Genomic DNA, 115,343 nt, shown 5'->3' on the forward strand with positions numbered 1-115,343 from the left:
CAAGGCACCAGGCGCGAAGGCTCCGGCCGAGGCTCCCGCTGCCGCTGAGGCTCCCGCGGAAGCCACCGCCGAGGCGGCGACGCCGACCGCCAAGCCGGGCGGACTCGGCATGAAGGGCGGCCTCAAATCCCCCGGCGGCAAGGGCCTGCAGATGAAGAGCGCCGCCAAGGCACCGGGCGCGAAGACCGAAACCGCTTCCGCCGCTGCGACTCCCATCGAAGCTGATGCCGCCACCGGCCAGACACCCGCGACTCCGGCCGCCAAGCCTGGCGGGCTGGCCATGAAGGGGGCTGTCAAGAAGCCCGGCGCGCGGGCGGCGGTTGTGCAGGACTCACGTCCCTAATTCGGGTTCGAGCATCTCCAAAGGTGGGGCCTTGTGGGCTGATTGCCCCACCGATGCTCGAGTTGCACTAGCGTGCGCAGAACAACGAGGAAGTGTGGGCACGTCGCCTGCCCTACCGGACTTGGGCTGACGCCAAGTTGAGAGCCATAACTCACCTACCAGCCCACAGACTGCACGCATCACCTTCTCGAGACAAAACACAAAGACAAAGACCCAAAACACCCTCCCTCCCCATCCCGACACGGCCCCGAATCCCCAACACGCCGTGGCCCTTTCGTCGAGTGGCACATTTTGGAGGGGTTATGTCCGGTTCGTCCGGAAAAATGTGCCACTCGGCGTAAGGGTGGGGCTGGAACCGGGCATCCACGCTGGGAGGCCAACGCGGTTCTGGCCTCGAGGAGGCTGGAACCGAGCTCGGGCTCCCGACCCAGTCAGCCCCCTCTCCCTGATCCAGGCGTCTTTTGTCCTTTGGCACTTCCGCCCGAGACTCGAAATAGCAAGGCCCCTTTGCACTCTCGCACGGAGTGCAAAGGGGCCTAATCCCGATTCGCGGGATCTGCTTGCGCCGCTGCGGGTTACGACGGGTCGCCGCTGGACGGCTTCTCAGCCTCGGCCGCAGCCTTGGCGTTCGGCGCTTTGCCGGTCACCAGTTCCTGCAGGGTCGCGCCCTGAATCCGCCGGAACGCCCGCCGCGGACGCCCCTGCTCCAGAGTCGCCACCTCGAGCGACCCGGGGCTCAGGGTCCGGGACTTGTCCTTGTCCCCTTCGGGAACAGCCTTCTGCAGCGCGGCCACCGCCGTGGTGATGGCCGAATGCAGGTCGAGGCCGGGCTTGTAGGACGCCTTGAGGGCGGTGGTGATCGGGTCGGTGTTGCCGCCCATCACCACGAATTCCCGTTCGTCGACGATGGATCCGTCGAAATTGATGCGGTAGAGCACCGAATTCGAGGACTGCTCCGGGTATCCCACCTCCGCGACGCAGATCTCCACCTCATAAGGCTTGAGCTGGTCGGTGAAGATGGTGCCGAGGCTCTGCGCGTACAGGTTGGCCAGGAACCGCCCGGTCACGTCGCGGCGGTCGAACTGGTATCCGCGCAGGTCGGCCTGCAGGATTCCGCCGCGGCGCAGCGCCTCGAACTCGTTGTACTTGCCGACGGCGGCGAAGCCGACGCGGTCGTACAACTCACTGATCTTGTGGAGGGTGGCCGAGGGGTTCTCGGCCACGAACACCACGCCCTTGTCGTAGACCAGCACGACGACCGACCGACCGCGCGCGATGCCCTTGCGCGCGAGTTCGGTCTTGTCGCGCATGATCTGTTCGGCGGACGCGTAATACGGCAGTGTCATGCTTCGCCGATCCCCTCTGCCGCCAGCGCGGCCCGCTCCTCCACCATGGCCCGGGTGATCTCCTTGAGCCGCTCCTCGGTGACTTCCTCGGAGCCCTCGGCGTCGATCACGATCGCGGTCGGGTAGATGTTGCGCATCGTGTCCGGCCCACCGGTGGCGGTGTCGTCGTCGGCGGCGTCGAAGAGCGATTCGATCGCGATCCGCAACGCCCGATCCTGATTCAGGCCACGCGTGTAGGTCTTCTTCAGCGACGACTTGGCGAACAGTGAACCCGACCCCACCGCGGTGTACCCGAAGCGCTCCTCGCTGCGTCCGCCGACCACGTCGTAGGACACGATGCGCCCGGACTTGTCCGGGTCCTGCGCATCGGGGTCGAAGCCGACCAGCAGCGGCACCACCGCGAGGCCCTGCAGGGCCGCGGGGAGGTTGTCGCGCACCATCTTCGACAGCTTGTTGGACTTGCCGTCGAAGGTGAGGGGGACGCCCTCGATCTTCTCGTAGTACTCGAGCTCCACCGCGAACAGCCGGATCATCTCGATCGCCATGCCCGCGGTACCGGCGATGCCGGCCGCGGAGTAGGTGTCGGTGATGTACACCTTCTCGATGTCACGCTGTGCCAGCAGGTTGCCCTGGGTGGCGCGGCGGTCGCCGGCGATCAGCACACCGCCGCGGTAGCTGACCGCGACGATGGTGGTGCCGTGCGGAGCGATATCGGACGGCACGCCCGGATTGGGGTGCGTGCCGTTCGATCCGATTCCGTTGCCGGGCAACAATTCCGGTGCGTGGAGACGCAGGTACTCGGAGAAAGAGGATTGGGCGAACCCCAACTGGAGCCGCAGGGGGTCACCTTGGGTCACTGGCCGCCCTTCTGAACGTACGCACGGACGAAGTCCTCCGCGTTCTCCTCGAGCACGTCGTCGATCTCGTCGAGCAGGTCGTCGGTTTCCTCCGCCAGCTTCTCGCGACGCTCCTGTCCCGCCCCGCCGTCGCCGACCGGGCCCTCGTCCTCGTCGCCGCCACCGGCGCGCTTGGTCTGCTCTTGTGCCATAGCAGCCGACCTCCTCTGTGATCATCGGCGAGCACCGGAGAAGATCCGATGCTCGTCCCCCAACACTACCCACCGCCACCGAGAACATGCCGGATTAAACGCCATTGTGCTGTGCCCGCGATCTCCTGGATGCCATGTCATGGACATGAAAAAGGGGTACGCGGTTTGCTCCGCGTACCCCTCTTCCGGGACTACTAGTGAGTCAGTTGCTGCACCAGCTCCGAGGCGGTGTGCACGCCGTCCAGGAGTTTGCCGACGTGGGACTTGGTACCGCGGCGCGGTTCCAGGGTCGGGATGCGGACCAGGGAGTCGCCGCCGAGGTCGAAGATGACCGAATCCCAGCTGGCCGCCGCGATATCCGCGCCGAAGCGGCGCAGGCACTCGCCGCGGAAGTAGGCGCGGGTGTCGGTGGGCGGGTTGGTCATGGCGTCCATCACCTGCTGCTCGGAGACCAGGCGCTGCATGGAGCCGCGGGCCACCAGGCGGTTGTAGAGGCCCTTGTCCAGGCGGACGTCGGAGTACTGCAGGTCGACCAGATGCAGTTTCGGGGCCGCCCAGGACAGGCCCTCGCGGTTGCGCATGCCTTCCAGCAGGCGCAGTTTGGCGGTCCAGTCGAGCAGGTCGGCGGTTTCGAGGGGGTCGCGCTCGAGCAGGTCGAGCACATGGGCCCACTTCTCGATGACGTCCTTGGCCCGCGGGTCGTCGTTGCCGATGCGGTCCATGAACTTCTCGACCCGGTCGAGGTAGATGCGTTGCAGCGCAAGGCCGGTCAGTTCGCGGCCATCGGAGAGGGCGACGGCGGCCCGCAGCGTCGGGTCGTGGCTGATGGTGTGCACGGCCGTGACGGGGCGGGCCAGCTGCAGATCCGACAGGTCCTCGCCGGCCTCGATCAGGTCGAGCACCAGGGCGGTGGTGCCGACCTTGAGGTAGGTGGACCATTCGGCCAGGTTGGCGTCGCCGATGATGACGTGCAGGCGGCGGTACTTGTCGGCGTCGGCGTGCGGCTCGTCGCGGGTGTTGATGATGCCGCGCTTGAGGGTGGTCTCGAGGCCGACCTCGACCTCGATGTAGTCCGCGCGCTGGGACAGCTGGAAGCCGGGCGTATCGCCGGACTGCCCGATCCCGACACGGCCGGAACCGCAGATCACCTGGCGCGACGCGAAAAACGGCGTCAGCCCGAGAATGATCTGGTTGAACGGGGTTTCACGGCTCATGAGGTAGTTCTCGTGGGTGCCGTAGGAGGCGCCCTTGCCGTCGACGTTGTTCTTGTACAGCTGCATGCGCGCCGCGCCGGGCACGCTCGAGGCGTAGCGCGCCGCGGCCTCCATGACGCGTTCTCCGGCCTTGTCCCAGATGACCGCGTCGAGCGGGTCGGTGACCTCGGGCGCGGAGTACTCCGGGTGGGCGTGGTCGACGTAGAGGCGAGCCCCGTTGGTGAGGATCATGTTCGCCGCCCCGACCTCGTCGGCATCGATCACCGGCGCGGGCCCGTTGAGCCTGCCGAGATCGAAACCGCGCGCGTCGCGCAACGGCGATTCCACCTCGTAGTCCCAGCGTGTGCGCTTGGCGCGCGGCACGCCCTCGGCCGCGGCGTAGGCGAGCACCGCCTGGGTCGACGTGAGAATCGGGTTGGCCGACGGCTCGGTAGGCGTCGAAATGCCGTACTCGACCTCGATTCCGATGATGCGCTGCATGGGTTCGAGCCTAGGCGAAGGACACGCCGTGACGCGGGTGGACTGTCCGGGTTCGGGTCATTCGCGAGTCGTACACCCGGTCGTCCTCGCGGGCGATCCGAATGACGCAGGGGCGACGACACAATGATCGGCATGGTCGATCCGGCTTCCGCTCCGCGCCCCGCGCCCCTGGTCACGACGGTCGCCGACGACCCGAATCCCGTTTCCACGCAGCCTCGTTCGGGGCGGTTACCCGCGCTGGACGTGCTGCGCGGCATCGCCATTCTGGGCACGCTCGGCACCAATATCTGGATCTTCACCAATGCCGAAGGGCTGCTCGGATATATCACGCGCAGTGACGAACCGCACGGCATGTGGTTGTGGACCGAGCGGTTGCTGCAACAACTGGCACAAGGGAAGTTCCTCGGACTGCTCACCATCATGTTCGGCATCGGGCTGGCTATCCAGCAGCGATCGGCGGTGCGCGGCGGGCGGGCCTGGCCGGGCGGATATCCGGTGCGGGCGGGGCTGCTGCTGCTGGACGGACTGGTCAACTTCTTCTTCGTCGCCGAATTCGACGTGCTCATGGGATACGCGCTCACCGGACTGGTGGTGGCGTTCATCCTGGCGACGAGCCAGCGGGCCCAGCGACGCTGGCTGATCGCGGCGGCGAGCATCCACCTGACGATGCTCTCGCTGATCGCGGTGGCGATCACCGTCGCACCCGACAGCGATTCCGGCGGCCACCAGCCCTTGGATCCGAATCCCTATGCGGACGGCTCGTTCTGGGATCTGGTGGCGTTCCGCTGGGATCACATCCTGCTGTTCCGGCTCGAACCCGTCTTCATCTTCCCGATGTCGATCGCCCTGTTCCTGCTGGGCGCACGCCTGTTCCGGGCCGGAATCTTCGAGGTCGAGGGCGCGCGGATCCGCAAGCGGCTCATGGTGATCGGCCTCGCCATCGCGGCGCCCCTCGACCTGGTGCTGGGCATGGCCGGCGGCGATCTCATCCTGCTCACCCGCTACGGCACCGCGCCCGTCGTCTCGCTGGGCCTGCTCGCCCTGGTCGCCGAGGTCTACGCCCACCGTCCCGGTCCGGGCTGGGTGGGCCGCCGCTTCGGCGAGGTCGGCCGAATGGCGTTGAGCTGCTACATCCTTCAGAACCTGGTGGCGGGATTGCTGTGCTACGGCTGGGGTCTGGGCCTGGCGGGCCTGGTCTCGGCCAATTCCCGGGTGCCGTTCACCGTCGGGATCTATGTGCTGGTGTGCCCGCTGATGCTGATGTTCGCGCACTTCTGGCTGCGGCGCGTCGATCGCGGCCCGGTGGAGTGGCTGTGGAATCGCAGCTATCGCGCCCTGACCGGCGCGGGACGTTGACGGTCTATCTCACCCAGTCGATGGAGCGCAGGTAGGGCGACTGTCCGCCGAGGCAGCCCGAGAGCCGGAAGACGGTGTGCGCCGGGACGATATCGGCGAAATCCTCGGTGCTCGAATTGCCGCCCCCGTCGGAGTCGCCGTACTCGCACTGCATGGAGCCCGAGATCGCGTAGTCCTGATCGGTGTCGTTGCGGCAGTCGAGCACATCGCAGTGCAGGCCGTCCGGCAGCTCGACATCCGCGGCGGCGAGCGGGGCGGCCACGACCGTGAGAGCGCAGCCGATACCGGCCAGCACGGTGGTGCGGATCAGCGCCGCGCCCAGGGATTCACGCACGCGACCTCCATCCGGGACTACAGGTCGGCGACCACCGTAGCAACTCCCGCCGGGCTGCGCGGGCTCAGCTGCGCGCGGGCCATCAGCTCGCTCACCACGGTGTCGCGGGTGAGCGGCACATCCAGGCTGCGGGCGTTGCCCTCGAGCAGCGCCAGGACCGATTCGGTGAGGATGCCCTCGACTTGCTCGGAGGTGAGGGTGGGGGCGGCACGCCAGCTGTTGACCACGCCGTCGACGAACCCGACGGTGCCGAAGGCCATGGGGCGGGCGCGGTTCCGGTCGATGCCGAAGCGCTGCAGGGTGTCGGCGAACAGGTCGGCCAGCTGGCCGCCGATCCGGTCGCGGGCACCGGCCAGGACGGTCGCGGAGTCGCCGTGCGGGTCGGCGGCGGCGAGGAAGCGGTGCAGGTGCGGGTGGCGTTCCACCCAGCCGACATAGGTGCCGACCGCGCCGCGCACCAGCTCGCGGACGGTGCCGTCGGGGTGCAGGCGCGGAAGCAGTTCGGCCATCAGCGATTCCACGATGTGGCGGCGGATGGCGTCGTCGAGGTCGGCGCGACCGTCGAAGTGCCGGTAGACGACCGGGCGCGGGACGTGCAGGCGGTCGGCGATCTGCTGGACGGAGATCTCGGTGCCGTTCTCCTCGATGACGGCCAGCGCGGCGTCGAGCATCTCGGCGCGGCGGCGGGCCTTGTGGCCGTCCCAGCGGGTACTGCGGCCGTCCGCGGCGGATTCTCGGTGCCCAGGAGTCGCCTGCGAGGGTCTGCGTCGGGTGCCGGTCACTCGCCTCACGATACTCACCTCATCGTTGACCGAGACAGCATGTACCACTAATCTGAGTGTAACAGCCTGTATCAGTAAAGAGTCAGGAGCTGTCATGGGCGACAACGCTGTCACCAGCCCGACACCCACCGCACTCTCCCCGCGCGAGTCCTTCGCCCAGCGTTTGCTGACCGGATCGGTGAAGAAGTCCTACGACCCCGTGGTCGACCTGGACTGGGATGCGCCACTGGATCCGGACAAGCTCTTTCTGCCACCGGAGGTCATCTCGCTCTACGGCACACCGCTGTGGGAGGCGATGACACCCGAGCAGCGGCGCGACCTGTCCCGCGAGGAACTGGCCAATGTGCTCTCGGTGGGCATCTGGTTCGAGAACCTGCTCAACCGGCTGCTGCTGCGCGAGCTCATGGCGAGCGATCCGACCTCGCGGCACGCGCACTACACGCTCACCGAGATGGGCGACGAATGCCGGCACATGATGATGTTCGGCAAGCTCATCGACCGCATCGAGTCGCGGCCCTACTGGCCCAATCGATTCGAACGCTGGACGATCGCCTCGCTGCAACTGTTCCTGCAGGGCTCCATGGTGTGGGTCGGGGCGCTGGTGGGCGAGGAGATCTTCGACGCCATCCAGCGCCGCACGCTCGAGGATCCGCAACTGCAGCCATTGGTGGCGCGCGCCATGCGGATTCACGTCACCGAGGAGGCGCGGCACATCGGGTTCGCGCGAGATGCCCTGGCACACCGGGTGCCGACCATGTCCAGGGCCGAAATGCGGTACACGCGACTGTGTGTCGCGGTGGCCGCTCCCCTGTTCGTGTACCTGATGACCAACTGGCACATGTACGCGCGGGCGGGCATCGAGGACGGGCGGGCGGCGCGGAAGATGGCGCGCGCCAATCCGCATTCGCGGCGGGCACTCGGGCTCGGGGCCGCCAATCTCGGTGCGTTCCTGGACAAACAGGGGCTGATCGGGCCCATCGGCAAGCGCATCTGGCGGCGGCGAGGGCTGCTGTGAGGTTCCGGCGCACCCGGCGCGCGACCGAGCCACGGGAAGAACTCACCGATCCCGAACCGGCACCGGACTATTCGGGGCCCGCGCTGCTGGACGCGCCGGGCGCCGAGGTGGCGGTGCGGGTGGCACTGACCGGGCATCTCGACCCGACCGACGGCCAATTCCACTGGTACGGACGAATTTCCGAGGACGGTGGCGCGGAACTTCCGGAACCCGGCCGGGGGCAGGTCTTCCTCACCGTTCCCGGCGGGGCCCCCGCGCCCGGCGTGCTCCAGGAACGCGATCCATGGGGGAATCTGCGCATCACCGGGATCGGCGCGCCGCCGTTTCCGCTGTGAGCCGGATCAGGCCGACAAACCGATGAAGTCGGCCATGGCTTCCATCGCGTAGGCGACGAACGGCCCGGCCGGATCCATGCTGTTGTCGAGCTGGCCGAACAGTTCGAAGGTCACCATGCCGAACAGCTGGGTCAGTGCGATGAATGCCCGCGCCACCGCTGGTTCCGGCAAGCCGGGAGCGATCATGGCCGCGATGTTCGCGGATTGGGCCGACAGGTCCGGGGTCAGCGCATCGCCGGGAACGCTCAGCGTCCCTGCCTCCCAGGCGCGGTGCACGATCTGCAGCATCGCGATCGGCGCGCGCGAGGCCGGGCCGATGGTGGTCTCCGGTGCGTGATATCCCGGCACCGGGGATCCGTACACCAGTGCGTATTCGTGCGGGTGCGCGATCGCCCAGTCGCGCACGGCATTCGATGCGGCGAGGAACTGCGCGCGGGGGGTTTCCGCGTTGGCCACGGCGCGTTCGGCGGTGTCGCCGAGGGCGTTGTAGGCCTCGATGATCAGTGCGGTCAGCAGTTCGTCGCGACTCGGGAAGTAGCGGTAGAGCGCCGAACTCACCATGCCCAGCTCGCGGGCGATCGCACGCAGGGACAGCGCGGGGGCGCCCGATTCGGCGAGTTGGCGGCGGGCGGCGTCGGTGATCTCGCGGGTGATCTCGGCTCGGGCCCGTGCGCGGGCGGTCCGGGGAACGCTCATCCGGACAGTGTGCCACGAATCGGAACACCGCAATATTTCGAGAGCAGTGCTCTTGACTTTGCGTCGACGATGCGAGCACACTGTTCTCAACAGAGAGCACCGCTCTCTAAGACTCGAAGGAAGTCGTCATGGACACCCACACCGCAGCCACCCGCTACATCGGCCCGACGGGCATGGACCCGATCTTCAACCGGATCGCCAACTGGCTTCCCAAGCTCGGGATCGACGTGGCGGGCGGGCGGCTGCTGGCCGTGCGCGGGCGCAAGTCCGGGGAATGGCGGACCACCCTCGTCAACGTCCTGACCACCGACGACGGCAATCGGTACCTGGTCGCGCCGCGCGGCCACACCCAGTGGGTCCGCAACCTCCGCGTCGCGGGGGCCGGGGAGATCCGGCTCGGGCGCAAGGTCGAGGCATTCACCGCCACCGAAGTCGCTGATGCCGACAAGATCCCGGTTCTGCGGGCTTACCTCGACCGCTGGGGCTGGGAAGTCGGGCGGTTCTTCGAGGGCGTCACCCAGGACGCCACCGACGCCGAACTCGCGGACATCGCGCCGGGGTTTCCCGTTTTCCGGCTGGCCTGATCATTGCGCACCCCGGGCATCCCGGCGGGATGAATCAGTACCGCTCGTGTGTCCCGGCGCGCCTAGAAAAAGAGACAAAACAGCCCCGTGGATTCCGTCACGGGGCTGTCGTCGTCAGTTTTCAAGATCAACATGCAATGAGGGGCGGAATTTGTCCGGGTCGCGTTCCTGAGTGCATGTTGGTCTTGGTTGGTAGGTGTTGTGGGTCAGCGGAGTTCGTTGAGGGTGTCCTCGTCGCGGGCGAGGTAGGCGCGGCCGTCGGCGGTGAAGACGATGGGGCGTTGGATGAGGCGGGGGTGGGTGGCGAGAGCCTCGATCCAGCGGTCGCGGTCGGCGGGGGTCCTGCCCCACTTCGAGATGCCCAGTTCCTTGGCTTCTGCCTCGGCGGTGCGGGTGATCTGCCAGGGCTCGAGGCCGAGTTTGGTCAGGGCCGAGCGGATTTCGGCTTCCGAGGGCGGGTTGTCGAGGTAGCGGCGTTCGGTGTAGTCGGCGCCGGTTTCCTCGAGGACACTCTTGGCGGCACGGCTCTTGGAGCACTGCGGGTTGTGCCAGATTTCGGTCGCTGCCATGGGCTCCAGCCTAGGGCGAGCGCCTCAGACCCAGTCGACGACCCAGCGGTAGGGGCGCATCCAGTACAGGCCGCCCTCGGGGACGGGGTGGCCCCAGCGCTGTTCAGCCTGGGTGAGCTGCCAGCGGTATTCGGGGGCGGGTTCGCCATTGTGGATCTCGAGCAAGTGGCGGCGCCAGGTGTTGATCATGGCGGGCACGACCTGCGGGTCGTTCTCGTAGGCCCACTCCACGTTTCGGGTCATGAGCGCGTCGACGGCGTGGTTGGCGGCGTTCGGGTCGCCGGTGCTCAGCGAGTGCAGGAACGCGGCGACCAGGTTGTAGGCGATGGCGTCGTGGACGGAGGTCTGCCCGTTCTCGAGCGACCAGATACCCAGGTAGGTGGGGCCCTGCTCGTCGACCCATACCGAATGCGCCTCCCCGACACGGTTGTCGAAGATCAGGGCGGTGAGCATGCCGAGGGTGGCCTTGCCCATGATGAGCGGGTCGGGGCGGCCGGTGCCGATGGCGTCGTCGATGAGTGCCCGGTAGGCGGCCGCGGCGATGCCGGGACGGTTGGCGTCCATGAGGGCGTCGGCGGTCTCGCCGCCGGCGATCTGTTCGGGGGGCGGCTGCTGTGGGCCGGGTGCGGCGGGCGGGAGGCCGTCACCGACTGGCAGGTACTGGGTCTGCATGGAATCGGCGGGGCTGGGGGCCTCCGGCAGCGGCGCGCCGTTGCCGAGCGGGTAGGGCGCGGCGTTCGCGGGCGGGTAGGGCGCGGCATTCGCGGGCGGGTAGGGCGCGGCGCTGGCGGGCGGTTCGGCGGCGGCGCCCTCGCTCAGCGGGTCGGAGAGCGGAACTCCGTTGCCGAGCGGGTCGGCCAGATCGAGGTTGACGGCGAGCGGGCCTTGCAGGGCGGGTGCGCTCTGCAGATATTCCAGTGCGACCCGGGCGAATTCGTTGTCCTGGCTCTCGAGCCATTCGCGACCGGCCCGCAGGGTGTCGATCAGGTGCCCGCCGACGCCCTGTTCGATGGCCGCGCACAGCGCGTAGTAGCCGTAGCCGCGGTAGTCGTCGTGGCCGACGCCCTCGGTGATCAGCAGCTGGGCGTATCTGCTTGCCAGGTCGTGTCTTTCGAGGTCGCCCAGCAGGGTGCAGGCGGTCATGGCGGCCATCAGCACTTCGGAGTGTTCGCCGTGCGCGCGTCTGAGTTCGATGCAGCGGTCGGCCATGATGACGGCGCTGTCGGGGAGTTCCTGCTGGGTGGCGGCCTCGACGGCCATCGAGTACATGGTGGCCATGGTGGCGGGCGGGATGTCGGCCGGGAATCGGGCCGGTCCGTGTTCGGCCAGGTGCAGGGCCTGGGCGTAATCGCCCGCGGCGAAGGCGGATCGGAAGCGGTAGGACACGATCCAGCCGTAATCCTTGGGTTCGGGCGCCACGACCAGGCCGTCGTCGAACGCCGCCAACCGTGCCAGCGCCTCCTGCGCCAGCCCGGCTTCCAGCATGCCGCTCGCGTCGTTCATCACTTCGACGAACGCATTTCGATCCATGGCCTACTCGCCTTCCCGCATATGTCAGCCCCGGATCGTATGACCGCACCACCACCGCGCGCGGCCAGTGAGGTAAAGGTCATAGTTTCAACCCACCCCACATGACCACGCGTGGTTGCTCGCGTGGCACGTTGTGTCACAACGGTATTCCCGCACCGTGACCCGAACCCGCCTCCCTGCGGGCAATCTCGCGTCACGACCGATCCGTTCTGCCCCCAATCTAACGACAACGCGCCCGCCCGACACGTATCCACCCCTCGGCGCGTCGGACTTCCTCACAGTGCGATGATGCGCACCGCATCGCCACACAGGGCCCGCATATCCGCTGGATCCGAGGTCATCAGGACCACCCGGCCGCGGTTGCCGCATCGCCAGTGGCCAACACCGCGTCGATGGCGTATTTGCGACCGCGCAGCCCGTTTTCGGAAAGCAGCCGGGAAGCGGCTCGCGCCATTTCCTCGGCCACCAAGCCCGAGAGCCGGGTCAGAGGACCGGGAGGATGGTGCCCGGGTCGGGGGTGAAGGTGACGATGCGCTGACGGGGGTCGCCGGGGAGTTCGAGGTTTTCGTAGGAGAAGCTGAGGTCGCCGGAGTGGGGGTGGCGGATGAGTTTGCCGCCGTGGGTGCGCAGTTCGACGTCGCCGGTGGGCCAGAGGGCCGCGAATTCCGTGCTGCCGGTGGCGAGTTCGTCGATGAGGGCGAGGGTGGCGGGGTCGTTCGGGTACAGGCCCGCGACGCGGCGCAGCTGGGCGACCGTGGCCGCGGCGACGTCGTCCCAGTCGCGGTAGAAGTCGTGGGCGGCGGGGTCGAAGAACAGTGCGCGGGCCATGTTCTTGTCGGCCATGTCGCCGAAGACGTAGTGGGCGAGGGGGTTCGCGGCCAGGACGTCGAACAGGTCGGTGATGACCACCGCGGGGGCCTTGTCGATGAGATCGAGCATGCGCAGCAGTTCGGGGCGGGGCGCGGGGGCCGCGGTTTCGAGGATGCGGGGCGGGTGCGCGAGGGCGTGCAGGTGCTCGGTTTCGATGGGATTGAGCCGCAGGGCCGTTGCCAGCGATTCGAGTACTTCGGGCGACGGGTTGGCGGCGCGGCGCTGTTCCAGGCGTTGGTAGTACTCGGCGCTGATGCCGGCCAGGTGGGCCAGTTCGGATCGGCGCAGGCCGGGGACGCGGCGCAGGCCCGAGGGCGGCAGGCCCGACTCTTGCGGATCCACCCGCGCTCGCCGGGACTTCAGGAATTCCGCCAGGTCCTCACGCACTGCCATGCCCGAAGTCTGGCACAGCGTGGGTGGCCCTGGGAGTACGAGGCACGGCGTGCACTGGTTGCGGATTCGCGGGCCGAGCAGGCTGTGAATCATGAACGAGAGATTCCAGCGGGGAGCGGCCCGCCAGGCCGAGCTCGGAGGGCCGGGAGGCATCCGGGGCCGGGTCTATGGCCAGCTGGCCGATATCGCACCGGATCTGCACCGCTTCGCCGTCGAATTCGCCTACGGCGACATCCATTCCAGGCCCGGACTGGATGCCGGTCGCCGCGAACTGGTGATCATCGGCGCGCTCATCGCGCTCGGTGACACCCGGCCGCAGCTCGAGGCCCATCTCGGGTCCGCGCTGAATGCCGGTGTGACACCGGGCGAGATCGTCGAAGCGGTCCTGCAGGCCCTCCCCTACGCGGGATTTCCCCGCGTGCTCTCCGCCATGACCGTCGCCCGCGGCGTGCTCGCCGCGCGCGATCTGCTACCCCTCACCGATTCCATTGCACAGTAGGAGAATTGACATGAACGCCACCGCTCAGCAGCGCGCCGACATCATCGAGGCCGCCACTCGCCTGTTCTGGTACATCGACATCAGCGATTGGGACAGCTTCCCGAGCGTGTTCGCCGACGAGGTGACCCTGGACTATTCGAGCATCTGGGGCGGCGAGCCCAGCACCGTCACCCCGGCGCTCGTCCGCGCCGACTGGGAGAAGTTCATCGGAAGCTTCGACGCCACACAGCATCTGCTCGGCAACCACCTGGTCACCGTGGACGGCGACCGCGCCGAACTGACCGCGGTCTTCCAGGCGGTCCACTTCCTGGCCAACCGGTTCGGTTCGCCGCGCTGGACGCTCGGCGGCCTCTACCGCATCGGACTGCGCCTGGTGGAGGGCGAATGGAAGATCGATCGCGTGGTGATGACCGCACAGTGGGCCGACGGCAACAAGGACATCATGACCCTGGCCTCGGGAGGGCAGCGACCGGAGACCGTTTAGGGATTCGAGGAAGAAGGAATGGAGAGGATCGTCGTTCTCTCCCCTTCAACCATATAACACAGTGGGGGGCTTGCCACAAGGCCCCGGTAATGGCGCACAATCGCTGACCTAAGGCCGCAACCTGCGGAAATGGTGTCCGCAGCGGGCGGGGACGGCCAAGCGGGAAGGTGTGGTGCCGGGTGACCGATCAGGGGTATGAGAACGAGCTGCGCTCGGAGCGGGAGTACGTGGCCGGGCTGTACGAGCGGCTCGACGCCGAGCGCGCGCGGGTGAAGGGCCGCTACAACGAGACGCTGACCGTGCGCGGCAATGCCACGGTGCTGGTGGAGCGCGATGCCGAGGCACGGGTGCTGGCCCGCGAGATCAGGCGGCTGGGCGTGGCCGACAACGGCTTGTGCTTCGGGCGGCTCGACAGCGTGACCGGCGAGCATTCCTACATCGGCCGCATCGGAATCTTCGACGAGGCGAACGAATTCGAACCGCTGCTGATGGATTGGCGGGCCCCGGCGGCCCAGGCGTTCTACATCGCGACGGCCGCGAGCCCGGAGAACATGCGCCGCCGTCGCCAGTTCCACACGCGCGGGCGGGAAGTGACCGACTTCACCGACGAGGTCTTCGGCCGCCCCGGTGACGGCGAGCGCGGTGACGCGGCATTGCTCGCGGCGGTCAACGCGCCGCGCGGCGAGGGCATGCGCGACATTGTGGCAACCATTCAGGCCGAACAGGATCGGATCATCCGCCTCGATCACCCGGGCGTGCTGGTGATCGAGGGCGGACCCGGCACCGGCAAGACGGTGGTGGCGCTGCACCGGGTGGCGTATCTCCTCTACACCCAGCGCGAGCAGATGGAACGCAACGGAGTGCTCGTGGTCGGCCCGAACAAGGCCTTCCTGAAGCACATCGGGCGGGTGCTGCCGTCGCTGGGTGAGACGAACGTGGTGTTCACCACGACCGGCGAACTCATGCCCGGACTGCAGGTGACCGCCGAGGACACTCCGGAGGCGGCGCGGCTCAAGGGCTCGCTGAAGATCCTCGACGTCCTCGAGGCGGCCGTCGCGGATCGGCAGCGGGTGCCGCGGGAGCCGATCTCGCTCGAATTGACCGATGTCACAGTGCGAATCGACGCCGATATCGCGGGCTGGGCGCGGGAGGAGGCGCGCGCGAGCGGGCGGCCGCACAACGAGGCCCGTCCCGCGTTCCTCGAGGTCCTCACCTGGGCGCTGACCGAACGCGCCATCGCCCGCATCGGCAAGGGCTGGCTGACCCGCGACGACCGCGAGGCGTGGGAGAACATGCGCACCGACCTGCGCGGCGAGCTCGCCGAACACGAGGGTTTCCGGGCCGCGATCGAGGACCTGTGGCCGACCCTGGAGCCCGAAGAGCTGCTGGCGGAACTGCTTTCGTCCACCGACCGCCTGCGCGCGGCCGGTGCGAGCCAGGCCCTCTACCGTGAAGACGGTGCGGCCTGGACCATCTCGGACATCCCGCTCCTCGACGAGCTGACCGACCTGCTGGGCCGCGACACCACCGCCGAGCAGGCCGCCGCAGAACGCGAGCGAAAAGCCCAGGCCGCCTACGCCGAAGGCGTTCTGGATCTGCTGGTGAACCGCGCCGACCACATGGACGACGAGGACCACCTCTTCGCCACCGACCTCCTCTACGGCGAGGACCTGGCCGAACGCTTCGTCGAACGCGACACTCGCGAACTCGCCGAACGCGCTGCGTCCGACCGCGATTGGACCTACCGCCACATCGTCGTGGACGAGGCCCAAGAGCTCTCGCAGATGGACTGGCGAGTCCTGATGCGACGCTGCCCCAGCCACTCCTTCACCGTGGTGGGCGACCTCGCCCAACGCAGCTCCCCCGCGGGCGCCACCTCCTGGGCCGCGATGCTGGACCCCTATGTCCCCGGCCGCTGGCTCTACCGCTCCCTGACCGTCAACTACCGCACCCCGGCCGAAATCATGGCGATAGCGGCCGGGGTCCTGGCCGACTTCGCTCCCGACGTCCAACCCCCGGAGTCGGTCCGCGCCTGCGGCGTCCAACCGTGGTCCCGCCGACTGCCCGTCGACGAGATGCCCTCGGCCATCGAGGAATTCATCCGCGACGAGGCGGCACGCGAGGGCACCAGCATCGTGATCGGCCCACCCGGCATGCCGGGCACCGTCCCCGCCTCCCAAACCAAGGGCCTCGAATTCGACGCCGTCCTGGTGGTCGACCCCGACCACATCCTCGCCGAGGGCCCCCGCGGCGCGGCCGAACTCTACGTCGCCCTGACCCGCGCCACCCAACGCCTCGGCGTCCTACATGGAACCCCGCTCCCGCAATCCCTCAGCGCTCTGCACCCGGCCGACCGTGCCATGTCGAAGTAGGACCCGGACCACGCCCGGCGGGTAGGAAGGGTTCACCGCCTGATGTCGCCGATGACGACCGACATCACCCCTTGTCCGCCTGACACTCGAGCGGACAAGCGGGCGAGGACAGGACCGACCTACCTCGGATCCCGGCGGTCGATGTGGCTACTGCCCGAGGTCGCCTTCGGCGTGCTGGCATAAGGTGGAGCGGCTCGGCTGGTCGGGCTTCGGGATAAGTGGAATTGGGGATTCGGTGCGGTTGCCTTCGGCGGTGTCGCATCGGGTTCGTCCCTGGAATCGGAATATCGATGGGGCGGCATTCGGAGGACGCTGTACGCGATGACCGATCCGTTCTTCGGGATCATGGCCCGGTGACGGTTATCGGGTCTGGAGTGCCAGGTCCGGGATCGAGTTCATTGCTCCGGGGCGCGGGATCGTCACCGCGATAATGGAACTCGATGCCGCGCAAGCCGAAGAGATTCGGCTTGCGACCAGCGATGGCGACAAATCGATCACCACGCATACGACAACGATCCACGACGCCGACGGCAACGTTGTCGCTCGTGCGACACAGGACGTTTATGTCCGCCAACTTCGGCCCGGGCTCGACGTCGGCGCCGCTCGATCGTGAAGCGGGTCCGCATGTTCCTTTCTACCGGTGGCCCGGTCTACACGTCGAAGTACAACTCGAATTCGTAGGGGTGGGGGCGGAGGTTGATTTGTGCGATTTCGGATTCGCGTTTGATGCGGATCCAGGTGTCGATGAGGTCTTCGGTGAAAACGCCGCCCTGGGTGAGGTATTCGTGGTCGGATTCGAGGCGGTTGATGACTTCTTCGAGGCTGCCGGGGGTTTGGGTGACTTCGGCGCTTTCCTCGGGGGTGAGTTCGTAGAGGTCCTTGTCGACGGGGAGGGCGGGCTCGATCTTGTTCACGATGCCGTCGAGGCCGGCCATCATCATGGCGGCGAAGGACAGGTAGGGGTTGCCGGAGGAGTCGGGGCAACGGAATTCGAGGCGTTTGGCGGCGGCGCTGGTGCCGGTGACGGGGATGCGGACGGCCGCGGAACGGTTGCGCTGGCTGTAGACCAGGTTCACGGGGGCCTCGTAGCCGGGGACCAGGCGCTTGTAGGAGTTCACCGTCGGGTTCGTGAAGGCCAGCAGTGAGGACGCGTGATGGAGCAGGCCGCCGATGTAGTGGCGCGCCAGATCCGACAGGCCCGCGTAGCCCGCCTCGTCGTAGAACAGCGGCGCGCCTTCCTTCCACAGCGATTGGTGCACATGCATACCCGAGCCGTTGTCGCCGAACAGTGGTTTGGGCATGAAGGTGACGGTCTTGCCGCCCTCCCACGCGGTGTTCTTGATGATGTACTTGTAGAGCATGAGATCGTCGGCGGCGGCGAGCAGGGTGTTGAACTTGTAGTTGATCTCGGCCTGTCCGGCCGTGCCGACCTCGTGGTGCCCCTTCTCCAGCTCGAACCCGGCGACCTGCAGGTTGGTGCACATGCGGTCGCGCAGATCGACATCCGCGTCATAGGGCGCGACGGGGAAGTAGCCACCCTTGGGCCGCACCTTGTAGCCGCGGTTGGGGGTGCCGTCAGGATTGAACTTCTCACCGGTGTTCCAGTCCGCCGACGCCGAATCCACCTCGTAGAAGGCCCGGTTCATGGTCGTGTCGTAGCGGACGGAATCGAAGATGTAGAACTCGGCTTCGGGGCCGAAGTACGCGGTGTCCGCGATGCCGGTGGAGCGCAGGTATTCCTCGGCCTTGCGGGCCACATTGCGCGGATCACGACTGTAGGCGACGCGGGTGTGGGGATCGTGCACGAAACAACTGATGTTGAGCGTCTTGGCGGCCCGGAACGAATCCAGTTGCGCCGTGCGCAGATCCGGCAGCAGCAGCATGTCGGATTCGTGGATGGCCTGGAAACCGCGCACCGACGACCCGTCGAAGGCGATGCCGTTCTCGACCAGATCCGGGCCGAACATGGCGGCCGGGATCGAGAAATGCTGTTGGATGCCGGGGACGTCGCAGAATCGGATGTCGACGTATTCGACTTCCTCGGCGTTGATGTAGTCCTGTACTCCGCTGGTGGTAGGGGTGATCACCGCTCGCTCCTCGTGGCCGCGCACGCCTACCCGATCGGACGGCCCGGTCGGGGTCCGGCGGTCCTGTTCGTGCTAACACGATACGACTCCACGATCGACCGCGGTCCCCGAATCAGATTGCGTACCAAGATCATTCGTTAATTTCCGCGCACCGAGATCGATTCGGCCGGTGACGTGACATCGAAAACCGACCCGTTCAGATCCCGCCATTGTCACTATGCACAAATCGCCCGAGCCAGATCTTCTCCATTGCCAGTGGCCCGGCCGGTCCTTTGTGCGGTGTGCTGGAAACAGCCCCGGGGACAGTGGCTGCCCCGGCCATGTTCGAGCCAGAGGTAGGTCGTGAGTTCAACACCGGTTGCGGGGACGGCCCCGCGCACCATGGTCGAGGCGTTCCAGGCCAATGTGGCCAGGTACCCCGACGAGGTCGCACTGCGCACGCTGGGCGGCGCGGTCGCCATCACCTGGCGTGAATACGGCGAGCGGGTGCGCGCCATCGCGACCGGTCTGGCGGCGCGCGGCATCGGGCGCGGCGACACCGTGGCGCTGATGATGACCAACCGGCCCGAATTCCACCTCTGCGACACCGCGATTCTGCACACCGGCGCGACGCCGTTCTCGGTGTACAACACCAACCCCGTGGATCTGCTCGTCTACCAGTTCGGCAACGCCGGCAACAAGGCGGTCATCTGCGAGCGCCAGTTCGCACCCCAGGTCCTCGCCGCGGTCGAGAAGGCCGCCGCGCAGGGGATCACGGTCGAGCTGGTGATCTGCGTGGACGAGACGCCGGAGGGGTGCGTCTCGCTCACCGAGATCGAAGCGACGCAGAATCCGGATTTCGATTTCGAATCCGCGTGGCGCGCGGTCGATCCCGAGGATCTGCTGACCATCGTCTACACCTCGGGCACCACCGGACCGCCCAAGGGCGTGGAGCTCACCCACACCAATTTCCTCGAGAACGCGCGCGTGGTGGACGAATTCGGCGGCGGCTCCCCCGCCGACAAGGTCGTCTCCTACCTGCCCGACGCGCACGCCGCGAATCGCTGGTTCGCGCACTACCTGTCGATCCTGACCGGCGGCCAGATCACCACCTCCCCCGATCTCAAGCAGGTGGCGGCCGCGCTCACCGAGGTGCATCCGACGGTGTTCCTGGGCGTGCCGCGCGTGTGGGTCAAGGTGAAAGCGGCGCTGGAGGAACGCTTCGCCGCCGAGGCCAGTCCGGTCAAGCGGTTGCTGATCGGCTGGGCGATCAACACCGGCCGGGCCCGGGCCCGCGCGGCCTCGGAAGGCCGGAGTCAGAACTTCCTGCAGAACCTGCAGTTCCAGCTCGCGGATCGCCTGGTGCTCAATACCATTCGCACCCAGCTGGGCATGGACCGGATCCGTATCGCGGTGACCGGGTCGGCTCCGATCCCGAAGGACACCCACGAGTTCTTCCTGGGCCTGGGCCTGCCGCTGTGCGAGGGCTACGGCATGACCGAGTGCACGGCGGGCGCGACCGTCGACCGCCCCGAACGCATCAAGATCGGCACCGTCGGGCGGCCGCTGCCCGGTGCGGAGGTCCGCCTCGCCGCCGACGGCGAGGTGCTGGTGCGCGGCAAGATGGTCATGCGCGGCTACCGCAACGCCCCCGACAAGACCGCCGAGACCATCGACGACGAGGGCTGGCTGCACACCGGCGATATCGGCAGACTCGATTCCGAGGGCTTCCTCGAGATCGTCGACCGCAAGAAGGAACTGATCATCAACGCGGCGGGCAAGAACATGTCGCCGACCAATATCGAGAACACGGTCACCGAGAGCACTCCCCTGGCGGGCACGGTGGTCGCGATCGGCGAGGGCCGCGCCTACAACACCGCGCTGATCTGCCTGGACCCCGAGCTGGCCGCCGCCTTCGCCGAGCGCCATCAGCTAACCGACCGGAGCATTCCGGCCCTGGCCCAGGACCCGGCGGTGCTGAAGTCCCTGCAAGAGGGCGTGGACGCGGCGAACGCCAAGCTCTCCCGCGTCGAGCAGATCAAGAAGTTCGCGGTGCTCCCGGACGTGTGGACCCCGGGCAGCGACAACCTCACGGCAACCGGAAAACTCAGGCGCAAACCGATAGCAACCAACTACGCCGCTACTATCGAGTCGCTGTACGGGTAGTAGGAGAGTTGATGCACGCGCGATTGCGGGACCGAGCGCTCGAGGAGCTGTACCGGCGCGCGGTCGTGGCGCGCGAACAGATCCCCGAGGCCGTCGGGCCCTACCGAACCCTGCCGGAACCGCTGGTCACCAGCGGTTTCGAGCGTGGCACCAAGCTGAATGTGGACCTGTTCTTCGACTTCATCCGCTCGGGTCGGACGCCCTCGGCCGAGGACACCCATGAGCTGGTGCAGATCGCGTTGAGCCGGGTGCGCGACGGGGAGACCCTCGAGGATGTGCTGAGCCGCTACAGCCTGGGTGCGGAGTACATCTGGTCGCGGCTCAAGGACACCGCGACCGAGCCGGAGCGGGAGCTGCTCAATGACGCGGCGGTGTCGCTGCTGCAGTACGTCACGCTCATGACCACCCGGATCGCCACCGCTTGCGTGCAGCGGGCGCACGATCCGCGCTGGGAGTTGCTCGAACGCCGGCGCGCCATCGCCGACGCGCTGCTGACCGGTCGCGATCCCATCGAATGGGCCGAGGAACCGGCCATCGCGGTGCCGGACGCGTTCCTGCTGGCCGTGTTCCGGCTCGGGACCACCCGCGGCGGCGACACCGGCGAACTGCGCCATCGTGTGGAAGCGATCCCGGGCGTGTTCCTGCGCTTGGACAGCGGTGGCTGGACCGCGCTGCTGCCGCTGCAACCCGGCGACGACGGCACCGCGACCCTGGCAGCGCTCACCAGCCGCCTGCCGGCGCACGGTCAGCACGCCAGGCCCGCGCTCGGGCAGGCCGCACCCCCGGCCGAGGCGTCGGGCGTCAAACCCCTTGCGCCCGCACCATTCTGGGTCGGCGTCGCCACCGCGGCCTCACGGGCCGAGGTTCCGGCCGTGTTCGCCGAGGCCCGCATGCTCGCCGAACTCGGCCGCTGCCTGGACCGCCCGCACCCGATCTGCCGCCGCCCGGACCTCATGTTCGAATTCACCGTCGCCGCGGGCGGTCCCGCACGCAGCGGTCTGGCCGCGGTGCTCGCGCCGCTCGACGCCCAGCCGCTGCTGGCCGAGACCCTGGAAGTCTTCGTGGACACCGGCTTCAACCAACTGGCCACCGCCCGCCTGCTCAACATCCACCGCAATACCGTCACCTACCGCCTGGCCCGCGTCCACGAACTCACCGGCCTGGACCCGCACCGCCCCACCGACGCCATGACCCTCTCGGCCGCCCGCATCGCCCGCCGCCTCGAATCCGCCTCGTTCACACCGTGATCCGCGGCGGCCCCGCCCCGCAAACCGGCCCCGTCGGCAACTCGGAGCTCAGGAGCCACTCGGAATCGTCCCCTCAGCGAAATCCCGTCATGTCGGCGCGCGCCCGCAGGAAGCGGTACACGCTCTTTGGAGCAATGCGGGTACAGGTCCTGTCGGGACGACGCGGACAGTGGTCGCCACCCCCCGCACGATGAGCCGCCGCATTGCGCGACCGGAGGCTCGACCGGCTCGTTCGTGTGTCGCGGCGCGGTCCGCCCGAGTGCACAGCCGGTTGGTCGAGTGCACAATCGCGGGACGCGTCGTCTTGGGGATTGCCGGTAGCGACGCGCTCGCGCTGTGCGGTCTGCTCGATTCCGACGACGAGGTCGTGCGGTCCGGCGCAGCTGCGGCGGGCACGCAGCGGCCTCCCTACATCCGCAGAGGTAGATCGTTGAGTAGCACCTTCCGGCCGCGGCGTTGCCGACTGGCGCCGTGGGCCGTCGCCGGTTTCTCGGTTCTGGCCATGACCGTCACGTCCACCACGCCCGCGGGGGCCGCGCCCGTGTTCGGGCCCGTGCCGAACGCGCCCGTGAATTTCGGGCTGCCGTCCGATTATCAGCCGACACCCGCCCCGTACGGCGTGGGTTATCAACTGGGACAGATCGTTCCGCTCTCCGACGGCACCCAGTTGCAAGCCGAGGTGCGGTATCCGACCGATCCGGCGACCGGGCAGCGGGCCGCGGGCGACTTCCCGGTCATCGTCAACTTCACCACCTATGGCGCGGTGACCAGCGCGCTGACCGCGGCCATCACCGGCGTCATCGACGATCTGCACATCCAGCTGCCCGATCAGCTGAAGGATGCGCGCCGCATCATCAACCAGGCCACCTCCATGCAGGACGTGCTGGTCCGGCACGGCTACATCGAGGTGACCGCGGACGTGCGCGGCACCGGCGGCTCGACCGGCGCGTGGAGCCCGGCCTCCAAGCAGGACGGCAAGGACGGCGCGGAGCTGGTGGACTGGGCGGCCAAGCTGCCCGGATCCAATGGCAAGGTCGGCATGTACGGCTATTCGTTCCCGGGCCTGTCGGCCATGCGGACCGCCGAGACGGTCGGCCCGGATTCGCCGTTGAAGGCGATCGTCCCGTTCGCGGTGCCCAACAACATCTTCGACGAGGTGCTCAATCACGACGGCATGATGAGCCCGCTGCTGCTGACGGTCATCTCGCTCATGGTCCCGTACCTGAGCCTGATCGGGCCGTTCCTGAGCGCGGTGGTGTCGCCCCAGCAGTTCCTGAAGTCGCTGGGCGATCACCTCATGGCGCTGGTCGGCCCGGACACCAGCACGGTCAAGCTGTTGTTCGACGCCTACACCGGCGGCGCCACCGCCTACGACAACTCCTGGTGGCAGGACCGGCGTTTCGAGACCGACCTGCACAATCTGGTCGACAACGGCATCGCCATGTACCAGGTGGACGGCTGGTGGGACCTGTATCAGGAGGGCGCGGTGCGCAATTACGCGCAGCTGCAGAACCTTTCGGCCGGACGCGACCAGTTCGCACCCATGGCGGCGGACCAGAAGGCCGATGGGCGCTACCAATTGCTCATGGGCCCTTGGTATCACGTCGGGCTGGGCCTGGGCCCCGGCTCACGCATGGACACCGATCAGATCACTCTTGCCTGGTTCGACCGGTGGCTCAAGGACATTCACAACGGCGTCGACGAGACACCCACGCCGTTGCATGTCATCGACGCCAACGATCATGCCGCCGACACCGCCCGCTACCCGTTCGAGCAGGCCGCGATCCAGCAGCGCTACCTCGCCGGTGATCGCCTGGTGGCCGACAAGCCCACCTCCGCCGACGCCTCGGATCGCTTGAACTACACGGGAATCGACAACATCTGCAACCGCGAGTCGCTGGGCCAGTACACCGCGGGCCTGCTCGATTTCGTGTTCCGGGTCTTCACTGTGTCCAACCCGTGCACCGAATGGGTGCAGGATCCGACCGCGGGACCGCGCTACACGATGGACCCGGTGACCGAGCCGACCATGCTGGCCGGGCCGTCGAGCGTCACGCTGTACGCGTCCTCCACCGGCACCGACGCCGCCTTCCAGGTGTGGCTCGACGATGTCGCGCCGGACGGGACCGCGGTGAACATCACCGGCGGATCGCAGTTGGCGAGCCAGCGCACCCTGGATCCGGGCAAGACCTGGAGCACGGGCGACGGGACCGTGTACGCGCCCGAGCACACCGTGCTGAAGGAGAACGAGCAGCTGCTCGCGCCCGGGGACGTGGTGCGGATGGAGATCAAGATCCGGCCCGCCTTCCACCGCCTCGAGCCCGGTCACGCACTGCGCCTGCGCATCACCTCGGGCACCTTCCCGTCGACGATCCCCAATCCGGCGGATCTGGGCCGGGTGGTCGGGACTTCGCAGCAGATCCAGCAGAACGCGGTCTATCCGTCAGCCTTGGTGGTTCCGCTCGCACCGGCCGATTCGTTCACTCACTGAAATTGTCTGAGTCGGTTTAATTCGTTCGGCTCGACCGAATCCCTGTGGCATTGACTCCCCTTCTCGGACAGTCCAAGCTGAATATGAGCGAACTGTCCGAGACAGAGGAGAGCCGCAATGGCGCAGCGACCCGACCCGACCGCCGGCGGTGAGCCCCGGCAGCGCACCGTGCGCAATGGCGAGATCGAGATCGCCGTATACGAGCAAGGCGTCGCCGACGGCCCGACCATCGTCCTGGTGCACGGCTGGCCGGATTCCCATCGCCTGTGGGACAACGTGATTCCACACCTGGCCGACCGGTTCCGGGTGGCGAGCTATGACTCGCGCGGACACGGCCGCACGACCGACCCGCAGGACTTCCGGGCCTTCCGGATCGAGGAGCCGGCGACGGACTTCTTCGCGGTCGTCGACGCGGTGAGCCCGGCCGAACCGGTGCACGTACTCGCCCACGACTGGGGTTCGGTGACCGTGTGGGACGCGGTGTGCGAGCCCGACGCGGAACTGCGCATCGCCTCGTTCACCTCGGTCTCCGGTCCCAATCTCGATCACGCGGGCACATGGGCGCGGCGGCGATTCGCGCGCCCGACGCCCCGTAATCTGGTGGGTCCGCTGGCCCAATTGGCTTCGATCGCTTATCAATTCGCCTTCATGGCCCCCGTCATGCCCGCGCTGGTGCGGCGCGGGCTGACCGATCGCATGTTCCGGCTCGGGCTGCGGCTGGCGCAGGGCACGCCCGCCGAGCGGGTCACCCTGGGCGAGACCTTCACCGAGGACGCGGCGAACGGCCTGCAGATCTATCGCGCGAATCTGGTCCTCGGCAAGGTGTTCTCGTCGCGGGAGCGGCACACCAAGGTGCCGGTTCAGCTCATCGTGGCCGACCGTGATCCGGCCGTGCGGCCCGCGGTGTTCGACGACGAATCCGAATGGACCGAGCAGTTGTGGCGGCGCGACCTGAAAGCCGGTCACTGGGTGCCGTATTCGCATCCGCGGGTTCTCGCGCGCACCACGACCCAGCTCATCGACGCGGTCTCGGGTCGCGAGCCGTCGCGAGAACTGCGGCGCGCCGAGGTCGGCAGGCCGCCGGGCCGCCCGTTCGACGATCACCTCGTCGTGGTCACCGGCGCGGGCTCGGGCATCGGCCGTGAAACCGCCCGGGCCTTCGCGCGGGAGGGCGCGGAGGTGGTGGTCTCCGACATCGACCTCGCCGCCGCCCGCGAAACCGCCGCCCTGATTGCCCGATCCGGCGGCACCGCCCACCCCTACGCCCTGGATGTGGCCGACGAGGCGGCGGTCCGGGCGCACGCCGAGGAGGTGGCGGCCGTGCACGGCGTCCCCGACGTGGTCGTCAACAATGCCGGCGTCGGCCAGGCCGCCCCATTCCTCGACACCCCGCCCGAGAGCTTCGAACGCGTCCTCGACATCAACTTCTTCGGCGTGGTCCACGGCTCCCGCGCCTTCGGCCACCTCATGTCCGACCGCGGCCTCGGCGGCCACATCGTCAACGTCTCCAGCATGGCCGCCTACACCCCCCAACAGGGCTTCAGCGCCTACTCCACCAGCAAGGCAGCGGTTTTCACCCTCTCCGACTGCCTACGCGCCGAGCTGGCGGCCGAAGGCATCGGCGTCACCACGGTCTGCCCCGGCATCGTCCACACCAATATCGTTCGCACCACCGAGTTCTCGGCCATCACCCCCGAAAAGGAACACTCCCGCCAACGACTCTTCGACACCCTCTACCGCCTACGCAGCTACCCACCCTCCAAGGTCGCCACCGCGATAGTCCAAGCCGTCCAACACAACAGAGCCGTCATCCCCGTAACCCCCGAAGCCTGGGCCGCCTACTACGCCACCCGCCTGACTCCCCCAAGCCTCCTCCGCTTCGGCATGGCCCGCGCCAGCCTGACCCGATGAACCCACACGTTGCCGCAACGGCGCGCTGACCGACCCGAAGAGTGACGATTCGAGAGTCCAGGGCAGCCGCGCTCTTCGAGACGATGGGGCGTGACCCGCGTTTGGACGCCACCGCATTGCAGACCGTGGGTCTTCAGGGGTGGGACGGGTTCACGCTGGCGGTGGTGGGCTGGGTCATTTCGGTTGGGATGCGGTGAAGTCGATGACCACGACTGCGTCGGAGTCGTAGTTGTCGAGGTCGGGGGTGTGCCAGGACTCGCCGGGGCGGATCTCGTGGAAGCGGAAGGTTCCATTGGTCTCGTTCGCGGAAATGATGCAGCGCAGCGCGATCGGTGGGGTCGGGGTGGCGGCGAGGGCGGCGAGTTCCCGGGTCAGCGCGATGCCGTGGCGCAGCAGTTCGCGTTGCGTAGCGACAGTGAGGGACGATCCATCGCGGGCGATGATGTCATCTGGCACAAAGTCTTCCAGATGGAGATAGGTGTGCGCGCATTCCCAACCGGTGAGATCGACGAAGTCGCCGGGTGCGTGGTCGGCCGTGGCGGGAACCGGGGCCCAGCCGATCACCTCGCCCCTGCGAGCGATCCCTCGGTCCGCCCACGCTCGCAACCCTTCGGCCAGTCCACCCGGTGGATCGAGCCGATCGAAGCCGGCCGACGCCCGTAGCAGGGTGGCCGCGCGATCGTTCATCGTCACTGTCAGCACCCGGCGAGCCTATCGGGCACCGCGGGCGAAGCCGTCCTCAGACTGCGCACGGCCGGAGCGAATGCGGAGGTACGCCTATCCGGCCGCGCCATCCGGGCCATGGCGGGCGTGCTGTGCCAGCTCGAAGTCCGGGGCCGCACGACGAATTGACCACGGCGGTATCGGAATTGGGCGCGGCCGTGCAACGCTTCCACCTCGGCGAGGGTCGCGCGGCCGACGAGCGCCGCGCCGCGGTCGTGCCGCTGTGGCCTACAGGTGCATCCAGTTCGGCCAGACCTGCGCCCACGGCTTCTTCTGCCCCGAGCACTTCCAGATGGTGACGTCCTGGGTGTTGCCCTTGAACCCGAGCCGGGTGTCGACCTTGCCGACCGGTTCGACGTGTTCGAACTGGCTGCGCAGCACCGCCTCGTACCCGCCCACGGCGATGACCGCCGAGGCGTCGTCGGGCGGTGTCCCGAAATAGCCGAAACCACGGCTGGGGCTGTAGAGCGGCGGCAGCTTCGCGCGACCCATCTCGTCGAGAGCGCTTGCCTGCCAATAGGTGTCGGTGATGATGATCGCGTGTGCGCGCTCGGCCGGGCTCAGGCCCTCGTAGACCCCGACCACCTCGTCGGTGAGCTCGTGCCAGCCGAAGGACCCGTACACGCCGATATTGATGGCCGCCTCGGCGTCATCCTTGGGCGGGTGCACCTGGTCGGCGGGCCGCCAGGGAGTCGAGTACAGAGTGAACGCCGTCGCTCCCACCGCGAGCACGGCGACGAACGCCGTCACCACCCACCGCCACACCGGTTTCACGCGTTCGGCCGTGCCGACGACACCCACCGCGCCCGCGGCGATCATGACCGCGTACATGCCCGCCGCATAGTAGATCCGCCCACCCGTGAGCAGGAACGCGGCATACAGCAGCAGCAAGGTGACCGCGAGAAATCGGTACGGCCGCAACGCATCCCAGCGCAGCAGCACCCACAGCCCCCACAAGAGCAGCAGCGCGCCGAGATATCCGGCCAGGCTCACCGACATGGGCACGAACAGCAGCCGCCCGCCCAGGATCCCCTGTTCGGCCCCGATCACCCCGCCCATCTTCAGCTGCGGCCAGGAATGGTGTGCCTGCCACAGCAGTTCGGGCACGGTCACGATCACCACGATCGCCCCGCCCGCCCACAGCAGCGGCCGTCGCACCAGCTCGCGCGGCCCGCACAGCAGGCTGCTCGCCGCCAGCGCGATCCAGAAGAACGGGATCAGCCACTTCACCTGCATGTCCACCGCGGTCACCAGGGCCGCGGCCAGCAGCAGCCGGTCGTCGCGGGTGCGCACCCAGCGCACCACCAGCCAGGTGATGATCACCCAGAGCGCGGTGTCCACCGCATTGGTGGTGAGCATGGTGCCCTGCAGCAGCAGGAACGGTGAACTCGCGTACCCGACGGCGGCCAGCAGCTGCGCCCAGCGCCCGCCCTCGAATTCGCGGGCCAGCATGGCGCACAACACGATCGCGGTGACCGTCAGCACCACCGACGGCAGGCGCAGCACGAGAAACGAGCCGGGCGCGAGGGTGTCCATCAACCGCGACAGCAGCGGCAGCACCGGCCCCTGGTCGGCGTACCCGAACGAGGGTCGCCGCCCGGCCGCCAGGAAGTACAGCTCGTCGCCGAAGTACCCGTACCGTGACGCCGACAGCACCAGCACCACCGCCGCCGGGACCGCGACCGCCGCCACCGTCCACCACGCCATGGGCGGGCGCTCCTGCGCCTTGGCATGCCGCCCCGAGCCATTGGGCCGGGCCGGGCGATCCACCACATCGGTCAACGCGCACTCCTCGACGGCGGGTGATGGTGCGGACAAGGCCGAATCTACAGCTTCCTTCCAGCAAACCAGAGACTCGACGCGGACCGCCGCGCCGCCCAGTATCGCGCCCTATACTCGACAGCGGTATGACTGCCGCGCAACGCGTTTCAGCGAAGGAGGCCGGCATGACCGACCAAACCTCGGGCACCAATCCCTACGGCACCCCCTCCACCAGCGGGCCGGAGCCGATCCGCTCGTACCAGGGCACCCTGAACAAGGTCATTCGCGGGCTGCTGAAGGTGCCGTTCCTGGCCCCGCAGATCGGCAAGAGCCTCTGCGTCCTGCACATCATCGGCCGCAAATCCGGCAAGCAGTACGACGTTCCGGTCGCCTACACCCGCCACGAGGGCGACATCCTCATCGGCACCGCCAAGCGTCCCTGGGTCAGCAATATCCGCAAGGGCACACCGCTGGCGGTCTCCTTCGGCGGCCCCAAGCGCACCGCCGACGCCGAGGTGCTCACCGACGCCGAATCGGTGGTGCGGCTCTCGGAGGTCATCGCCCGCGACAACAAGCAGTGGGCCAAGTTCAACGGGATCGGCCTGGACGCCCAGGGCAACCCGAACAAGGCCGACGCCTACCAGAGCTGGCAGCAGGGCTGCGTGATCCTCCGGCTGACCGTGCACTGAGCCGCGCGGCCGGTACCGCGCCGCGCGAACGTTCGCGCGCCGGACCTCAGTCGACCAGGCGGGCCTGGACGTAGTCCTCGGCGTTCAAGCCCACCAGCACCTGCCGGACCAGCGGCGGAGCCCAGGACGCGGAGGCATCGTGCCCGACCACCGGATCGGTGAGCGTCACGGTGCGCCCGCGCGTCTCGAACTCGAAGGTGCCCGCGGTGCGAATGTTCTTCAGCCAGTCCACGTCCCGCCCGTAGGTCAGCGCGATCCGATAGCCGCCGTCGCGTGCGAAGACCATGACCGGCGACCGGTACACCCGTCCGGACTTGCGCCCGCGGTGGACCACGATGCCGAAGAACGGCGCCACCCCCGCCACCACGCCGAGCACCGGGTTGCTGATCTTGCGGTTGATCCTCGCGAGGGCCTGCGGCAGCGGCATGGTCTCGTCCTCCCTGACGAAAACGGTTGCGTCCCTGAGGCTACGCCGCCGCGGGTCCGCCCGTGCGGCATCGCTAAAGTGCAGGTCGGGGCGCCGGGTTGCGCGGCGCGGCAGGAAGGAGGGCCCGGCCCATGTCGGAGATGATCGCGCTGTACGACGCCGCCGGTCGTGAGATCGGGGCACGCGAACGCGCCGTGGTGTACGCCGAGGGCCTCTGGCACGCCAGCGCCGGCGTGCTGGTGCGCTCCCGCGACGGCTCGAGGATCTACGTGCACAAGCGCACCGATACCAAGGCCGTCTTCGCCGGGATGCACGACTGCCTGGCGGGTGGGGTGCTGGGCCCGGGTGAGGATCCGGCCGAGGCGGCCATCCGTGAACTCGGCGAGGAACTCGGCATCGAACTGGGCCCCCGCGACGACCGCCCGCTCCCCCTGGCCTCGGCCTCCTGGGACGGCGAGTGGGCCGGTCGCCCGATGCGCTGCCACCTGTTCGCCTACGAACTGCGCTACGACGGCCCGATCCGGCATCAACCCGAGGAGATAGTCGACGGCTGGTGGTGGACCGACGAGGAGCTGCGCTCACATCTGGAGGACCCGGCCTGGCCGTTCGTGCCCGACACCCGGGTGCTCATTCCGGATCTGCTGCGCTGAACGGCGTTTCGCGAAAACGCCGACGGCCCATCGAACCCGCGCGATTCGATGGGCCGTCGTGGCTGGGTGACTCAGTTGCCGGTGGAACCCGGGGCGCCACTGCCCGAGAACAGGCCCTGGATGGTCTTGATCAAGACCGCGGCAAAGAAGTCCTCTGCGGATCCGGTCACGGTGTAACTCCTCATCTGTACGAACAACGTGTCGGGCAAGTGAATCATGCACGGTTCACATTCAGCTGGGAGCCGTTTCCGCTAGAAAATTTCACCTCGGCCCAACGGGAGCTTCACGGTAGAACGGGTTCCAGCAGGGTTTATATCAATTTGATAAAATAGTGATCTAGGTCACACTTCTATCCGGACGAAGCACTCGAACCGACCCACGCGGCGAACGCGCCGGGGTTCCGGGTCTGCAGCAGGACCCGTCCCGGGCCGGTGAAATCGAAGACCAGACCCTCGCCCGATTTGAGCGATTGCAGCGACCGTCCCGACACCGCGCGACGAATGGTGAAGTTCATCGCGAGGTCGTAGGCGACCACGTGCCCGGTGTCGATGGTGACCGGCTCCCCCGGAGCCAGATCGATGACGTCGATGGCGCCGAACACGCCCAGCACCACCTCGCCCTGCCCTTGCGCGCGCAGTCCGAAACCGCCCTCACCGCCGAACAGATTCGCCAGCCCACCCCATTTCGCCTCGACGGTGACCCCGTGCGAGTTGGCGATCCAGCCGCCACGGCTGATGAAGAACGGCCGATCGGGGGTGATCGACAGGGCCAGCATGTCGCCGGGCAGGGCCGGCGCGACATCGACCCACCCGCCCTCCGGCGGCGCGGTGAACGTCGACACGAAGAACGATTCCCCCGCCAGCACCGAGCGCTTGAGCCCGGCCAGGATGCCGCCTTCGGCCTTGGCGGCCAAGGCGACTCCCGCGGAGTGGGCGACCATCGCCCCGCTCTCCACACGCATGGGCTCACCCCCGGCCAGGAAACAGCGGGCGATGGTCGACGACGGATTGTGGCGCAATTCCACCTTCATGTCGCGAACATTAACAGCGCGGACCGACGCCGGGGGAACCTCACGAATGCGCTATTTGCCGCCCTCGGTGAGCGTCACCGGCTGTGCGACGTAAGAACTTCCGGTCACATCAACACCTTGGGATTTCAGCAGATCCAATGCCTTGGTGACGTATTCGACCGAATACGCCTCCGCGTCGGGATCCTTGGTGAGGACGGTCTTGCCCTCTTGATTGCGGGTGGTCTTCGCGATGGCCACGGTGCGGTCCCACGCCGTCTTGTCGATCATCCCGATTCCATTGGGGGACGGCCAGATCAGCTTGTTCACCTCGGTAATCTGCCACTGCTGATGGCTCGCGCCCAGCGTCGATCCGGCGGCCACCGTCAGATCCCGGCACTTGTCCACATTGTCGCGGCAGTAGGCCCAGCCCTTCAGCGACGCGGCAATGAATTTCACCGTCTGGTCGGCGTACTTGCTGTCCTTCAGCTTGTCGGTATTGGCCCAGATGGCGTCCTGCAGCATGGCCACGCCCTGATCGTTCCAGTCGAAGGTGGCGAAATCGTCGGCGGTGTACAGCTTTCCGGTGGCCGGATTCTTGACCTCGAGCAGCTGCGCGTATTCGTTGTAGGACATGGCCTGGGCGGCGTCGATGTCGTGGGCGAGGAAGGCGTTCATATCGAACTGCTGCTGGACCAGGGTGACGTCCTTGGCCGGGTCCAGGCCCGCCTTGGTCATGCCCGCGAAGAGCTCGAATTCGTTGCCGTAGCCCCAGTTTCCGACCTTCTTGCCCTTCAGGTCGGCCGGGCCGCCGATGCCCGCGCTCTTGAACGACACCTGTTTGGTGCCCGAACGCTGGAAGATCTGGGCCACGTCGGTGATGCCCGCGCCGGCCTCCCGGGACGCGAGGGCCTTGGGCACCCACGCGATGGCGTAGTCGGCCTGCCCCTGGGCGAGCACGGTCTGCGGGACGATATCGGTGCCGCCGTCGAGGATTTGGACGTCGAGGCCCTGCTCCTTGTAGAAGCCCTGGGAGGCGGCCGCCAGGTAGCCCGCGAACTGGCCCTGCTTGAACCACTGCAGTTGCAGCTTGACCTTGGTGAGCCCGTCGGAGGTGGTGGTGGAGTTGTCGCTGGTGCTGCACCCGGCCAGCGCCGCCACCGCCAGTGTCGTGGCGGCCAGTACTGCCCGGATACGGAATCTTCTACTGGTACTTCTCATTTCGATCTCCCAAGGATGGTGCGGGGTCTGCGGGTCAGCTGTTCGAGCGACAGCACGGCGGCCAGGAACACCAGGCCGAGGATCATGGCGGCGACCACGTAGGCCCACGCACGCGGATAGGCGGTATTGGCCGCCGCCGAGGTGATGCGGCTGCCCAGCCCGTGCTGCAGGCCGCCGAAGTATTCGGCGATGATGGCCGCGATCACCGCGCCCGGGGCGGCGATGCGCAGGCCGGTGAACAGGTGCGGCAGCGCCGCGGGCAGGCGCACGGTGCGGGTGATCTGCCAGCCGGTGGCGGCGTAGGCGGTCATGAGGTCGGCGTGCACGCGCGGCACCTGGCGCAATCCCCGTGCGGTGCTGACGAAGACGGGGAAGAACACCACGATGGTGGCCACCAGGCGGCGCGGCAGGTCGGTGGTGGTGGAGTACATGGAGTTGAGCAGCGGAGCCAGCGCCACGATGGGGACGGCGGCCGCGCCCGCGGCGAGCGCGCCGAGCACCCCGTTCACGACCTGGAACCGGACGGCGACGATGGCCGCGGCCATGCCCAGCACCGCGCCCGCGAGCAGCCCGACCAGGGCGTTCTTGCCGGTGGCGAGAGCGGCCTCCAGGATCGCGTGATGGTTGTCCGCGAACGCTTTCGCGATCGCGCTCGGTGAGGGCAGCAGGAAGGTGGGGACGCCCGCCACGACGGTCAGTACCTGCCACAGCACCAGCAGGGCGACACCGAAAAGCACCGGCGGCAGCCAGGTGTGGAGCATGCGGGTCATCGGATGTCCCGTCCTGCGGTGCTTTTCGGCGTCTCCCCGCCGCCGTGCCCCTCATGCAGGGCGGCGCGGACCGCGGCCACGGCGGCGAAGAACTCGTCGCCGGACCGCACGTCGTCGTCGCTGTCGCGGTCCCAGCCGCCGGTGGCCAGGACCTCGGTGATGCGGCCCGGCCGGGGTGACATGACCACCACCCGGTCGGACAGGAACACCGCCTCCGGGATGGAGTGCGTCACGAAAAGCACTGCCGCCCCGGTCTCTTCGGCGATGCGCAGCAGTTCGCCCTGCATGCGCTCGCGGGTCATCTCGTCGAGCGCGCCGAACGGCTCGTCCATCAGCAGCAGCGGCGGCTTGCGGGCCAGTGCGCGGGCGATGGCGACGCGCTGCTGCATGCCGCCGGACAGCTCGGCCGGAAAGCGCCGCGCGAACTCGGTCAGGCCGGTGATCTCCAGCAGTTCGGCGCTACGCGCCCGCCGTTCCCTCTTCCCGACTCCGTGCAGCTGCAGCGGGAGCTCGACGTTCTCCTGCACGCTCCGCCAATCCAGCAGCCCGGCCTGCTGGAACGCGATACCGTAATCCTGGTCGAGCCGAGCCCTGCGCGCCGTCTTCCCGTGCACGACAACGGTTCCCGAACTGGGCTCCTCGAGGTCGGCCACAATGCGCAGCAGTGTGGACTTGCCGCAGCCGGAAGGGCCGATGAGCGAGACGAATTCGCCCGCGGCGACAGTCAGATCGATGCCTTGCAACGCGGTGACCGCGCCCGCACCGAAGATCTTGCCGACGCCGCGCAGTTCGATGGCGGGCACGGCGTCGGTCGTGGCGGGATGCGGTAGGGACGCGGATGCCTCCACGGTCACGGGGTACCTCCGGACGAACAGCCGATATCGCTACGGCACGAGGCCCGATCGGCGCTGGCAAGGACTTGGATGGGTAGAGCTCGAATCAACGCCGCGCTCCCGAGGTGTGGCCCGGGCGCGCATAGCGGCGCAGCAGCAGTTCGAGCGCGGAAACCAGCGCGGTGAGCACCACGCCCAGCAATGCGGCCGCGATGACCGCCGCGTACAGCCGGGCGGCATTGCCCGTCGACTGCTGCGAGAACACGATGATCTGGCGGCCGATCCCGCCCGCGGTGCCGGTGGAGATCTCGGCGACCACGCTGCCGATGACCGCGGCCGCCGCGCCCAGCCGCAGCGCGGGCAGGATGTGCGGCACGGCCGCCGGGAAGCGCAGGTGGGTCAGCGTCGTCCACCATCCGGCCGCGCAGCTGTGCAGCAGTTCCACCGAAGCGGTTGCGGGCGACTGCAATCCGCGCAGCGTGCCGATGGCCACCGGGAAGAAGACCAGGTACGCGGCGATCACCACGATGCTCATCCACGGCTGCCACGGCTGGCCCGCGATGTGGATCTTGCCGCCCCATCCGGCCACCAGCGGCGCCAAGGCGATGAGCGGAATGGTCTGGGAGACGATGACATACGGCAGCAGTCCGCGCTCGACGAAGGAGAACCGCTGCATGAGCACCGCCAGCGCGACGCCCACCACGGTCCCGACCACCAGCGCCAGCAGAGCGAGTTCGAGGGTGAAGCTCGCCGTGCGCAACAGGGTCGCGCCGACGGTGGTCTTGCCGTCGCGCTCCCCCAGCACGGTGAGCACCGCCCACGAATGCGGCAGTGCGCCGTCGGTGGTGCGCGGCAGCACCCGCTGGCCCCCGATGCTCACGCCATTGGCGGGCACCGTCGCCTTCACCAATTCCCACACCGCGATGAGCAGTGCGAACGCCGCGATGGGATAGAGCAGCCGCCAGCCGCGCCCACCACCGCGCACGAGTCTGCGCCCGGCCGGGACGCCTTGAACCTCAATAGCCTCCGCGGTCCTGGCGATCGTCGAGGTGGTCATCGCGCACCCGCCCTCGCCCTGAACCGTCCACCGCTGCTGCGAACGGCCACGAAATTCGCGGCCACCGTCGCCGACACGCCGCTGACGACGTGGGCAGGGCACGCTGCCGAGCGTGCGCGCCGCGCCTGATCTGGTCCTCTCACGATCCGGTCACCGTGGCCTCGATCGGGTGGGCCAGCCGGGGCAGCACGGATTCGCCGTACGCCTCGAGGGTCGAGGTCTTGGCGTCGTGTTGCAGGTAGACGGCGAACTGGTCGACGCCCATGGCCTCGAGCTCGCGCAGCCGGGTCAGGTGCTCATCCGGGGTGCCGAGAACGCAGAAGCGGTCCACGATCTCGTCGGGGACGAATTCGGCGTGGGTGTTGCCCGCGCGGCCGTGCTCGTTGTAGTCGTAGCCCTGACGTCCGGCGATGTAGTCGGTCAGGGCCTTGGGCACATCGGAGTCCGCGCCGTAGCGGGAGACGATGTCGGCCACGTGGTTGCCGACCATGCCGCCGAACCAACGGCATTGCTCGCGAGCGTGTTTCAGCGCGGCGGCGCTGCCGTCGGTGATGTAGGCGGGGGCGGCCACGCAGATGGTGACCGCCTTCGGGTCGCGGCCCGCGCGTTCGGCGGCGGCGCGCACGCGGGCGATCGTCCACGCGGTGATGTCCGGGTCGGCGAGCTGCAGGATGAACCCATCGGCCACCTCACCGCTGAGATCCAGGGCGCGGGGACCGTATCCGGCGACCCACACCGGCAGCCGGGAAGCGCTCGCCCACGGGAACCGGATGGTCGTGTCGCCGATCCTGGCGCTGCGGCCGTTGCCCAATTCCTGTATCACACCGATGGATTCGCGCAGGGTCGCCAGGTTGGCGGGCCGTCCGCCCAGGGTGCGCACGGCCGAATCACCCCGCCCGATACCGCAGATGGTGCGGTTGCCGAACATGTCGTTGAGGGTCGCGAAGGTGGAGGCGGTGACCGTCCAGTCGCGGGTGGACGGGTTGGTCACCATCGGACCCACCACGACTTTCCTTGTCGCGGCCAGGATCTGGCTGTAGATGACGTAGGGCTCCTGCCACAGCAGGTGCGAGTCGAATGTCCACACGTGCGAGAACCCGTGCGTCTCCGCGATTCTCGCCAGTTCCACCACCCGGGAGGCGGGCGGCGTGCACTGCAGCACCACACCGATATCCATGCGGCACTCTCCCCTCGTTGGTCGAACGGGTCAGATGAGGTTCTGGGACAGCCCGCGTTTGACGAACCGCCCGTGCCCGGCGCTGCCCAGGTACTGTCCGGCGTCGACGAGGACGCGACCGCGCGAGAGCACGGTGTCCACGTGCCCGTCGATCTCGAAACCCTCGTAGGCCGAGTGATCCATGTTCATGTGATGGGTCTTGCCCAACCCGATGCTGGTGTGCCCGTTCGGGTCGTAGATCACCACGTCGGCGTCCGCGCCCGGACTGATCACGCCCTTGCGCGGATACAGCCCGAACATGCGCGCCGGGGCCGTGCAGCACACCTCCACCCATTTCTCGAGGGAGATGCGGCCGTCCTTGACGCCCTGGAACATCAGATCCATGCGATGCTCCACGCCGCCGATCCCGTTGGGGATCTTGCTGAAGTCGCCGAGGCCGAGTTCCTTCTGATCCTTCATGCAGAACGGGCAGTGGTCGGTGGCCACGGTGGTGACGTCGCCGGTGCGGATGTAGCGCCACAACTCGTCCTGGTGGCCCTCGGCGCGCGCCCGCAGCGGGGTCGAGCACACCCATTTCGCGCCCTCGAAACCCGGTGCGCCCAGGTTCTCCTCCAGCGAGAGGTACAGGTATTGCGGGCAGGTCTCGCCGAAGACGTTCTGCCCCTTGCCCCGTGCCTCCGCGATCTGTTCGAGCGCCTGCTTGGCCGACACGTGCACCACGTACAGGGGCGCACCGGTCAACTGCGCCAACATGATCGCGCGATGGGTGGCCTCCTCCTCCATCTGCCACGGTCTGGTGACGCCGTGGTAGTACGGGGACTTCTCACCGCGGGCGAGCGCCTGCTCCACCAGCACATCGATGGCGATCCCGTTCTCGGCGTGCATCATCAGCACCGCTCCGAGATCACCGGCGGTCTGCATGGCGCGCAGGATCTGCCCGTCGTCGGAGTAGAAGACGCCCGGATAGGCCATGAACAGTTTGAAGCTGGTGACGCCCTCGGACACCAATTCGCTCATGCCCTTGAGGGATTCGGCGTCGACATTGCCGATGATCTGATGGAAGCCGTAGTCGACGGCGCACTTGCCGGCGGCCTTGTCGTGCCACAGCGCCAGACTGTCCTGCACCCGCTCGCCGGGCTTCTGCACGGCGAAATCCACGATGGTGGTGGTGCCGCCCCAGGCCGCGGCCCGGGTGCCGGTCTCGAAGGTGTCGGAGGCTTCGGTGCCGCCGAAGGGCAGCTGCATGTGGGTGTGACCGTCGACGCCGCCCGGGATCACGTATTTGCCGGTCGCGTCGATGACGGTGGCGGCGGTGGCGGCCAGGTCGCTGCCCAGTGCCGTGGATCCCGGTTGCACCACCGCGGCGATGGTCTCACCGTCGATGAGCACGTCGAGGGGCTGGGATCCGTTGGCGGACACCACGATTCCGCCGTGGATGAACGTCGTGCTCACGGCTCCACCAGCTTCCCGTAGGCGTCCGGCCGCCGGTCCCGATAGAAGGCCCAGCGATCCCGCACCACCTTGATCAGGTCCATGTCCAGATCCCGGACCACCAGCTCGGGCGCGGTATCGGAGGCGACCTCGCCGACGAACTTGCCCTCGGGGTCCACGAAGTAGCTGGTCCCGTAGAAGTCGTCGTCGCCGTACTCCTCGATGCCGACCCGGTTGATGGCGCCGATGTAGTACTCGTTGGCCACCGCCGACGCGGGCTGCTCGAGTTTCCACAGGTAACTCGACAGTCCGCGCGAGGTCGCGGAGGGGTTGAAAACGATCTCCGCGCCCGCCAGCCCCAGCGCCCGCCAGCCTTCCGGGAAATGCCGGTCGTAACAGATGTAAACCCCGACCTTGCCGACCGCGGTATCGAATACCGGCCACCCGAGATTGCCCGGCCGGAAGTAGAACTTCTCCCAGAAACCGTTCACATGTGGAATGTGATGCTTTCTGTACTTACCCAGATAGGTGCCGTCGGCATCGATCACCGCCGCGGTGTTGTACAGCAACCCCGGCTGCTCCTGCTCGTACACCGGCAACACCATGACCAGCCCGAGTTCGCGCGCCAACGCCGCGAACCGCTCGGTGGTCGGCCCCGGCACCGACTCGGCGTAGTCGTAGAACTTGATGTCCTGCAGCTGACAGAAGTACGGCCCGTAGAACAACTCCTGAAAGCAGATCACCTTGGCCCCGGCCGCAGCCGCCTGCCGCGCATAGTCCTCATGCGCCTTGATCATTGACTCTTTATCGCCGGTCCAGCTCGTCTGCACCAGCGCCGCTCGAACGATCGCCATACATTGTGATACTGCACGTGAAACGAATTCGCTTGTGTTACAAGTTGACGGTAACTATTTCGTGACCGTAAATCCTTCGGCGCGGCTCACCAAGCGCTTCATCCGGACACCCAGAATCACCTTGTGACAACCGAACTCGGACCACCACACGCGGCCGGGGACGACGACATCACCCCGGTCAGCAACACCGCGGCACCGACCAACACGGTGGCAGCGCTGCTGGCAGCCGCCCACGACCGCACGGCAGCCGGTATCGCGGCCGCCGTCAGCCACCGCATCCGCTCGGGTGCCCTGGCGCCTGGCAGTCGCCTGCCCACCGTCCGAGAGGTCGCCCGGGAGCTGAGGGTGTCCCCCGCCACCGTCAACCAGGCCTGGCGCGCGCTCGCCGCGGCCGGAGCCATCGTCGCGCGCGGCCGAGCGGGCACCTTTGTCGAGAATGTTCCACACCCGCCGATCACTCCCGCAGGTGGCCGCTATCAGCGGCTACACACCCATTCCGACAACGTGTTTCGGATCGACTTGTCTCGGGGCACGCCAGATCCCGCATTACTTCCCGATCTGGCACTTGCCCTGCGTACGCTGAGCGACAACGGACGAATCGATGATCTCTCCGCTACCTATCTCGGCGTCGCCGTCCTTCCCGAACTCGAAGTGGCCGTACGCGCCGACTGGCCAGCTCGCGCCGAACGACTCACGATCCTCGACGGCGCACTCGACGCCGTCGATCGCCTGCTGACGGCCCATGTGTGCCTCGGCGACGCGGTCGCGGTCGAAAACCCGTGTTTCCCACCGTTTCTGGATATGTTGGCCCGCCTCGCCGCACGCCCCATTCCGGTTGAAGTGGACGAATCGGGGATGCTGCCCGACCGGCTGGCGGCTGCTCTTGCCAACAACGCTCCGGTCGCGATCCTGCTCCAACCGCGGGCCCAGAACCCCACCGGAGCCTCTCTTACCGCGCAACGCGTCCGTGAGCTCGCCAACGTCTTGGCAGACGCTGCCGTCGTCGCCGGATCCACGCCGATGATCATCGAGGATGACCACAGCGCGGGAATCACCAACACGCCACTGCGCTCACTGGCCACCCGGCTGCCCGGCCGCACGGTCCACATCCGCTCCTACTCCAAATCCCACGGCGCCGACCTACGGCTGGCAGCTGTCGGCGGTCCGGCCACCTACCTCGATCCGCTCATCGAACGCCGGATGCTCGGGCCGGGTTGGTCCAGCCAGCTATTGCAGCGCGTCCTGCTGCACATGCTCACCGATGACACCGCCCACGCCACCATCGCTAACGCTCGCGCCGTCTATCGCACCCGCACCGATGCCCTCCGAAAGGCCCTCTCGCACCGCAATATCCAGCTCCCCCGCGCCGACGGCATCAATATCTGGTTCCCAGTCGCCGACGAGAACGCCGCCCTGATCTCTCTCGCTGCAGCGGGTATCAAGGCGGCCCCGGGCGGTCCCTTCGCGGTGAACGATCACCCAGCCACCGACCACCTCCGCCTCACCGTCGCCGCCCTCCCCGATTCCGAAATTGCCACTGTGGCAACCCATCTCGTCACGGCCGCGCAGGCCATGCCAACCTATCGCCGCATCCGGCGGCTCTGACTCGCAGCATTTCTCGCTCCTGCCGCACTGCTACTACCGACTTGAAGGAAACGATTTCTTGAGTCCTCCACTCCATGCAACGGAGTGGATTCCTGGCTCACGCTGCCGCACCGCCCGGCGGACGGTTCAGTCTTCCACGATCAACACCAGCCGGGTTGAAACCAGCCCGGGCCAGCATCACCTGCGCGGAGTTCTTGTCCCTCGGGCCCACGAATCCACAGGTGACACAGACGTATGTGCGTTGCGACAACGGCAGGCGGTGCTTGGTTCTCGCACCGCATGCGCTGCAGTCCATCGTTGTATAGGCAGGCGGCACCAAGTGCAGTTCCCTGCAATGCTTGTGGGCCATAGTGATCAGCGCGTTCTTTATCAATCCGATCGCCGAGTCGGCCGCCTTGCGAGCCATCCTGGTCCGAGCGAGGCACCTTGGTTTGAAATCCTCAACGGCGATTCGATCGAAATCCCGGACGAGTCTCTTCGCCCACTTGCGGGCACGATCTTGACGCTGCCTGGCAACTTTCTTGCACTGGCGTGCGACCTGCCGGACAGCCGCACGATATCCGCGGGACGGTTTGACACCCTTCAACGGCTGACGACGCGCCATCTTTCGTTGATATCGCGCCAGTTTCACGGCCGCCTTCGGTCCATATCCCGCATACGAAAGGTCGAACTCGTCGCTGGTCGTCGTCGCAACTTGTTTGACACCCCAGTCGATCCCGATCGCGCAGTTGGTAGCCGGCAGGGGCTCCGCTTGTACCTCCACCACGAAGGACGCGTACCAGTGCCCCAAACTATCCTGGTAGATACGAACACTCGACGGATCGCTCGGCAACTGACGGGACCACACCACCACCAGTTCTATCCCCCCGGCCAAATACAATCGACCTTGCTTCAGCCGGAAGCCTTGCCGAGTGTAATTGAGCGTAGGTCGATCTCCGGTCTTCTTCTTGTACCGCGGCATGCCCGCCCGCCGACGTGCCGGCACTCTTTCCCGAATATCCTTGAGCGCCTTCGCTCGCGACCTCCCGAAGTCTCGAATGACCTGTTGCTGAGCGACACTGCTGCCTTCACGCAGCCACCCGCACTGAGACCGAGCCCCGGTCAGCATCTTGTCTAGCGCAGCCGGACCACATTCCGTGCCCTCACGATATGCGCGCTGCGATCGCGCAACGCACTCATTCCACACCCACCGACACCGATCCGACTCGGCCATAAGCAATCCAAGTGCTGTCGACGACACCCGCACTCGAAAGGTGAAGCGCGCCGTGTTTGTCGTGACCGAAGCGGAACCTCCAGTCGAACGCATGTGCCAATGCTAACCGGAAAGATCAAGCAGCAATAGCGAATTCGCATCTGAACTGCAACTTTTCACTTCGACGCTGAAAAGCATGACGTCCCGTCTCATCCAGCGGGCGCGCGCGGCTCCGCAGGAACCCGACAGGGTAGACACAATGAAGACCAATTGCATCGAGGAGCCCGAGTGGATGCCCTGGAAACCCGCCTCGCCGTACGCGAACTCGCCGAGCGCTACGCCTCGCACGTCGATCGCCGTCGTGATGTCGCCACCGCCGAACTCTTCATCGAGGACGGCACATTGGTGATCGAGTGGGGCGGTGAGCAGGCTACGACCACGGTGCGGGGGCGCGCCGCGATCGAGGCGGCGATGAAGCCCCTCGACCGCTACCGGGTCACCCAGCATGTGATCGCGAACCAGCTCGTCGATTTCTCGGGCGAACGGGTGCGGGCCGAAACCTACTGCACCGCTTCCCATGTCTACGACACCGCTGAGGGGCCTCGGGTGTTCGTCATGCGCATTCGCTACCTTGACACGTTCGCCCACGACGACGAGTGGCGATTCGCCCAGCGCCACTTGGTGGTCGACTGGACCGAGGACCGTCCCCTCGGAGTGTGACGGCCATCACTGATACCACGCAGTCCGTTACAGTCGTCGCACCGCGGCCGATGCCCTCAGAGATGATCGACATCAATAGACGTTCCAAGGAGGGGTACATGCGCACCATCACCCGAAGCGTCACCCGGGCGGCAGGCGCCGCAGTCGTCGCCACCGCGGCGCTGGCGATCACCACGGGCACCGCGGCCGCCGATGATTGGCCGGTTCAGCAGCCCAACAGTCCCATCTACGTGGACGAGGTCCATGGGTTCCTGACTCCCACCGATCTCGATTTCTGGAATCCGCTGGTCAATCGTGCTCGGCTGACGTCGCCCTATGGCAACTCCACTCGTGTGGTTTGTTCCGGCTTCCATGGTGTGTACACCGATTGCTGGCAGGCCGATGCCGACGGCAATCCGCACAAGCTGGTGCGGCTGCCGTTCAACTTCCCGAATGTGTCGGGGTCCGGCGCGCCGGGCGGCGGCGTCAGCCACTGGGTCTACCCGGGCTTCATCCCCGGAATCAGCTGATCGCGTAACCCGGATTTCGCACAAGCGGAAGGGCCCGCATCCGAATGGATGCGGGCCCTTCGCCTTCCGGCTTACAGGTACTGGCCGGTGTTGGACTCGGTGTCGATGGCACGGCTCGCGCTGGCGTTCTTGCCCGTCACCAAGGTGCGGATGTAGACGATGCGCTCGCCCTTCTTACCCGAGATGCGGGCCCAGTCATCGGGATTCGTGGTGTTGGGCAGGTCCTCGTTCTCGGAGAACTCGTCCACGATCGAATCGTAGAGATGCTGGATGCTCAGACCCGGGTTGCCGGTTTCGAGGACCGACTTGATGGCGTACTTCTTGGCCCGGTCCACGATGTTCTGGATCATGGCGCCGGAGTTGAAGTCCTTGAAGTACAGGACTTCCTTGTCACCGTTGGCGTAGGTGACCTCCAGGAAGCGGTTGTCCTCGGACTCGGCGTACATGCGGTCCACCACGCGTTCGATGGTGGCCTGCACGCACTTGCTGCGGTCGCCGTCGAACTCGTCGAGATCCTCGACGCGCAACGGCAGGGTGTCGGTCAGGTACTTGGAGAAGATGTCCTGCGCCGCTTCGGCATCCGGCCGCTCGATCTTGATCTTCACGTCCAGGCGGCCGGGCCGCAGGATCGCGGGGTCGATCATGTCCTCGCGGTTGGAGGCGCCGATCACGATCACGTTCTCCAGGCCCTCGACGCCGTCGATCTCCGAGAGCAGCTGCGGCACAACGGTGGTCTCCACGTCGGAGGAGACACCCGAACCGCGGGTGCGGAAGATCGAGTCCATCTCGTCGAAGAACACGATCACCGGGGTGCCCTCGGACGCCTTCTCACGAGCCCGCTGGAAGATGATCCGAATGTGGCGCTCGGTCTCACCCACGAACTTGTTGAGCAGCTCGGGGCCCTTGATGTTGAGGAAGAACGACTTGGCTTCCTTGGCATCCTCACCGCGCGCCTCGGCGATCTTCTTCGCGAGGGAGTTGGCGACGGCCTTGGCGATCAGCGTCTTACCGCAACCGGGAGGACCGTAGAGCAGCACGCCCTTGGGCGGGCGCAGCGCGTACTCGCGGAACAGATCCTTGTGCAGGAACGGCAGTTCCACCGCGTCGCGGATCTGCTCGATCTGACGCGAGAGGCCACCGATGTCGTGGTAGTCGACATCCGGCACCTCTTCCAGGACCAGGTCCTCGACCTCGGCCTTGGGGATCCGCTCGAAGGCGAAGCCGGCCTTGGTGTCGACCAGCAGCGAATCACCCGGGCGCAGTTTGCGAATCGGGCGATCCGGATCCTCGAGGTCGTCCACGTCGACCAGCGCGGACAGCGGCCCGGACAGCCACACCACCCGCTCCTCGTCCGCGTGCCCGACGACCAGGGCGCGACGCCCGTCGTCGAGAATCTCACGCAGCGTGCCGATCTCGCCGATGGAGTCGAAACCGCCCGCCTCGACCACGGTGAGTGCCTCGTTGAGACGCACGGTCTGCCCGTAATGGAGGGTGGTGGTGTCGATATTCGGCGAACACGTCAGTCGCATCTTGCGCCCCGAAGTGAACACATCGACCGTCTGATCGTCGTACACGCCGATGAGGACGCCGTAGCCCGAAGGTGGCTGGCCGAGGCGGTCCACTTCCTCACGGAGAGCGACCAGTTGCTGGCGCGCTTCCTTCAAGGTGTCCATCAGTTTGGTGTTGCGAATCGTCAGCGAATCGACGCGCGCTTCCAATTCCCGTGTGCGATCCGGCGTGTCGGCGAGTTGCCTCCGGAGTGCAGCGGCCTCGGCACGTACTGCCTCGAGTTCCCTCCAGGCCGCCGAGTCCGAATGTTCGATGGGGCTCATGATGCTGCTCCTCCCAGTCCCGGTCTATCAACGCTACCGGGCTCTAACCGTTCCCGCTTTCCGACATGGTTTCGTCGTGATCACATCTAGGCTGCGGCCGCCAGGCCGAGCGAGCATGTTAGCCTGCCCTAACCTGTTTCCGGCGAGTTAATTCGCCGGCCGAGCCGAAAGGCGCCGTTGATGCTCCTTCCCACCAGTCGGACTCCTGGTATGCGCAACGTCACGCGGACGCTTCGTGTTTCCGTGGCTATCGCTGCGACCGTCGCAGCCGCTACGGTCACTTTGACCGGCTGCGGCTCCGACGACAAGGGTTCTTCGTCCTCGAATACCACGGTGTCGGCGACCGCCGCCGCGCCCGCGCCGACCGCGGAAGCCCTCCAGGGCGTCCTCACGGCCTTCGCCGACCCGGCGAAACCGGCTGCCGACAAGGCCAAGTTAGTCGTTGACGGCGACAAGCGTCTCGGAAATATCGACACCATGAACCAAGGACTTTCGCACTACCAGGTCGGGTTCACCGTCGGCGAAATCAAACAGGACGGGACGAAGGCCGACGCGAAAGTGTCGGTGACCTCGCCACACGGCACCATGCCCGATGTCCCGATGGCGTTCCAGTACAGCGACGGCGCGTGGAAGCTCTCCGACGCCGGCGCGTGCACCATCCTCGGCATGGCCCGCGCGGCCTGCCAGTAAACCTCCGCATTTCACGAAAGGCCCGTTCGTTCATGCTCGCTCGTTCCGTTCGCCTGCCCCTGGCCGTCGCCGCGGTCGCCGTCGCGCTCACCTCGGGCGCGAGCCTGGCCACCGCCGACACCCCCGCGCCCGCCGCCGAGGAGCTGCAGTCGACGCTGACCCGCTTCACCGACCCGTCGATCCCGGCCGCCGACAAGGCGAACCTCATGGTCAACGGGGGTGCGCGCACCGCCAATATCGACAAGATGAACCAGGGCCTGGCCAACTACGGCACCATCGGCTGGACCGTCTCGGGCGTGCAGGCCGACGGCGACAACGCCAACGCGTCGGTCGCCATCTCCTCCCCGCACGGCACCATGCCCGGCGTGCCCATGACCTGGCAGCACACCGACGCGGGCTGGCAGCTCTCGGAGAACACCGCCTGCACCATCCTGGCCATGGGCAAGGCGCCCTGCTGATCGCACGGAAACGCCTGCTCACGAACTGAATTCACGATGCCCCCGCCGAATCCGGCGGGGGCATCGTCGTTCTCGGACCCGACTTTCGTTAGCAACTTCGGTTGACTAATCTCGATTTAGTCAACTACGGTTGCTTGCATGCCCGATCTGGAGTTCCCCGATTCCACCGATCCCGCCGGACGGCTCGCGGCCGTGGTCGCCTTGCGGCGCCTGGCCGATCGGCTCGAGGACATCGCCGTCGAAGAGGCCATGCGGGCCGGGTGGGGCTGGCCGCAGGTGGCCGAGGCGCTGGGGGTCACTCGCCAGGCGGTCCACAAAAAACACGTCAAGCGGCTCATCGCCGCGGGCGTCAATCTCAGGAGGCGCTGACGATGTCGATATTCGCCACGAAGGACTTCGACATATATTTTCGCGGGGTCTACGACCGGGCCGCCCACGAGGCGAGCGAGGACGGTTCGGCCACCGTCGAGGCACAGCATCTGCTGCTGGGAATCGCCGCGCAGCACGGCACCGAGCCGCAGCGAATGCTGGCCGCCGCCGGTCTGGATTACGACAGTATTCGCGCGGCGCTGGATCGGGAATTCGAGGAAAGCCTCGCGGTCGCGGGCGTCGCGTTGCGCGTCGCGGATCTGCCCCGGCCCGTTCCCGCCCACCGCGCCCCGAATATGGGCGCCACCGGCAAACTCGCTCTCGAGCGCATGACCACCACGTATTCGAAAAGCGAACTGCGCCCGCCACATCTATTGCTGGCCATTCTCCGGGCCGAGGTCGGCACCGTGCCGCGCGCCCTGGCCGTCGCGGGCATCGACCGCACCGACCTGCTCGCCACGCTGCGGGCCGCACTCACCGAATGAGGTTGAACACCATGCGATTCGCTCAGCAGCCCCGGACACATGTCCTGGCCGTCTCCACGCTCACCGACAGCGACGGCTACTGGAACGCGCTGAAACAGGCGCACGGCCGACTGCCGCGGGGCGCGAGCTGGACGCTCGCGGTGGCCAGCACCGACGGCAGCACGGCGGTGAACATCGTGGCCCACGATTCGGTCGACAGTGTGCGTGAGTTCCTCGAGGAGTTCGCCGCGCCCTACGCCACCACCACCTATCTCGAGGCCGATGCCGCCAATGCGGTAGGTCTGGCCGTCTGACCGGGAACGCTTCGCTCCCGGGCGTTCCCGAAGGTGCACACCATGATCGATATCAGTGAGACACGCGAGCGAGTGGCCGGGCTGCTCGCCGAATACGGCATCCCCAGCGCCGCGATCGGCATCCTGCACGAGGGGCGGGTCACCGAATTCGCCGTCGGCAGCGCGAACGTCACGACCGGAGCTGCCGCTATGCCCGACACGATCTACCAATGCGGATCGATGACGAAAACGTGGACGGCACTGGCGTTTCTGCAGTTGGTCGAGGAAGGCACGGTCGACTTGGACCAACCGGTCCGGACGTACCTGCCGGAGTTCCGCGTCGCCGACTCGGACGTCACCGCGCACGTGACGCCCCGACACCTGTTGAATCACACCAACGGCATCGAGGAGCTCTACGGCGACCCGGGCGAGGGCGACGACGTGTATGCCAGCATGGTCGCCGCCATCGCCGATGCCCCGCAGGTCTTCCCGCTCGGCCACACCCACGGCTACAGCGCGGCCCTGGGCTACGCGATCCTCGCGCGCATCCTCGAAACCGCGGACGCCATGCCCTGGCATCGGCTCATGCGGCGTCGCGTGCTGGACCCGCTGCGCCAGCGCGACACAACCTGCCGCCCGCAGGACGTCGACCCCGCCCGCGCCGCGACCGGTCATCTGCTGCGCTCCTTGGACGAGGGCCCGATCCGCACGCCGGTTCCCCACCTGCCCCGCGCGTTCGGCGCGGGCGGCGGCATCGCGTCGACCGCGCGGGACGTGCTCTCCCTCGCGCATGTCTTCCTCGACGAGGGCCGCAGCCTGGACGGCACCCGCCTGCTCTCCCCCGCCGCCATCGACGAAATGCTGAATTCCCGGGTCCCCCTGCCCGACCCGTACATGTTCGGCCCCGCGTGGGCCCTGGGCCTCATCGTCTGCGACTGGCACGGCGAAACCGTCTACGCCACCGACGGCAGCACCATCGGCCAGAACGCGCGCCTGCGTATCCTCCCCGACCACGACCTCGCCGTGACGGTCCTGACGAACGGCGGCCCGCGAGAACCGTTCGCCGCCAAGATCTTCGACGCGATCCTGTCGGCGTTCGGCGCACCCGGTCCCCCGGACCCGCCGAAACCCGACCCCGCCCTGACGCTCGAGCTACCCCGCTACGAGGGCGTCTACGCCAGACCCGGAACCGAATTCGAAGTCACCGCGCGATCCGGCTCCCTGCACGTGAGCTTCGCCCTCGACCCGATGCACGCCCGCTTCCTCGGCAAGCCCGACCGTCTCGACTACGACCTGCTCCCGATCAGCGAAACCCATTTCCTGATGCCTCCGGCAAGTCCTCTCGAGGATCCCCAAACCCTCGCCCTCTACGACTTCACCGACGGCCGAGCGCGCTACCTCCACACCAACTCCCGCGTCTTCCCTCGGGAATGAAGATCAGGGAGCTCTCAGCGTGGATTTCGTCCGAATCCACCGCGTTGGGAGCTCCCTGATCTTGAAAAAGCGGGCGGGGCGGGATCGTCAGCCCTTGGAGGGGCGGCGCTGGGGCTTGGGGGCCGTCACGCCGTCGGCGAGGCGGCGAGCCTTCACCAGGAAGGCGGTGTGGCCCTGCATGCGGTGTTCGGGGCGCACGGCCAGGCCGACCACGTGCCAGGGGCGGACCATCGACTCCCAGGCGGTGGGCTCGGTCCAGCAGCCTTGGCGGCGCAGGGCCTCGACCACCTCGGAGAGCTGGGTGGTCGTCGCCACGTAGGCGAGGAACACGCCGCCGGGGATGATCGCCTTGGCGACCGCGTCCAGGGCGTCCCAGGGCTTGAGCATGTCGAGGACGACGCGGTCGACCTGTTCGCCGGAGTATTCGCCGACATCGCCGAGGGTGAGTTCCCAGTTGGCGGGGCGTTCGCCGAAGAAGCGCTCGACGTTCTTGACGGCGTGCTCGGCGTGGTCCTCGCGGATCTCCCAGGAGATGACCTTGCCCTCGGGTCCGACCGCGCGCAGCAGCGAGCAGGTCAGCGCGCCCGAGCCCGCGCCGGCCTCGAGCACCTTCGCGCCGGGGAACATGTCGCCCTCGTGCACGATCTGGGCGGAGTCCTTGGGGTAGATGACCGCCGCGCCGCGCGGCATGGACAGCACGTAGTCGGTCAGCAGGGGCCGAAGGGCCAGGTAGGGGGTGCCTTTGGCGGAGTTCACCACGCAGCCCTCGTCGGCGCCGATGAGGTCGTCGTGGTTGATGTGGCCGGCGTGGGTGTGGAACTCCTTGCCCGCCTCCAGGATCACCGTGAACTTGCGCCCCTTGGCGTCGGTCAGCTGTACCCGGTCACCGATCTGGAAAGGGCCGGTCCGTCTGGCCGTCATGAAACTCCGTTCTGCGTGTCGTGAGACTGTGTCTGCTTCGTGAGTGCGTCGCCGCGATTTCGCCGCGGCGGATTCGTGCGCACCTTGTCGGTGCCTGCGTTTAGCCTGCCAGGTATGTCGGTTGACGTGATCAGTACCCCGGAGACAGAGCGGTTCGGTCCGCGTGGTCCCGCGCTGTCCCCTTCCCGCGCAATCGATTTCAAACAGTGCCCGCTGAAGTACCGGTTACGGGTCATCGACCAGATTCCGGAGCCGCCCTCACGGGCCGCGGTGCGCGGCACGGTGGTGCACGCCGTACTCGAGGCCCTGTTCGGGCTGCCCGCCGCCGAACGTGATGTGCAGGCGGCCACCGCGCTCATCGATCCGGCCTGGGCCGAGGTCCGCCAGTCGCGGCCCGAGGTCGAGGGCCTGGTTCCCGACGAGGAGCTGGAGGGCTTCCTCGCCGAGGTGCGCAAGCTCGTCGGCGTCTACTTCCGGCTCGAGGATCCGACAGGTTTCGACCCGGAATCGTGCGAGACCTTCATCGAGACCGAGCTGCCCGACGGCACGCCCCTGCGCGGGATCGTGGACCGCATCGACCGCTCGGCCGCGGGTGACGTCCACGTCATCGACTACAAGACCGGCCGGGCCCCCGGCCTGGCGTACGAGACCCGGGCGCTGTTCCAGCTCAAGTTCTACGCGCTGGTCCTGCTGCGCACCCAGGGCCGGGCACCCGCCGAGCTGCGCCTGATGTATCTGGCCGACGGCATCACCCTGTCCTATCGACCGGACGAGGACGAGCTGCTGCGCTTCGAGCGGATCCTCTCGGCGCTGTGGGCCGCCATCGTGACCGCCGCCGAGACCGGCGAGTTCCCGCCCAGCCCGGGCTGGATGTGCCAATACTGCGATTTCAAGCGACTATGCCCCGAATTCGGCGGCACCCCACCGCCTTTCCCGTCCGGCGAGGACGAGTCCTGACCCGGTCGGGGCGCGCCGGCATCCGGCGCGCCCCGACCGGCTCGGATCAGAACGCGCGGCAGGAGCGGATGTCGGTGGCCAGGATGGCCTTCGCGCCCAGCTCGGCGAGCTGATCCATGAGCTCGTTGCCGTTCTTGCGGGGCACCAGCGCGCGCACGGCGACCCACTCGGGATCGGTCAGCGGGGCGATGGTCGGCGACTCCAGACCGGGGGTGATCTTGACGGCCTCTTCCAGCAGCGCCTTGGGGCAGTCGTAGTCCAGCATCAGGTACTGCTGGGCGAAGACCACACCCTGGATGCGCGCGACCAGCTGGTTGCGGGCCTTGTCGTGCTGGTCGGCGCCCTTGGCCTCGATCAGCACGCCCTCGGAGTCGCACAGCGTCTCGCCGAAGGCGACCAGGTTGTGCTGGCGCAGGGTGCGGCCCGAGCCGACCACATCGGCGATGGCGTCGGCGACGCCGAGCTGGATGGAGATCTCGACCGCGCCGTCGAGGCGGATCACCTCGGCCTCGATGCCGCGTGCCCGCAGATCGGTCAGCACCAGGTTCGGGTAGGAGGTGGCGATGCGCTTGTCGTAGAGGTCCTCGACCTTCCAGTCGTGCCCGGCCGGGGCGGCGTAGCGGAAGGTGGAGCGGCCGAAGCCGAGCGCGAGCCGCTCCTGCACCGGCGCACCGGAATCCAGGGCCAGGTCGCGGCCGGTGATGCCCAGGTCCAGCTCGCCGGAGCCGACGTAGATGGCGATGTCCTTCGGGCGCAGGAAGTAGAACTCGACCTGGTTGATCGGGTCGATCACGCTCAGATCGCGCGAGTCACCGCGCTTGCGGTAGCCCGCCTCGGACAGGATGGCGACCGCGGATTCGGAGAGTGCGCCCTTGTTGGGGACGGCGACGCGAAGCATGGGAGGTCCTTTCGGAACGGAGGGAAGACGATGACGACAGGGGGACGAGCGGAACGCTCACCGCGCGGTCCGCGCGGTGAGCGGTGGCACGTCACAGATGTCGGTACACGTCCTCGAGCCGCAGCCCGCGGCCCACCATCAGCACCTGCACCCAGTAGAGCAGCTGCGAGATCTCCTCGGAGAGTTCCTCATCGCTCTGGTACTCGGCCGCGATCCAGACCTCGCCGGCTTCCTCGAGTACCTTCTTGCCCTGCGCATGCACGCCGGCGTCCAGGGCGGCGACGGTGCCCGACCCCTCGGGGCGGTTGGCGGCACGATCCTGCAGCTCGGCGAACAGGGCTTCGAAAGATTTCACGGGGAGTGATTCTTTCAGACGGGCGCACACTCCCCGCAATCGGTTATACGGTGAGCAGTTCGGTGAGTTCGGCCACGGCCCCGCGCAGCTGCTCGGCGAACTCGTGCATCGCCGGGGCGACGTGCTTGGGCGTGGCCAGATACAGGTTCCAGCGGTCGGGCAGCAGCACGTAGGCGATGCCGATGCACTTGGGGCTGGTGGACCCGAAACCGAAGAACTGGATGTTCACCGACGGCGCGGAGCTGGTGCTCAGGTAGTCGTCGCGGGTGATGGTCCAGCCGGGGCTGTCGTAGAACGCCATCGGTTCAGTCGCGCCCAGCTGCTCGCCGCGGCGTCGCTGGATCCACTGCAGCTCCCACAGGTGCTGCTCGGGGGCCTCGCCGCGCTGGCATTCCTGGGCGCGGCGCACGTGCGCCTCGGCGGCGGTGCGCAGCGCCACCAGCTTGCGGTCCCGGTCCACGGCCGGATCCTCCATGGCCGCAACGAAATCCAGCATCTCCTGGGTGATCACGCGCATGGCCTCGGTGCGGCCGTTGCGGAACTGGCGGGTGGCGATGGATTCGTAGGTCGCGCCGTTGAGGCCCTTGCTGCGCCGGTGCGCGAGCTGATAGCTCAACTGCGCGAAGGCATCCGGGGAGATGCCCAGGCTCTTGGCCCGCTTGGTGCCGAAGTCGAACGACACCGTGGTGGTGGCGTTCTCGGCGGCGTACTGCGCGAAGGAGGCCGCGGCGGAGGCGATCTCGGTCTTGGACTCCGGACCGAGGACGAACTCGACGGGTTCGGTGGCAGGCAGGCCCTGCGGCTGCGCGCCGGACTGCTCGGCGTGCGCGCTCACCGGCGTTTCCAGCAGCGTGTCGACGAAGGACAGGATGGTGGTGCCGTCGAGCCCGCAGTGCTCGACATTGATGCCCGCCGAGCCGTCGGCGAAGACGATGAACGACACCGCCTTGTCGAACCAGCGGTTGCCGCTGTCGCCGTGCAGCAACTGGTCGCAGGCGTGCAGGGTGTCGCGGGGCGCGAAGTCCTCGAGGCAGATGCAGAACAGGGCCGTCTCGATGGTCTCGAAGGCGGCGGCATTGGCGGGCCGCAGCCCGGCGTAGATCGGCGCCCAGTCCGCGCGGGCCAGGCTGGTGAGAGCCCCGGGCGCGGCATTGGTGGCGGCGCGGCGCGCCCCGGCCTTCATGACGGCGTGCAGGCCCGCGGCGAGATCCTCGGGGCCGTAGGGGATGCCGTTGGGGCCGATCACATCCATCCGGAACATGTTGCCGCGGTAGAAGACCAGGATGTGGCGTGCCTGCGAGTGTCCCGGCCATTCCGCGCTGTAGGGCACCCGCACGGTGTCCTGGGGTGCGCCCGGTATGCGAGTTTCGGAGAACAGGAACTTGTTCTGCGCCATATTGAGTCGCGTCCCGCGCTGGGTGGCGGGCGGGATCTTCTCGGCGTCGAGCAGCAGCTTGTAATTGACGGCCGCGGTGATCAGCGCGGCCGCCCGCTCGCTCTGGTCGGCGGTCGTCGAGGTGGCCAGCACCGTGTCGTCGCGGAAGAGGAAGAAGAAGTTGGCGTTCAACGCGATTCGGTCACGTCGGCCCAGGTAGCGGGACGGCCAGAATTCGTCGAGCCAGCTTCCTACGCCGGGTGTGCTGTCGAACCGTTGCAGGTCGGCGTGCAGGGTGCGGGCGGGGCTGTCGGGGCGCAGCAGATCCTCGACGGCGGCCGCGGTGGCGGCGTATTCGTCGGAGGTCAGCAGTGGTGCGCACCAGTGCAGGAATCGGGTGCAGCTCTCCTCCAGCGTGGGCAGCGGGACGCGGGGCAGCTGCTCGTCGAAAGCGAAGGTGCTGTCGCTCAAGGGGTGTCCTCGGTGTCGATGGGGCAGGGGTTCCTGGCTTTTTGCACACGTGTGACCGCCCCCCGAGCGGTCACTGCCCCCATTCTTGCCATCGAACCGGTCGGCGCGCCAGGATTCGGTCGAATCCCACGCTCGGTTTCGAGGGAGCTGTATTACTGCGCTGCAACAGTTTTCATGCGAGCCAGGTACCGGATGCCCCGGGTTCGCACAGCGTCTTCAATCGCAGGGTGACCTCGTCGGCGGAGAGGTAGCATCCGGTCTGCTCGAACCCGCCGATGGTGTGGGTGGCGTAGTCGCCGTAGCCGATGCGCAGGAAGTCGTCACCGCTGAGGCCGTGCACGGTCCAGTCGAAGGCGACCCGGCTGCGGGCCACGAACGTGCGCAGCGCCCCCAAATGGTAGCTGCGGGCCACGAATTGCGCTGCGACACCGCTCAATCCGATCTTGAGGGGGCGGGCCAGCGCGTCACGTCCACCGAGGTCGACCACCAGTCCCAGATCCGGGTGCCGGTAAGGCTTCACCTGTCCGCCGCGCAGGGTGGCCAGCAGGTTCTTCGCCAGATGCTTGCCCTGCCGCATGGCGTGCTGGGCGGTGGGCGGGCACACCTTGCCGTCGCCGGCGGCCAGGTCGGGTACCGCGGCCGCGTCGCCGAGGGCCCACACGCCCGGCAGTCCCGGCACGCTGAAGTCGGCCTCGGCGACGATGCGACCGCGATCGGTGTCCGCGCCCAGGTGCGCGGCCAGCGGACTCGGGGCGACACCGGCGGTCCACAGCACGGTCCGGGTCGGAATGAACCGGCCGTTGGTGAGGGTGACCCCGCGCGCGGTGACCTCTTTCGCCGACGCGCCCGAAATGAGTTCGATGCCCCGTTCGGCCAGGATCTTCTTCGCGTCCTGGCCCAGTCGTTCGCCGAGCTCGGGCATGATCCGGTCGCCGTGGGTGACCAGATGCCAGCGCACCATGCCCGATTCCAGTTCCGGGAAGAACTTGCGTGCGGCGGCCTGGCACACCTTGTTGAGCACCGCGGTGGTCTCGGTGCCCGCGTAGCCCGCGCCGATGGTGACGAAGTTCAGGCGTTCCCGGTCGACGTCCACCTCCCCGGTGACCGCGGCCACGTCGAGCTGACGCAGCACATGGTCGCGCAGGTACATGGCCTCGGACAGGGTCTTCATCCCGAATCCGTGTTCGTGGAGGCCGGGCACGTCCTGGATGCGAGTGATGCTGCCCGGGGCCAGGACCAGGTGGTCGTATTCGAAGGCGCATTCGTCGTTCGAGTGCCGCCGCACGATGACCTGCCGGGTCTTGGGATCGACGCCGACGGCCATGCCCGGCAGCACCTCGGTGCGGCGCAGCACCCGCCGCAGCGAGACCGACACCGATCGCGGATTGAGGGTGCCCGAGGCGACCTGCGGCAGCAGCGGCAGATACAGCAGCCCGGCGTCGGGCGTCACGAGTTGCACGGACGCCTCGTCGGGCTTGACCCGCCGCTCCAGATAGCGGGCGCACTCCACGCCCGCGAAACCACCGCCGATTATCACGATCTTCGCTGGTGCCACGGATTCACCGTAACAATCGGCCGCGGTCCGCAGGTGAATCCGGCGTGTAATTTCTCTATTTCGGGCGGGAAACGTACAACTGTGCGTACAACCAGCCGTCCGATTCGTATTCGGCGGTATCGATTCCCTTGTCCGCCAGCGCGTTCAGTACCCGGGCCTGCTCGTCCGCCGATGCGAAACGCCGCTGCCGGAACATTCCGGGCGCGCGTTCGGTGTGGTAGCCCAGCGCGGCGAGGTGGCCGGCGATGGGGTCGAAGGAGAACATACGTAGGACGAAATGCGCCATCCAGGGCAGTTTTCCGCCGTGTGCCCGGGCCACGCGCAGTAGGGTGCGTTCGGTGATGTAGCCGACGCAGCCGGTGGAGATGATCAGATCGGCGCCGGCCAAGATGTTGCGTTGCGCCTCGGTGGGGTCGCCCGATTCGAGGTCGGCATGCACGATGTCCTGCAGGAATCCGGCGGCGCGGGCGTAGTCGAGGGCGGGCCGGGAGGCATCCATTCCGACGAATCGGACACCGGGTAGCTGGTCGTCGCTGTCGAGCAGTTCCCGATCCCGGTCGATGAGTTTCTCGGTGTCGCCGGTGCTGCGATAGTGCTCGGCGAGTTCGGCCATGCCGGCGTCCAAACGCAGCAGGGCCGCGTTGACGCCGTAGGAGCATCCGATATCCAGCACGGTGGGCGCGGCGATCCCGGTGGCGGTCCGGTACTCCGCGAGCACCCGCTGGAAATGCGGTTTCGCCAATTCCGGTATCTGATAATCCAATTCGGCCATCCGCGCGTAATATTCGCGCGGATCGGCCCGATCGTAGATGTCGTCGAACGAGGCTTTTCCGGTGGAACTGTGCAACGAAACCGGCACGCGCTGGTCCCCTCTCAGTCGAGCAGTGAATCGCCGCGGACCTCGCCGACGGCCACATGATCCGGCGACACCCGCCCGAACAGCTGCCGGGTCCGTTCGGCCGTACCGATCAGCCCCGGCGTATCGCTGTAGGCGAAGATCGCCGAATGCCGTTGCACCGTCCCGCCGACTGGCGCGACCCGGTGCAACGAGAATCTCCCCTGGAAAAGCTGCAGATCCCCCGGCCGCAACTCGAGTCGCCTGATGAAACGCTCCCCGTCGCCGGTGAGCACCGCGTTCACGTCCGCGAAGTTCTCCGCCGTCCGCGACCGAATGTTCGGGCAGTACTCGAACACTCCCCCGCTCTCCGGCTCCTGCGTCAGCATGCTGACGGTGAACTCGTTCGTGTCGAAGTGCCACGGATGAGACATACCCGGCGCGACCACGTTCAGACACAATCCCGCGAACGGATCTGTGTACTCGTGCAATTCGGGCAGCCCGAAGCAGTCCGCCACGAACCGCTGAAACCGCTCATCGACATACAGCCGATGAATCAGCGCGTCCGCGGGGATGAGATCCCTTGCCACGAACGCGTTTCCGCGCCGCAGCACGATGCGCGCGGGATGATCGTCCGGCAGCTCGGCATCGAGCGGAATGTTGTACGCATTGACGTTCTCGACGGTGTAGTACGCCTGCGGAGCCAGCGCCTCGCCCTCACTCCGCAAGGTGCTCAACAACTCCGGCCGAATGAACCCCCGCAGCACACAGCACCCGTCCGCCGCCAACGCCGCCCGAGCCGCCCCCACGACCTCCCCCCACCGCTCACCCCCGGGCGAATCCAGCGGATACCTCTCAACATCCACTCCCGGAACGGCAACCACTCCCGTCCCATCCGATTCACACGAGTCCGCCCAACCCCCAACCGCAACCATGCGGTCTATTCTTGCCGCCCACCCGGCCGACACGCCCGGGTTTCACCCCCGATTGTGAACACTCACATTTCCTGCGCGTCAACAGTTCTGGTGCGCACTCGGCGAGGGCGCGGCTGAAATCGCGACTCGATCGTGACGGAACCCACCCTTGCGCCCGCACGTTCACGAATCATTGATGCGAACGTCCTCGGCCCAATAGTCAGGAGGGTCCGCCGGTGGCGAACGACGGGACCGAGACGTCTCGCCTCCAGTGGCTCCAGAAGTATTGGAAGCCGGCGGTCGCGGCCAGCGGCCTGCTCGACCTGTACTTCACGTGGCTGCGCGATTTCGCGCACGCGCACATGATCATCGCAGGCGTCTTGCTGATCGTGTACTGGCTCGGGCTCGCCACCACAGCCTTTCTGTGGCAGGCGGCGCGACCGGCGGCAGAAGAAGCGCGCCAACGTGTTTCAGACCGGGTCGGACTCGGCGCAGGCAATACCCTTTCCCGGTACGACCGGCGCTATCGGGCGTACATGCTCCGGCGGATGCACCAGATCGGCAGCACCGGCGCCGTCGATCTGGAATCGTCGCTCCCGGTTTTCGACGACGTCTACGTCGAAGTCGACTTGACCCGAGCCAGTCCCGGCACCGTGCCGTCCGACGCGCTCGCCACCGGACAGTTCCGTCGAACCAACCGATTACGGGTGGCCGATCTGCTGTGTGTCGACGCCCCGCGCATTCTCGTCGCTCTCGGCGCGGCCGGCATCGGCAAGACCACGCTGGCGATCCACATCGTGCGCGATCTGGCCTATGGAAACCTCGACCGCCGCCGCGCGTTCACCTACAGCCGGTCCAAACCCTTTCTCCGCCGCAATCATCGGCGGACGGTGCCGATACTCATCACTCTCGCGCATCAGGTGCCGCTCATCACCGGCCCGGTGGTTCCGCCGCTCGAGGAACTGGCCACCGTCGACCTGAGTGATGCCCAGGGCTGCCGACGGTGGCTGCGGGCGCAGTTGCGGGCCGGCCGCTGCGTCATCGTCGTCGATGGATTCGACGAGGTCCCCGACATCGAAAGTCGGCTCGCGACGCTGAAATGGATTGCCGCCTCACCTCATTGGAGCGAGCAGGGAAATCACTTCGTGATCACCTCCCGGCCCGACTCGTATCGCGACACGCCGATCAACGACTGCAATGCTTCTCCCGGTACCGGGATACCGATACCGGTATTCGTCGTCCAGGTTCGCCGGCTCACCAAACCTCAGGTCGAACTCTTCGTGCGGCGTCGCTTCGAGGCTATGTCATTGGGACGAAGCACCGTTCACGCCGAACCGCTGCTCCGGCAACTGGAAGCGCCGGCGCTGGCGGCACTCACCGTCAATCCGCTGCTGCTGACCATGATGATCACCCTCTATTGGCATCTGCTCGACGGACCCGTCGAACCCCGCCTGCCGGAGAAGCGCGTTGATCTCTATCGCGGCATCTGCCACCTGCTGATCACCCGTCGGCCTGTGGCGCAGTTCGACGCCGACCAGAAGCTGCGCGCGCTCCACACACTCGCCTACACGATGATGGACCGCCAGGTGACGCAGCTCAGCCGCACCGAGGCAGCGCAGGCGCTGGGCCTCGCCGACCCCGACCCTGCCTTTGCCGCTCTCAAGATCGACGGGCTGCTCGTGATCGCCGAGAATCAAGGCATCACCTTCACGCACAAGACTTTTCAGGAGTATCTGGCCGCGGTTCACATGCAGGTCAACGAGTTGGTCGAGGTGATCGTCGAGCATATCGGCGATGCAGGCGACTGGTGGCGGGAGACGATTCTCTTCTACGCCGGTCTCACGTCCTTGCACTGCGATCGCTCGATCGACCCGGTCATCGAGGAATGCCTGCACCGACCGTACAATCCCGCCGCCATCGCAATGGCCCTCGCCCTGCGCGAGCAGGGTGGATCGATCGCACCCGGGTTGATCTCCCGGCTCGACGCCCTCGTCGACGAGGCGACCGCGGTGAACACCGACGAGGAGGTGCGACGAGCAGTCGCGCGCGCATTGCTGACCCATCACCTGAACCGTCCTGTCGCCCAGCCGATTACCGCGCGCATCTATCGAATGTTCATGCTCGATGAGCGCAGTGCGGGCAGACTGGCACTACCGCCGGATGTCCATCTGCCCGAGGACCTGGACAAACCTGTGTTCGGAGCGCGGGGAGACGACACAGTACGCCTGGTCGCCTGGGCCAATGCCCTGCTCGCGACGTCCTCGTACCGTCTGCCGACCGAGTACGAGGTCGTCGACCTGGTCGACCGCGACGCCGTACCCGGCTGCCGACCCGAGGTGCGAACGACTTGGATTCACACCGACGTCGGCCTGGCGGCCTGGTACCAGAGCGACCGCAAGACCTACGTACGCCACCAACCGACAACCGCGCCGCTGGACGCGCTCGCGGGATTCCTCAACCGCGTCGACGGACCCGAGATCTCGGCGTCGACCACCGATTCGGCGGTGCGGCAAGCACTCACGACCTACCCCGCGTTTCGGCTGATCGCCGCCGTCGACTGCGAACTGGCAGTGCAGGCGGCTGCCCGGATCCACGAGTTGGCCGCTCTCGTCCCGGCGGCTCGCGGCCGGATGAAAGGCCAGTTCCTGGAACTGCTCGCGGTCGCTGTGGCCGCGCACCCGAACCTGTTCGAAGACATCGATGACGACCAGTTCGCCGATCTCGAATGGACAGGGTATTTCGAGACGCTCACCTCAGGCCGCGATTCGCCCTACCGTGCACTCGCCCAACGCCTCTTGGGCGCCACCGACGGTCGTCCGGGATCGACCATTTTCCTCGGGAAGATCCCGCAGTCGCCGCTGTTGGGAATCCAGGAGCGTCTGCCCCTCGACATGGAGCTCGAGATCGCCGCCGCTGTCGCGGCCGAGCGCGAGTATCCGGCCGCGACGCGGGCTCGCGCGCTGGTCCTGCTACGGCTGTTCGTGGCCAACGACAGCTCGACCCTCGATCGCCGCCAGCCGGAGAACTTTCTGTCTCACCTCCAGTCCGACCAGTTCACCAGCCTGCTAGCCAATCCGCTCTGTGCGCCGGAATGGGGCCGGCCGCATCAGAAGTGGACACGTCGGATGGCGGACGAACTGTTCGCCTACGCGCTTCCAGTGCTCCGCCGGGAACGCCGGCCGACCGCCGACGAGTTGGCCCGCGCCACCGATATGGCGCTGTATCTGGCATCGAACCTGACCGATCAGCTGTGGCTGACCGGTGTCCTGATGGATATCGCGAGTCTGCTCACGGCCTTGCAGGACCGCTTCGATGATTCGGCCTATCCGGAGCAGACGATCATCCTCGTGCACGACGACTGAGTCGGCCTTGTATTTCACTTGCGCTACAACCTGATTCAGCAGCGTTGACAACAGTCCTCGACCGGGTACACCGGTAGTGAGAGGACCGCGTATGAGTAGTCGGCAATCGTGGGAGACCATCAACCGGGCGCTGAATCGGGTGTCCGGGCCGGGGAAGCGCGGGGTGGAGTGGACTACCTATCTGTGTCCGGTGCATGAGGCGGATGGGCGGCGGCATCGGCCGTCGTTGGGGGTGGTGTACAATCTGCAGCGGCAGCGGACTGTGATCAGGTGTTTTGCCGGGTGTTCCGATGAGGAGGTGTTGGAGCGGCTCGGGCTCGGGGTTCGGGATCTGTTCGATGGGCCTCGGGAACCGCGCGGGGCGGTGAGTCGAGCAACTGCCGAGCCGGGGTTGGCGGATCGGGCGATCTTGGCTGCGGGGCTGGCGCTTTCGGTGCACAAGAAGGATTTCGGGCCGCGGATCGGGAGGGCTCGGCGGGTAGCCGCCTACGTTTATCGATGGCCCGACGGGAGTCCGGCGGGGTGCGTGTTCCGGGTTCGGACGTTGCATCGGCAGGGGTATATAAAGACGTTCTATCAGCAGCGGAAGACCGAGAACGGTTGGGAGTTCGGCGGATTCGGGCATTTGCCGTTCCATCTGCCCGAAGTGATCGAGGCTGTGCGAGCTGGGCGCGACATCTATGTCTGCGAAGGTGAGTCGGATGTGCTGACCGCGACGCACGCAGGACTCACGGCGACCTGTAATGCGGGTGGGGCGAACGGGTGGCACTCGGACCATGCAGAGTGGCTACGAGGCGCGCGGCGGGTGTGGGTGGTGGCCGATCGGGATGCGCCCGGGTATCGACATGCTGCCAAAGTCGCGGAGTCGCTTGCCAATTCGGTCGACGAGCTGCGCGTGGTGCAAGCCCGGGATGGGAAGGATCTCACCGATCATTGCAATGCAGGGCACCAGATCTCGGAGTTGGATCCAGTGCCTGTATTGGACGAGAACTATCGCCGGACCTGAATCAGCACAGCATCATTCAGACGGTCCGGAACAGAATTCACATGGTCCGGAGATGACCCGGCACCGGCCATTCAGGCCGTGCGGCCGAGCTCGGTCGCCGTGTGGTCGAGCTCGGCCGCCGCGCGGAAGAGTTCCGCGGCGATGCGGGACAGTTCCGCGACCGGACTGCCCTTGTGCTCGACCTGCACGAGATCCCGTTCGATCAACGAACGCAGGTAGGCCGATACAGACATGCCAAGGTTGACCGCGCGATTTCCGGCACGGCGATACATGTCGTCGGTCATCTTCACCGACCGCGGCTTGAGCGCGGTATCGGCGTCCTGGCCGACCACCACGGGCAACTCGACCGGTTCGTCAGTGAACACCAGCCGATCCAGTAGGTCGTCGACTTCTTCAGGAGTGGTGGGGTCGTGGATGTCACTCATCGGTGTTCTCCCATTTCTCGAACTCGTTGAGCCGGTCACCGCTCAATGCTCGTCCCGCGACCAGATACAGGTCGCTTCCAGCGATGCGCGCCAAGATTTCCACCGGTCTCCCGCTGGCAGTGCGCATCCACATGACAACGTACTGACTATCGGTGGAACGCAGCCATACCCGCTGCTGCCCGGCGAGCCAGTCGAGGAGCGCATCGACGACATCGTCGATGTCGACCCCTGCAACGCCGAGCAGATAGGCGAAGCGGTAGTGCCAATCAATAGCCACATGGCAAGAATACCGGGTATTACCATCCAGGTCAGCTGGATCTCCGGCTATACAAGCGCAGTCGCCAGATGTGAGTCAGTCGGCGACCGCGCGCTGGTAGCGGGCGATCAAGGTGCGGAGGGCGGCCATCAGTTCCGGGGAATCGGTGATTTCGAAGTCCGCGTCGAGCAGGCCCAGGTAGAGGGCGAGCATTTCGGGATGGTCGGAGCCGGGGGTGAAGGCGCAGCGGGCGGGGGCGAGTTCTTCGATCTCGATGTCTATCGGGATGCGGGAGCGGACGTGGGCGGCGGAGGCGTGGACTGTGACGCGGGCGCGGAAGCGCCAGGGGGCCTGGCCTATTCCGCGTTCGACGAAGGAGGCGATGTCGGTGTCCGGCGGGAGGGGGCGGGGTGCGAAGCGGGGGCCGGCGGGGGTGCGCGGGTCCATGCGGTCGACGCGGAAGGTGCGCCAGTCGGCGCGGTCGAGGTCCCAGGCCAGCAGGTACCAACGCTGGTTGTGGTTGACCAGGCGGTAGGGCTCGACCGTGCGGCGGGAGGAGGTGCCGGAGTGGGTGGCGTAGTCGAAGCGGAGACGTTCGTGGTCCCGGCAGGCCGCGGCGATGACGGTCAGGGTGTCGGGGCTGACGCGCGGGCCGCGCATGGGAATCGGCAGCGCGTTCTCGAAGGCGCTGACGCGGTGGCGTAGCCGAGACGGCAGGATCTGCTGGAGTTTGGTCAGTGCCCGCAGCGAGGTTTCCTCGATGCCGAGGATGGAACCGCTCGCCGCGGTGCGCAATCCGACCGCCACCGCCACGGCTTCGTCATCGTCGAGCAACAGCGGCGGCAGCGCCCCGCCGACCCCGAGACGGTAGCCGCCGTCCACGCCCGGCCGGGCTTCCACGGGATAGCCGAGTTCGCGCAGCCGATCCATGTCCTTGCGGATGGTGCGCGGGGTGACGTCGAGGCGGCCGGCCAGTTCGGCCCCGGTCCAGTCGCGCCGGGATTGCAGCAGCGACAGCAGTCGCAGCAGGCGGGCGGAGGTTTCCAACATTGTCCGATGGTATTCCGGAATTGCGGAACGAACCTTTCCGCAATGGCTCATACCTTGGTCTGGAGCGCAAGATGAAGAGCCTCGGAAGAGTTCTTCCTAGTGAACGGAACACCTTGATGAGCAGCGAGATTCGCCCCTTCACCCTCGAGATCCCCCAGTCCGACCTGGATTACCTGCACGACCGCCTGACCCACGCCCGCTGGGCCACCCAGCTGCCCGGCACCGGCTGGGAGCGCGGCATCCCCGAGTCGAACCTGCGCGAGCTCGCCGACTACTGGCACACCGAATTCGATTGGCGCGCGGCCGAAGCCAAGCTGAACGCCTTCCCCCAGTTCACCACCGAGATCGACGGCCAGCACATTCACTTCCTGCACGTCCGCTCCGCCCGCCCGGACGCGAAGCCGCTGCTCATCACCCACGGCTTTCCCAGCTCGGTCGCCGAATTCCTGGGCCTGATCACCCTTCTCACCGACCCGGCCGACGGTCAGGCCTTCCACGTGATCGCCCCCTCGCTCCCCGGTTACGCCCTGTCCACCCCGCTCGGCGCGACCGGCTGGACCATGGCCCGCACCGCCCGCGCCTGGATCGAACTCATGGCGCGCCTGGGCTACGACCGCTACGGCGTGCACGGCGGCGATGTCGGCGGCGGCGTGTCCGGACTGGTGGCGGCCCTGGACGGCGAGCACGTGACCGGCGTGCACGTGGTCACCGACCCGATGACCGCCGCCAATGTCGCCACCTTCCTGCCGGGTATGGCCGAGGGCCTGGACCCCAACGACCCGGTCGACAAGGTCATCCTGGACCGGATGGACGCCTTCCGCCGTGAGGGCTCGGGCTACCTCGCCATCCAGAACTCCCGCCCGCAGACCATCGGCTACGGCCTGGTGGATTCCCCGCTGCTCCAATTGGCCTGGATCGCCGAGAAGTTCGAGAGCTGGACCGATCTGCCCATCGACCGCGACCAGTTGCTGACCACGGTCAGCCTGTACTGGTTCACCGGTTCCGGCGCGAGCGCCGCCCACACCCTCTACGACCAGTCGCACTCCACCGAATGGGGCGCGCCCCCGGCTGTCCCCCAGGGCTTCGCCGTGTTCGGCGCGGACGAGACGGTCCGCCGTGTGGTCCCCGCCCCCGCCGACGCCCACTGGACCGAATTCGAACGCGGCCTGCACTTCCCGGCCATGGAGGATCCGGCCAACCTGGCCGGTGACCTGCGCGCCTTCTTCGGCCCGCTGGACTGATCAGCACTGCGTCGATTCACGAATCCCGTTACCGGCCCGGCGATCCCGCCGGGCCGGTTGCGCGGCGTCGTCGACTATCGGGAATCCAGTACCGCCACCAGCTTTTTCGACGCGACGACCCGATAAGCGTCCTCGACGAGCTCGGCCACCTCGATCCAGTCGACGGCGACGTCCAGGTAGACACCCAGCCACCCGCGATGTCCCACATAGGGCGGCCGGAAATACCGCTCCGGCTCCCCCGCCACCAGTTCCTCCTGCACGCCCGGCGCTGCGGCACACCAGAATCCGAGCCGATCGTCGTGGTGATGGTCGGCGAACATGACGAACATCTTCTTACCGCCCGCGAACCAGCAGGGCTCGCCGTGGCTGAGCCGCTCGCTCACTTCCGGTAGCGCGGCGCACACCCCACGCAATCGCTCCAGCGGATTGTCCATATCCGCAGGCTAGGCGATCCGGCGATGATCGCCTTGGACGAATGGGAACCGCCGGTCAGGAGACGGCGCGCTCGCGGACCAGTTCCCCCAGGTGATCCATGGTCAGACCGACCAGGCTCTCCCGGAAGGTGCGCCCCGGCGCGTCCGGCACCGGCACCTCGCACGGCACCACCAGCAGCGTGCATCCCGCGGCCTGCGCCGCGATCGATCCGGTCGGCGAATCCTCGATGGCGACCGCATTGCCCGGATCCACCCCGAGCAGTTCGGCCGCGCGCAGGTACAGATCCGGCGCGGGCTTGCCGTGCGGCACCTCATCGGCGCACACGGTGGCCCCGAAGAACTCCCGCCCGATGGTGTCGAGCCCGAACTCGGTCAGCGACCTCTTCGTATTCGTCACCAGCGCCATGGGCAAACCCGCCGACCGCACCATTTCCAGGGCTTCGCGCGCACCCGGCCGCCACGGCACCGGCCCGTGGAACAGCTCGGTCACCCGCCGCTCCATCCACTCCGACCCGTGCGCGACCGACTCCGGGGTGTGCTCGATTCCCAACCCGTCGAACAGGATCCGGAACGCATTGGGCCCGGATGCCCCGATCAGCGCGTGCCGCACCTCGTCGGTCAGCTCGCGGCCGTACTCCCCCGCCAGCTCACGCAATGCCATGTCCCAGAGCTTCTCCGAGTCCAGCAGCGTCCCGTCCATATCCCACAACACCGCGTCCAACCGCGCCACCGACCCGCACTCCTTCCACAAACCCGAGAACCGGCCCCACCGCAGGTGGAGCCGGTTCAGCTTAATGGGGTGTTCGCTCAGACGCCGGACGCGGTGATCAGCAGACGCCCGGTCGAGGAATCGACCTGGATCCACCGGTTCTCCGAGCTGACCTGTCCGTTCTTGGAGACATAGGTGAGCGCGACGACGGCCCGGTTGTCACCGTTGGGAGTGACCGCACCCACACTGACCGACGAGATCCCGCCCCAGAACGAGGCGTAACTGTTGTAGCCACCGGTCGAGGACTGGTAACCGGGCGAGAGCATCGACCACGCGCCGCTCACATTGCCCGGCAGCATGCCGTAGTAGCTCTGGATGAACGAGGTCACCGAGCCCGCGGTGGGCGGACCGAACGGCGTGCTCGACGGCGGGGGCGTGGTGGTCGGGCGCGCCGAGGAGCTCGGAGCCGCCGACGACGAGGGCGCCGGGGTGGTGGTCGTGGTCGGCGCGTGCGTCGCCCCGCCGGCCTGACCCTCACGTGTCGGCTGCTGGGTGCCGCCGTCGGCGGGGCCGATGTTCTCCGGCCCCGAGGTCACCGGCGCGGGCGCCGGCGCCGAGCTGCCGCCCGCCTGCGTCTGGCCGCCGCCACCGCCGCCGCTGTTCACCGCGACCGCGATCACGACGGCCAGCACCAGCGCTCCGACCACACCCGCCGCGATCAGCAGCAGCTGTCGCGGATTCCGTTCCCCGCCAGCGGTTTTCCCACCGCCGAAGCCGCCGGGCGGCGGCACGTTCGGCACCGTGCCGCGCCCCGCGGCACCGCCCTTGCTCATGTCGACGTGCACGGTCGCGTCCCCGGCATTGCCGGCGGGGCCGGTGCGCGAGGTCGACAGCACCGTGGTCGCCGCCGAACTGTCCACGGCCGCGGCCGCGGCCACCGGCGGCAGCACCTTGGTCGGCTGGATCGGAACCGCGGGCGCGCGACCCTCGGCCACGGCCTGGAGCCGCTCGGCGGCCTGGGGCATGGTCGGCCGGTCGGTCGCCTCGGCCGCCAGCAGATCCATCAGCACCGGCGCGAGCGCGGCCGCGTGCGCCGGGCGCGGCACCTGCGCGCGCGCCACCGAGTGCAGCACCGCGAGGGGGTTGTCCCCCTCACCGAACGGCGGTTTTCCCTCCACCGCCGCGTAAAGCGTTGAGCCCAGCGCGAATACGTCCGAGGCCGGTTCCGGGTTCTCCCCGCGCGCCACCTCCGGCGACAGGTAGGCGGGCGTGCCCGCCAGGAACCCGGTCGAGGTGACGGTGACGTCGCCGGTGGCCCGCGAGATGCCGAAGTCGGTGATCTTCACCGTGCCGTCGTCGGCCACCAGGATATTGGCGGGCTTGACGTCGCGGTGCACGATCCCGGCCTTGTGGGCGGCGGCCAGCGCCTCGGCGACCTTCGCGCCGATGTGGGCGACCTCGATCGGCTCGAGCCGTCCCTTCTCCCGCATCAACGCCGCCAGGCTCGGGGCGTCGACGTATTCCATGACGAGCCAGGGCTGGCCGTCCTCCTCCGCCACGTCGAACACGGTGACGGCGTTGGGGTGATGCAGGCGCGCCGCGATGCGCCCCTCGCGCATCGCCCGCATCCTGGCCTCCACGGCCTGCGATCGGGTCAGCCCCGGTGTCAGCAGCAGTTGCTTGACCGCGACGGTGCGCCGCAGCCGCACATCGGTCGCGCGCCACACGACCCCCATCGCACCGGTGCCGATCGGATCCGTTAGTCGGTACCGCCCCGCAATCAGCCGGTCTGCGCTCATGTGGTTGTGCCCCTCCTGCAAGCTTTCGCGCCGAGCACCCTGCAACTCTGCGCGAAAGCCCGGAAACCTCTGAAAATATTAAGCGTTGAAGTACTTGGCTTCCGGATGCAAGAGCACGAACGCATCCGTCGACTGCTCCGGATGCAGCTGCAACTCCTCCGACAGGATCACGCCGATCCGACCGGCATCCAGCAGTTCAACGAGTTTGGCCCGATCCTCCAAGTTCGGGCAGGCCCCATAACCGAACGAGTACCGTGCGCCACGGTATCCGAGTTTGAAGTAATCCAGCACATCGGCGGGATCCTCGTCAGCGACCGAATGCCCTTCCAGTGTGAGCTCTTCCCGGATGCGACGGTGCCAAAACTCGGCGAGCGCCTCGGTGAGTTGCACGCCGATGCCGTGCACCTCGAGGTAATCGCGGTAGTTGTCCTCGGCGAACAGCACATTCGCGAAATCGGCGATGGGCTGCCCCATGGTGACCAGCTGGAACGGCATCACATCCACCTGACCGGTTTCGATCGCGTCCTTGCGGGAGCGAATGAAATCGGCGATGCAGAGGAACCGGTCGCGTTGCTGGCGCGGGAATGTGAACCGGAAGCGTTCCGGCGCATCGGGTTTCGGTTCGGTGAGAACAATCACATCATCGCCCTCGGAGACGGCCGGGAAGTAGCCGTAGACCACCGCGGCATGCTGCAGCACGCCCTCGGCGATCAGCCGGTCCAGCCAATACCGCAGGCGCGGACGGCCTTCGGTCTCCACCAGGTCCTCGTACGACTTGCCCTCGACGCCGCGCTGCCCGCGCAGGCCCCACTGGCCCAGGAACAGGGCACGCTCGTCGAGCAGTCCCGAGTACTCGGCCAGCGACAGGCCCTTGATGATGCGCGAGCCCCAGAACGGCGGGGTCGGCACCGGCAGGTTCGCGGCCACGTCCGAACGCTCGGGCACCTCGACGGGCACCTCGGCGGCCTTGCGCTGCTCGGCGATCCGCTTGGAGCGCTCGTGACGTTCCTTGCGCTCGGCGGCCTTGGCGCGGGCCTCGATGGCCTCGGGCGAGTTCGGGTCCAGCCCGCCGCCGCGCTTGACGGTCATGATCTCGTCCATGAGCCGCAGGCCCTCGAAGGCGTCGCGCGCGTAGTGCACTTCGCCGTCGTAGACCGCGGTGAGATCGTTCTCCACGTACGCGCGGGTCAGCGCCGCACCGCCGAGGAGGACCGGGAACTGCTCGGCCACACCGCGGCCGTTCATCTCCTCGAGGTTCTCCTTCATGACCACGGTGGACTTCACCAGCAGCCCGGACATGCCGATGACATCGGCCTTCTTGTCCACCGCCGCGTCCAGGATCGCCGAAATCGGTTGCTTGATACCGATGTTCACGACCTCGTAGCCGTTGTTGGACAGGATGATGTCGACCAGGTTCTTGCCGATGTCGTGCACGTCGCCCTTGACGGTGGCCAGCACGATGCGGCCCTTGCCCGAGTCGTCGGTCGCTTCCATGTGCGGCTCGAGGTAGGCGACCGCGGTCTTCATGGTCTCGGCGGACTGCAGCACGAACGGCAGCTGCATCTGGCCCGAACCGAACAGCTCGCCAACGGTTTTCATGCCGGACAGCAGTGTCTCGTTGATGATCTGCAGCGGCGGCACCTGCTGCATGGCCTCGTCGAGATCGGCGTCCAGCCCGGCCTTCTCACCGTCGACGATGCGCCGTTCCAGGCGTTCGAACAGCGGCAGCGCGGCGAGCTCCTCGGCGCGGGAGGCCTTGGAGGAGGCCGCCGACACGCCTTCGAACAGTTGCATGAGCTTCTGCAGCGGGTCGTAGTCCTCGGTGCGCCGGTCGTAGACCAGATCCAGCGCGACCTGCCGCTGCTCTTCCGGGATCCGCGCCATGGGCAGGATCTTGGACGCGTGCACGATGGCCGAATCCAGGCCCGCCTCAACGCATTCGTGCATGAACACCGAGTTAACGACCTGCCGGGCGGCGGCGTTCAGACCGAAGGAGATATTCGAAAGCCCCAGCGTGGTCTGCACATTCGGGTGCCGCTTCTTGAGTTCGCGGATGGCCTCGATGGTTTCGATGCCGTCGCGCCGCGACTCCTCCTGGCCGGTGCCGAGGGTGAAGGTCAGCGTGTCGATGATGATGTCGGACTCTTCGAGTCCCCAGTTGGTGGTGATGTCCTCGATGAGGCGTTCGGCGATCGCCACCTTGTGCTCGGCGGTGCGCGCCTGACCCTCTTCGTCGATGGTCAGGGCGACCACGGCCGCACCGTGTTCGGCGACCAGCGCCATGGTCTTCTGGAACCGTGAATCCGGCCCCGCACCGTCCTCGTAGTTCACCGAGTTGACCGCGCAGCGGCCGCCCAGGTGCTCCAAACCGGCCTGCAGCACCGGCAATTCGGTGGAGTCCAGCATGATCGGCAGCGTGGACGCCGTCGCCAGCCGCGAGGCCAGCTCCGACATGTCGATCGCGCCGTCGCGGCCCACGTAGTCCACGCACAGGTCCAGCATGTGCGCGCCGTCGCGGGTCTGATCCTTGGCGATGTCGAGGCACTTCTGCCAGTCGCCGGCCAGCATGGCCTCACGGAAGGCCTTGGAGCCGTTGGCATTCGTGCGTTCACCGATCATCAGGATCGACGAGTCCTGCTCGAAGGGCACCGAGCTGTACATCGACGAGACGCTCGGCTCGTGCACGGGATTGCGCTCGGCCTGCTCGACCTCGCGCACCGCTTCGGCCACCTGCCGGATGTGCTCGGGAGTGGTGCCGCAGCAGCCGCCGACCAGCGAGAGTCCGAACTCGGAGACGAACTGGGTCATGGCGACCGCCAGTTCCTCCGGGGTGAGCGGGTATTCCGCGCCCTTCGCGCCCAGGATCGGCAGACCGGCGTTCGGCATCACCGACACCGGCAGCTGCGCGTGCTTGGACAGATGACGCAGGTGCTCGCTCATCTCGGCCGGGCCGGTGGCGCAGTTCAACCCGATCATGTCGATGCCGAGCTTCTCGAGCGCGGTGAGCGCCGCGCCGATCTCGGAGCCGACCAGCATGGTGCCGGTGGTCTCCATGGTCACGTGGGTGATGATCGGAATTCGGCGGCCGGCCTTGGCCATGGCGTTGTGGCTGCCCGTGACCGCGGCCTTGACCTGCAGCAGGTCCTGGCAGGTCTCGATCAGGATGGCGTCGGCGCCACCGTCGAGCATGCCGAGCGCGGCCTCGGTGTAGGCGTCGCGCAGAGAGACATAAGGAGCGTGCCCGAGCGTCGGCAGCTTGGTGCCCGGACCCATGGACCCCAGCACATACCGGGGAGTCCCGTCCGCGGACGGCCCCATCTCGTCGGCGACCTCCCGCGCCAGGCGCGTACCCCGCTCCGACAGATCCCGGATCCGATCCGCGATGTCGTAATCGGCCAGGTTGGGCAGGTTGCACCCGAAGGTATTGGTCTCGACGGCGTCCGCACCGGCCTCGAAATAGGCCCGGTGGATGTGCCGGAGCACGTCGGGCCGGGTTTCGTTGAGGATCTCGTTGCATCCCTCGAGGCCACGGAAATCATCCAGAGTGAGATCCGCGGCCTGCAGCATCGTGCCCATCGCACCGTCCCCGATCACGACACGCCGCCTGAGCGTGTCCAAAAGGGTGGTGTCGAATTCGGCGCGGCTGCGTACAGACATGTACCCAAGAGTAGTGGGAACCCCGGACAATCCCCGCGTCGGTCTGACCATGGTGCCTCGACGAGCAGGTTCGCGGCCGTCTCGATTCTGGACTGAGTGGAGCGGGGGAGCGAAGCGGAGGAGCGGAGGGAGGGAAGAATCGAGACTTCGGGGCCGCGAACCCGCCCGGAGCGCAGCGTAGGGCTACTGAACTCCGTGCGTCGCATGCACATGCGTTCGACCTACACCGTAGGCTGACCGGGTGAACGCCAGTGAATCCCCGGTGCCACCCGAATCGGACCTGCCTACGCTGCGGGATCCGGTGCTCGTGGCCGCCTTCGAAGGCTGGAACGATGCCGCCGACGCCGCCAGTGGCGCGGTCGAGCATCTGGAACTGATCTGGGACGCGCAGCCGCTGGCCGAGCTCGACTCCGAGGACTACTACGACTATCAGGTCAACCGGCCGACGGTGCGCCAGGTTGACGGGGTGACCCGCGAGATCCAGTGGCCCTCGGCCATGTTGTCGGTGTGCTCGCCTCCGGGTAGTGAGCGGGATGTCGTGCTGCTGCGCGGGGTCGAGCCGAATATGCGGTGGCGCAGCTTCTGCAATGACATCCTCGAGTTCGTCGAGCAGCTCGGGGTGACCACGGTGGTCATCCTCGGTGCGCTGCTGGCGGATACCCCGCATACGCGACCGGTTCCGGTGACCGGCACCGCTTACAGCAAGGAAGCCGCGGAGCGCTTCAACCTGGAGCAGACCCGCTACGAGGGACCGACCGGTATTACCGGAGTGCTGCAGGACGCGTGCGTGCGCGCGGGCGTCCCGGCCATTTCCTTCTGGGCTGCGGTGCCGCACTACGTGTCCCAGCCGCCGAACCCGAAGGCGATCATCGCGCTGCTGCACCGGGTCGAGGACGTGCTCGATGTCGAGGTGCCGCTCGGCGGGCTGCCCGAGCAGGCCGAGGAGTGGGAGAGCGCGGTCAACGAGATGACCGCGGGCGACGAGGAGATCGCCGAGTACGTGCGCTCGCTCGAGGAGCGCGGTGACGCCGAGGTCGACATCAACGACGCCATGGCCAAGATCGACGGCGACGCCATCGCGGCGGAGTTCGAGAAGTACCTGCGCCGACGCGGCCGCGGCGGTTTCGGCCTCTGACCCGTCGTCCCGCTATGCCCGTTTCAGGGTGAATGTCCCGAAATAACCCGAAAACCAGTGCCGCACCCGCGTTCTCGACGCGGGTGCGGCAGTGATTTCGAGCCGGAGCTGCGGTGTTGCGAACCGATGCCGAGCTAGTGCTCGACGGTCCAGACTTGGGCGGAAGCCTCGTGCGCCAGCTTCGCGATGAGAATGTCGCGCGGAATGGTCTGGCCCGCAAGGTGATCGAGTGACGGCACCACCACGTGGTGGGCGTCGGCCCGCTTGAGTTCGGCGGTCAGTTCCGCAAACGCGGTGCCATCGCCGGGGGTCGATTCATGGAACGTGGCGGCGAAACAGAGACCGGCAGACTGAGCGAGGCCGCACATGGCGTTCTCCACGTCTTCGCTGTGGCCATCGGTCAGATCGTCACGCACGTACCCATAGATCAACGCTTCCACCCGAACCTCCGTTGGATTGGGATCGCTGTCATGAAGTGTGCCCTGTAAACAGCTTGGCGTTCTCGCGAATGCAATTGCAGATGTCAACCCACTGACATCCAGATGCCCTATCCGGGTCCATCAGACGTTAACTGGTGAGATACTACAGAGCGTGTCCGCCGGTGACGATCGACCTGTCTGGGCTGTCCGAATGCGTGCCGAACGTGATGCTCGGGGGTGGTCACAAGCCGATGCGGTACGGGCCATGCGGGCCAAGTCGAGTCACAATCTGCCGACCGACAGCACCCTGCTGCGCAATTGGCGGCGTTGGGAGTCCGGGGAATCCCGGCCCGACGACTTCTACGCCCCGATCATCGCGGCGGCCTTCGACACGGTGACCGCGGCCTTCTTCCCCAAGTCACGGCCCAATCGCGACGACGAGATGCTCTCGGCGACCGGGATGGACACGCTGGAATTCATTGGGCGACTGCGGATGTCCGATGTGTCGGCTTCGACGCTCGATGCCATTCGCATCACCGCCGATCGGCTCTGTTCGGAGTATCCGTGCGCGGATCCGCACGAGTTGCATGCCGAGGGCACGGCGTGGCTGCGCCGCATCACCTCCCTGCTGGACGGTCGACTGACTCTCGCGCAGCACCGTGAGGTGCTGGTTCTCGCCGGATGGGTTGCCCTACTGGTCGGTTGCGTTGATTACGACCTGGGCTGGCGCACCGCCGCCGAGGCCACCCGCCGCGCCGCCTTGTCGCTGGGCCAGGAGGCCGAGCATGCCGAAATCATCGGCTGGGGAGCCGAAATGGCCGCTTGGTTCGCGTTGACGCAGGCCAACTACAAGGGCGCGATCGAAACGGCCGAGGCCGCGCATGCAACAACCGACCGGTTGGGTGTGGGCGTTCAGCTGGCGGCCCAGCGCGCCAAGGCGTGGGCGCGGATCGGCGATCGGCGCGAGGTGGAAAAGGCCCTCGCGCAGGGCCGTTCGATTCTGGATACCATCGAGCACCCGTCCAATCTGGATAACCATTTCGTGGTCGACCCGCAGAAGTTCGACTTCTACGCCATGGACTGCTGCCGGGTTGCCGGGGACGATCGGCTGGCGGAAAGCTTTGCCCGCCAGGTCATCCTGACCTCGACCCGGCCCGACGGCAGCATCCGCAAACCCATGCGGGTATCGGAGGCGCACCTGACCCTCGCGGTGGTCGCGGTGCGCGATCGCAATCTGGAGTTAGCACTGGACGAGGGTCTGCAGGCCTTCGCCGGCAAGCGGCGCTCACTGCCCTCGCTCATGTGGATCGCGGGCGAGACCGCACGGGAGATGATCGAGCGTTTCCCCGGCGATCCGCGCACCCGGTCGTATCTGGATCAGCTGCGCGCGCTGGCGGCGGGCTGATCAGACACCGAGGCCGTTGCGCACGGAATCGATGACGGCGTGGGTGATTCCGGGTACGGCCAGATTGCCGCTGCGCCGCCACCACAGCGATAGGAACATACCGACCGGGATCTGGAAGGCGAGCAGTCCGGCCACCACTCCCCCGGTGATCGGGACACCGGCGACCGGAAGATGCCACAGGCCCCACAGGGCCGAAACGAGTGCCGCGCTCCACAATCCGCCCGGCTCACCGTCACGGTGCAGATAAGAATCCAGCGCCCCGCGGAAGAAGACCTCCTCGAGGACGAAGACCACCGGGACATACATCAGCAGCGACTCCAGCCCCAGACGCAGACTCGCCCATGGCGCCGGGCTCGGCGCACCCTGCCCGCTGAGCAGAAAGCCGCCGACGACCGTGCTCACGCCGATCAGTCCCGCCGTCGCCAGGCAGGCCGCCAGCCTGCGCGCTCCAGCGCGACCCAAACCTCGCAACGCCCACGCCAGCGCGAACGCTCCGCCGATGGTGGCAGCCGAGTAACCGATTTCCGACCACTGCCAGGCGGTCTCGGTATCGGTCAGCAGCCGCGACAGCCCCCGCACCGGCACCACGGCCAGGACCGCGAACATCACCCAGACCCACCGGTCCACTTGCACTGGCGTCCACCGATCGACCGGCGGTGATGCCCGCCGCACCCACAGCTCCCGGACCGGCCGCCGGTGCAGAACCAGGGGAAACAACAGTGTGAACGGAATCCCCAGCAGCAGATAGGCATTCACACCCAGATGCAGAACGAAGCCGAGCACGACATAGACCGCGACCACCGCACACGCCACGACAGCCCGCACGGCCCGGCCACGTCGCCCCACGGCGACCGACCGTTCGACCACCGCCACTCGCTCACCGTCCGCCTGCGACATCCCATCCCTTCGCCGAGTCACGTCTCCGGCAGTATCCCCGGTCCCGCCTACCGGCTCGCACACGGCAGGGTTCACCTCGAACGCGCCCGATTCGGGCTCGGTCCGCGCAAGCCCGAGCCGCGACCGCCAATACGACCGCCCCTCCGAATTCACTGCTGAGCCCATGGCGACAGTGTTGACGGCGTATATAAGGAAACCGTGAGCACCGCGACCCGATCTTCATAAGGTCGCGCCCACCCGACGCACGGCAGGCGTTGCGCTCCTCCGACGTTCGGACCCCGCGGGAGCGGCGGGAGGTGCGCTTCTCGGGGCTCTGGACTGTGCGAGAGGGTTCATGATCCCAGGTCGTGGCAGCGCGAGGGGCGGCGGGCGGTTACGCTCACGCGCATGGACTTCAGTCTGTGGACCTGCGCTGCCCGAGGGCACGAGACCTACGCCCCCGTCGAGCCGGAGCTCGCGGCACGCCTCCACGTCACCACCCCGGCCGGGGAGTCGTGGCGCTGCCTGCGGTGCGGGGATTTCGTGCCGGGTGAGCCGCGGCGGACCGGGCCCGCGGACGACGCGCCTGAGGTGCCGCGCGGGCATCTGCTGCGCGACCGGATCATCATGCGGTTGCTGGCCGCCGAGCGGGTCATTCGCGGCATCGTGTTCATTCTGCTGGGCGCGGGGGTGCTGAAGCTGCGCAGTTCGCGGGAGCATTGGAAGTCGAACTGGGACAAGGATCTTCCGCTGATCCGGCAGCTCGCGGATCAGATCGGGTTCAATCCCGATCATTCGAAGATCATTCGCGGGATCGACAAGGCGTTCACCCTGTCGCCCCACGTGCTGGTGTGGGTGGCGGTCGGGTTGTTCGCCTATGCCGCAATCGAACTCATCGAGGCCGTGGGTCTGTGGATGGTCAAGCGGTGGGGTGAGTACTTCGCGGTCATCGCCACGTCGATCTTCCTGCCGCTCGAGATCTACGAGCTCACCGAGAAGGTGACCGTGCTGCGGGCGGGCGCGCTGCTGATCAATGTGGCGGCCGTGGTCTGGTTGCTCTGGAGCAAGCGGCTTTTCGGTATCAACGGTGGCGCGGCGAAGTACTACGCCGAACACCACTCCGAGAGTCTGATGACCGTCGAGCGGGCCGCGGTGGCCGCCCAGGCCGAGGAGAAGACCGTCCGGATCGCCACCCACCGCCCGCACTGATCAGGCGGGCAGCCCCAACCCCTTCGCCAGCACCGGCCACGATTTGTACAGCTCGTCGCGGAACACACCCCAGGAGTGGGTGCCGTTGGGCGGCAGGTCGACCGTGGCCGGAATGCCGAGTTCGGCCAGGCGAGCGGCCAGATTGCGGGTGCAGTAGCCGGTGGCGGCCTCGATGGTGCCGTTGTAGACCTCGTCCACGACGAAGCCCGCCACCCCCGGGTCTTCGGCGAATCGCCCGTCCACGACGTCGTATTGGCCGGGCAGGCCGTTGCCGGAGGAGATGAACAGCTCGAGTCCGCGCAGCTGCTCGGCGTGCAGGTACGGGTCGTTCTCGGCCCACAGCGGGTCGCCGGGCGGACCGTACATATTGGTGGCGTCGCCGCCTTCACTGGCCACCACGATGCGCGCGAAGGACTGGCCGACCGGGTCGCTGGTCTGGACGCATCCGCTGTAAGTGGCCGCGGCCCGGAACAATCCGGGTTTGGCGATGGCCAGGTTCAGCGCCGGGGTCGCCGACATCGACACCGCCGCAATGGCATTGACGCCGTTGGTGTTCAGCGCCGCGTCGATCAGGGGCGGCAGCTCCTCGGTGAAGAACGTCTTCCACTTGTTGACCCCGAGCACGGGATCCGGTGCGCGCCAATCGGTGTAGTAGCTGGCGAGGCCGCCGACGGGCACCACGACATTGATGTCCTTGCTGCCGAGGAAGTCGAAGACCTCCGGCACCTGCGTCTTCCACGCCTTGACGTCGAGTCCGGCATTGGTGCCGTTGAACAGGTACAGGGTCGGCCGGGGCCGTGAGGTGTCAGCGGGCCGCAGCACATCCAGATGCACCGTTTTTCCCATGGCCGCCGAGTACACCTCGAGCGCAAGGTTGCGGTCGTCGACCGCCGTGATGGAGGCGATCCTGGACTGGTCCGTACTCACCGCGTCATTGCCCGGCCCGCCGATGTCGGTGACCGGATCCCCCGGCCCGGCATGTGCCGCGACCGGCACCGCGGCCGCGACCGCCAACCACCCGACGAACACCGCGTTGCGCACTCGATCCCGCACAGCCACTCCCACTCTCCACCAACACTGGGAGCGACTCTGCCATAAGAACTTCGCTGTAACCCGGACAACTATTCATATTCGTCGCGGCGTGACGCCCCCGGTAACTCCCGTCACGCCGCGACGACCCACACCCGGCGACTACGGCGTGACGATGTTGAAGCCGGGGTCGGGCTTGTCCATGACATTCTTCAGCTGTGCGAGCTTGGTCGGATCGCCGCTGACCCTGATCGCGCCGGACTGGATCTCCTTGATGATGTCCTTCGCTCCCGTCATGGTCGCGATCAGCTCCAGCCGCGACAGGGTGAAGGTGGCATCCGGCGCCGGGCCCTTGAAATCGGCCGGGATCACATAGTGGATCAGCACGCCATTGCGCAGCTCGGTGCGGTAGGTCTGGTTCTGGTCGGTGATCACCCAGTCGTTGACCAGGTGCAGATCCCATGCCTTGGGGCCGTTGATCAGGAACGCCGCGGAATCGAAGACCTGGTCCACGCTCAGGGCCGCGATCATGGTGGGCGAGTTGGCCTTGGTCGGCGTCCCGAAGTTGCCGTTGCGCAGCTCGTAGGCGCCCGAGAGGTAGAAGTTGCGCCAGGTGGCGTTCTCGGAGCCGTAGGCGAGCTGCTCGAAGGCGCTGGCCTGCAACATCTTCGCCTTCTCGTTGTTCGGGTCGGCGAAGATCAGATAGTTGAGAACCTGGACGCACCAACGGTAGTCGCCGTCGGAGTAGGCCTTGCGGGCCACCTTCAGCACGCCGTTCGCGCCGCCCATCGCGTCCACGTGCCGCTTGCCGGATTCGACCGGCGGATGCTCCCACAGGTGCGCGGGGTTGCCGTCGAACCAGCCCATGTAGCGCTGATAGATGGCCTTCACGTCGTGACTGACCGAGCCGTAGTAGCCGTGGTTGTACCACTTCTGCTCGATGGCCGGCGGCATCTGGATCATCTCGGCGATCTCGATGCCGGTGGAGCCCTGATTGAGCATGCGCAGGGTCTGGTCGTGCAGGTAGGCGTAGGTATCGCGTTGCAGCGACAGCCATTCGGTGACCTTGTCCGCGCCCCACATGGGCCAGTGGTGCGAGGCGAAGGCGGTCTCGTACTGGCCGGAGAACATGTTGATGGTCTCGGTCAGGTACTGCGCCCACACGTGCGCGTCACGCACCAGCGCGCCGCGCAGGGTGAGCAGGTTGTGCAGGGTGTGGGTGGCGTTCTCGGCCATGCACATCGACTTGAAGTCGGGGAAGTAGAAGTTCATCTCGGCCGGGGCCTCGGTGCCCGGCGTCACCTGGAAGATGACCCGGACCCCGTCGATGGTCTCCTCCTGACCGGTGCGGGTGATGTCGCGGGTGGGCGGGATGAGGCTGACGGTGCCGATCGAGGTGGTCATGCCCAGGCCCGCGCCGACCTGCCCCTTCTCCCCGCGCGGCAGGGCAGCGCCGTACATGTAGGCGGCGCGGCGGCCCATGGCGGTGCCCGCGTAGATGTTCTCCTCGACCGCGTGCTCGGTGAAACCCTGCGGCGCGTAGACCGGGACTCGGCCGGAGGCGGCGTCCTCGGCGGTGATGACACCCATGGCGCCGCCGAAATGGTCGACGTGGCAATGGGTGTAGATCATGGCGGTGACCGGCTTGTCGCCGCGGTGCGCGCGGTAGAGGTCGAGCCCGGCCTTGGCGGTCTCGGTGGAGATGAGCGGATCGATGACGATGATCCCGGTCCTGCCCTCGACGATGGTCATGTTCGACAGGTCCAGGCCGCGGATCTGGTAGATGCCCGGAACCACTTCGTAGAGGCCCTGTTTCACCACCAGCTGGGACTGCCGCCACAGCGAGGGGTGCACCGAGTTGGGGCAGCTGCCCTGGATGAAGCCGTAGGAGTCGTTGTCCCACACGACCTTTCCATTGGCGTCTTTGATGGTATCGGGCTCGAGCTCGGCGATGAAGCCCTTGTCGATGTCGGTGAAGTCCTGCTTGTCGTCGAACGGCAACGAGGATTGCGCCTGCATCTGCTGGTCGACGATGTGACCGCTGGGGTCGACCGGATCCTTGGTGGACTTCTCCGCGGCCGAGCCGTTGTCGGAATCGCTGTCGCATCCGGCGACCGCGGCGCCCACTCCGACGGCCGCCAGCGCGGCCGCACCCACTCCGAACACCCCGCGCCGGGACACCTGGAACCCACCGGGCCTGCGGTTGTCCCCGTTGTTCGTGAGGTCTTCGTCGGTCATGAGGGCTCTCCTGTCTCCTACGTGCGGTGTGAACGACAGCACCGATAGCCGATCATTCGCTGCGGCTCCGTCCTGTCGCCAACCCTACACGACTATTGCAGTGTCTCTGCAATAGAATGACCGAGTGACACCACCCACCCTCCGCCGGACCTGCGTGCACGCGGTCCGGCCCGATGTGATCGGATTCCTGTCATGAGCGAGGGCAAAGGCGCGGCCGGCGAGACCAAGAGCGACGCCCCGCGGCGGCGGCGCAACCCGGAACAGACCCGCAGGGCGATCATCGAGGGCCTGCTCTCGGCGGTCCACGACGGTGAGTTCGACCCCACCACCCGCGGCATCGCCGAGCGTGCGGGCGTGTCCGAACGCAGCATCTTCGTGCACTTCCCGACCCGGACCGCGCTCCTCAGCGCCGTGGTGGACCAGCAGTCCGACGAGGTCGAGAAGCTCATCGCCGAGGCCGACCCCGAGCTGCCGCTGGCCCAGCGCATCGACGCGGTGGTGCGCCAGAGCGAGGCGATCTTCGCGTTGCAGCGCGAGCCGCGCGTGCTCGGTCTCATCGAATCCCTGCGCACCCCGGCCGTGGACGCCCGGATGCGGTTGACCGACAAGCGCATTCGTGACGCGCTCGGCCGGGTCTTCGCGCCGGAGCTGGATCGCAACGAGGGCGATCAATTGCTCGATCTGATCGATGCCACCCTGGGCTGGCCGTACCGCCACCACCTGGTGGACCGGCGCGGCTTGTCCAAACGCGCCGCCTCGGACGCGATCCGACGGGCGCTCACCGCCATGCTCGATCGCTGACCATCCCGCCACAGCCGACTCGGCCGAGGGGAATTCCACCGCCTCCCAGCAATAGCCGTTACGTTGCTGTCACAGCAGCGCGGTCGTTGCGCGCTTCGAGGCGGGAGGATTCATTGCACCATGCGTCCGGACAGATACTCAGCCATGCCGTCGGTGTGGCCATCAGTCCGCTGGCCCTGATCGCCATCATCTTGATCCTGGCCTCCCCGCGCGGCCGACCGAACGCCATCGCGTTCGTCCTCGGCTGGGTGGCCACGGTGGCGGTCGTGCTGGTGGCGGTGGTGTCACTCGGCTCGGCCGCGGGTGCGCATCAGCGCGACGGCGGCCCGGCCACCTGGGTGTCGTGGTTCCGGCTGGTCTTCGGCCTGCTGCTGTTGCTGATGGCGTTGCGGCAGTTGCGAATTCACAATGCCTGGGAGGACGGGGGCGAGCTGCCGCCGCGGCTGCGCCGACTCGACGAGTTCCGGCCGGGGCGGTGCGCGGCGCTGGGAGCCGTGCTGGTGCTGAGCAATCCGAAGAATGTCATCCAGATGGCGGTGGGCGGCGTGACGGTCGCCGAGGGCGACACCTCGAGCCTGGCCCGTACGGTGTCGGTGACGGTGTTCATCGTGATCGCGTCGCTGGGAGTACTCGTGCCGCTGACGGTCCACTTCTTCGGTGCCGGTAGCGCGCATGCCAGGCTGGATCGCTGGAAGCAGTGGACCGTGCGCAATCACGCGGGGATCATGTCGGTGCTGTTCACCGTGCTGGGCGCGAAGTCCCTCGGGGACGGCATCAGCGGCCTGCTGTAGATCCTCTGAAAAGTGCGGGGCCCGGCCGATGTTCGGCCGGGCCGCTTTCACGCCCGGATCACGGGGTGACGATGGCGAAGTCCGGGTTCGGCGCGTCGAACAGGCCCACGAGCTTGGCGAAGGACTGGACATCGCCCTCGACCTTCAGGGCCCCGGACTGCACGGCTTCCTGGATGTCCCGCCCGCCGAGCAACAACCCGATCAGCGTCGGCCGGGTCAGGGTGAAGGTGACGTCCGGCTCGGGGAGCTTGTCTCCGTCGTGGCGATCCCAGTGCAGCAGTACGCCATTGCGCAGCTGCAATCGCACGGTGCGGTTCTCGTCGGTGAAAACCCAGTCGCTGGCGGCCTTCTCGTGCCAGGCCTTGGGTCCGTCGACCCGCAGCGCCAGACCGTCGAGGACCATGTCCACGGTCATGGCGGCCAGCATGGTCTGCGGGAGTTCCTTGGTCGGGGTACCGAAGTTGCCGTTGCGCAATTCGTAAGCGCCCGAGAGGAAGAAGTTGCGCCAGGGGCCGTTCTCGGAACCGAAGGCCAGCTGTTCGAAGGCGTCGGCCTGCAGCGACTTGGCGGCCTCGTTGGTGTCGTCGGCGAAGATGACATAGTTGACCGCCTGCACCACCCAGCGGTAGTCGCCTTCGTCGAAGGACTTGCGCGCCTTGCGCAGCACCTCGTCCGCACCGCCCATGAATTCCACGTGCCGCTTGGCGTTCTCGACCGGCGGGTGCTCCCACAAGTGGGCCGGGTTGCCGTCGAACCAGCCCATGTAGCGCTGGTAGACGGCCTTCACATTGTGGCTGACCGAACCGTAGTAGCCGTGCGCGGCCCACGAATCCGCGAGGGCCGGAGGCATTTCCATCATCTCGGCGATCTCGGTGCCGACGTAGCCCTGGTTGAGGCGGCGCAGGGTCTGGTCGTGCAGGTAGGCGTAGAGGTCGCGCTGCAGCTCCAGGTACTCGACCAGGGTCTCGGTGCCCCAGGTCGGCCAGTGGTGCGAGGCGAACACGACGTCGGATTCACGGGCGTAGAGGTTGATCGATTCGGTGAGGTACTTGGCCCACACGTGCGGGTCGCGTACCAGGGCGCCGCGCAGGGTGAGCAGGTTGTGCAGGGTGTGCGTGGCGTTCTCGGCCATGCACAGGGCCCGGAAGTCGGGGAAGTAGAAGTTCATCTCCGAGGGGGCTTCGGTGCCCGGGGTGATCTGGAAGACGATGCGCACCCCGTCGATCGTCATCTCCTGGCCGGTGGCGGTGATGTCGTGGGTCGGGGCGATGAGGGTGACGGTGCCCGTCGAGGTGGTCTGCCCGAGCCCCGCTCCGACCTGGCCCTTCGCACCGCGCGGGAGGGCCGCGCCGTACATGTAGGCGGCGCGGCGGGCCATGGCGACGCCCGCGTAGACGTTCTCGGCGACGGCGTGCTCGAGGAATCCGGCCGGGGCCACCACCGGGATCCGCCCCGATTCGGCGTCCTCGGCGGTCATCACGCCCATCACGCCACCGAAGTGGTCGACGTGGGAGTGGGTGTAGATCATGCCGGTGACCGGCTTGCGCCCGCGGTGCGCGTAATACAGTTCCAATCCCGCCTCGGCGGTCTCGGTCGAGATGAGCGGGTCGATGATGATCACGCCGGTGGTGCCCTCGATGATCGTCATGTTCGACAGGTCCAGCCCGCGGATCTGGTAGATGCCCGGAATCACTTCGTAGAGGCCCTGTTTCACCACCAGACCGGACTGCCGCCACAGCGACGGGTGCACCGAGTTGGGGCAGGAGCCCCGCAGGAATCCGTAGGACTCGTCATCCCAGACGACAGTGCCCTTGTCGTCCTTGATGATTCCGGGTTCCAGCTTGGCGATGAAGCCACGGTCGGCGTCGGCCTGATCGGCGGTATTGCCGAACGGGAGCTCGTCGAGCGCACGCCGGTTCTGCTCGATGATGTGCTTGCTGGGTTCGGTGACCGCACTCACTGGTTGCCTCCTGCCACTGCCGGGATTTCCGATATCGATGGGATCGAAATGACTTGCTGCTTACCGGGATAGGTGAGACCGATGACGAGGGCCGCGACGCACACCGCCAGCGGGCGAGGGTGCGTCGCACGCCGGCGTGATGGAACGGCTGGACCAGGGTGTGGACCGCGACACCGGCGGCCAGCAGGCCCAGCGCGGTGCGGATCCAGGCCAGGAAGGTGCGTTCGTTCGCGAGGGTGAATCGATAGTCGAGCGGGGGATGCTCGGGTTCGGCGGTGTCCCGGCCTCGGTTTTCCACAGTCACCCCTGTCCGGCGTCACGAGCGCATCGGTTTACAGCAAATGATCAGCAATTCCGATCATTGCACGGATTCCGCCACGATGGTCAACACCCGAGGCAGCCATTCGCTCTTTTGGCGAAGATGCCGCGAACCGAACTGCGGGCATTCGCCCGCAATTCCCGGCCGCCGGGTGCGGCGGTCCCGTACCATCCCGGATTACCTGCCGAACAACGGATTTCACGCCGGAGGCACGCCATGCAGTATCGGCCCACGGCACCGGAGTTGCTGACGGCACTCGCCGATCTCCTCGAGGCGACGCTGCTGCCCGCGCTGCCGCCGGAATTGCGGCATCAGGCCCGGGTCGGGGCGCATCTGGCCCGCATGATCGAGCGGGAGCTCACCCTCCCGGCGGTTTCCGCGGATGTCGCCGATGCGGACTCGGAGGAGCGGCTGTGGGAAGCCCTGGTCGCCCAGGTCCGCGCGGATCTGGCCGTGGCCAAACCCGGCTACGACGCCTGGGAGGGTGAATGAGCGGGGACATCGGCGAGGGTCTGGCGCGGTTCCTGACCGAGGACATCGGCCGGACGGTTCGCGTGTCGGCGGTGCAGCCGCTCTCGGCGGGAGCGCGGCGGCGCAATATCGCCTTCGACGCCGATCTGGGCGGATGCGTGCTGCGGATGGTCGCCACCCTGGTGCCCGGGAGCATTCAATTGCTGCCCGTCGGGGTGGAGGCGGGCGTGCGTGAACTGGCCCGCGAGCACGGGGTGCCGGTCCCCCACACCCTGGCGGTGTGCACCGATACCGGGTTCGTCGGCGAGCCGTTCATGCTGTCGGAGCGGCTGGACGGGGAGACCGTACCCCGGCGGGTGCTGCGGATGGTCCAGGAGCACGGGAGCGGCGAGGCGGTGGGCGAGCAGCTCGGGCGGGCCATGGGATTGCTGCATGCCATCGATCCCGAGCAGGGCTCCCCCGAGCTGCCCGGCAGCGCCAGCGCCGATCCTGCCGAAACGCTGCTGGCCGAGGCGGATTCGATGGTCGCGCACCTCTTGCCCGATCGGCCCGTCTTCGCTTTCGCCCTGCGCTGGCTCGCCCGCAATCTCCCCGCCCGGCCCGATCGACTCACGCTGGTGCACACCGATATTCGCAATGGCAACCTCATCGTCGGTCCCGACGGTATACGCGCCCTGCTGGATTGGGAGGGCACTCAGCGCTTCGGTGATCCCATGCGCGATGCCGCCTGGTGCGCTCTGCGCATGTGGCGTTTCGGCGTCGACGATCGCGAGTTCGGCGGATTCGCCGACCGGGCCGCCTTCGTGCGCGGATACACCGGCGCCGGAGGCGATTTCGACGCCGAGCGGTTCCGCTGGTGGAAGGTGGCGTGCACGCTGGCTTGGGGCGCCATGCTCGCCGGGCAGGCCGCGGCGTTCCTGGACGGCACCGTTCCCAGCATCGTCATGGCCGCCAGCGGGCGGCGCATTCCCGAGATCGAATGGGATCTGCTCATGCAGATCCGTCCCACCGCATCGAGGTGAGCTCGCATGGATTTCGAACTGCCCGACCATCTTCAGAAGTATCTGACCGAATTGGACGAGTTCATCGATCGCGAGATCGTGCCGCTCGAGCAGGCCGACGACAATATCCGCTTCTTCGACCATCGCCGGGAGGACGCGCGCACCGACTGGCATCGGGGCGGGCTCCCCAATGGCGAATGGGAGGACCTGCTCGCCGAAGCCCGACGGCGCGCCGACGCCGCGGGGCATCTGCGCTACGCCTATCCCGCGCTCTACGGCGGCCGCGACGGCTCCAATCTGGATATGGCCGTCATCCGGGAGCATCTCGCGCGCCGCGGCCTGGGATTGCACTGCGACCTGCAGACCGAGCACGCGATCGTCGCCAACAATGTCGGGTTGCTGCTCATGCACGAATACGGTTCGGCCGCACAGAAATCCGAGTGGATCCAGGTTCTGGCGACCGGGGCGAAGTTCTTCGGCTTCGGTATCACCGAGCCCGAGCACGGGTCCGACGCGACCCATATGGAGACCACCGCCGTCCGCGACGGGGACAGCTGGGTCATCAACGGCGAGAAGACGTTCAACACCGGCATGCACCGCGCGGACGCCGACCTGATCTTCGCCCGCACCTCCGGTTCGCCCGGCGACGGTGTCGGGATCACCGCCTTCCTGGTTCCGGTGGGGACTCCGGGCTTCACCATCGCCGAGTTCCTGTGGACCTTCAACATGCCCACCGATCACGCCCACGTGATCCTCGACGATGTCCGGGTTCCGGGCGACGCGGTCTTCGGCAAGGAGGGCCGCGGCCTGGCCGTCGTCCAGCATTTCTTCAACGAGAACCGTCTCCGCCAGGCCGCCTCCAGCCTGGGCGCGGCCCAGTACTGCCTCGACCGTTCGATCGCGTATGCCAAGCAGCGCAAGACCTTCGGGAAGCCGCTGGCCGTCAATCAGGCCATCCAATTCCCCTTGGTCGAACTGACCACACAGTGCGAGATGCTGCGCACGCTGATCCACAAGACCGCCTGGGCGATGGACCGTCACGGTGCGTTCACCCAATCCGCCCAGGTCTCCATGTGCAACTACTGGTCCAACCGGCTGTGCTGTGAGGCCGCCGACCGGGCCATGCAGATCCACGGCGCGCTCGGCTACTCCCGCCACACCCCGTTCGAACACATCTACCGCCACCACCGCCGCTATCGGATCACCGAGGGCAGCGAGGAGATCCAGATGCGCCGGATCGCCGGATATCTGTTCGGTTTCATGCCGCAGCAGGCGCCGAAGGGGATATGAGGCCGGTCGGCGGGTCCGACGCTCGGCACCGGCCTCCGGCAGTAGCATCGGCTGCCGTGACTGCCGATCCGAGGCCGGCCGCATGAGCGCGACCGGAGCCGGGGACACGTCCTTCACCGGGTCGATCCCCGAGATCTACGACAGCCTGCTGGTTCCGATGATCTTCGAGGAACCCGCCCGGCTGCTCGCGGCGGCGATCGAGGCGGTCGACGCCGTCGACATCCTCGAAACCGCCGCCGGCACCGGAGCTTTGACCAGGGTGCTCGCGAGCCTGGGCGGCCACGACATCGTCGCGACCGACCTCAATGAACCCATGGTGACCGCCGCCGCGGCCCGCTCCACCTCCCCGCGGGTCCGCTGGCAGGTCGCCGATGCCCGGGACCTCCCGTTCCCCGACCGCCGCTTCGATGTCGTCGCATGCCAATTCGGCGCGATGTTCCTGCCCGACAAGGTGGCCGGATACGCCGAAGCCCGCCGCGTACTCCGCCCGGGCGGGCTCTTCGCGTTCAACGTCTGGGACCGACTCGAAACCAACGCGGTAGCCCAGATCATCACCGACGCACTCTGCGCCGCAGCCCCCGACGACCCCCTCGAATTCTTCCGCCGCACCCCCTACGGCTACTACGACCTCGACCGTATCCGCGACGAACTCGCGGCAGCAGGCTTCGAACGCATCACCGGCGAATATCTCACCGCCACAAGCCACACCACCCCCGAAACCGGCGCCATCGCCTTCTGCCAAGGCACCCCGCTACGCGGCGAAATAGAACGCCACCCTTCCCTCACCCTCGAATCCGCCACCACCATCGCAACCACGGCCCTGCGAAACCACTACGGCCCACACCCATTCGACGCCCCGATCCGCTGGCTCCAACTCACAGCCCACCGATAGCCGAACACGTTCTAGTATTTCGGTACGCGTCATGGCGATGCGGAACCTGGGGAGGGAATGCCACGTGTCGAACGCCGAGCTGTCACCATCCGGATTCTTCGAACCCACCGCGGCCGGATTCGTTCCCTTCGAAGCCGCACGGGGCCCGTGGGGTCCCAACATGATCGGCGGCCAAGGCTTGACCGCTCTCGCCGCGCGCGAGGTGGAGCGCCGATGCCCATTCGACCCGGCCGGATGCCGGCTCACCCTCGACTTCGTCGCACCCAGCAGCTTCGCCGTAGTCGCCACGCGGACCGAACTCGTCCGATCGAGTAACCGTGTGGCACTGATACATCTGGAACTGCGCCAGTTGGACCGAGTGGTCGTCCGCGGATCGGCCCTGTTCCTGCGTCCTTCGGAGACCGACCAGCCCGACGGCGAAGCCTGGACTCCCCCAACGGACTTCACTCCCCCACCCACCGGCACGACCACACCGGCCCCGATGCTCAGCAGCGCCGGATACCCCACCGACTGGTCTGCCAGCTTCGCCGACCACCGCAACAACGCCCGCAAACGGCTCTGGACATCGACAATGGTCCCCGCCGTATCCGCTGAGAAGGCAACCCCTTTCACCCGCATAGCCACTCTGGCCGAGGCCACCAGTTTCGTAGCCAACTGGGACGGCAACAGCGTCCCCTTCATCAACGTCGACGTAACCCACCTCTACCGAATGCCCGCCTCCGACGGCCTGGGCCTGGAATCGAACGGCCAGCACGCCGCCGACGGCATCGCCATCGGATCCGCCACCCTCCACGACGAATTCGGCCCCCTCGGAGTCTCTTCCGTCACCGCCGTAGCCAACACCGCCCGCCGAGTCCGCTTCTAGCGACTCGGGAGCACCAGTAAGAGCAGGCTGATCGTCGCGAGGATGGCCCGCGCGACGTGGGAGTATTCCCAGCGGTCGCGCAGTTCGGTCCACGGTCGGTCGGCGGAGTCGGATCGGCCCGCGGCGAAGAACTTTCGCCCGGAGTCGGTCAGGGCCTGATCATGTAACCAGACCTTGTTCACCGGATGGGTGAGCAGCCAGTACACCCCGTGCATGCCGAGTAGGCAGAGAAAGGCGGCGGCGGTGAGCCAGAACGCCGCGGTGCCGACCGGTGTCATCGCGAGCAGCACGGCGGCGGCTACGAGTCCGCCGACATCACCGACCAGACCGCCGTAGGTGAACCCGGGATAGTAGATGGGCTGCACCGCTCGGTAGGTGCGCTCGTCCAACCGGCGCTTGCCAGGCAACTCCAGCGCATGGGCCAACGACAACGCCATGGCGATCGACACCAGCATGATGGCCAGCACCCGAAGAATGTCGCGCATACCGCATCACCCATTCCACACAAGCCCCCGCTTGCCAACCGACAGGCTACTCGCGGCCGCCGCCGCTCGTACACATCTCCCGGTTCGGCGGCACACGGGAATTCACGGTCTCGCGAGAGCTGCCGCCGCGGCGGCAGCGGTCAGGATTCCGATCGTGATCATGGTGATCGGCAGGTCCAGGCCGGGGGTGTAGGACTCGGTGGTGTTCACCGCGGCGTGCAACAGGATCGCGGCGCTCACGCCGTTCCCGGTGTGGTCGTGCAGCCACACGATGAGCACCCGGGCGGCTACCGTCGTGAGGAACCAGCCCGCCAGCCAGGCGGCCGGATGCCCGGCTTGGAGCAGCGGAATCAGATGCCACAGCGCCCAATACACGCCCAGCCCGATTCCGGTCGCGGCGAGGCCGAAGCGTTGGCGCAGCGGATCGGTCGCGTACCCGGTCCAGCCCAGTTCCTCACAGGTGGCGGCCAGCAGGTAGGCGACGATCACTGCGGGCGCCGCTGCCGGGGAGAGTGGGAGCGCCCCGTCCACCCGCCCGGACCAGCGCGGCAGCAGATACGACAGCACCCCGATCGCCGGGATCAACAGTGCGGCGAGCACATACCGGGAGGGCTTGGCGGCGGGCCGATCCACCACCCGCGACAGCAGGGTGACGGCGGCGGCACGGCCGTCGGCGCGCCAGGTCAGCGCCACCGCCACCAGGACGGGCAGCACGAACATGAACGCGCTGCTCGGCAGTCGCATCGCACCCACCCGCAGCCCACCGGTGACCGCGCCCAGGACGAAGAACGGAATCGACAACGCCGTGACCACGCCGAGAAACAGCATCGGCCGCCCTCGGATTCCCATGGCGCTCACGATAATCGGAGTGCCCACGCCGTCGCCCAGATCGGCGAATTCCTGAGAGCACCAGTGTCTTCCGATGTCGCGCCCGACTTCCACGCCATTGCGTGAGCGGACTTCGTGGACCAACCGGGATTTGAACCCGGAACCTACTGTGTGCAAAACAGTCGCTCTGCCAATTGGAGCTACTGGCCCGGAATGCAAGGGTTTTCCGCACCGAGAGACGCGTCGCGGGGCGGCGCACCTACCTTGCTCTGCGGCTTCTCGTCGGGACGGCGAGATTCGAACTCGCAGCCTCCTGGTCCCAAACCAGGCGCTCTGCACAAGTTGGAGCTACATCCCGTAGAAGCGTGACGAATGGATTTGTTCCGAGGAACGAAAAAGGGCCGCTCCCTCGGCGATTCCGCCGAGGACACGGCCCGTGAGTACCGGAGGGAACTCTATGGGCCGCTGCGGCGATAATCGCTGCGCGGTGACAACCCTTCCGCCGGAAGGCGATCACCGGCGGCAGCCGACCACGCGAGCGTGGCTTCTGCTGTTCCGGTCATTGCGATCCCTTCCGTTGTCGGTGTGCCACAACGCTAACAGGCACTTCCCTCCAGCGGTACCGAATTAATTCGCGGCGGAATCAGCTCAGCAGACGTTGCTCGTTCGCGACGGCCACGGCGGCCGCGCGGTTGTCGACGCCGAGCTTGGCGTAGATGCGGCCGAGGTGAGTTTTCACGGTGGCCTCGCTGACATGGAGGGCGCGGGCGATTTCGCGGTTTCCGCTGCCCTGGGCCAATTGGGCGAGGATGTCGAGTTCGCGCGGAGTCAAGGCGGGCTGCGGGTTTCGCATGCGGTTGAGAACCCGGTCGGCGATGGGCGGGGAAAGGGCGGTGCGGCCGTGGGCCGCCGAGTGGATGGCGGTGAAGAGTTCTTCGGGGCGTTCGGCTTTGAGGAGATAGCCGGTCGCGCCGGCGGCGATGGCGCGGGTGATGTCGGCGTCGGTGTCGTAGGTGGTGAGCACCAGGACGTGCGGGATGGGCGCGGGAGCGGTGGTGATGCGGCGGGTGGCTTCGATGCCGTCCATATCGCCGCCGAGTTGGAGGTCCATCAGCACGACGTCGGGGTGCAGGCGTGCGGCGAGGGTGACGGCTTCGGGGCCGCTGCCCGCTTCGCCGATGACGTCGATGTCCGGCGCGCTGTCCAGCAGGGCCCGTAGACCTGCGCGGACGACGGCGTGATCGTCGCAGATGAGCAGGCGGACAGGGGTTTTCGTGTCGGTCACGGTCGCTCCAAGGGGACTTCGGCGGAGACGACGGTGCCGTCGCCGGGCGCCGATTCGACGGTGAGGGCGCCGCCCAGTTGGCGCAGGCGGGCGCGCATGGCGGGCAGGCCGTGGCCGCGGTCGGCGCTGGTGGCGGGCGCGGCGGGGTCGAATCCCTTGCCGTCGTCGGCGATGTCGAGCAGCAGCCGGTCACCGAGATCGGTGAGGGTGAGGGTGACGGAGGTCGCTCCGGCGTGCTCACGGGCATTGGCCAAGGCGCCCTGTGCGATTCGCAATAGTGCGGCCTCGACGCCGGGCGGTAGCTCGACCGGGGCACCCTCGATGTGGATGTCCACGGTCAGGGATTCGCCGCGCTCGCGCTCGGCCATCGCCCGCAGCGCCTCGACCAGTGAGCCGCCCGCCAGGTCGGTCGGCGTCAGATCGTGGACGAAGCGGCGCGCCTCGGCCAGATTGTGTTCGGCGACCGCCGCCGCGTCGCGGACATGCGCGCGGGCCCGGGCGGGATCGGTGTCCCAGACCCGGTCGGCGGCCTGCAGCAGCATGCGCTGGCTCGAAAGTCCTTGGGCCAGGGTGTCGTGGATCTCCATGGCCAGCCGCTCGCGTTCGGCGAGCGTGCCTTCACGGCGTTCGGTGGCGGCCAGTTCCTGCCGGGTGGCACGCAAGTCGTCGATGAGGGCGGCCTGACGTTCGGTCTGGCGCAGCAGGCCGACGAACAGCGCGGTGCCCAGCGCGGCCACGGCGGGCGGCGCCAGCAGCACGTTCGGGTCGGCCCAGCCCGCGATCTTCAACTGGGCGTCGACCACCAGCGCGGTCAGCACCGCGACCAGTGCGACCGCCAACCGAAACGGGAGGATCCGCACGCCGGTGTAGAGCAGCGGCACCGCGCACCACACGAAACTGGGTGCGAGCACCACCAGTACCGCCCACGCCGCCACCAGCAGCGCGAACCACACCAGCCGGCGCGAAGCGCGCAGTTCGCTCACCACATAGAGCCCGGCCAGCCCGACGGAGAGCCCGATCACCAGCGGCAGGCGCGGGTTGTCGTGATGACGAAGCACGTACCGCAGCAGCGAGGCGGCCAGCAGCACGTAGAAGGTGCTGTGCACCACGGTGCCCAGCAGCCGGGTGTCCTCGCGGGGCTGCGCGTATCCCCGATCCTGGGACGGCAAGCGGGCACCTCCTCTGCGGCGACGGCGTGGCAAACATCCCTATTCTGACCCGTCCCCGCCCCCGCGAGGGTCATCCGATCGGTTGATACGCGGGTCCGCCGTACCGCACGCCGTTTCCCATCCAGCGCGCCGATGTGCCCGGACGTCCCGGCCAGCAGGCTGGAAGGCGAACAGAGCGAACAGCTTTCAACCCAGATCCGCGGAGGACACCATGACCACCCCTGACCAGTCCAACTCCACCCGTAAGCGCCTGATCATCGGCGGCGCGGCCGCGGCGGTCGTGGCCGCCGGAGTGATCGGCGTGGTGTCGGTGAACGCGCAGGATCCCGATCCGGGCAGCAAGACCCCGGTCGTGGCCGATGTCGCCAATGGCAATCTGCAGCAGAGCACCCATCTGACCATCGCCGCCGCCACCAAGGCAGCGCAGGCCGCCCTCGACGCGGCGGTCAAGGAGAACCAGCACGTGACGGTCGCCGTGGTGGACCGCGACGGCAATACGATCGTGACGCTGCGCGGGGACGGCGCGGGCCCGCAGTCCTACTCCTCCGCGCAGGAGAAAGCGTTCACCGCGGTCTCCTGGAATGCGCCCACTTCTCAGCTGGCCAAGCGTCTCGACGGCGCGCCGCATCTGGCCGACATCAAGGGCACGCTGTTCCTCGCGGGCGGCGCGCCGGTGGCCGCCAAGGGTGGCGCTCCGATCGCGGGCATCGGTGTGGCCGGTGCGCCCAGCGGCGATCAGGACGAGAGGTTCGCGCAGGCGGGTGTGGCCGCGCTCGGTAACTGAGCGGCTGCCGCAGGTTCGGGATTCGATCGCCGGGTGCGGCATCGGGCGCGCCGACACTCGGCACGATTCCGAACCGGTCGGGAGGGAGTACTACTCTTCTCCCGGTGACCGAGTCCGCTGACGGATTGCTGCCCGACCCGAGGGGGGTCGGGCATGAGGAGTTTCCCAGCGCGGATCGACGGAGCGATGCCGACCGGCTGCGATTGTTCTCCTTCGCCACCGCGGAGAAACGGGCCGATTACCTGTGGGTGTTGCGGGCGTTCGACACCGCGCGCGCCGCGTACGTGGTGCTGCTGCACGCCTCCGACGTCGCCGACACGCTCAATCGTTGCCCGGGCGCGCCCGCGCTGACGGCCACCGAGGTCGGGCCGCTGCTCGAGCAGTTGCATCAGTGGGGTGTGCTGGAACGTAGTTACGACGGCACACGGGCGGCGACCCTGGCCGAGTATCGGAACCGGCATTTCGTCTATCAGTTCTCCCAGGCGGGATATCAGGCATATCGGGCGGTTTCGGATGTGCTGGACGCGCGGCTCGACGAAGCGGCGCTGTCGCGGCTGGTGCTGCCGGAACTGCTCGCGGATCTGCACACCCTCGCCGAAGCCAACAAGAGCGCCGACGCGCCGCGCGTGTACCGGGTGCTGAACCGGCTCGACCGGGCACTGTCGGATCTGGCCGAGCGCGCCGCGCACTTCTACCTGACTCTCGGCGATCTGGTCCGCACCACCGAGGCCACCCCCGAGGCGTTCCTCGCGCACAAGGACGCGCTGCTGGCGCACATGCGCGAATTCTCCATGGACCTGGCACGTTTCGCGCCGCGCCTGGCCACCGCCATCCGCGAGGTGGAGGACACCGGCGTCGAGGATCTCATCGAACGCGCCGCCCGCTGCGATGAGCGCGTCCTGCTGAACACCGCTGAGCGCCAGGCTGATTGGCGGGCCCGCTGGCAGGGCCTGCGCGGCTGGTTCATCGGCGACGACGAGGGCGGCCTGACCGAGTGTGAGCGCCTGCGCGAGGCGACCATGAGCGCCATCGCCGCCGTCCTGTCCCTGCTCCGACGCGTCACCGAGACCCGCAAGGGCGGCGTCAGCCGCGAATCCGCGCTGCGCCACCTGGCGGGCTGGTTCACCGCCGCCCCCACCGCCGACGCCGCCCACGCCCTCTACGACGCCGTCTTCGGCCTGGGTCGCCCCCGCCACCTGGCCATGCAGCACCCGGACGCCGACGTCATCCCCGCCATCCGATCCTGGTGGGACGCACCACCTTTGGAGATCGCCCGCACCCTCGCCGAAACCGGCCGCCCACCGACCCCCGGCGCTCCCGCCCGCCTGCAGCGCAACGACGCCGGAATCCGCCGCCTGCGCCAGGTCCAGCTCGACGCCCAGCGCGCCCGCGCCGAGGCCGCCCGCTCCCTCGCCTCCGCCGACCTCTACGACCGCGAACTCGACGAGGGTGAAACCGAGGTGCTGCTGAAACTCCTCGACGCCGCCTCCACCGCCTGGGTCCCGGTCAGCGGCCGCGTCCCGGGCACCTCCGGCTCCGACAACGGCGTGACCCTGACCGTCTCCGAGCACACCGGTTCGACCTTGGTCCGTACCTCCAAGGGCGTGCTGCACCTCAACAATCGACGACTCGAGGTCCGTGAGACGACCGCGATCCGAGTCCGCAAATCGCCTGCGGTGCAAAATGATCGGCCGGGCAAGAACCCACATCGCCCGACTTCCGACAAGTCCGGACCCCGCACCGACTCCGACGCCGCCGAGGTCGGGACCACTGCCTCCCCGTCCACCGACGCGGCTGTCACCGCGGATTCCGGGTCCACCGGCACCGGCCGATCCGAGACCCGTCCGGCCGGTTCCGTTGCGGCTCATACCGACACCGCTGCCACGTTCGGCGGCGGCCCGTCCCACGTCGACCTGGACGACAGCGCCGGGGAGGTGGGCTGATGCACGCGCGGAGTATCGATTCACTGGCGTTGGACAGTTATCAGCGCGCCGCCCGGGTCATCTTGGCCAACCACCTTGTCACCCGCACCTATCCGGATCGGATTGCGCTGCCGCTGCTTCGGCGGTGGGCGACGGAGTTGCGGGAGGATCTGGCCGAGCTGTTCGGGTATCGGCTGGAGGTCACCGAGACCACGGCGCGGTTGTTTCCGGTGCTGGATCGGCTCGAGGCGGGGCGGCCCGCGCGGACTACCGGGGACCGGTTGTTCGATCGGCGGCGATACGCCTATCTGGCGCTGGCGTTGGCGGCGTTGGGGCGGGCCGGGGATCAGATCACGTTGTCGGAGTTGGCGGATCAGGTGGCGGCCTATACCGAGCGGGTGGAGGGGCTGGAGCTCGCGCCGGATCGGGCGGCGGATCGGGATGCGTTCGTGGACGCGGTCGGCTGGCTGGCGGCGCGCGGTGCGGTCAGTCTCGCCGATGGCGATGCGGGCGGGTGGGCCAGTGATCCCGAGGCCGGGGAGGCGCTCTACGACATCGACCGGTCGATCGTGTTCGCCTTGTTCCGGCCGCCGCGGGCGCTGCAGCATCTACAGAGCGTGACCGGCCTGCTGGGCGAGGAGGCGGGTGGGGCCGATACCCGTTCTCCGGCAATGGCTCTGGCCGCCCGCAAGGTGCGGCGCGCGTTGGTCGAGCAGCCGGTGGTGTACGCCGACGAGCTCGACGAGCCCGAACGCTCGCTGCTGGCGCAGGAGAAGCTGGTCACCGAGGTCGAGTACCTGACCGGCCTCCGTGCCGAGCGGCGCGCGGAAGGGGTTGCGCTGATCGACTCTTCGGGCAGGCTCTCGGATGTGCGTTTCCCCGGCACCGGAACCCTCGCGCAGGTGGCCCTGCTGCTGGCGGGTGAGATCGCCGATCTGGTCCTGGATATCGACAATCCGGTGGAGCGCAGGCAGCGCCCGGACCGCCCGCTGACCGATCTGGCCGAGCAGCTGGACTCCGCGATCCCGGCCACGACCGTCTTCACTCCGCTGGCCGATCCCCTGGACATCTTCGGCCCGCAGGAGGATTCGGACGAGGACACGGAAGAACCGGAGATTCCGGACTTCCCGTTCATCGAGTCGTCCTGGATCCGCGACACGGTCAAGATGCTGACCGACCGCTACGGCAACACCTTCGCCGCCCAATGGCAGGCCGACGTCCCCGGGCTGACCGCCGAGACGGTCTCGCTGCTCGAACGCCTGCGCCTGGTGGAGCTGGTCGACGGCGGCCTGCTCATCCTGCCCGCGCTGGCCCGCTACCGGGGCGCGATCGTCACCATCCGCACCCGTGCGGAAACCGAATTGTTCATCTCCCCCACGCGATTGGGCGCGGACGGCTCGACAGAGAAGGGATCCGGCGACTGATGGCCGACCACATTCACGGTGGAGTGCGCTTCGTCCCCACCCGCGCGGGCATCATCAACCTGTGGGACTACCGCGATCAGGAGTTCTGTTTCGCGGACGGCCGCCTGGTGCTGCGCGGGCCCAACGGCTCGGGCAAGACCAAGGCGCTGGAGGTGTTGTTCCCGTTCGTGTTCGACGGGCGGATCGAGCCGCGCCGGCTCAACCCGTTCGCGGGCGAGGAACGCACCATGAAGTCGAACCTGTTGTACCGCAAGCAGGAATCGGCCTACTCGTATGTGTGGATGGAGTTCGCGCGCGGGACCTGGGATGAACCGGAGACGGTGACCATCGGCATCGGTATGCGCGCCACCCGCTCCAATGACAAGGTGACGCGCTGGTATTTCGTCGCCGACGGCCGTGTCGGCGTGGACTTCTCGCTGCTGGGCCCCGACGACCGGCCGTTGACACGTAAGCAGCTGGCCGAGCAGATCGGTTCGGACGCCATCGTGGACCGCCCGGTCGAGTACCGGAATGCCATCGACGCCCGCATGTTCGGGCTCGGCCAGCAGCGCTACGACCAGCTGATCAATCTGATCCTGACGCTGCGCCGCCCGCAGCTGGCCAAGAACCTCGACCCGCGCGGGCTCTCGCAGGCTCTCACCGACGGTCTGCGTCCGCTCGACGAGCAGCTGATCCTCGACGCGGCGCGCTCCTTCAGCGATATGGAGGAGGTCGGCCGTACCCTCGAGGGCCTCGTCCAGGCCGATTCCGCGACCCGCGATTTCGTCAAGGTTTACAACAAATACCTTGCCGTGCAAGCGAAGACCGATATCGACCAGGTGCAGGCCCGCCTGGACGCGGTCACCCACGCGAGCACCGCCCTGCACGCCGCGGCGGCCCTGCGCAAGCGTCGCGACACCGAGCGCGCCGCCGCCGAAACCCGCGCCGAGGACTCCGATCGCGCCTACGAGCAGGCCCTCGCCGACCGCGAAACCCTGCAGCGTTCCAGCGCGTACGAGGGCAAGCAGCAGCTCGACGATCTCGCCGACGCCGTGCGCCGCCTGGAGACTTCCGCGGCGGTCCACAACGACAAGGCTTTGAAGTCCCGCCAAACCGTCGACCAGCGTCTGGAGGAATCCGAGCGCGCCCTGGCCGCGGTCAACAACGCCGCCTCGGCGCTGGCTCGCGGCGAGGACGAATTGCGTTCCGCCGCAGAGGAAGCCGGAATCGCATGGACTTCCCTGTCCGAGTCCGCCCGCGCCGACCACCTCACCACCACCGTCCGCTCTCACGCCGAGGAGCGTGACGCCGACGTCCGCGCCGTCCGCCGCGCCCTGACCCTGGTCGACCAGGCCGTCACCGAACGCACCCGCGCCGAGCGCGCGGGCCAGCGCGCCCTCGAACTGCGCGAATCCGCCGTCGCCGAACTCGCCGAGGCCGAAGCCGAGGTGGCCTTGGCCCGCGCCGACACCGCTACGGCCCTGCGCGATTGGTGGGACACCCACCGCGAGGTCTACACCCCCATCCGCACCGGCCTGTTCGAGGCGATCAACGACGCCCTCGCCCAGGTCGGCACCGAGCAGGCTCCCCGCCAGGACGCGAAAGCCGCGCGCCGGGCCAAGAAGGGCCGCAACGCCGAGCCCGACACAGCCGGAAACCGTCCCGCGGCAACGAGTGAGGGCGGCGCGGCGCTCGACGCCGCCGAGGCGCGGGCGGCAGCGCTCGACGAGGTCGCCGCGCCCGCCACACCGGCCGAGGTGCTGGCCGAGCGCACTGAGCCGCTGACCGATGAGATCCGCGGCCGACGTCAGGAGGCACGCGCGCGTGCGGCGCAGGCGACGGCCCGGGCGGGCGAGCTGCGGGCCGAACGGGAGTCGGTCGCGGCCGAACGGGATGACGCGCCAACCGGTTTCGCGGCCCGGACGGATACTCGGCCGGAGCGTCCGGGCGCGCCGTTGTGGCGGCTGGTCCGCTTCGCGGATGCCGTCGATGCCGTGGAGGCGGCGGGCATCGAGGCGGCCCTGCAGGCGGCGAACCTGCTCGACGCCTGGGTGTGCCCCGGCGACGAGCTGCCCGATCACGCGTCCGACCAGTTCCTGGTGCCGTTGCCGCCACAGGAGCGGCCGGGCGGGCGCACGCTGGCCGATGTGCTCGTCGTCGAGGACGACACCGACGCACTGACGGTGCCGCGCGAAGTGGTGGCCGACGTACTGGCCTCCATCGCGCTGTACGAGGCCGCCACGACCGCGTCCGGCGGCGGGTCGCCTATCGCCCAGGCGCACAAGGTATCCGGGTCCGATGCTCAGCCGGTCTCCGGCACGGGATCCGTCACGATCGCCACCGATGGCCGGTTCCGGCAGGGTGTGCAGGTCGGTCGTCACTTCAAGGCGGACGCCGAGTTCATCGGCACGACCGCGCGGGCCCGGCGGCGGGAGTTGCGGCTGGCCGAGCTGGCCGCGGCCGTCGAAGCCGCCGAGCTCGAGGCCGAGACCGCCAAGGCCGAGGAGCAGGCCGCGACCGAGGAGCTGGCGAGGATTTCGGCTGCGGCCAAGGCGCTTCCGCGCACCACCGCCGTGACCGCCGCGCTGCGCGGGGTGGCCGAGGCCGCGGGCATGCTGCGGTCGCGCTCGGAGGCGGCGGGGCAGGCCGAGAAGGATCTGGATCAGGCGGTGGCGGATTACACCGCCGCGGACAAGAAGGTGCGGGCCATCGCGGCCGATCATCGCGCGCCGCGGGATCCGGCCGAGCTCGACGCGTTGGCCGCCGCTGTAAGGCATTTCGAGAACGCGGGCACCGCGTTGTTGCGGTTGCGCGGGGATCATCAGCGCGAGCACGAGCGGTCACGGGAGGCCGGGGACCGGCTCGAGGAGTCCAAGGATCTGGCCGAGGCGTTCGCCGAGGAGGCCGAGGCGGCGCGATCCGGGTATCAGGAGCAGTTGCGCAAGCTCGAGACATTGCGGGAGGCGTTGGGCGCGGGAGCGGCCGATATCGATCGCGAGCTGGAGCTGGCCCGGGAGAAGATCGAGGCGGCACGGGCCGAGCAGAAGGCGGCGCGCAAGGCGGCCGCGGAGGCCATCGAGGCGGTCGGTGCCGCTGAGGGTGCGCACCGGGCGGCACACGACACGCTCGGCACCGCGTTGACCGAATTGCTCTCCGACGTCCGGCATTTGGCCCCGTACGCGCGGCCGGACCTGCTCAGCCTGCTGGGTGCGCCCGCCGAGAGCCGTTGGCCCAGCAGCGATGCCGCGTGGTCCACACCTGAGCAGCTGCTGTACCGGATCGAGAACGGCGATCCCGAGCAGGAGCCCAAGGTGCTGCCCGACGAGGTGGCCGAGCTGTTCCAGAATCTCGCCGCCGCAACGGGTTCGGTGCGCGCGGGCGAGGCGGCCCGCAAGTCGACGCGCAGCGCGGTCACCACCGCTCTGCAGGAGTTCGATGCCGCGTTGACGGCCGCACGCCAGGATTACCGTCTGCACTGGGATGCCGCCGACGGCCTGACCGTCGTGCAGGTCCACGACGATCACGGCCTGTCCTCGCTCGCCGATTTCGCCGAGCGCATCGGCGCGGCCCGCCACGATCAGGAGCTGCTGCTCACCGACGCCGAGCGCCGCATCCTCGAGGACGCCCTGCTCACCGGTCTGGCCCAGCAGATCCACGAACGCACCAGCGACGCCCGCGATCTCATCTCCCGCATGGGCACCGAGATGAAGCAGCGCCGCATGTCCTCGGGCAACACCATCGGCGTGCACTGGGTGCTGGCCGACAACCTGTCCGAACCGGCCCGCGCGGTCTGCAAGCTGCTCGACCGCGACTCCGCCGATCTCACCCCCGAGGATCTGTCCACCATCCGCGCCTACTTCGCGGCCGAGATCCGCACCGCCCGCGCCGCCCACCCGGAGCGCTCGTTCCCCGAGATCCTCGCCGCCACCCTGGATTACCGCACCTGGCGCATCTTCTCCTTCACCATCATCACCTCCGACGGCACCGAGGACCGCCTCACCGTCGCCCGCCACAGCACCTTGTCCGGTGGCGAACAGTCGGTTTCGCTGCACCTGCCGTTGTTCGCGGCGGCCCACGTCATGCTCGACTCCGCCGACCCCCAGGCCCCCCGCCTGCTCGCCCTCGACGAGGCTTTCGCCGGCGTCGACGACAACGGCCGCAGCGAACTCCTCGGCCTCTCCGTCCAATTCGACCTCGACCTGTTCATGACCGGCTACGACCTCTGGATCACCTACCCCCACGTCCCCGCCTGCGCCCACTACGACCTCGCACACTCCGCCGCCGAGAACACCGTCAGCGCGACCCTCCTCGTCTGGGACTCCGCCGACCTCCTCGCCGAACACGACGGCTCCGACCTCACCACGGCCCTCGGCTCCCCCAACCGCCGCCGCCTGCCCCACGGGTTGGAGGGCGCGATCCCCTTGGACGAGGAGCTGGAAACAGTTAGCTGACAACCATCCGCTCGTCATCGCGACGTGGTCGGTTCGGTAGCTGAAACCGCCGAACCCGACTGGAGCAAACTCACCGAACCCCAACGGGCGCAGGCCCAGTCGCCGCGTGTGCAGCTCGCTGATGCCGATCCGGATGGGCGGGTTATCCGACGAATCGTCACAAGACGAAGCGTTGTCGATGGTCCGGCGACTCCGTCGTCACCGAAGGCATGCTCGAGGCCGCGATACGCCCGGTCCCATCAGCTGCTTCTCCGTCACCGGCGAAGGGCCTGTCCCGGCTGTTCGCGCTGGGCCGAGGGGTCCGAGCGGTACCAGGAGCGGAGGGAGCGCATGAGGGTGGTTTGTTTGTCGGCGTGGGCGCTCATGCGGTGGAGGATGTCGGAGAGGGTGGAGACGGCGTCGGAGATGCGGGGGCCCTTGTTGAGCATGACGCATTCGGCGCGGACTCCCATGGCGGCGTCGGTGATCTCGGCGCGGGAGGGGCGGCCGGAGCGGGCGAGTTGGTCCAGGACCTGGGTGGCCCAGATGACGGGGAGGTGGGCGGCCTCGCAGAGCCAGAGGATTTCTTCCTGGAGTTCGGCAAGGCGTTCGTAGCCGCATTCGACGGCCAGATCGCCGCGGGCGATCATGACGCCGGCACGGGGGCGGCGCATGACCTCGAGGAGGATGGCGGGAAGGTTGCGGAAGCCCTGGGCGGTTTCGATTTTCACGATGACGCCGAGGTCGGCGCCGCCGAGTTCGTCGAGGGCGGCGAGCAGATCGGCCACGTCCTGCGGGGTGCGCACGAACGACATTTCGACCAGGTCGGCGTGTTCGATGACGAATGGCAGGTTGGCGCGGTCGGTTTCGGTCAGGGCGGGGACGGGCAGGGTGGTCTCGGGCAGGTTGACGCCCTTGCCCGCCCGCAGTTTGCTGCCGACCGCGGTGGCGTCGGTGATGGTGACGGTGATGGTGTCGGGGCCGCAGTCCAGGATCCGGCCGGTGATCTTGCCGTCGTCGAACAGGATCGGCTGGCGGCGACGGACATTGCCGAACACCTCGGGCAGCGTGCAGCCGATGCGGGGCAGGCCCTGCGGCGGGACCGCGGCGGGAGCGCAGTCGCGGGTGAGCAAAAGAGTGTCCCCGGGCGAGAGCACCAGATACTGCTCGACGGCGGGCAGCGGGCCGACCTCGGTGATCTCACCGGCATCGGTGACCAGCTTGGTACCGGTCATCACGTAGGCGGTGCGTCCGGTGCAGGCAAGCGCACCGCTGGCGTCGGCGTGCACGACGGTGAACACGCGCTTCGCGTCCCTGGCGTCACGCAGGCGAAAGGTGGAGGTGGGAGCCAGGTACGGTAGCCAGGCGGCATCCACCGGCAGCACCGGAATGCCCTCGCGCGGTGGCGGACTCGGGTGCTCGACCGGGGTCAGCCAGCACCACGCGGTCTCGGTGACCCGGCCCAGCACATCCCGCTCCGGACGCAGCCGCACCACCCGCGGCCCCTCGGCCACCGGACCGGTGCGCAGTTTCGGCCCGGCCAGATCCATTGCGACACGGCACGACTCCGCGCCGGCGCGGCGCAGTTCGGCGATCATGGCGGCCCAGGCGGCGGGATCGTCGTGGGCGCAGTTGATCCGGGCGACGTCCATGCCGCGATCGATCAGATCGCTGATCAGCTGGGTGTCGGCGGCGGCCGTGCCGGGCAGGGTGACCATGATGCGGGTGGACCGCCGCGCGGGCGCGGGGCCCAGCAGCTCCCGGGTGTGCCGCCGCAGAGCGCCCTGCTGCGTGGCGTACCCGCTGGGCGGCAACAGATCCCCGGGCCCATCGTGTGCCATGGCCTGAGCCGCCGCGCTGAGCGCCGACAACGTCTGCCCGACATGTCCCTGGCTGCGCCCCAGCGAGGACAGCCCGAACGCGGCCAGCCGCCGCTGCAACCCGCGCAGATCGAACTGCCGGATCGCCCAGTAGTGCACGAGATTCACCGCGCCGGACCGATTGCGCGGATCGACCCGCGCGATCTGCGCCGCCCACCGCTGTTCCGCGTCGCCGAGGGCGGCGCGCAGCGTCTCGATCTCGGCGAGGATGGCGTCCAGGTCGCTGGTGGGCACGGCACAAGTCTGGTGGCGGTGTTCTCCCCCGCCTAGGGACCTTCGCCCCCGAAAAGGACATACCTCGCCCCGAACCCCTCGCTGTCCCAGCGGGTTCCACCCCTGCCGCCGGGCCGGTCGGTTCTCGACAACTCCCCGTCGACCGATCATGGCGACGATCCGGGCGGACGGGATGCCCGGCGAATCGTCACGCGACGGACCGCCGTCGCTCACGCGCCCGATTCCGGGACCGCGGGCACCACCCCACCGCACCGAGGTTCGCGCCGTTTGTCCGCCTGGCCCAATTCGGAATCCGATTGTGTCCGAATCGGGGTCGGCAACCCCACTGAACGCCGAGTTGGGAGCCCTCCCCGTAGTGCCCTGACTCCCACCCGATTCCGCGTGTCGCGGCGCGGCGCGCCGTAAGGATTGGACCATCGGCAAATCAACAGTTTCGCGGTTGGGCGTCTATCGACTAAAAATGTTCTCCGTGCCTACCGGAATCACCTGTCAGCCATCGGGACTCCCTGGACGGGGGACCAATTGACGATCGAACATCCGCGCGAGGACGAGGTCAGCCTGCTGGCGGAACGGGTCGAGAAGGCCCGCGGTCGGTTGGCGTACCAATACGATCCCGCTCTCACCGATGCGCTGTCGGAGGCCGAGCTCGTCGCCGAGCGCGAACTAGCCGAGCGCATCCGCGAGCAGGAGCGGGCTCAACGCTGGAAGCAGACCGAGGCCGCGGCGCACGCCGCCGATCGGGCCCGGCAGACCACCGAAGAGATTGAGAAGGCCGACATTCGCGACTTGCTGCTCGCCCGCAAGGCGATCGCCGCGCAACGGCGGGAATCGAGTCCGCACGCCAAACTGGCGTCGCTGTACAAACATCGGGCGTGGAGCCAGCGGGCGCTGGCCGGTGTGGTCGCCGCGGGCATGCTCTGGTCCGCGGTCAACGTGCAGCACAACATCGCGCCCGGCGGGGCCAGCGATCCGCTGTACTGGTTCAGCTACCTGCTCGAGGGCATGATCTCGGTCTGCCTCGTGATCATCATGATCGGCACCAACAAGGTCGCCGAGTGGGGTGTGATCGACAGCCGCCGCCAGGTCGTGGTGGCCGAGATGGCGCTGCTGAGCCTGACGGTCATCCTGAACACCTACCCGTACATCAAGACCGGCAGCTGGTACGACGTGGCGGTGCACGCCATCGCCCCGGTCATGATCGGTGTGGCGCTGCTCATCCACAATGCCGCGGCCGGACGGTACGGCCTGGCGATCGTGCGGGCCACCGACCAGATCCGGGATCTACCCGATCCAGGAGAACAACTACGCCGCGCAGCACCGACCGTAGTGTCCTGGCCGACTCGCCCGCAGCCGCCGACGGTGGCCACCCCGACCCCGGCCCTGCCCGCGGCCCCCGCCGAACCCGAGCGGACCGTTGAGGCCGACGCCCAGGTCGTCGAGCCCGACACCCGCGCCACCAAGTCCGAGAACCATTCGAACAACGGCAAATCCACCGACAAGGAACGCCGCTCCGCCACCGGCAAGCCCCGCAAGGCCGAAGAGGACGAGCGCTCCCCGCTCGCCGACCTGACCGACCCGGTCCCCCCGCTCAACGTCTACGACACCGGCCAGTTCCGGATCGCCGAGACCCTCGAGCAGGAACTCGCCGAACTCCAGGCCGCCCGCCGCCGCGCCCGCGCCGCCTCGCGCTCCCGCAACGGCAGCTCCCTCGACGACGACTGAGCCCCGAACCTTCCGCGGTCCGAATCGGCGGTCCGCCAACAGCTCCGGCCGATCCACCGCCCGCGCCCCGGTGTCCGCAACCAGCGGCACCGGGGTCGCGTCGTTTCCGGGCGGGCACCCGTCGGCCGCATGGTCGGCGCCCGCCACACCTCCTCCGGCGGATGCGGATAGAAGTGGTCGAGCTCGATGGTGGTGAACCACGATGTCGCGCACGCCGAGCACGCTCACCGCGTACTCGATGCTCGCCACCACGCCGCTGGCCGCGCCCGGCATGTGCGGGGGCACCAGGTTCCCGGCATTGCGGATCACGAACAGTTCCCCGGCTTCGGCGGAGGAGATGAGCTCCGGCACCACCCGGGCGTCGGAAACGCCGATGAACGGCCCGGCCTTGCGGTGCATCCCGACGACAGGGGGTACGGCCCGCACCGATTCGGTTGAGCGCGTAGGCCCGCAGGAAGAGGCGCTCAGTCGGCCGTTGACAGCAGTTGGGGCGGAATCCGGGAATCGATGCGTTCGCGGGCGTGCGAGCAGTCCTGAAAGGCGTTGGGGCACTCCAAGGCGTGCTCGATGAGCGCCTTGGCGGCCTGCGCATCGGCTATGCGGCGCTCCAGGGTGCGAACGTGCTCGCGCAGCAGGTCGGTGTGCGCCATGGGATCCGGGGTCGAGAGCAGTGTTTGCAGCTGGCGGACACCGAAACCCGCCTCCCGGGCGAGCAGGATCAGGGCGATACGGCGGACGTCCTGGGGACCGTAGCGGCGCTGGCCGGCCTGTCGCCGCGGGGTCAGCAAACCCTCGCTCTCCCAATAGCGGAGCACGTGCGCGGGCAGGCCGAACCGGGACGCCAGCTCACCGATGGTGAGAGCGCTTGCCTTCATGTGCACATTAACCGGCACCGTGGCCCTCATGCGCAATACCTCCGACGCGGCGACCGGCCGCGCAACCGAATTCCGCTGGACACCGGGTCTTCTGGTGGCGTTGGCCGCCCTGTGCCTGGCTCAGCTGCTCGAGACCGTCGATATCACGGTCGTCAATGTCGCCCTGCCCGCACTGCGTACCCGGCTGGGCTTCTCGGCCGCCACCCTGCACTGGGTGATCACCGCCTACACGATCTGCTTCGGCGGCTGTCTGCTGCTGGGCGGCCGGATCGGCGATCTGGTCGGATATCGACGGGTATTCGCCTCCGGCACCGCCGTATTCGGCCTCACCTCGCTGGCGTGCGCGCTGGCCGGGAATGCGGGCGAATTCGTGGCGGCGCGCGGACTGCAGGGCGCGGCGGCCGGATTCGTCTCCCCGATGACGCTGGCGCTGCTCGCGGCGATCTTCCCCGAGGGCAGGCCCCGCACGATCGCGGTCACGGTGTGGGGTGCGGCCACGGCGGTCAGTGGTTCGCTCGGTTTCGTAGCGGGAGGGTTGCTGGTGGACGGGCCCGGGTGGCGGTGGATCTTCGCGATCAACCCGGTGATCTGTGGCGTCGTCCTAGCGGCGGTGCTGCGGTTCGTTCCGGCGGCCGCGCCCACCTCACCGGGCGGACGGTTCGATGTCGTGGGCGCGGTGGTATCCACTTGCGCCGCCGGACTGCTCGTCTACGGCGTCACACAGATCGGCGAGCACTCGTGGCGAGCGCCGAGCGCCTTCGTACCGCTGGCCGCCGCCATGCTCCTGCTGACGTATTTCGCACTGCACGAGACACGCCTGGCCGCCCATCCCCTGATCCCCCTGCGCCTGTTCACGATTCGCACGGTGGTCGCGGCCAACCTGACCCAACTGTTGATCTCGGGCGCCATCTACGCGCTGTTCTATCTGCTGTCGCTGGAGTTGCAGCAGCTGCTGGGCAGCAATGCCCTCGGTACCGGCTCGGCGCTGGTCCCCTTCAGCGTGCTGCTGCTCGTCTGCGCGGGCGCGGGACCACTCGTGGTGCGCTATCTCGGATTCCGCGGCAGCATTGCCGCCGGCGGGCTGATCGGCGCGACCGGCATGCTGGCCCTCGCCCATACCGTGACGGCCGACGGCCCCACCCACGCGGTGGTCCTCCCCTCCCTGATCGTTGCCTTCGGCTTCGCGCTCACCTTCGTCCCGATCACGGTCGCGGCCGTGACCGGCGTCCCGCCGACCGACCACGGCATCGCCTCGGGCCTGGTGAACGTGACCCGAACCCTCGGCGGCGCAATCGGTCTCGCCGTGATCGCGGCGGCCACCACCGGCCGCACCAACCACCTGCTCAACACCGGTTCCTCTGCCCACCAAGCCCTCGCCGGCGGATTCCGCCTCGGCTTCGACCTCTGCGCGATCCTGCTGTCCCTCGCCGCGCTCGCCGCGATCCTGCTGCTGCACAGCGAAGGCCGCGGCCACATTCAGACCCCGAACCCATTCCCCGAGAACACCAACCCTTGACTTTCCCACCAGGAAAGTGGACTCTTACTTTCCAGGAAGGAAAGTGACCCTGCCAGCGAACAGGAGCCCACGACATGGGAATCTTCCGCAAGACCAAACGTGACCCCGACAACCCACCCCAAGAGCAGCCATCGGAAGCACCCACCTCCGATGAACAAGCCAAAGCCCGCCGCCGCCGACGTCGCCGCCTACTCGGAGGCGCCTACACCGGCGGCTGGAGCGGAAGCTGACCCCACCCTCCGGCATCAACGACGCCGAAGCTTCCCACTCCCCGCACCGGCGGCGAACGCCTCCCATTCGTCCATCGCGAAGACCAACGCGGGACCGGTGGGATCCTTCGAGTCGCGCACGCCCACTTCGCCACCATCCAGGAAGGCAACCTCGACACAGTCGGATCCTCCCTGGCTGTAGCTCGATTTGAACCACCGGACACGAGTCGGGTCATCGTTCACTCTCGTATCTCCTTGCCATCTCTCGCAACAGGTCTCGGCTCGCACGAGGATCCAGGCTTGCGGCCCGGAGCTTTTCGAATGCCTGCCAGAACATGCTTACATCCGTTCTCTTCTCGAGGTACGCGCTACCGGCGTAGCCCTCGCAGTAGACCTGGGAAGGATCCGCCACCTTCTTGCCGAGAGCGTCACGGCCGAAATCCATGATCGTGAACGGAGGCAGCGCCGCACCCAGCGGGAAGCCCGCCCGGAAAGGCAGCACACGAAGCTCGATGTTCGGGCGGGTGCCGATATCCGCGAGGTGCCGACATTGGGCCGACATCAGCTTATTGTCCCCCACAACGGTTCTCAGCACGTTCTCGTGCAGGACCACCGACGCATCGGTGGGCAGATGCGAGCGAGTCAGGATGTGTTGCCGCTGAAGACGAATCCGTATGCGCCGATCGAGTTCGTCCTCGGTGTCATCCGGAAAGTACAACCGGTCGAGAGCCCTTGTGTAGTCGGTCGTCTGAAGCAATCCATGCATGATGAGAGACTGGAAGATCGTCAACGCCGTTGCGCTGGACTCCAATCCAACATAGAGGTTGGCCCAGGACGGAATCAGATCGCCGTATGCGTGCCACCACGTCTTCGCGGGAACCTGTTCGGCCAGCCCACGCGCGATGGCCGTAGTCGCGTCGTCCAGGCCGTACGCCTCGCAGAGCGACGGAATCAGATCGCCGTATGCGTGCCACCACGTCTTCGCGGGAACCTGTTCGGCCAGCCCACGCGCGATGGCCGTAGTCGCGTCGTCCAGGCCGTACGCCTCGCAGAGCGCCAGAATATCGGTGACCCTGATCTTTTCGGTCTCGCCGCGCTCCAGGCGACTCAGCGTCGGCCGACTCCATTGCACAAGAGCCGCAGCCCGCTCCAGGTTCATCCCCGTCGCCGAGCGCGCTTCCCGTAGCAACCGGCCGAGCTGCCGACGCGGCAGTGTGGTCTCGGTATCTTCGGACTGCTCGTTCGCCATGCGCCCGCCTTCTCACTGGATCGATTTGTTCCTCTCGTTTTGAGACAGACGTTAGGCTCCTCTCGAGACGCGAACTGCGGCTTTACCTCAATTCCGCAGATTCGGTGCGCGCGCCTCCCTCGCGTGGGTGCGTGTCGCATGGTTCACCCATGACCACTGCTTCGATAGCCGATCGGAGGCGACTCCGATGACCTGGATCGACGATTTCTGCGAGGACGCCTATGTCGACGGTCGCCGCCGCGCCGAAGGGATCTTGAAGATCCATGCCTCCTGTAGCCCGCCGTGTCCGAGAGTTCGCGCCAATGCCGAATTCCTCGGGGTGGATTCAGGCGGTGAGGGCTGTGCGGCGGCGCCAGGTCCAGCGCAGTAGGCCGACTCCCACCGCCAGGGTGATCACGTTGATGCCGAGTTCGATCAATCCGCCTGCGCCCGAACGCCACCAGATGCCGTTCTCGAGGTCGTAGAGCGCGTCGAGGCAGAACAGGTAGATCGCCGAGCCGCCGCCGGCGAGCAGCCACAGCAAGGTGGTGGCGTGGCGGGTGATCAACGCGATGGCGGCGGCGAGCACGCACACCGCCAGCCAGGCGTCGGCCAGCGGGAAGGCGTTCTCGAATTCGATGTAGGCGGGGCGGTCGTTGCTGGCGACCGCGCCGCGGGCGCTGAACCAGAGCACCCAGTAGACGATCAGGATGAGCAGGCTGGCCGCGAGCACCATGAGCACGCGATTCCGGGACCTGTCACTGACCTCGAGCTGTACCGACACCCCGCCATTGTGAAACACCGGCCCCCACACGGAGATCGAAACGCGTCACGGGCCGGGGAAGATCAGCGCGCCGGCGATTCCGCCGGAACCACCACGGCCGAACGGGGTTGGGCGGGGGTGCCGGCGTGCTGGAGGTAGCCGAGCCAGCCGGTGCCGACGAAGATCGCGAGCAGGACCGCGGTGGGGAGTTCGAGGAGGAGCCAGCCGGTGGCGAAGACGACGTCTCGGACGGGGTGGGCGCGGCGGGTGACGCGGACGGGTGGGCGTTGGTGCCGGAGTGTGCCGTGATTGGAACGGTACTGCCTGCCCTGCCTGACCACCAATGCCTCCATCACTGAGAAGTACCGAACCCAGAATGCCGAATCGGCGGTGTGCGCACAGCTGCGAACGAGCGGACATCGGGATGTCCTGGATTGGGGCTGGGCACGCACTCGCACCAGGGAGTATGCACAAACCGCAGCGATATTGGGGTCGGATTGACCGGACATACCGGTTCGTCACGCCTGGTGTGTCGCCGCCCACCAGGCGTTTCCGTGACGCAGCCGCTATCCGCCCAAGCCCGAGAAGTCCCGCAGCACAACATGATTGCGGTCCACGAGACTGCCCAGCGCGTGATCGGGATGCAGGCCCAGATATTGGCTGCGGGTGCGGGTACTCCATCGGCGCGCCGCCTCGCACCGCGTCTTATAGAAGTTGACCATGTATCCCCCCTCGTAGACGCGCACCAGCGTGTACCCGCCCGGATACTCCTTGACCGCGCCCACCTCGAGGAATTCCACGCCGATCCCGGAATCGGGGCGGCTCAACCGATTCCGATGCGTGTGCCCACTGTGATGCAGGAACACACCGGGCGCGGTCGCGTACATGGCGTGCAGCGCGGCCGCGTTGAACCGGTCCATGACGAATCCGGGTCCGCCCGGATTGCTCACCGCCGCATGCCGGGTCACCGGATGGTGGCCGAAAACCAGTGTCGGACGGTCGGGTTCGCCGCGCAGCAGTTCGCGCAGGTGCGCCAGCTGGGGTGGGCTGATGGTGCCGCCCGCGCCGCGCGGGCGGGTGGTGTCGAGCCCGATCAGCCGCAGCCCGCCGACGAAGTATTCGACGAGCCGGTCGCGCGGATGGAACACCTCGCCCCAGTGGTCGGGCTCTTCGGGCGGCCGAATGTCGTGGTTTCCCCTGCACACGAAGTAGTCCCGGCCCAGCGCGCCCCAGCCGTCGAGGCGCCCCGCACGCCGCGCGCCTGCTCGGCGGTGCCGGAGTCGGTCATATCGCCCGCCACGATCAGCTGGTCCACCCCGCGGTCCGGTAGCCGCAGATCCTCGAGCACGGCCTGCAGCATGAATTCCGGATACTCGTCGGTCTGGTGCCGCAGCCCCTCGAACAATCCGGCGAACAGTCCGCTGGCCGGTTCGCCGTAGTGCAGGTCGTTGGTGAGCGCGAGGGTGCGGATCAGCCGTCCCGGCGGCGGGGTCAAAGTCGTGAATACGCCGGTGGATTCGGGTGTTCCGGATCGCCGCGTCACCCGTGTCCGGGCCGGCATCGCGCGGCGGCCGTCGGAGTACGCCTCGAATCGATAGGCCCGTCCCGGTTCCAGATTCCGGATCTCCGCGTAGTGGTAGGCCGTCCGCTTCCCCTCGAAGTGCAGGGTCCGCGGTGCACCGCGGCCGTCCGCGGGCCCCACCCGCACCTCGGTGTCGGTGGGCACCGGCCGCGCTCGCCCGGCCCGGTTGCGGGCCCGCGTGGTCCAGGTGATGACGGCCGAATGATCGGTCACCGTCACGACTTCCAGATCCGAGGCCACGATGGCCTCGCGTCGTTCGCGCCGCGCCTCCGCGGCGAAGACCGGGCGCGGGGTGCGCACGGCCACCGCCGCGCCCGCGCTCGCCGCATTGGCCAGCCACATGGTCCGAAGTCGCGGTTCCAGCATCACATCTCCGTCCGCCGTGTCCCCCCAGGAGCGACGGTACGGTTACCAGATAAACCACCAGGTGCCCGAACATGACCGATCAGCTTCCAATTCCGGACATTCAGGTCACCTCCGGGCGTTCCGGGCGTCAGAACGGCTTGGTGGGCAGGTACTTTCCATCCAGAGTGATGACGGCGCGCTCCCCGCCCTCGGGATCGGCGACCTTCTTCACGTCCAGCTTGAAGTTGATCGCGGAGATGATGCCGTCGCCGAACTGCTCGTGCACCAGCGCCTTCAGCGTGGTGCCGTAGACCTGCAGCATCTCGTAGAAGCGGTAGATGGTCGGGTCGGTCGGCACGCCGCCGGGAATCGAGCCGCGCATCGGGATGGTCTGCAGCAGCCGGGCCGCGTCCTCGTCGAGCTCGAGCAACTCGGCCACCGCGAGCGCGGACTTCTCCGGCAGCGGGTGCTGACCGAGCACGGCGGCGGTGGTGAAGGCGACCGAGAGCCCGGCGGCGTCGGCGATCTGCTGCCAGGTCAGATCCTTGGCGATCTTGGCGGCCACGGCGATATCGGCGAGGGCTTCGCGGGCGGTCGGGTCGAACTGTGCGTGCACCATGAGGGTGACTCCTTCTGTGGGTTGGGATCTGTGGGAATTCGGAATGGATTCAGGCGGCGAGCGCGGTGAACTCGCCGGCGGCGTCGAGCGCCTCGACGCGCCCGGTCCCGATGTCGTACACCCAGCCGTGCAGGGTGAGTGTGCGCCGGGCCAGCGCCTGCGCCACCGCGGGATGGGTGGCGAGGTTGGCCAGTTGCGCCACCACATTGTGGCGAACCAGCGCCGATACCGCTGGGGCACCGGTGATTTCGGGCGAGACCCGGGCGACCGCGGCATCGGCGTGGCGCAGCCAGCCCGCGACCGCGGGCATCGCCGAGAGGTCCTGCCGCTGCGCCAGCGCGGTCATGGCGCCGCAGGCGGAGTGCCCGCAGACCACGATGTCGCGCACGCCGAGCACGCTCACCGCGTACTCGATGCTCGCCACCACGCCGCTGGCCGCGCCCGGCATGTGCGGGGGCACCAGGTTCCCGGCATTGCGGATCACGAACAGTTCCCCGGCTTCGGCGGAGGTGATGAGCTCCGGCACCACCCGCGCGTCGGAACAGCCGATGAACAGCGCGCCGGGCCGATGGTCACCCGCGAGGCGGGCGAACAGCCCGGCCTTGTCCGGGAACACGTCGCGCTGGAACCGCTCGAGACCGTCCGCGAGATTCGGCATGGGGACTCCTCTCCGAGAATGTCGGCCCGCTCGGGCTGACGAGTTCCACACTGCCTGAACTGGACCTATAGTGTCCAAGTCGCAGTATCGATCGATTCGATTGATCTCATCTATAGTTGTTCCGTGACACCCGAACTGCGGCATCTGCGTTACCTGCTGGCCGTCGCCGAGCACGGCAACTTCACGCGCGCCGCCGAGGAACTGCACGTGTCCCAGCCGACCCTGTCGCAGCAGATCCGGCAGTTGGAGCGGTTGGTCGGCGTGGCGCTGCTCGACCGCACCGGGCGCTCGGTCCGGCTCACCGACGCGGGCGTCGTCTACACCGACCACGCCCGCCGGGCACTGCGCGAGCTGACCGCCGCCGACCGCGCGGTCCATGATGTCGAGGACCTCACCCGCGGCACCCTGCGGCTGGCAGTGACCCCGACCTTCACCGCCTACCTGGTCGGACCGCTGGTCGCCGAATTCCACGCCGAGCACCCCGGCATCACCCTGGAGGTGATCGAAAGCGCCCAGGAGGCCATGGAATCCGCGATTCTCGCCGACGAGATCGACCTGGGCATCGCCTTCGCCGGAACCTCACTGCCCGGCATCGAGACCACCGCGCTGTTCGAAGAGGCGCTGAGCCTGGTCGTGGGCGAACACCACCGCCCCGATACCCCACTGCCCGTCACCGCCTTAGCGGATGCGGAACTGGCTCTGCTCAGCCGCGACTTCGTCACCCGCGGCCACATCGACGACTACCTGAGCGCGCACGGCATGACACCCCGAATCACGGTGGAGGCCAACGCCATCCACTCGGTCCTCGAGATCGTGCGCCGCACCACCCTCCTCACCGTGCTCCCACCCGCCATCGCCGCCGCCTACCCGGGCCTGACGACCCTCGACCTCGACCCGCCGCTGCCGACCCGCACCGTGGCCCTGCTACGCCGCGACCACGCCTACCGCTCGGCGGCCGCCCGAGCCTTCACCCAGCTGTGCGGACAGTGGGTCCGAACCCGTTTCCCGCCCCCGCGAATTCCGGAGCGGAAAACTCGAACCCGATCCTGAACAGCCGATTCACGGTCCCTCCCATGGCGACTGCCCGGTCCGCGGCCGAAGGTGACTCCGACCCGACCCGGGACCCACCCGACCGCCATCGACCCGTTCGCCAGGGGAGCCGCCATGAATCCGCCAGCACCGATCGACCTGTCCTCCGGGCGATTTCGCCCGGCCTCCATCCCCGCACGACTGCTCGCCCGCACCATCGACGCCGTCATCGTCGCGATTCCGGTCGGGGCACTGACCACCCTCATCATCTCGGAATCCGCCACCGACTCCGCCTACTCCACCCCCGATTCCGCGACCGGCATCTCCTCGGCCCTGCTGATCGCCGCACTCGCCGTAGCGGTCAGCGGCCCGTACGAGATCTCCTGCATCGCCGCCAGCGGCACCACACTCGGCAAACGAGCCCTCGGACTGCGAGTTGTCAACGCGCACACCTCTTCCCCACCACGCGACGGCACCGGCACCGGCACCGCCTTCACCCGCTGGGCCAACCTCACCATCCCGGGCCTGCTCACCGGCGGTGCCTGGACCCTGCTGTGCGCCGCCTCCTGCACCCCCGGCCACCGCGGCTGGCACGACCGAGCCGCCCTCACCTACGTGATCGCTGACCGCTAGCGGTCAGCGGTCGCTGGCGTCGGGCAAGCGGGCGGGGCAGGGGGCGTCGGGGGCGGTGGCGAGTTCGAAGTGCCACCACTCGTTGTCGTACATGCGGCACAGGCCCCAGTGGTTGCCGTTGTCCTCGAGCCATTGGGCGCCCTCGCGGGGGCCGACGTCGATGGCTTGGCCGGTGACGTGGGTGGATTCGCTGGGCGGGAGGACCCAGCGGCGGGCGGCCTCGGGGCTGCCGTAGGTCTGGAGGCCGTCTTCCCAGAGGGCTTCCTGTTCGGCCGGGGTGCGGTAGCCGGAGGTGATCGACAACGAGACGCCTTGCGCGTGCGCTTCGGCCGCCGCGGAGTTGTAGGCGGCGGCCAGACTCGGGTCGAGCCCGTCGGTACCGGCGGCGATGGACTTCGCGGCGGGCGCACCCGCCGCGGTGAGACTCACGTCCGGCGAAATGTCCTGTGCGGCAACGGTGACAGCGGAGAACGAGCCGCCCACCAGCCCCGCGCCGGCCAGGACGGCCACCGCCGCCGCGCGCCGCGCGCCGGGCACCCGCCGGGTCGCCGGAATCTCCGTGCTGGCCGTACCCATGTGCTCGCTCCTCGTTCGGACTACACCGCCCCGGATCCCCCGGCCCTGTCTCCGGACCGGGCGATCCACGAATTCTGCCGCACGACAGCCGATTACACGGCTCGGCGACCGCCGACACCGGCCGGGCGGAGGCTCCGCCCCACCGCGACCGGACACCCCGACCTAGACGCGTTCCTTGGAGCGCTCGCGCACGCGCAGGGCGATCGGCTTGGAGGTCTCGGCGAAGAAGTCGTTGCCCTTGTCGTCGACGACGATGAAGGCCGGGAAGTCCTCGACCTCGATCTTCCACACCGCTTCCATGCCGAGTTCGGGGTATTCGAGAACCTCGACGGACTTGATGCAGTCCAGGGCGAGGCGCGCGGCGGGGCCGCCGATCGAGCCGAGGTAGAAGCCGCCGTGCTCCTTGCACGCCTTGGTGACCTGCGCCGAACGGTTGCCCTTGGCCAGCATGACGTGCGAGCCGCCCGCGGCCTGGAACTGGTCGACGTAGGAGTCCATGCGGCCCGCGGTGGTCGGGCCGAAGGAACCCGAGGCGTAGCCGTCGGGGGTCTTGGCGGGACCGGCGTAGTAGACGGCCATGTCGCGCATGTACTGCGGCATGGGCTCACCCGCGTCCAAGCGCTCCTTGATCTTGGCGTGCGCGATGTCGCGGGCCACCACCAGCGGGCCGGTCAGCGAGAGCCGGGTCTTCACCGGGTACTTCGAGAGCTCCTCGCGGATCTCGCTCATCGGCCGGTTCAGGTCGATCTTCACGACGTCGCCGCCGAGGATCGAATCGGTCTGCTCCGGAAGGTAGTGCGCCGGTTCACGTTCCAGCTGCTCGAGGAACACGCCCTCGGGGGTGATCTTGGCCAGCGCCTGACGGTCCGCCGAGCAGGACACCGCGATGGCGACCGGGCAGGACGCGCCGTGGCGCGGCAGGCGGATGACCCGAACGTCGTGGCAGAAGTACTTGCCGCCGAACTGCGCGCCGATGCCGAAGGACTGGGTCAGCTTGAAGACCTGCTCCTCGAGCTCGAGGTCACGGAAGCCGTGCGCGGCCATCGAGCCCTCGGTCGGCATGTTGTCCAGGTAGTGCGCGGAGGCGTATTTGGCCGTCTTCAAGGCGAATTCGGCCGAGGTGCCGCCGATCACGACCGCCAGGTGGTACGGCGGGCAGGCCGCGGTACCGAGCGAGCGGATCTTCTCGTCCAGGAACTCCAGCATGCGATCGGGGTTCAGGATCGCCTTGGTCTCCTGGTACAGGAACGACTTGTTAGCCGAGCCGCCGCCCTTGGCCATGTAGAGGAACTTGTAGGACGGCTGCGCGGGATCGCCCGGCTGCGAGTACAACTCGATCTGCGCGGGCAGGTTGTTGCCGGTGTTCTTCTCGTCCCACATGTTCAGCGGCGCGAGCTGCGAGTAGCGCAGGTTCAGCTTGGTGTAGGCGTCGAACACGCCGCGCGAAATCCATTCCGCGTCATCGACTCCGGTGAGCACGCCCTCGGACTTCTTGCCCATCACGATGGCGGTGCCGGTGTCCTGGCACATCGGCAGGATTCCGCCCGCCGAGATGTTCACGTTCTTGAGCAGATCCAGCGCCACGAAGCGGTCGTTGCCGCTGGACTCCGGATCGTCGATGATCTTGCGCAGCTGGGCCAGATGCGCGGGCCGCAGGTAGTGGCTGATGTCGTGCATCGCCTCCGCGGTGAGCATCCGCAGGACCTCGGGCTCCACCTGCAGGAAGGTCCGGCCACCCGCCTCGAACGTGCTCACGCCCTCGGTGGTGAGCAGCCGGTACGGCGTCTCGTCCTTACCGATGGGCAGCAGATCCGAATACAGGAAATCAGGCGCGGTCACGAATCGCACTCCTCGAGCAGGGCTGGGGGCTGGTCAGCCAACGGTTCAAGCAGAGTGACTGTACCCAGCCACGCATTCGGGCCGATGACCAGGCACCCGCACGAGCGGTCTC

At 67.7% G+C, this 115,343-nt stretch carries 104 protein-coding genes, 2 tRNA genes and 3 pseudogenes; 46 read left to right on the plus strand and 63 right to left on the minus strand.

Going from position 1 to position 115,343, the window contains the following annotated elements; translation table 11 throughout:
• Positions 1–343: pseudogene (locus GPX89_RS44125) on the plus strand (Fe-S oxidoreductase); the annotation flags it as partial.
• A gap of 575 nt (positions 344–918) precedes the next feature.
• On the opposite strand, the gene prcA reads toward GPX89_RS44125, so the two are convergent.
• From prcA to dop, 4 genes are all read right to left on the minus strand, one after another.
• A complete protein-coding gene (prcA, locus tag GPX89_RS41585) occupies positions 919–1,689 on the minus strand; it encodes a proteasome subunit alpha (RefSeq protein WP_157393297.1) in 771 nt (256 codons plus the stop codon).
• Positions 1,686–2,546: a proteasome subunit beta gene (gene prcB / locus GPX89_RS41590; protein ID WP_328602928.1), complete on the minus strand. Its 861-nt coding sequence runs from the start codon at positions 2,544–2,546 to the stop codon at positions 1,686–1,688. Before prcB ends, prcA begins: the two co-directional genes overlap by 4 nt.
• Positions 2,543–2,737 (minus strand): ubiquitin-like protein Pup, encoded by a 195-nt coding sequence (locus tag GPX89_RS45205; RefSeq protein ID WP_033089305.1) that lies wholly within the window; start codon positions 2,735–2,737, stop codon positions 2,543–2,545. The genes prcB and GPX89_RS45205 overlap by 4 nt, the downstream gene beginning before the upstream one ends.
• A gap of 194 nt (positions 2,738–2,931) precedes the next feature.
• A complete protein-coding gene (gene dop, locus GPX89_RS41600; RefSeq protein ID WP_157393298.1) occupies positions 2,932–4,431 on the minus strand; it encodes a depupylase/deamidase Dop in 1,500 nt (499 codons plus the stop codon).
• 132 nt (positions 4,432–4,563) lie between these two features.
• Here dop and GPX89_RS41605 point away from each other — a divergent pair, with 132 nt between their 5' ends.
• Positions 4,564–5,787 carry a DUF418 domain-containing protein gene (locus GPX89_RS41605; RefSeq protein ID WP_157393299.1) on the plus strand — a complete coding sequence of 408 codons (1,224 nt, stop codon included), beginning with the start codon at positions 4,564–4,566 and terminating at the stop codon, positions 5,785–5,787.
• A gap of 4 nt (positions 5,788–5,791) precedes the next feature.
• Here GPX89_RS41605 and GPX89_RS41610 read toward each other — a convergent pair whose 3' ends face one another.
• Both GPX89_RS41610 and GPX89_RS41615 read right to left on the minus strand, forming a co-directional pair.
• Positions 5,792–6,121, minus strand: a complete 330-nt coding sequence (locus GPX89_RS41610; protein WP_157393300.1) for a hypothetical protein — start codon at positions 6,119–6,121, stop codon at positions 5,792–5,794.
• A 17-nt stretch (positions 6,122–6,138) separates the two neighbouring features.
• A complete protein-coding gene (locus GPX89_RS41615; RefSeq protein WP_328602929.1) occupies positions 6,139–6,903 on the minus strand; it encodes a TetR/AcrR family transcriptional regulator in 765 nt (254 codons plus the stop codon).
• A gap of 94 nt (positions 6,904–6,997) precedes the next feature.
• On the opposite strand from GPX89_RS41615, the gene GPX89_RS41620 reads away from it, so the two are divergent.
• Together GPX89_RS41620 and GPX89_RS41625 are read left to right on the plus strand one after the other, a co-directional pair.
• A complete protein-coding gene (locus tag GPX89_RS41620) occupies positions 6,998–7,918 on the plus strand; it encodes an AurF N-oxygenase family protein (RefSeq protein WP_157393301.1) in 921 nt (306 codons plus the stop codon).
• Positions 7,915–8,253 carry a DUF4873 domain-containing protein gene (locus tag GPX89_RS41625; RefSeq protein WP_328602930.1) on the plus strand — a complete coding sequence of 113 codons (339 nt, stop codon included), beginning with the start codon at positions 7,915–7,917 and terminating at the stop codon, positions 8,251–8,253. Before GPX89_RS41620 ends, GPX89_RS41625 begins: the two co-directional genes overlap by 4 nt.
• A 6-nt stretch (positions 8,254–8,259) precedes the next feature.
• Here GPX89_RS41625 and GPX89_RS41630 read toward each other — a convergent pair whose 3' ends face one another.
• The gene (locus GPX89_RS41630; RefSeq protein WP_157393302.1) at positions 8,260–8,949 is read right to left on the minus strand and encodes a TetR/AcrR family transcriptional regulator; all 690 of its coding nucleotides are present in this window, start codon (positions 8,947–8,949) and stop codon (positions 8,260–8,262) included.
• A gap of 128 nt (positions 8,950–9,077) precedes the next feature.
• Between GPX89_RS41630 and GPX89_RS41635 the strand changes: the two genes are divergently transcribed.
• Positions 9,078–9,533 carry a nitroreductase family deazaflavin-dependent oxidoreductase gene (locus tag GPX89_RS41635; protein ID WP_157393303.1) on the plus strand — a complete coding sequence of 152 codons (456 nt, stop codon included), beginning with the start codon at positions 9,078–9,080 and terminating at the stop codon, positions 9,531–9,533.
• A gap of 206 nt (positions 9,534–9,739) precedes the next feature.
• On the opposite strand, the gene GPX89_RS41640 is transcribed toward GPX89_RS41635, so the two are convergent.
• The 3 genes from GPX89_RS41640 to GPX89_RS41650 form a co-directional block, all read right to left on the minus strand.
• A complete protein-coding gene (locus GPX89_RS41640; RefSeq protein ID WP_157393304.1) occupies positions 9,740–10,102 on the minus strand; it encodes an arsenate reductase family protein in 363 nt (120 codons plus the stop codon).
• Between the two features lie 24 nt (positions 10,103–10,126).
• The gene (locus GPX89_RS41645; protein ID WP_157393305.1) at positions 10,127–11,632 is read right to left on the minus strand and encodes a hypothetical protein; all 1,506 of its coding nucleotides are present in this window, start codon (positions 11,630–11,632) and stop codon (positions 10,127–10,129) included.
• Positions 11,633–12,115: 483 nt separating this feature from the next.
• The gene (locus tag GPX89_RS41650) at positions 12,116–12,895 is read right to left on the minus strand and encodes a helix-turn-helix domain-containing protein (protein ID WP_198347842.1); all 780 of its coding nucleotides are present in this window, start codon (positions 12,893–12,895) and stop codon (positions 12,116–12,118) included.
• Positions 12,896–12,986: 91 nt separating this feature from the next.
• Between GPX89_RS41650 and GPX89_RS41655 the strand changes: the two genes are divergently transcribed.
• The 4 genes from GPX89_RS41655 to GPX89_RS41670 all read left to right on the plus strand — a co-directional run bounded on the left by GPX89_RS41655 (position 12,987) and on the right by GPX89_RS41670 (position 16,863).
• Positions 12,987–13,394, plus strand: a complete 408-nt coding sequence (locus tag GPX89_RS41655) for a carboxymuconolactone decarboxylase family protein (RefSeq protein ID WP_157393307.1) — start codon at positions 12,987–12,989, stop codon at positions 13,392–13,394.
• A 10-nt stretch (positions 13,395–13,404) separates the two neighbouring features.
• Positions 13,405–13,878: a nuclear transport factor 2 family protein gene (locus GPX89_RS41660; RefSeq protein ID WP_157393308.1), complete on the plus strand. Its 474-nt coding sequence runs from the start codon at positions 13,405–13,407 to the stop codon at positions 13,876–13,878.
• Positions 13,879–14,057: 179 nt separating this feature from the next.
• Positions 14,058–16,250, plus strand: a complete 2,193-nt coding sequence (gene helR, locus GPX89_RS41665) for an RNA polymerase recycling motor ATPase HelR (RefSeq protein ID WP_328602931.1) — start codon at positions 14,058–14,060, stop codon at positions 16,248–16,250.
• Positions 16,251–16,680: 430 nt separating this feature from the next.
• Entirely contained in the window at positions 16,681–16,863 is a 183-nt protein-coding gene (locus GPX89_RS41670) for a hypothetical protein (protein WP_157393309.1), read from the plus strand.
• Positions 16,864–16,900: 37 nt separating this feature from the next.
• Here the strand turns inward: GPX89_RS41670 and glnA are convergent, their stop codons facing one another.
• Positions 16,901–18,337: a type I glutamate--ammonia ligase gene (gene glnA / locus GPX89_RS41675; protein ID WP_328602932.1), complete on the minus strand. Its 1,437-nt coding sequence runs from the start codon at positions 18,335–18,337 to the stop codon at positions 16,901–16,903.
• Between the two features lie 381 nt (positions 18,338–18,718).
• Between glnA and GPX89_RS41680 the strand changes: the two genes are divergently transcribed.
• From GPX89_RS41680 to GPX89_RS41695, 4 genes are all read left to right on the plus strand, one after another.
• Entirely contained in the window at positions 18,719–20,482 is a 1,764-nt protein-coding gene (locus GPX89_RS41680) for an AMP-dependent synthetase/ligase (RefSeq protein WP_157393398.1), read from the plus strand.
• 11 nt (positions 20,483–20,493) lie between these two features.
• Positions 20,494–21,729, plus strand: a complete 1,236-nt coding sequence (locus GPX89_RS41685; RefSeq protein WP_157393310.1) for a PucR family transcriptional regulator — start codon at positions 20,494–20,496, stop codon at positions 21,727–21,729.
• Between the two features lie 430 nt (positions 21,730–22,159).
• Positions 22,160–24,220, plus strand: coding sequence for a CocE/NonD family hydrolase (locus GPX89_RS41690; RefSeq protein ID WP_157393311.1), 2,061 nt, complete (start codon positions 22,160–22,162; stop codon positions 24,218–24,220).
• A 117-nt stretch (positions 24,221–24,337) separates the two neighbouring features.
• Positions 24,338–26,131 (plus strand): SDR family oxidoreductase, encoded by a 1,794-nt coding sequence (locus GPX89_RS41695; protein WP_157393312.1) that lies wholly within the window; start codon positions 24,338–24,340, stop codon positions 26,129–26,131.
• A gap of 174 nt (positions 26,132–26,305) precedes the next feature.
• On the opposite strand, the gene GPX89_RS41705 is transcribed toward GPX89_RS41695, so the two are convergent.
• Both GPX89_RS41705 and GPX89_RS41710 read right to left on the minus strand, forming a co-directional pair.
• Positions 26,306–26,833, minus strand: a complete 528-nt coding sequence (locus GPX89_RS41705; RefSeq protein WP_157393314.1) for a hypothetical protein — start codon at positions 26,831–26,833, stop codon at positions 26,306–26,308.
• Positions 26,834–27,082: 249 nt separating this feature from the next.
• Positions 27,083–28,627: a glycosyltransferase family 39 protein gene (locus tag GPX89_RS41710; RefSeq protein WP_328602963.1), complete on the minus strand. Its 1,545-nt coding sequence runs from the start codon at positions 28,625–28,627 to the stop codon at positions 27,083–27,085.
• A gap of 173 nt (positions 28,628–28,800) precedes the next feature.
• On the opposite strand from GPX89_RS41710, the gene GPX89_RS41715 reads away from it, so the two are divergent.
• Positions 28,801–29,304: a nitroreductase/quinone reductase family protein gene (locus GPX89_RS41715; RefSeq protein WP_157393315.1), complete on the plus strand. Its 504-nt coding sequence runs from the start codon at positions 28,801–28,803 to the stop codon at positions 29,302–29,304.
• A gap of 46 nt (positions 29,305–29,350) precedes the next feature.
• On the opposite strand, the gene GPX89_RS41720 is transcribed toward GPX89_RS41715, so the two are convergent.
• Positions 29,351–29,731 carry a nitroreductase family deazaflavin-dependent oxidoreductase gene (locus tag GPX89_RS41720; protein WP_157393316.1) on the minus strand — a complete coding sequence of 127 codons (381 nt, stop codon included), beginning with the start codon at positions 29,729–29,731 and terminating at the stop codon, positions 29,351–29,353.
• A gap of 131 nt (positions 29,732–29,862) precedes the next feature.
• On the opposite strand from GPX89_RS41720, the gene GPX89_RS41725 reads away from it, so the two are divergent.
• Positions 29,863–30,381 (plus strand): NUDIX hydrolase, encoded by a 519-nt coding sequence (locus GPX89_RS41725; protein ID WP_235949307.1) that lies wholly within the window; start codon positions 29,863–29,865, stop codon positions 30,379–30,381.
• A 349-nt stretch (positions 30,382–30,730) separates the two neighbouring features.
• Here GPX89_RS41725 and GPX89_RS41730 read toward each other — a convergent pair whose 3' ends face one another.
• The 8 genes from GPX89_RS41730 to GPX89_RS41765 form a co-directional block, all read right to left on the minus strand.
• The gene (locus tag GPX89_RS41730) at positions 30,731–31,411 is read right to left on the minus strand and encodes a TIGR00266 family protein (protein ID WP_157393317.1); all 681 of its coding nucleotides are present in this window, start codon (positions 31,409–31,411) and stop codon (positions 30,731–30,733) included.
• A gap of 51 nt (positions 31,412–31,462) precedes the next feature.
• Positions 31,463–32,608: an ABC transporter substrate-binding protein gene (locus GPX89_RS41735; protein WP_157393318.1), complete on the minus strand. Its 1,146-nt coding sequence runs from the start codon at positions 32,606–32,608 to the stop codon at positions 31,463–31,465.
• Positions 32,605–33,378 (minus strand): ABC transporter permease, encoded by a 774-nt coding sequence (locus GPX89_RS41740; RefSeq protein WP_235949310.1) that lies wholly within the window; start codon positions 33,376–33,378, stop codon positions 32,605–32,607. Before GPX89_RS41740 ends, GPX89_RS41735 begins: the two co-directional genes overlap by 4 nt.
• Positions 33,375–34,232, minus strand: coding sequence for an ABC transporter ATP-binding protein (locus tag GPX89_RS41745; protein WP_328602933.1), 858 nt, complete (start codon positions 34,230–34,232; stop codon positions 33,375–33,377). The genes GPX89_RS41740 and GPX89_RS41745 overlap by 4 nt, the downstream gene beginning before the upstream one ends.
• Before the next feature lie 85 nt (positions 34,233–34,317).
• The gene (locus GPX89_RS41750; protein WP_157393319.1) at positions 34,318–35,268 is read right to left on the minus strand and encodes an ABC transporter permease; all 951 of its coding nucleotides are present in this window, start codon (positions 35,266–35,268) and stop codon (positions 34,318–34,320) included.
• A gap of 139 nt (positions 35,269–35,407) precedes the next feature.
• Positions 35,408–36,445 (minus strand): TIGR03842 family LLM class F420-dependent oxidoreductase, encoded by a 1,038-nt coding sequence (locus tag GPX89_RS41755; protein ID WP_157393320.1) that lies wholly within the window; start codon positions 36,443–36,445, stop codon positions 35,408–35,410.
• Positions 36,446–36,475: 30 nt separating this feature from the next.
• Positions 36,476–37,897 carry a dihydropyrimidinase gene (gene hydA, locus GPX89_RS41760; protein WP_328602934.1) on the minus strand — a complete coding sequence of 474 codons (1,422 nt, stop codon included), beginning with the start codon at positions 37,895–37,897 and terminating at the stop codon, positions 36,476–36,478.
• The gene (locus GPX89_RS41765) at positions 37,894–38,730 is read right to left on the minus strand and encodes a nitrilase-related carbon-nitrogen hydrolase (RefSeq protein WP_157393321.1); all 837 of its coding nucleotides are present in this window, start codon (positions 38,728–38,730) and stop codon (positions 37,894–37,896) included. Before GPX89_RS41765 ends, hydA begins: the two co-directional genes overlap by 4 nt.
• A gap of 207 nt (positions 38,731–38,937) precedes the next feature.
• Here GPX89_RS41765 and GPX89_RS41770 point away from each other — a divergent pair, with 207 nt between their 5' ends.
• Positions 38,938–40,335: an aminotransferase class I/II-fold pyridoxal phosphate-dependent enzyme gene (locus GPX89_RS41770; RefSeq protein WP_328602935.1), complete on the plus strand. Its 1,398-nt coding sequence runs from the start codon at positions 38,938–38,940 to the stop codon at positions 40,333–40,335.
• Positions 40,336–40,432: 97 nt separating this feature from the next.
• Here GPX89_RS41770 and GPX89_RS41775 read toward each other — a convergent pair whose 3' ends face one another.
• Positions 40,433–41,641 (minus strand): RNA-guided endonuclease InsQ/TnpB family protein, encoded by a 1,209-nt coding sequence (locus GPX89_RS41775; protein WP_157393322.1) that lies wholly within the window; start codon positions 41,639–41,641, stop codon positions 40,433–40,435.
• Positions 41,642–41,815: 174 nt separating this feature from the next.
• Here GPX89_RS41775 and GPX89_RS41780 point away from each other — a divergent pair, with 174 nt between their 5' ends.
• Positions 41,816–42,247, plus strand: coding sequence for a nuclear transport factor 2 family protein (locus tag GPX89_RS41780; protein ID WP_157393323.1), 432 nt, complete (start codon positions 41,816–41,818; stop codon positions 42,245–42,247).
• A 98-nt stretch (positions 42,248–42,345) separates the two neighbouring features.
• The gene (locus tag GPX89_RS41785) at positions 42,346–42,756 is read left to right on the plus strand and encodes a hypothetical protein (protein ID WP_157393405.1); all 411 of its coding nucleotides are present in this window, start codon (positions 42,346–42,348) and stop codon (positions 42,754–42,756) included.
• A gap of 71 nt (positions 42,757–42,827) precedes the next feature.
• Here GPX89_RS41785 and arc read toward each other — a convergent pair whose 3' ends face one another.
• Entirely contained in the window at positions 42,828–44,588 is a 1,761-nt protein-coding gene (arc, locus tag GPX89_RS41790) for a proteasome ATPase (RefSeq protein WP_157393324.1), read from the minus strand.
• 243 nt (positions 44,589–44,831) lie between these two features.
• On the opposite strand from arc, the gene GPX89_RS41795 reads away from it, so the two are divergent.
• The 6 genes from GPX89_RS41795 to GPX89_RS41820 all read left to right on the plus strand — a co-directional run bounded on the left by GPX89_RS41795 (position 44,832) and on the right by GPX89_RS41820 (position 48,296).
• Positions 44,832–45,278 carry a hypothetical protein gene (locus GPX89_RS41795; protein ID WP_328602936.1) on the plus strand — a complete coding sequence of 149 codons (447 nt, stop codon included), beginning with the start codon at positions 44,832–44,834 and terminating at the stop codon, positions 45,276–45,278.
• A 32-nt stretch (positions 45,279–45,310) separates the two neighbouring features.
• Complete coding sequence (locus tag GPX89_RS41800; protein WP_157393326.1) at positions 45,311–45,736, plus strand: hypothetical protein; 426 nt, start codon at positions 45,311–45,313, stop codon at positions 45,734–45,736.
• A gap of 138 nt (positions 45,737–45,874) precedes the next feature.
• A complete protein-coding gene (locus GPX89_RS41805; RefSeq protein ID WP_157393327.1) occupies positions 45,875–46,105 on the plus strand; it encodes a hypothetical protein in 231 nt (76 codons plus the stop codon).
• Positions 46,106–46,107: 2 nt separating this feature from the next.
• A complete protein-coding gene (locus GPX89_RS41810) occupies positions 46,108–46,590 on the plus strand; it encodes a Clp protease N-terminal domain-containing protein (RefSeq protein WP_157393328.1) in 483 nt (160 codons plus the stop codon).
• Positions 46,591–46,601: 11 nt separating this feature from the next.
• Positions 46,602–46,883: a hypothetical protein gene (locus tag GPX89_RS41815; protein ID WP_157393329.1), complete on the plus strand. Its 282-nt coding sequence runs from the start codon at positions 46,602–46,604 to the stop codon at positions 46,881–46,883.
• Positions 46,884–46,925: 42 nt separating this feature from the next.
• On the plus strand, positions 46,926–48,296 hold the full coding sequence (locus tag GPX89_RS41820) for a serine hydrolase domain-containing protein (RefSeq protein ID WP_157393330.1): 1,371 nt from the start codon (positions 46,926–46,928) through the stop codon (positions 48,294–48,296).
• An 87-nt stretch (positions 48,297–48,383) separates the two neighbouring features.
• Here the strand turns inward: GPX89_RS41820 and GPX89_RS41825 are convergent, their stop codons facing one another.
• Complete coding sequence (locus GPX89_RS41825) at positions 48,384–49,217, minus strand: tRNA (adenine-N1)-methyltransferase (protein ID WP_040809069.1); 834 nt, start codon at positions 49,215–49,217, stop codon at positions 48,384–48,386.
• Between the two features lie 114 nt (positions 49,218–49,331).
• Here GPX89_RS41825 and GPX89_RS41830 point away from each other — a divergent pair, with 114 nt between their 5' ends.
• On the plus strand, positions 49,332–50,174 hold the full coding sequence (locus GPX89_RS41830) for a RecB family exonuclease (protein WP_157393331.1): 843 nt from the start codon (positions 49,332–49,334) through the stop codon (positions 50,172–50,174).
• A gap of 46 nt (positions 50,175–50,220) precedes the next feature.
• On the opposite strand, the gene hisG is transcribed toward GPX89_RS41830, so the two are convergent.
• The 6 genes from hisG to GPX89_RS41860 all read right to left on the minus strand — a co-directional run bounded on the left by hisG (position 50,221) and on the right by GPX89_RS41860 (position 56,529).
• A complete protein-coding gene (hisG, locus tag GPX89_RS41835; RefSeq protein WP_157393332.1) occupies positions 50,221–51,072 on the minus strand; it encodes an ATP phosphoribosyltransferase in 852 nt (283 codons plus the stop codon).
• A 91-nt stretch (positions 51,073–51,163) separates the two neighbouring features.
• The gene (locus GPX89_RS41840) at positions 51,164–51,427 is read right to left on the minus strand and encodes a phosphoribosyl-ATP diphosphatase (protein ID WP_033085388.1); all 264 of its coding nucleotides are present in this window, start codon (positions 51,425–51,427) and stop codon (positions 51,164–51,166) included.
• A gap of 43 nt (positions 51,428–51,470) precedes the next feature.
• Complete coding sequence (locus tag GPX89_RS41845) at positions 51,471–53,273, minus strand: choline/carnitine O-acyltransferase (RefSeq protein ID WP_157393333.1); 1,803 nt, start codon at positions 53,271–53,273, stop codon at positions 51,471–51,473.
• 172 nt (positions 53,274–53,445) lie between these two features.
• Positions 53,446–54,828, minus strand: coding sequence for an NAD(P)/FAD-dependent oxidoreductase (locus tag GPX89_RS41850; RefSeq protein WP_198347844.1), 1,383 nt, complete (start codon positions 54,826–54,828; stop codon positions 53,446–53,448).
• A gap of 55 nt (positions 54,829–54,883) precedes the next feature.
• Entirely contained in the window at positions 54,884–55,687 is an 804-nt protein-coding gene (locus GPX89_RS41855; protein ID WP_328602937.1) for a class I SAM-dependent methyltransferase, read from the minus strand.
• Between the two features lie 14 nt (positions 55,688–55,701).
• Positions 55,702–56,529, minus strand: coding sequence for a HalD/BesD family halogenase (locus GPX89_RS41860; protein ID WP_328602938.1), 828 nt, complete (start codon positions 56,527–56,529; stop codon positions 55,702–55,704).
• A gap of 284 nt (positions 56,530–56,813) precedes the next feature.
• Between GPX89_RS41860 and GPX89_RS41865 the strand changes: the two genes are divergently transcribed.
• A complete protein-coding gene (locus GPX89_RS41865) occupies positions 56,814–59,939 on the plus strand; it encodes an NACHT domain-containing protein (protein WP_157393334.1) in 3,126 nt (1,041 codons plus the stop codon).
• A gap of 91 nt (positions 59,940–60,030) precedes the next feature.
• Complete coding sequence (locus GPX89_RS41870; protein ID WP_157393335.1) at positions 60,031–60,945, plus strand: toprim domain-containing protein; 915 nt, start codon at positions 60,031–60,033, stop codon at positions 60,943–60,945.
• Positions 60,946–61,016: 71 nt separating this feature from the next.
• Here GPX89_RS41870 and GPX89_RS41875 read toward each other — a convergent pair whose 3' ends face one another.
• The 3 genes from GPX89_RS41875 to GPX89_RS41885 form a co-directional block, all read right to left on the minus strand.
• Positions 61,017–61,370, minus strand: coding sequence for a hypothetical protein (locus tag GPX89_RS41875; RefSeq protein ID WP_157393336.1), 354 nt, complete (start codon positions 61,368–61,370; stop codon positions 61,017–61,019).
• Positions 61,363–61,647 carry a hypothetical protein gene (locus GPX89_RS41880; RefSeq protein ID WP_157393337.1) on the minus strand — a complete coding sequence of 95 codons (285 nt, stop codon included), beginning with the start codon at positions 61,645–61,647 and terminating at the stop codon, positions 61,363–61,365. The genes GPX89_RS41875 and GPX89_RS41880 overlap by 8 nt, the downstream gene beginning before the upstream one ends.
• Positions 61,648–61,722: 75 nt before the next feature.
• Complete coding sequence (locus GPX89_RS41885) at positions 61,723–62,676, minus strand: helix-turn-helix transcriptional regulator (protein ID WP_157393338.1); 954 nt, start codon at positions 62,674–62,676, stop codon at positions 61,723–61,725.
• 116 nt (positions 62,677–62,792) lie between these two features.
• Between GPX89_RS41885 and GPX89_RS41890 the strand changes: the two genes are divergently transcribed.
• Positions 62,793–63,917: an epoxide hydrolase family protein gene (locus GPX89_RS41890; protein WP_157393339.1), complete on the plus strand. Its 1,125-nt coding sequence runs from the start codon at positions 62,793–62,795 to the stop codon at positions 63,915–63,917.
• Positions 63,918–63,991: 74 nt separating this feature from the next.
• On the opposite strand, the gene GPX89_RS41895 is transcribed toward GPX89_RS41890, so the two are convergent.
• From GPX89_RS41895 to metH, 4 genes are all read right to left on the minus strand, one after another.
• Positions 63,992–64,351, minus strand: a complete 360-nt coding sequence (locus tag GPX89_RS41895; protein ID WP_157393340.1) for an MmcQ/YjbR family DNA-binding protein — start codon at positions 64,349–64,351, stop codon at positions 63,992–63,994.
• A 55-nt stretch (positions 64,352–64,406) separates the two neighbouring features.
• A complete protein-coding gene (locus tag GPX89_RS41900; RefSeq protein ID WP_328602939.1) occupies positions 64,407–65,081 on the minus strand; it encodes an HAD family hydrolase in 675 nt (224 codons plus the stop codon).
• Between the two features lie 77 nt (positions 65,082–65,158).
• Positions 65,159–66,859, minus strand: coding sequence for a serine/threonine-protein kinase (locus GPX89_RS41905; protein WP_157393341.1), 1,701 nt, complete (start codon positions 66,857–66,859; stop codon positions 65,159–65,161).
• 78 nt (positions 66,860–66,937) lie between these two features.
• Entirely contained in the window at positions 66,938–70,516 is a 3,579-nt protein-coding gene (gene metH / locus GPX89_RS41910) for a methionine synthase (protein WP_157393342.1), read from the minus strand.
• 241 nt (positions 70,517–70,757) lie between these two features.
• Between metH and GPX89_RS41915 the strand changes: the two genes are divergently transcribed.
• Positions 70,758–71,651, plus strand: coding sequence for a PAC2 family protein (locus tag GPX89_RS41915; protein WP_328602940.1), 894 nt, complete (start codon positions 70,758–70,760; stop codon positions 71,649–71,651).
• Between the two features lie 134 nt (positions 71,652–71,785).
• Here GPX89_RS41915 and GPX89_RS41920 read toward each other — a convergent pair whose 3' ends face one another.
• Entirely contained in the window at positions 71,786–72,091 is a 306-nt protein-coding gene (locus GPX89_RS41920; RefSeq protein WP_328602941.1) for a hypothetical protein, read from the minus strand.
• Between the two features lie 244 nt (positions 72,092–72,335).
• On the opposite strand from GPX89_RS41920, the gene GPX89_RS41925 reads away from it, so the two are divergent.
• Positions 72,336–73,475: an XRE family transcriptional regulator gene (locus GPX89_RS41925; protein ID WP_157393343.1), complete on the plus strand. Its 1,140-nt coding sequence runs from the start codon at positions 72,336–72,338 to the stop codon at positions 73,473–73,475.
• Here GPX89_RS41925 and GPX89_RS41930 read toward each other — a convergent pair whose 3' ends face one another.
• Positions 73,476–74,372, minus strand: coding sequence for a CPBP family intramembrane glutamic endopeptidase (locus tag GPX89_RS41930; protein WP_157393344.1), 897 nt, complete (start codon positions 74,370–74,372; stop codon positions 73,476–73,478).
• A 387-nt stretch (positions 74,373–74,759) separates the two neighbouring features.
• Here GPX89_RS41930 and GPX89_RS41935 point away from each other — a divergent pair, with 387 nt between their 5' ends.
• Positions 74,760–75,560 (plus strand): DUF2127 domain-containing protein, encoded by an 801-nt coding sequence (locus GPX89_RS41935; RefSeq protein ID WP_157393345.1) that lies wholly within the window; start codon positions 74,760–74,762, stop codon positions 75,558–75,560.
• On the opposite strand, the gene GPX89_RS41940 is transcribed toward GPX89_RS41935, so the two are convergent.
• Positions 75,561–76,613 carry an alpha/beta hydrolase gene (locus tag GPX89_RS41940; RefSeq protein WP_407939574.1) on the minus strand — a complete coding sequence of 351 codons (1,053 nt, stop codon included), beginning with the start codon at positions 76,611–76,613 and terminating at the stop codon, positions 75,561–75,563. It abuts the gene before it with no gap.
• A gap of 138 nt (positions 76,614–76,751) precedes the next feature.
• Positions 76,752–78,608, minus strand: a complete 1,857-nt coding sequence (locus GPX89_RS41945) for an alkyl/aryl-sulfatase (RefSeq protein WP_235949341.1) — start codon at positions 78,606–78,608, stop codon at positions 76,752–76,754.
• A gap of 411 nt (positions 78,609–79,019) precedes the next feature.
• Between GPX89_RS41945 and GPX89_RS41950 the strand changes: the two genes are divergently transcribed.
• Both GPX89_RS41950 and GPX89_RS41955 read left to right on the plus strand, forming a co-directional pair.
• Entirely contained in the window at positions 79,020–79,628 is a 609-nt protein-coding gene (locus GPX89_RS41950; protein WP_157393347.1) for a TetR/AcrR family transcriptional regulator, read from the plus strand.
• A gap of 113 nt (positions 79,629–79,741) precedes the next feature.
• On the plus strand, positions 79,742–80,419 hold the full coding sequence (locus tag GPX89_RS41955; RefSeq protein WP_268893466.1) for a GAP family protein: 678 nt from the start codon (positions 79,742–79,744) through the stop codon (positions 80,417–80,419).
• Between the two features lie 58 nt (positions 80,420–80,477).
• On the opposite strand, the gene GPX89_RS41960 is transcribed toward GPX89_RS41955, so the two are convergent.
• Positions 80,478–82,379 (minus strand): alkyl/aryl-sulfatase, encoded by a 1,902-nt coding sequence (locus GPX89_RS41960; protein ID WP_328602943.1) that lies wholly within the window; start codon positions 82,377–82,379, stop codon positions 80,478–80,480.
• 112 nt (positions 82,380–82,491) lie between these two features.
• Positions 82,492–82,677: pseudogene (locus GPX89_RS44130) on the minus strand (YidH family protein); the annotation flags it as partial.
• Between the two features lie 123 nt (positions 82,678–82,800).
• On the opposite strand from GPX89_RS44130, the gene GPX89_RS41970 reads away from it, so the two are divergent.
• The 5 genes from GPX89_RS41970 (at position 82,801) to GPX89_RS41990 (ending at position 87,217) form a co-directional block, all read left to right on the plus strand.
• Entirely contained in the window at positions 82,801–83,190 is a 390-nt protein-coding gene (locus GPX89_RS41970) for a hypothetical protein (protein ID WP_235949313.1), read from the plus strand.
• Positions 83,187–84,191: a phosphotransferase family protein gene (locus GPX89_RS41975; RefSeq protein WP_157393349.1), complete on the plus strand. Its 1,005-nt coding sequence runs from the start codon at positions 83,187–83,189 to the stop codon at positions 84,189–84,191. The genes GPX89_RS41970 and GPX89_RS41975 overlap by 4 nt, the downstream gene beginning before the upstream one ends.
• A gap of 6 nt (positions 84,192–84,197) precedes the next feature.
• On the plus strand, positions 84,198–85,460 hold the full coding sequence (locus GPX89_RS41980; protein ID WP_157393350.1) for an acyl-CoA dehydrogenase family protein: 1,263 nt from the start codon (positions 84,198–84,200) through the stop codon (positions 85,458–85,460).
• Between the two features lie 82 nt (positions 85,461–85,542).
• Positions 85,543–86,352: a class I SAM-dependent methyltransferase gene (locus tag GPX89_RS41985; RefSeq protein WP_157393351.1), complete on the plus strand. Its 810-nt coding sequence runs from the start codon at positions 85,543–85,545 to the stop codon at positions 86,350–86,352.
• A gap of 31 nt (positions 86,353–86,383) precedes the next feature.
• Positions 86,384–87,217, plus strand: a complete 834-nt coding sequence (locus GPX89_RS41990; RefSeq protein ID WP_157393352.1) for an acyl-CoA thioesterase domain-containing protein — start codon at positions 86,384–86,386, stop codon at positions 87,215–87,217.
• On the opposite strand, the gene GPX89_RS41995 is transcribed toward GPX89_RS41990, so the two are convergent.
• From GPX89_RS41995 to GPX89_RS42020, 6 genes are all read right to left on the minus strand, one after another.
• Complete coding sequence (locus GPX89_RS41995; RefSeq protein ID WP_157393353.1) at positions 87,214–87,702, minus strand: anthrone oxygenase family protein; 489 nt, start codon at positions 87,700–87,702, stop codon at positions 87,214–87,216. The two genes, GPX89_RS41990 and GPX89_RS41995, sit on opposite strands and share 4 nt — an antisense overlap.
• A gap of 102 nt (positions 87,703–87,804) precedes the next feature.
• Positions 87,805–88,551, minus strand: a complete 747-nt coding sequence (locus GPX89_RS42000; protein WP_157393354.1) for a CPBP family intramembrane glutamic endopeptidase — start codon at positions 88,549–88,551, stop codon at positions 87,805–87,807.
• 115 nt (positions 88,552–88,666) lie between these two features.
• A tRNA-Ala gene (locus GPX89_RS42005) sits at positions 88,667–88,740 on the minus strand.
• A 72-nt stretch (positions 88,741–88,812) separates the two neighbouring features.
• Positions 88,813–88,888: transfer RNA gene (locus GPX89_RS42010), tRNA-Pro, on the minus strand.
• Between the two features lie 285 nt (positions 88,889–89,173).
• Complete coding sequence (locus tag GPX89_RS42015; RefSeq protein ID WP_328602944.1) at positions 89,174–89,815, minus strand: response regulator transcription factor; 642 nt, start codon at positions 89,813–89,815, stop codon at positions 89,174–89,176.
• Positions 89,812–90,984 carry a sensor histidine kinase gene (locus GPX89_RS42020; RefSeq protein WP_157393355.1) on the minus strand — a complete coding sequence of 391 codons (1,173 nt, stop codon included), beginning with the start codon at positions 90,982–90,984 and terminating at the stop codon, positions 89,812–89,814. The genes GPX89_RS42015 and GPX89_RS42020 overlap by 4 nt, the downstream gene beginning before the upstream one ends.
• 211 nt (positions 90,985–91,195) lie before the next feature.
• On the opposite strand from GPX89_RS42020, the gene GPX89_RS42025 reads away from it, so the two are divergent.
• From GPX89_RS42025 to GPX89_RS42040, 4 genes are all read left to right on the plus strand, one after another.
• The gene (locus GPX89_RS42025) at positions 91,196–91,768 is read left to right on the plus strand and encodes a GlcG/HbpS family heme-binding protein (protein ID WP_157393356.1); all 573 of its coding nucleotides are present in this window, start codon (positions 91,196–91,198) and stop codon (positions 91,766–91,768) included.
• Between the two features lie 104 nt (positions 91,769–91,872).
• Positions 91,873–93,711 carry a TIGR02677 family protein gene (locus GPX89_RS42030; protein ID WP_407939573.1) on the plus strand — a complete coding sequence of 613 codons (1,839 nt, stop codon included), beginning with the start codon at positions 91,873–91,875 and terminating at the stop codon, positions 93,709–93,711.
• Complete coding sequence (locus GPX89_RS42035) at positions 93,711–95,114, plus strand: TIGR02678 family protein (protein WP_157393357.1); 1,404 nt, start codon at positions 93,711–93,713, stop codon at positions 95,112–95,114. Before GPX89_RS42030 ends, GPX89_RS42035 begins: the two co-directional genes overlap by 1 nt.
• Positions 95,114–99,544, plus strand: a complete 4,431-nt coding sequence (locus GPX89_RS42040) for a TIGR02680 family protein (protein ID WP_157393358.1) — start codon at positions 95,114–95,116, stop codon at positions 99,542–99,544. The genes GPX89_RS42035 and GPX89_RS42040 overlap by 1 nt, the downstream gene beginning before the upstream one ends.
• Before the next feature lie 254 nt (positions 99,545–99,798).
• On the opposite strand, the gene GPX89_RS42045 is transcribed toward GPX89_RS42040, so the two are convergent.
• Positions 99,799–101,637: a pyruvate kinase gene (locus GPX89_RS42045; RefSeq protein WP_328602945.1), complete on the minus strand. Its 1,839-nt coding sequence runs from the start codon at positions 101,635–101,637 to the stop codon at positions 99,799–99,801.
• A gap of 522 nt (positions 101,638–102,159) precedes the next feature.
• On the opposite strand from GPX89_RS42045, the gene GPX89_RS42050 reads away from it, so the two are divergent.
• Complete coding sequence (locus GPX89_RS42050) at positions 102,160–103,359, plus strand: hypothetical protein (RefSeq protein ID WP_157393359.1); 1,200 nt, start codon at positions 102,160–102,162, stop codon at positions 103,357–103,359.
• 195 nt (positions 103,360–103,554) lie between these two features.
• Here the strand turns inward: GPX89_RS42050 and GPX89_RS42055 are convergent.
• Together GPX89_RS42055 and GPX89_RS42060 are read right to left on the minus strand one after the other, a co-directional pair.
• Positions 103,555–103,758, minus strand: a pseudogene (locus tag GPX89_RS42055) (carbonic anhydrase); the annotation flags it as partial.
• Positions 103,759–103,823: 65 nt separating this feature from the next.
• Positions 103,824–104,234, minus strand: a complete 411-nt coding sequence (locus GPX89_RS42060; RefSeq protein ID WP_157393360.1) for a helix-turn-helix domain-containing protein — start codon at positions 104,232–104,234, stop codon at positions 103,824–103,826.
• 28 nt (positions 104,235–104,262) lie between these two features.
• Between GPX89_RS42060 and GPX89_RS42065 the strand changes: the two genes are divergently transcribed.
• Entirely contained in the window at positions 104,263–105,750 is a 1,488-nt protein-coding gene (locus tag GPX89_RS42065) for an MFS transporter (protein ID WP_157393361.1), read from the plus strand.
• Positions 105,751–105,995: 245 nt separating this feature from the next.
• Here GPX89_RS42065 and GPX89_RS42070 read toward each other — a convergent pair whose 3' ends face one another.
• From GPX89_RS42070 to GPX89_RS42100, 8 genes are all read right to left on the minus strand, one after another.
• Positions 105,996–106,247, minus strand: coding sequence for a DUF397 domain-containing protein (locus GPX89_RS42070; RefSeq protein ID WP_328602946.1), 252 nt, complete (start codon positions 106,245–106,247; stop codon positions 105,996–105,998).
• Positions 106,192–107,208, minus strand: a complete 1,017-nt coding sequence (locus GPX89_RS42075; RefSeq protein WP_157393362.1) for a helix-turn-helix domain-containing protein — start codon at positions 107,206–107,208, stop codon at positions 106,192–106,194. Before GPX89_RS42075 ends, GPX89_RS42070 begins: the two co-directional genes overlap by 56 nt.
• 325 nt (positions 107,209–107,533) lie before the next feature.
• The gene (locus GPX89_RS42080; RefSeq protein ID WP_157393363.1) at positions 107,534–107,971 is read right to left on the minus strand and encodes a hypothetical protein; all 438 of its coding nucleotides are present in this window, start codon (positions 107,969–107,971) and stop codon (positions 107,534–107,536) included.
• A 62-nt stretch (positions 107,972–108,033) separates the two neighbouring features.
• Positions 108,034–108,291 (minus strand): hypothetical protein, encoded by a 258-nt coding sequence (locus GPX89_RS42085; protein ID WP_157393364.1) that lies wholly within the window; start codon positions 108,289–108,291, stop codon positions 108,034–108,036.
• 225 nt (positions 108,292–108,516) lie between these two features.
• A complete protein-coding gene (locus GPX89_RS45210) occupies positions 108,517–109,098 on the minus strand; it encodes a metallophosphoesterase family protein (protein ID WP_235949315.1) in 582 nt (193 codons plus the stop codon).
• The gene (locus GPX89_RS45215) at positions 109,044–109,898 is read right to left on the minus strand and encodes a fibronectin type III domain-containing protein (protein ID WP_235949317.1); all 855 of its coding nucleotides are present in this window, start codon (positions 109,896–109,898) and stop codon (positions 109,044–109,046) included. Before GPX89_RS45215 ends, GPX89_RS45210 begins: the two co-directional genes overlap by 55 nt.
• 127 nt (positions 109,899–110,025) lie before the next feature.
• Positions 110,026–110,496: a cyanase gene (cynS, locus tag GPX89_RS42095; protein ID WP_157393365.1), complete on the minus strand. Its 471-nt coding sequence runs from the start codon at positions 110,494–110,496 to the stop codon at positions 110,026–110,028.
• 49 nt (positions 110,497–110,545) lie between these two features.
• Positions 110,546–111,154 (minus strand): carbonic anhydrase, encoded by a 609-nt coding sequence (locus GPX89_RS42100; RefSeq protein ID WP_157393366.1) that lies wholly within the window; start codon positions 111,152–111,154, stop codon positions 110,546–110,548.
• A gap of 123 nt (positions 111,155–111,277) precedes the next feature.
• Between GPX89_RS42100 and cynR the strand changes: the two genes are divergently transcribed.
• Positions 111,278–112,204, plus strand: a complete 927-nt coding sequence (cynR, locus tag GPX89_RS42105; protein ID WP_328602947.1) for a transcriptional regulator CynR — start codon at positions 111,278–111,280, stop codon at positions 112,202–112,204.
• Between the two features lie 114 nt (positions 112,205–112,318).
• Positions 112,319–112,816: an RDD family protein gene (locus GPX89_RS42110; RefSeq protein ID WP_157393367.1), complete on the plus strand. Its 498-nt coding sequence runs from the start codon at positions 112,319–112,321 to the stop codon at positions 112,814–112,816.
• A gap of 3 nt (positions 112,817–112,819) precedes the next feature.
• Here GPX89_RS42110 and GPX89_RS42115 read toward each other — a convergent pair whose 3' ends face one another.
• Together GPX89_RS42115 and GPX89_RS42120 are read right to left on the minus strand one after the other, a co-directional pair.
• A complete protein-coding gene (locus tag GPX89_RS42115) occupies positions 112,820–113,326 on the minus strand; it encodes a M15 family metallopeptidase (protein WP_407939575.1) in 507 nt (168 codons plus the stop codon).
• 228 nt (positions 113,327–113,554) lie between these two features.
• On the minus strand, positions 113,555–115,231 hold the full coding sequence (locus tag GPX89_RS42120; protein ID WP_328602948.1) for a fumarate hydratase: 1,677 nt from the start codon (positions 115,229–115,231) through the stop codon (positions 113,555–113,557).
• Positions 115,232–115,343: the final 112 nt, after the last annotated feature.

Source organism: Nocardia terrae (assembly GCF_009760405.1).
Classification (GTDB): domain Bacteria; phylum Actinomycetota; class Actinomycetes; order Mycobacteriales; family Mycobacteriaceae; genus Nocardia; species Nocardia terrae.

What these genes read in the sequence shown, in the direction of transcription:
- prcA (WP_157393297.1), bottom strand. Translation starts at nt 1,689, where the DNA reads ATGACACTGCCGTATTACGCGTCCGCCGAACAGATCATGCGCGACAAG.
- GPX89_RS45205 (WP_033089305.1), bottom strand. Translation starts at nt 2,737, where the DNA reads ATGGCACAAGAGCAGACCAAGCGCGCCGGTGGCGGCGACGAGGACGAG.
- dop (WP_157393298.1), bottom strand. Translation starts at nt 4,431, where the DNA reads ATGCAGCGCATCATCGGAATCGAGGTCGAGTACGGCATTTCGACGCCT.
- GPX89_RS41605 (WP_157393299.1), top strand. Translation starts at nt 4,564, where the DNA reads ATGGTCGATCCGGCTTCCGCTCCGCGCCCCGCGCCCCTGGTCACGACG.
- GPX89_RS41620 (WP_157393301.1), top strand. Translation starts at nt 6,998, where the DNA reads ATGGGCGACAACGCTGTCACCAGCCCGACACCCACCGCACTCTCCCCG.
- GPX89_RS41630 (WP_157393302.1), bottom strand. Translation starts at nt 8,949, where the DNA reads ATGAGCGTTCCCCGGACCGCCCGCGCACGGGCCCGAGCCGAGATCACC.
- GPX89_RS41635 (WP_157393303.1), top strand. Translation starts at nt 9,078, where the DNA reads ATGGACACCCACACCGCAGCCACCCGCTACATCGGCCCGACGGGCATG.
- GPX89_RS41640 (WP_157393304.1), bottom strand. Translation starts at nt 10,102, where the DNA reads ATGGCAGCGACCGAAATCTGGCACAACCCGCAGTGCTCCAAGAGCCGT.
- GPX89_RS41645 (WP_157393305.1), bottom strand. Translation starts at nt 11,632, where the DNA reads ATGGATCGAAATGCGTTCGTCGAAGTGATGAACGACGCGAGCGGCATG.
- GPX89_RS41650 (WP_198347842.1), bottom strand. Translation starts at nt 12,895, where the DNA reads ATGGCAGTGCGTGAGGACCTGGCGGAATTCCTGAAGTCCCGGCGAGCG.
- GPX89_RS41655 (WP_157393307.1), top strand. Translation starts at nt 12,987, where the DNA reads ATGAACGAGAGATTCCAGCGGGGAGCGGCCCGCCAGGCCGAGCTCGGA.
- GPX89_RS41660 (WP_157393308.1), top strand. Translation starts at nt 13,405, where the DNA reads ATGAACGCCACCGCTCAGCAGCGCGCCGACATCATCGAGGCCGCCACT.
- GPX89_RS41670 (WP_157393309.1), top strand. Translation starts at nt 16,681, where the DNA reads ATGGAACTCGATGCCGCGCAAGCCGAAGAGATTCGGCTTGCGACCAGC.
- GPX89_RS41680 (WP_157393398.1), top strand. Translation starts at nt 18,719, where the DNA reads ATGGTCGAGGCGTTCCAGGCCAATGTGGCCAGGTACCCCGACGAGGTC.
- GPX89_RS41685 (WP_157393310.1), top strand. Translation starts at nt 20,494, where the DNA reads ATGCACGCGCGATTGCGGGACCGAGCGCTCGAGGAGCTGTACCGGCGC.
- GPX89_RS41695 (WP_157393312.1), top strand. Translation starts at nt 24,338, where the DNA reads ATGGCGCAGCGACCCGACCCGACCGCCGGCGGTGAGCCCCGGCAGCGC.
- GPX89_RS41715 (WP_157393315.1), top strand. Translation starts at nt 28,801, where the DNA reads ATGACCGACCAAACCTCGGGCACCAATCCCTACGGCACCCCCTCCACC.
- GPX89_RS41720 (WP_157393316.1), bottom strand. Translation starts at nt 29,731, where the DNA reads ATGCCGCTGCCGCAGGCCCTCGCGAGGATCAACCGCAAGATCAGCAAC.
- GPX89_RS41725 (WP_235949307.1), top strand. Translation starts at nt 29,863, where the DNA reads ATGTCGGAGATGATCGCGCTGTACGACGCCGCCGGTCGTGAGATCGGG.
- GPX89_RS41730 (WP_157393317.1), bottom strand. Translation starts at nt 31,411, where the DNA reads ATGAAGGTGGAATTGCGCCACAATCCGTCGTCGACCATCGCCCGCTGT.
- GPX89_RS41735 (WP_157393318.1), bottom strand. Translation starts at nt 32,608, where the DNA reads ATGAGAAGTACCAGTAGAAGATTCCGTATCCGGGCAGTACTGGCCGCC.
- GPX89_RS41740 (WP_235949310.1), bottom strand. Translation starts at nt 33,378, where the DNA reads ATGACCCGCATGCTCCACACCTGGCTGCCGCCGGTGCTTTTCGGTGTC.
- GPX89_RS41750 (WP_157393319.1), bottom strand. Translation starts at nt 35,268, where the DNA reads ATGACCACCTCGACGATCGCCAGGACCGCGGAGGCTATTGAGGTTCAA.
- GPX89_RS41755 (WP_157393320.1), bottom strand. Translation starts at nt 36,445, where the DNA reads ATGGATATCGGTGTGGTGCTGCAGTGCACGCCGCCCGCCTCCCGGGTG.
- GPX89_RS41765 (WP_157393321.1), bottom strand. Translation starts at nt 38,730, where the DNA reads ATGGCGATCGTTCGAGCGGCGCTGGTGCAGACGAGCTGGACCGGCGAT.
- GPX89_RS41775 (WP_157393322.1), bottom strand. Translation starts at nt 41,641, where the DNA reads ATGCGTTCGACTGGAGGTTCCGCTTCGGTCACGACAAACACGGCGCGC.
- GPX89_RS41785 (WP_157393405.1), top strand. Translation starts at nt 42,346, where the DNA reads ATGCGCACCATCACCCGAAGCGTCACCCGGGCGGCAGGCGCCGCAGTC.
- arc (WP_157393324.1), bottom strand. Translation starts at nt 44,588, where the DNA reads ATGAGCCCCATCGAACATTCGGACTCGGCGGCCTGGAGGGAACTCGAG.
- GPX89_RS41800 (WP_157393326.1), top strand. Translation starts at nt 45,311, where the DNA reads ATGCTCGCTCGTTCCGTTCGCCTGCCCCTGGCCGTCGCCGCGGTCGCC.
- GPX89_RS41805 (WP_157393327.1), top strand. Translation starts at nt 45,875, where the DNA reads ATGCCCGATCTGGAGTTCCCCGATTCCACCGATCCCGCCGGACGGCTC.
- GPX89_RS41810 (WP_157393328.1), top strand. Translation starts at nt 46,108, where the DNA reads ATGTCGATATTCGCCACGAAGGACTTCGACATATATTTTCGCGGGGTC.
- GPX89_RS41815 (WP_157393329.1), top strand. Translation starts at nt 46,602, where the DNA reads ATGCGATTCGCTCAGCAGCCCCGGACACATGTCCTGGCCGTCTCCACG.
- GPX89_RS41820 (WP_157393330.1), top strand. Translation starts at nt 46,926, where the DNA reads ATGATCGATATCAGTGAGACACGCGAGCGAGTGGCCGGGCTGCTCGCC.
- GPX89_RS41825 (WP_040809069.1), bottom strand. Translation starts at nt 49,217, where the DNA reads ATGACGGCCAGACGGACCGGCCCTTTCCAGATCGGTGACCGGGTACAG.
- GPX89_RS41830 (WP_157393331.1), top strand. Translation starts at nt 49,332, where the DNA reads ATGTCGGTTGACGTGATCAGTACCCCGGAGACAGAGCGGTTCGGTCCG.
- hisG (WP_157393332.1), bottom strand. Translation starts at nt 51,072, where the DNA reads ATGCTTCGCGTCGCCGTCCCCAACAAGGGCGCACTCTCCGAATCCGCG.
- GPX89_RS41870 (WP_157393335.1), top strand. Translation starts at nt 60,031, where the DNA reads ATGAGTAGTCGGCAATCGTGGGAGACCATCAACCGGGCGCTGAATCGG.
- GPX89_RS41875 (WP_157393336.1), bottom strand. Translation starts at nt 61,370, where the DNA reads ATGAGTGACATCCACGACCCCACCACTCCTGAAGAAGTCGACGACCTA.
- GPX89_RS41885 (WP_157393338.1), bottom strand. Translation starts at nt 62,676, where the DNA reads ATGTTGGAAACCTCCGCCCGCCTGCTGCGACTGCTGTCGCTGCTGCAA.
- GPX89_RS41890 (WP_157393339.1), top strand. Translation starts at nt 62,793, where the DNA reads ATGAGCAGCGAGATTCGCCCCTTCACCCTCGAGATCCCCCAGTCCGAC.
- GPX89_RS41895 (WP_157393340.1), bottom strand. Translation starts at nt 64,351, where the DNA reads ATGGACAATCCGCTGGAGCGATTGCGTGGGGTGTGCGCCGCGCTACCG.
- GPX89_RS41905 (WP_157393341.1), bottom strand. Translation starts at nt 66,859, where the DNA reads ATGAGCGCAGACCGGCTGATTGCGGGGCGGTACCGACTAACGGATCCG.
- metH (WP_157393342.1), bottom strand. Translation starts at nt 70,516, where the DNA reads ATGTCTGTACGCAGCCGCGCCGAATTCGACACCACCCTTTTGGACACG.
- GPX89_RS41925 (WP_157393343.1), top strand. Translation starts at nt 72,336, where the DNA reads ATGCGGGCCAAGTCGAGTCACAATCTGCCGACCGACAGCACCCTGCTG.
- GPX89_RS41930 (WP_157393344.1), bottom strand. Translation starts at nt 74,372, where the DNA reads ATGTCGCAGGCGGACGGTGAGCGAGTGGCGGTGGTCGAACGGTCGGTC.
- GPX89_RS41935 (WP_157393345.1), top strand. Translation starts at nt 74,760, where the DNA reads ATGGACTTCAGTCTGTGGACCTGCGCTGCCCGAGGGCACGAGACCTAC.
- GPX89_RS41945 (WP_235949341.1), bottom strand. Translation starts at nt 78,608, where the DNA reads ATGCAGGCGCAATCCTCGTTGCCGTTCGACGACAAGCAGGACTTCACC.
- GPX89_RS41950 (WP_157393347.1), top strand. Translation starts at nt 79,020, where the DNA reads ATGAGCGAGGGCAAAGGCGCGGCCGGCGAGACCAAGAGCGACGCCCCG.
- GPX89_RS41970 (WP_235949313.1), top strand. Translation starts at nt 82,801, where the DNA reads ATGCCGCGAACCGAACTGCGGGCATTCGCCCGCAATTCCCGGCCGCCG.
- GPX89_RS41975 (WP_157393349.1), top strand. Translation starts at nt 83,187, where the DNA reads ATGAGCGGGGACATCGGCGAGGGTCTGGCGCGGTTCCTGACCGAGGAC.
- GPX89_RS41980 (WP_157393350.1), top strand. Translation starts at nt 84,198, where the DNA reads ATGGATTTCGAACTGCCCGACCATCTTCAGAAGTATCTGACCGAATTG.
- GPX89_RS41985 (WP_157393351.1), top strand. Translation starts at nt 85,543, where the DNA reads ATGAGCGCGACCGGAGCCGGGGACACGTCCTTCACCGGGTCGATCCCC.
- GPX89_RS41990 (WP_157393352.1), top strand. Translation starts at nt 86,384, where the DNA reads ATGGCGATGCGGAACCTGGGGAGGGAATGCCACGTGTCGAACGCCGAG.
- GPX89_RS41995 (WP_157393353.1), bottom strand. Translation starts at nt 87,702, where the DNA reads ATGCGCGACATTCTTCGGGTGCTGGCCATCATGCTGGTGTCGATCGCC.
- GPX89_RS42000 (WP_157393354.1), bottom strand. Translation starts at nt 88,551, where the DNA reads ATGGGAATCCGAGGGCGGCCGATGCTGTTTCTCGGCGTGGTCACGGCG.
- GPX89_RS42025 (WP_157393356.1), top strand. Translation starts at nt 91,196, where the DNA reads ATGACCACCCCTGACCAGTCCAACTCCACCCGTAAGCGCCTGATCATC.
- GPX89_RS42035 (WP_157393357.1), top strand. Translation starts at nt 93,711, where the DNA reads ATGCACGCGCGGAGTATCGATTCACTGGCGTTGGACAGTTATCAGCGC.
- GPX89_RS42040 (WP_157393358.1), top strand. Translation starts at nt 95,114, where the DNA reads ATGGCCGACCACATTCACGGTGGAGTGCGCTTCGTCCCCACCCGCGCG.
- GPX89_RS42060 (WP_157393360.1), bottom strand. Translation starts at nt 104,234, where the DNA reads ATGAAGGCAAGCGCTCTCACCATCGGTGAGCTGGCGTCCCGGTTCGGC.
- GPX89_RS42065 (WP_157393361.1), top strand. Translation starts at nt 104,263, where the DNA reads ATGCGCAATACCTCCGACGCGGCGACCGGCCGCGCAACCGAATTCCGC.
- GPX89_RS42075 (WP_157393362.1), bottom strand. Translation starts at nt 107,208, where the DNA reads ATGGCGAACGAGCAGTCCGAAGATACCGAGACCACACTGCCGCGTCGG.
- GPX89_RS45215 (WP_235949317.1), bottom strand. Translation starts at nt 109,898, where the DNA reads ATGCTGGAACCGCGACTTCGGACCATGTGGCTGGCCAATGCGGCGAGC.
- cynS (WP_157393365.1), bottom strand. Translation starts at nt 110,496, where the DNA reads ATGGTGCACGCACAGTTCGACCCGACCGCCCGCGAAGCCCTCGCCGAT.
- GPX89_RS42100 (WP_157393366.1), bottom strand. Translation starts at nt 111,154, where the DNA reads ATGCCGAATCTCGCGGACGGTCTCGAGCGGTTCCAGCGCGACGTGTTC.
- GPX89_RS42110 (WP_157393367.1), top strand. Translation starts at nt 112,319, where the DNA reads ATGAATCCGCCAGCACCGATCGACCTGTCCTCCGGGCGATTTCGCCCG.